The organism is Prochlorococcus sp. MIT 0604 (assembly GCF_000757845.1).
GTDB lineage: Bacteria > Cyanobacteriota > Cyanobacteriia > PCC-6307 > Cyanobiaceae > Prochlorococcus_A.
Map to the genome: position 1 here is coordinate 1,192,460 of NZ_CP007753.1, position 115,343 is coordinate 1,307,802.

115 protein-coding genes and 3 tRNA genes (1 of these 118 cut by a window edge) are annotated in these 115,343 nt (G+C 27.7%); 67 read left to right on the top strand and 51 right to left on the bottom strand.

The window, feature by feature from the left end; genetic code table 11:
• From rseP to EW14_RS06730, 3 genes are all read left to right on the top strand, one after another.
• Positions 1 to 38, top strand: partial view of an RIP metalloprotease RseP gene (rseP, locus tag EW14_RS06720; RefSeq protein ID WP_042850725.1) — the end only. 1,042 nt of this gene lie to the left of the window's left edge; the window shows 38 of its 1,080 coding nt (coding positions 1,043-1,080); the start codon falls outside the window, past its left edge; the stop codon is at positions 36 to 38.
• Positions 39 to 98: 60 nt separating this feature from the next.
• Entirely contained in the window at positions 99 to 401 is a 303-nt protein-coding gene (rpsN, locus tag EW14_RS06725; protein ID WP_042850726.1) for a 30S ribosomal protein S14, read from the top strand.
• A gap of 184 nt (positions 402 to 585) precedes the next feature.
• Positions 586 to 2,751: a polyribonucleotide nucleotidyltransferase gene (locus tag EW14_RS06730; RefSeq protein WP_042850728.1), complete on the top strand. Its 2,166-nt coding sequence runs from the start codon at positions 586 to 588 to the stop codon at positions 2,749 to 2,751.
• A 7-nt stretch (positions 2,752 to 2,758) separates the two neighbouring features.
• Here EW14_RS06730 and EW14_RS06735 read toward each other — a convergent pair whose 3' ends face one another.
• Positions 2,759 to 3,658, bottom strand: coding sequence for a 3'(2'),5'-bisphosphate nucleotidase CysQ (locus EW14_RS06735; protein WP_042850729.1), 900 nt, complete (start codon positions 3,656 to 3,658; stop codon positions 2,759 to 2,761).
• Between the two features lie 3 nt (positions 3,659 to 3,661).
• On the opposite strand from EW14_RS06735, the gene rsmI reads away from it, so the two are divergent.
• A complete protein-coding gene (gene rsmI / locus EW14_RS06740) occupies positions 3,662 to 4,525 on the top strand; it encodes a 16S rRNA (cytidine(1402)-2'-O)-methyltransferase (RefSeq protein ID WP_042850730.1) in 864 nt (287 codons plus the stop codon).
• A 245-nt stretch (positions 4,526 to 4,770) separates the two neighbouring features.
• On the opposite strand, the gene EW14_RS06750 is transcribed toward rsmI, so the two are convergent.
• Positions 4,771 to 5,397 carry a hypothetical protein gene (locus tag EW14_RS06750; protein WP_042850733.1) on the bottom strand — a complete coding sequence of 209 codons (627 nt, stop codon included), beginning with the start codon at positions 5,395 to 5,397 and terminating at the stop codon, positions 4,771 to 4,773.
• 313 nt (positions 5,398 to 5,710) lie between these two features.
• Between EW14_RS06750 and EW14_RS06755 the strand changes: the two genes are divergently transcribed.
• Together EW14_RS06755 and EW14_RS06760 are read left to right on the top strand one after the other, a co-directional pair.
• Positions 5,711 to 5,784 (top strand) — tRNA-Arg (locus EW14_RS06755).
• A 13-nt stretch (positions 5,785 to 5,797) separates the two neighbouring features.
• Complete coding sequence (locus tag EW14_RS06760; RefSeq protein ID WP_052044740.1) at positions 5,798 to 7,144, top strand: O-antigen ligase; 1,347 nt, start codon at positions 5,798 to 5,800, stop codon at positions 7,142 to 7,144.
• Here EW14_RS06760 and EW14_RS06765 read toward each other — a convergent pair.
• The 4 genes from EW14_RS06765 to EW14_RS06780 all read right to left on the bottom strand — a co-directional run bounded on the left by EW14_RS06765 (position 7,141) and on the right by EW14_RS06780 (position 11,883).
• Positions 7,141 to 8,547 carry a nucleotide sugar dehydrogenase gene (locus EW14_RS06765; protein ID WP_042850734.1) on the bottom strand — a complete coding sequence of 469 codons (1,407 nt, stop codon included), beginning with the start codon at positions 8,545 to 8,547 and terminating at the stop codon, positions 7,141 to 7,143. The two genes, EW14_RS06760 and EW14_RS06765, sit on opposite strands and share 4 nt — an antisense overlap.
• Positions 8,548 to 8,748: 201 nt before the next feature.
• Entirely contained in the window at positions 8,749 to 9,825 is a 1,077-nt protein-coding gene (gene galE / locus EW14_RS06770) for a UDP-glucose 4-epimerase GalE (RefSeq protein WP_225866627.1), read from the bottom strand.
• Complete coding sequence (locus EW14_RS06775; protein WP_042850735.1) at positions 9,788 to 10,828, bottom strand: GDP-mannose 4,6-dehydratase; 1,041 nt, start codon at positions 10,826 to 10,828, stop codon at positions 9,788 to 9,790. The genes galE and EW14_RS06775 overlap by 38 nt, the downstream gene beginning before the upstream one ends.
• A gap of 17 nt (positions 10,829 to 10,845) precedes the next feature.
• Entirely contained in the window at positions 10,846 to 11,883 is a 1,038-nt protein-coding gene (locus EW14_RS06780) for a glycosyltransferase (RefSeq protein WP_042850736.1), read from the bottom strand.
• A gap of 215 nt (positions 11,884 to 12,098) precedes the next feature.
• Here EW14_RS06780 and EW14_RS09750 point away from each other — a divergent pair, with 215 nt between their 5' ends.
• From EW14_RS09750 to EW14_RS06805, 5 genes are all read left to right on the top strand, one after another.
• Positions 12,099 to 12,791, top strand: a complete 693-nt coding sequence (locus EW14_RS09750; RefSeq protein WP_197049563.1) for a cytidylyltransferase domain-containing protein — start codon at positions 12,099 to 12,101, stop codon at positions 12,789 to 12,791.
• A gap of 117 nt (positions 12,792 to 12,908) precedes the next feature.
• Positions 12,909 to 14,018 carry a hypothetical protein gene (locus EW14_RS06790; protein ID WP_156095675.1) on the top strand — a complete coding sequence of 370 codons (1,110 nt, stop codon included), beginning with the start codon at positions 12,909 to 12,911 and terminating at the stop codon, positions 14,016 to 14,018.
• Positions 14,019 to 14,022: 4 nt separating this feature from the next.
• The gene (locus EW14_RS06795; protein WP_156095676.1) at positions 14,023 to 15,201 is read left to right on the top strand and encodes a hypothetical protein; all 1,179 of its coding nucleotides are present in this window, start codon (positions 14,023 to 14,025) and stop codon (positions 15,199 to 15,201) included.
• 73 nt (positions 15,202 to 15,274) lie between these two features.
• The gene (locus EW14_RS06800; RefSeq protein WP_042850739.1) at positions 15,275 to 16,252 is read left to right on the top strand and encodes an NAD-dependent epimerase/dehydratase family protein; all 978 of its coding nucleotides are present in this window, start codon (positions 15,275 to 15,277) and stop codon (positions 16,250 to 16,252) included.
• A gap of 10 nt (positions 16,253 to 16,262) precedes the next feature.
• Positions 16,263 to 17,063, top strand: a complete 801-nt coding sequence (locus tag EW14_RS06805) for a glycosyltransferase (RefSeq protein ID WP_042850741.1) — start codon at positions 16,263 to 16,265, stop codon at positions 17,061 to 17,063.
• On the opposite strand, the gene EW14_RS06810 is transcribed toward EW14_RS06805, so the two are convergent.
• The 5 genes from EW14_RS06810 to rfbA all read right to left on the bottom strand — a co-directional run bounded on the left by EW14_RS06810 (position 17,055) and on the right by rfbA (position 21,999).
• Complete coding sequence (locus EW14_RS06810; protein ID WP_042850742.1) at positions 17,055 to 18,317, bottom strand: HAD-IIIA family hydrolase; 1,263 nt, start codon at positions 18,315 to 18,317, stop codon at positions 17,055 to 17,057. The genes EW14_RS06805 and EW14_RS06810 overlap by 9 nt on opposite strands.
• On the bottom strand, positions 18,305 to 19,294 hold the full coding sequence (locus tag EW14_RS06815) for a hypothetical protein (RefSeq protein ID WP_042850744.1): 990 nt from the start codon (positions 19,292 to 19,294) through the stop codon (positions 18,305 to 18,307). Before EW14_RS06815 ends, EW14_RS06810 begins: the two co-directional genes overlap by 13 nt.
• Complete coding sequence (locus tag EW14_RS06820; protein ID WP_042850745.1) at positions 19,291 to 19,911, bottom strand: SIS domain-containing protein; 621 nt, start codon at positions 19,909 to 19,911, stop codon at positions 19,291 to 19,293. The genes EW14_RS06815 and EW14_RS06820 overlap by 4 nt, the downstream gene beginning before the upstream one ends.
• Positions 19,912 to 19,949: 38 nt before the next feature.
• Positions 19,950 to 21,044, bottom strand: coding sequence for a dTDP-glucose 4,6-dehydratase (gene rfbB / locus EW14_RS06825; RefSeq protein ID WP_052044742.1), 1,095 nt, complete (start codon positions 21,042 to 21,044; stop codon positions 19,950 to 19,952).
• A 61-nt stretch (positions 21,045 to 21,105) separates the two neighbouring features.
• Positions 21,106 to 21,999: a glucose-1-phosphate thymidylyltransferase RfbA gene (gene rfbA / locus EW14_RS06830; protein ID WP_042850746.1), complete on the bottom strand. Its 894-nt coding sequence runs from the start codon at positions 21,997 to 21,999 to the stop codon at positions 21,106 to 21,108.
• A gap of 484 nt (positions 22,000 to 22,483) precedes the next feature.
• Between rfbA and EW14_RS10110 the strand changes: the two genes are divergently transcribed.
• Together EW14_RS10110 and EW14_RS06840 are read left to right on the top strand one after the other, a co-directional pair.
• On the top strand, positions 22,484 to 23,017 hold the full coding sequence (locus EW14_RS10110; RefSeq protein ID WP_156095677.1) for a hypothetical protein: 534 nt from the start codon (positions 22,484 to 22,486) through the stop codon (positions 23,015 to 23,017).
• 63 nt (positions 23,018 to 23,080) lie between these two features.
• Positions 23,081 to 24,232 carry a DegT/DnrJ/EryC1/StrS aminotransferase family protein gene (locus EW14_RS06840; RefSeq protein WP_197049564.1) on the top strand — a complete coding sequence of 384 codons (1,152 nt, stop codon included), beginning with the start codon at positions 23,081 to 23,083 and terminating at the stop codon, positions 24,230 to 24,232.
• 3 nt (positions 24,233 to 24,235) lie between these two features.
• On the opposite strand, the gene EW14_RS06845 is transcribed toward EW14_RS06840, so the two are convergent.
• Entirely contained in the window at positions 24,236 to 25,123 is an 888-nt protein-coding gene (locus EW14_RS06845) for a hypothetical protein (RefSeq protein ID WP_042850748.1), read from the bottom strand.
• 117 nt (positions 25,124 to 25,240) lie between these two features.
• Here EW14_RS06845 and EW14_RS06850 point away from each other — a divergent pair, with 117 nt between their 5' ends.
• The 11 genes from EW14_RS06850 (at position 25,241) to EW14_RS06900 (ending at position 38,909) form a co-directional block, all read left to right on the top strand.
• Positions 25,241 to 25,912: a hypothetical protein gene (locus EW14_RS06850; RefSeq protein ID WP_042850749.1), complete on the top strand. Its 672-nt coding sequence runs from the start codon at positions 25,241 to 25,243 to the stop codon at positions 25,910 to 25,912.
• 139 nt (positions 25,913 to 26,051) lie between these two features.
• Positions 26,052 to 27,836, top strand: coding sequence for an ABC transporter ATP-binding protein (locus tag EW14_RS06855; RefSeq protein ID WP_042850750.1), 1,785 nt, complete (start codon positions 26,052 to 26,054; stop codon positions 27,834 to 27,836).
• A gap of 96 nt (positions 27,837 to 27,932) precedes the next feature.
• On the top strand, positions 27,933 to 29,273 hold the full coding sequence (locus EW14_RS06860; RefSeq protein WP_052044743.1) for a nucleotide sugar dehydrogenase: 1,341 nt from the start codon (positions 27,933 to 27,935) through the stop codon (positions 29,271 to 29,273).
• 111 nt (positions 29,274 to 29,384) lie between these two features.
• Positions 29,385 to 30,398 carry an N-acetylneuraminate synthase family protein gene (locus EW14_RS06865; protein WP_042850751.1) on the top strand — a complete coding sequence of 338 codons (1,014 nt, stop codon included), beginning with the start codon at positions 29,385 to 29,387 and terminating at the stop codon, positions 30,396 to 30,398.
• A gap of 24 nt (positions 30,399 to 30,422) precedes the next feature.
• Positions 30,423 to 31,592 (top strand): UDP-N-acetylglucosamine 2-epimerase, encoded by a 1,170-nt coding sequence (neuC, locus tag EW14_RS06870; protein WP_042850752.1) that lies wholly within the window; start codon positions 30,423 to 30,425, stop codon positions 31,590 to 31,592.
• 2 nt (positions 31,593 to 31,594) lie between these two features.
• Positions 31,595 to 32,536, top strand: coding sequence for a D-isomer specific 2-hydroxyacid dehydrogenase family protein (locus EW14_RS06875; RefSeq protein WP_042850753.1), 942 nt, complete (start codon positions 31,595 to 31,597; stop codon positions 32,534 to 32,536).
• Positions 32,537 to 32,573: 37 nt separating this feature from the next.
• Positions 32,574 to 33,311 carry a methyltransferase domain-containing protein gene (locus tag EW14_RS06880; protein WP_197049565.1) on the top strand — a complete coding sequence of 246 codons (738 nt, stop codon included), beginning with the start codon at positions 32,574 to 32,576 and terminating at the stop codon, positions 33,309 to 33,311.
• A gap of 72 nt (positions 33,312 to 33,383) precedes the next feature.
• Positions 33,384 to 34,301, top strand: a complete 918-nt coding sequence (locus EW14_RS06885) for a class I SAM-dependent methyltransferase (protein ID WP_042850755.1) — start codon at positions 33,384 to 33,386, stop codon at positions 34,299 to 34,301.
• A 5-nt stretch (positions 34,302 to 34,306) separates the two neighbouring features.
• Complete coding sequence (locus EW14_RS06890; protein ID WP_042850756.1) at positions 34,307 to 36,076, top strand: asparagine synthase-related protein; 1,770 nt, start codon at positions 34,307 to 34,309, stop codon at positions 36,074 to 36,076.
• Positions 36,077 to 36,184: 108 nt separating this feature from the next.
• The gene (locus EW14_RS06895; protein ID WP_042850758.1) at positions 36,185 to 37,285 is read left to right on the top strand and encodes a hypothetical protein; all 1,101 of its coding nucleotides are present in this window, start codon (positions 36,185 to 36,187) and stop codon (positions 37,283 to 37,285) included.
• 106 nt (positions 37,286 to 37,391) lie between these two features.
• The gene (locus EW14_RS06900) at positions 37,392 to 38,909 is read left to right on the top strand and encodes a hypothetical protein (protein WP_042850760.1); all 1,518 of its coding nucleotides are present in this window, start codon (positions 37,392 to 37,394) and stop codon (positions 38,907 to 38,909) included.
• 31 nt (positions 38,910 to 38,940) lie between these two features.
• On the opposite strand, the gene EW14_RS06905 is transcribed toward EW14_RS06900, so the two are convergent.
• Together EW14_RS06905 and EW14_RS06910 are read right to left on the bottom strand one after the other, a co-directional pair.
• On the bottom strand, positions 38,941 to 39,696 hold the full coding sequence (locus EW14_RS06905; RefSeq protein ID WP_042850762.1) for a class I SAM-dependent methyltransferase: 756 nt from the start codon (positions 39,694 to 39,696) through the stop codon (positions 38,941 to 38,943).
• A 434-nt stretch (positions 39,697 to 40,130) separates the two neighbouring features.
• Positions 40,131 to 41,570, bottom strand: coding sequence for a mannose-1-phosphate guanylyltransferase/mannose-6-phosphate isomerase (locus EW14_RS06910; protein ID WP_042850763.1), 1,440 nt, complete (start codon positions 41,568 to 41,570; stop codon positions 40,131 to 40,133).
• 391 nt (positions 41,571 to 41,961) lie between these two features.
• Here EW14_RS06910 and gmd point away from each other — a divergent pair, with 391 nt between their 5' ends.
• Together gmd and EW14_RS06920 are read left to right on the top strand one after the other, a co-directional pair.
• Positions 41,962 to 43,086, top strand: a complete 1,125-nt coding sequence (gmd, locus tag EW14_RS06915; protein ID WP_042850765.1) for a GDP-mannose 4,6-dehydratase — start codon at positions 41,962 to 41,964, stop codon at positions 43,084 to 43,086.
• A 19-nt stretch (positions 43,087 to 43,105) separates the two neighbouring features.
• Positions 43,106 to 44,101 (top strand): GDP-L-fucose synthase, encoded by a 996-nt coding sequence (locus EW14_RS06920; RefSeq protein WP_042850766.1) that lies wholly within the window; start codon positions 43,106 to 43,108, stop codon positions 44,099 to 44,101.
• Between the two features lie 77 nt (positions 44,102 to 44,178).
• On the opposite strand, the gene EW14_RS06925 is transcribed toward EW14_RS06920, so the two are convergent.
• Both EW14_RS06925 and EW14_RS06930 read right to left on the bottom strand, forming a co-directional pair.
• Positions 44,179 to 44,991 (bottom strand): glycosyltransferase, encoded by an 813-nt coding sequence (locus EW14_RS06925; RefSeq protein ID WP_042850767.1) that lies wholly within the window; start codon positions 44,989 to 44,991, stop codon positions 44,179 to 44,181.
• Between the two features lie 163 nt (positions 44,992 to 45,154).
• Positions 45,155 to 45,982 carry a 2OG-Fe(II) oxygenase gene (locus tag EW14_RS06930; RefSeq protein WP_042850768.1) on the bottom strand — a complete coding sequence of 276 codons (828 nt, stop codon included), beginning with the start codon at positions 45,980 to 45,982 and terminating at the stop codon, positions 45,155 to 45,157.
• A gap of 121 nt (positions 45,983 to 46,103) precedes the next feature.
• Here EW14_RS06930 and EW14_RS06935 point away from each other — a divergent pair, with 121 nt between their 5' ends.
• Positions 46,104 to 47,096: an NAD(P)-dependent oxidoreductase gene (locus EW14_RS06935; protein ID WP_042850769.1), complete on the top strand. Its 993-nt coding sequence runs from the start codon at positions 46,104 to 46,106 to the stop codon at positions 47,094 to 47,096.
• Positions 47,097 to 47,118: 22 nt separating this feature from the next.
• Here the strand turns inward: EW14_RS06935 and EW14_RS06940 are convergent, their stop codons facing one another.
• The 3 genes from EW14_RS06940 to EW14_RS09755 all read right to left on the bottom strand — a co-directional run bounded on the left by EW14_RS06940 (position 47,119) and on the right by EW14_RS09755 (position 50,525).
• On the bottom strand, positions 47,119 to 48,390 hold the full coding sequence (locus tag EW14_RS06940; RefSeq protein ID WP_042850770.1) for a hypothetical protein: 1,272 nt from the start codon (positions 48,388 to 48,390) through the stop codon (positions 47,119 to 47,121).
• Positions 48,383 to 49,471, bottom strand: coding sequence for a glycosyltransferase (locus EW14_RS06945; protein WP_042850772.1), 1,089 nt, complete (start codon positions 49,469 to 49,471; stop codon positions 48,383 to 48,385). Before EW14_RS06945 ends, EW14_RS06940 begins: the two co-directional genes overlap by 8 nt.
• A 157-nt stretch (positions 49,472 to 49,628) precedes the next feature.
• A complete protein-coding gene (locus EW14_RS09755; RefSeq protein WP_197049566.1) occupies positions 49,629 to 50,525 on the bottom strand; it encodes a sugar transferase in 897 nt (298 codons plus the stop codon).
• Positions 50,526 to 51,177: 652 nt separating this feature from the next.
• On the opposite strand from EW14_RS09755, the gene EW14_RS06955 reads away from it, so the two are divergent.
• Genes EW14_RS06955 through EW14_RS06965 form a run of 3 tightly spaced genes read left to right on the top strand, consistent with a single transcriptional unit; the run spans position 51,178 to position 55,585 of the window.
• Positions 51,178 to 52,860, top strand: coding sequence for a hypothetical protein (locus EW14_RS06955; protein ID WP_042850773.1), 1,683 nt, complete (start codon positions 51,178 to 51,180; stop codon positions 52,858 to 52,860).
• Positions 52,861 to 52,877: 17 nt separating this feature from the next.
• On the top strand, positions 52,878 to 54,155 hold the full coding sequence (locus tag EW14_RS06960) for a hypothetical protein (protein WP_042850774.1): 1,278 nt from the start codon (positions 52,878 to 52,880) through the stop codon (positions 54,153 to 54,155).
• A complete protein-coding gene (locus EW14_RS06965; protein ID WP_042850775.1) occupies positions 54,152 to 55,585 on the top strand; it encodes a hypothetical protein in 1,434 nt (477 codons plus the stop codon). Before EW14_RS06960 ends, EW14_RS06965 begins: the two co-directional genes overlap by 4 nt.
• Positions 55,586 to 55,608: 23 nt before the next feature.
• Here EW14_RS06965 and EW14_RS06970 read toward each other — a convergent pair whose 3' ends face one another.
• The 9 genes from EW14_RS06970 to pseB all read right to left on the bottom strand — a co-directional run bounded on the left by EW14_RS06970 (position 55,609) and on the right by pseB (position 65,955).
• A complete protein-coding gene (locus EW14_RS06970; RefSeq protein ID WP_052044745.1) occupies positions 55,609 to 56,511 on the bottom strand; it encodes a hypothetical protein in 903 nt (300 codons plus the stop codon).
• A 369-nt stretch (positions 56,512 to 56,880) separates the two neighbouring features.
• On the bottom strand, positions 56,881 to 58,161 hold the full coding sequence (locus EW14_RS06975; RefSeq protein WP_042850776.1) for a DegT/DnrJ/EryC1/StrS aminotransferase family protein: 1,281 nt from the start codon (positions 58,159 to 58,161) through the stop codon (positions 56,881 to 56,883).
• On the bottom strand, positions 58,158 to 59,123 hold the full coding sequence (locus tag EW14_RS06980) for a Gfo/Idh/MocA family protein (RefSeq protein WP_042850778.1): 966 nt from the start codon (positions 59,121 to 59,123) through the stop codon (positions 58,158 to 58,160). The genes EW14_RS06975 and EW14_RS06980 overlap by 4 nt, the downstream gene beginning before the upstream one ends.
• Entirely contained in the window at positions 59,120 to 60,031 is a 912-nt protein-coding gene (locus EW14_RS06985; protein WP_042850779.1) for a hypothetical protein, read from the bottom strand. The genes EW14_RS06980 and EW14_RS06985 overlap by 4 nt, the downstream gene beginning before the upstream one ends.
• Positions 60,019 to 60,753: a cytidylyltransferase domain-containing protein gene (locus tag EW14_RS06990; protein ID WP_042850780.1), complete on the bottom strand. Its 735-nt coding sequence runs from the start codon at positions 60,751 to 60,753 to the stop codon at positions 60,019 to 60,021. The genes EW14_RS06985 and EW14_RS06990 overlap by 13 nt, the downstream gene beginning before the upstream one ends.
• Before the next feature lie 31 nt (positions 60,754 to 60,784).
• Complete coding sequence (locus EW14_RS06995) at positions 60,785 to 62,824, bottom strand: aminotransferase class III-fold pyridoxal phosphate-dependent enzyme (RefSeq protein ID WP_042850781.1); 2,040 nt, start codon at positions 62,822 to 62,824, stop codon at positions 60,785 to 60,787.
• Between the two features lie 27 nt (positions 62,825 to 62,851).
• Positions 62,852 to 63,733, bottom strand: a complete 882-nt coding sequence (locus EW14_RS07000) for an aldo/keto reductase (protein ID WP_042850782.1) — start codon at positions 63,731 to 63,733, stop codon at positions 62,852 to 62,854.
• Positions 63,734 to 63,751: 18 nt separating this feature from the next.
• Positions 63,752 to 64,927: a UDP-4-amino-4,6-dideoxy-N-acetyl-beta-L-altrosamine transaminase gene (gene pseC / locus EW14_RS07005; protein WP_042850783.1), complete on the bottom strand. Its 1,176-nt coding sequence runs from the start codon at positions 64,925 to 64,927 to the stop codon at positions 63,752 to 63,754.
• A gap of 8 nt (positions 64,928 to 64,935) precedes the next feature.
• Positions 64,936 to 65,955 carry a UDP-N-acetylglucosamine 4,6-dehydratase (inverting) gene (gene pseB / locus EW14_RS07010; RefSeq protein WP_042850784.1) on the bottom strand — a complete coding sequence of 340 codons (1,020 nt, stop codon included), beginning with the start codon at positions 65,953 to 65,955 and terminating at the stop codon, positions 64,936 to 64,938.
• Positions 65,956 to 66,129: 174 nt separating this feature from the next.
• Here pseB and EW14_RS07015 point away from each other — a divergent pair, with 174 nt between their 5' ends.
• Both EW14_RS07015 and EW14_RS07020 read left to right on the top strand, forming a co-directional pair.
• A complete protein-coding gene (locus tag EW14_RS07015; RefSeq protein WP_042850785.1) occupies positions 66,130 to 67,026 on the top strand; it encodes a class I SAM-dependent methyltransferase in 897 nt (298 codons plus the stop codon).
• Positions 67,027 to 67,043: 17 nt separating this feature from the next.
• On the top strand, positions 67,044 to 68,183 hold the full coding sequence (locus tag EW14_RS07020; RefSeq protein WP_042850787.1) for a hypothetical protein: 1,140 nt from the start codon (positions 67,044 to 67,046) through the stop codon (positions 68,181 to 68,183).
• 301 nt (positions 68,184 to 68,484) lie between these two features.
• Here EW14_RS07020 and pseI read toward each other — a convergent pair whose 3' ends face one another.
• Positions 68,485 to 69,534 (bottom strand): pseudaminic acid synthase, encoded by a 1,050-nt coding sequence (gene pseI, locus EW14_RS07025; protein ID WP_042850788.1) that lies wholly within the window; start codon positions 69,532 to 69,534, stop codon positions 68,485 to 68,487.
• Between the two features lie 274 nt (positions 69,535 to 69,808).
• A complete protein-coding gene (locus EW14_RS07030) occupies positions 69,809 to 70,489 on the bottom strand; it encodes a PIG-L deacetylase family protein (protein WP_042850789.1) in 681 nt (226 codons plus the stop codon).
• Positions 70,490 to 70,829: 340 nt separating this feature from the next.
• Here EW14_RS07030 and EW14_RS07035 point away from each other — a divergent pair, with 340 nt between their 5' ends.
• The gene (locus EW14_RS07035) at positions 70,830 to 71,537 is read left to right on the top strand and encodes a hypothetical protein (RefSeq protein WP_042850791.1); all 708 of its coding nucleotides are present in this window, start codon (positions 70,830 to 70,832) and stop codon (positions 71,535 to 71,537) included.
• On the opposite strand, the gene EW14_RS09760 is transcribed toward EW14_RS07035, so the two are convergent.
• The gene (locus EW14_RS09760) at positions 71,534 to 71,956 is read right to left on the bottom strand and encodes a hypothetical protein (protein WP_052044746.1); all 423 of its coding nucleotides are present in this window, start codon (positions 71,954 to 71,956) and stop codon (positions 71,534 to 71,536) included. The genes EW14_RS07035 and EW14_RS09760 overlap by 4 nt on opposite strands.
• Positions 71,957 to 72,037: 81 nt before the next feature.
• Between EW14_RS09760 and EW14_RS09765 the strand changes: the two genes are divergently transcribed.
• The 8 genes from EW14_RS09765 to EW14_RS07080 all read left to right on the top strand — a co-directional run bounded on the left by EW14_RS09765 (position 72,038) and on the right by EW14_RS07080 (position 79,242).
• Positions 72,038 to 72,733: a hypothetical protein gene (locus EW14_RS09765; protein WP_052044747.1), complete on the top strand. Its 696-nt coding sequence runs from the start codon at positions 72,038 to 72,040 to the stop codon at positions 72,731 to 72,733.
• 101 nt (positions 72,734 to 72,834) lie between these two features.
• A complete protein-coding gene (locus EW14_RS07050; RefSeq protein ID WP_052044748.1) occupies positions 72,835 to 73,446 on the top strand; it encodes a 2OG-Fe(II) oxygenase in 612 nt (203 codons plus the stop codon).
• A 2-nt stretch (positions 73,447 to 73,448) separates the two neighbouring features.
• Entirely contained in the window at positions 73,449 to 74,534 is a 1,086-nt protein-coding gene (locus EW14_RS07055) for a hypothetical protein (protein ID WP_156095678.1), read from the top strand.
• Positions 74,535 to 75,479, top strand: coding sequence for an LLM class flavin-dependent oxidoreductase (locus EW14_RS07060; RefSeq protein ID WP_042850793.1), 945 nt, complete (start codon positions 74,535 to 74,537; stop codon positions 75,477 to 75,479).
• Positions 75,466 to 75,723 (top strand): acyl carrier protein, encoded by a 258-nt coding sequence (locus tag EW14_RS07065; protein ID WP_042850794.1) that lies wholly within the window; start codon positions 75,466 to 75,468, stop codon positions 75,721 to 75,723. Before EW14_RS07060 ends, EW14_RS07065 begins: the two co-directional genes overlap by 14 nt.
• Positions 75,710 to 77,224 (top strand): AMP-binding protein, encoded by a 1,515-nt coding sequence (locus EW14_RS07070; RefSeq protein ID WP_042850795.1) that lies wholly within the window; start codon positions 75,710 to 75,712, stop codon positions 77,222 to 77,224. The genes EW14_RS07065 and EW14_RS07070 overlap by 14 nt, the downstream gene beginning before the upstream one ends.
• Positions 77,225 to 77,301: 77 nt before the next feature.
• Positions 77,302 to 77,970: a 4'-phosphopantetheinyl transferase superfamily protein gene (locus EW14_RS07075; RefSeq protein ID WP_052044749.1), complete on the top strand. Its 669-nt coding sequence runs from the start codon at positions 77,302 to 77,304 to the stop codon at positions 77,968 to 77,970.
• Positions 77,971 to 78,057: 87 nt separating this feature from the next.
• On the top strand, positions 78,058 to 79,242 hold the full coding sequence (locus EW14_RS07080; protein WP_156095679.1) for a hypothetical protein: 1,185 nt from the start codon (positions 78,058 to 78,060) through the stop codon (positions 79,240 to 79,242).
• 368 nt (positions 79,243 to 79,610) lie between these two features.
• On the opposite strand, the gene EW14_RS07085 is transcribed toward EW14_RS07080, so the two are convergent.
• The 5 genes from EW14_RS07085 to EW14_RS07105 form a co-directional block, all read right to left on the bottom strand.
• Positions 79,611 to 80,504 (bottom strand): hypothetical protein, encoded by an 894-nt coding sequence (locus EW14_RS07085; RefSeq protein ID WP_042850797.1) that lies wholly within the window; start codon positions 80,502 to 80,504, stop codon positions 79,611 to 79,613.
• Positions 80,505 to 80,884: 380 nt separating this feature from the next.
• Positions 80,885 to 81,730, bottom strand: a complete 846-nt coding sequence (locus tag EW14_RS07090; RefSeq protein ID WP_042850798.1) for a phytanoyl-CoA dioxygenase family protein — start codon at positions 81,728 to 81,730, stop codon at positions 80,885 to 80,887.
• A gap of 131 nt (positions 81,731 to 81,861) precedes the next feature.
• Positions 81,862 to 81,924 (bottom strand) — tRNA-Ala (locus EW14_RS07095).
• Between the two features lie 421 nt (positions 81,925 to 82,345).
• A complete protein-coding gene (locus EW14_RS07100) occupies positions 82,346 to 83,371 on the bottom strand; it encodes a hypothetical protein (protein ID WP_156095680.1) in 1,026 nt (341 codons plus the stop codon).
• Positions 83,372 to 83,873: 502 nt separating this feature from the next.
• A tRNA-Ala gene (locus EW14_RS07105) sits at positions 83,874 to 83,946 on the bottom strand.
• Positions 83,947 to 84,082: 136 nt separating this feature from the next.
• Here EW14_RS07105 and EW14_RS07110 point away from each other — a divergent pair.
• The 10 genes from EW14_RS07110 to EW14_RS07155 all read left to right on the top strand — a co-directional run bounded on the left by EW14_RS07110 (position 84,083) and on the right by EW14_RS07155 (position 91,558).
• On the top strand, positions 84,083 to 85,372 hold the full coding sequence (locus EW14_RS07110) for a hypothetical protein (protein WP_042850800.1): 1,290 nt from the start codon (positions 84,083 to 84,085) through the stop codon (positions 85,370 to 85,372).
• 143 nt (positions 85,373 to 85,515) lie between these two features.
• The gene (locus EW14_RS07115) at positions 85,516 to 85,716 is read left to right on the top strand and encodes a hypothetical protein (RefSeq protein WP_042850801.1); all 201 of its coding nucleotides are present in this window, start codon (positions 85,516 to 85,518) and stop codon (positions 85,714 to 85,716) included.
• A gap of 27 nt (positions 85,717 to 85,743) precedes the next feature.
• Positions 85,744 to 85,998, top strand: a complete 255-nt coding sequence (locus tag EW14_RS07120; RefSeq protein ID WP_071840806.1) for a hypothetical protein — start codon at positions 85,744 to 85,746, stop codon at positions 85,996 to 85,998.
• Positions 85,999 to 86,002: 4 nt separating this feature from the next.
• Positions 86,003 to 86,980, top strand: coding sequence for a hypothetical protein (locus tag EW14_RS07125; protein ID WP_042850803.1), 978 nt, complete (start codon positions 86,003 to 86,005; stop codon positions 86,978 to 86,980).
• On the top strand, positions 86,967 to 88,292 hold the full coding sequence (locus tag EW14_RS07130; RefSeq protein ID WP_042850804.1) for an AAA family ATPase: 1,326 nt from the start codon (positions 86,967 to 86,969) through the stop codon (positions 88,290 to 88,292). The genes EW14_RS07125 and EW14_RS07130 overlap by 14 nt, the downstream gene beginning before the upstream one ends.
• A 472-nt stretch (positions 88,293 to 88,764) precedes the next feature.
• Entirely contained in the window at positions 88,765 to 89,109 is a 345-nt protein-coding gene (locus tag EW14_RS07135; protein WP_042850805.1) for a hypothetical protein, read from the top strand.
• A 165-nt stretch (positions 89,110 to 89,274) separates the two neighbouring features.
• The gene (locus EW14_RS07140) at positions 89,275 to 89,547 is read left to right on the top strand and encodes a hypothetical protein (protein ID WP_042850806.1); all 273 of its coding nucleotides are present in this window, start codon (positions 89,275 to 89,277) and stop codon (positions 89,545 to 89,547) included.
• Between the two features lie 783 nt (positions 89,548 to 90,330).
• Entirely contained in the window at positions 90,331 to 90,525 is a 195-nt protein-coding gene (locus tag EW14_RS07145; RefSeq protein WP_042850807.1) for a DUF3721 domain-containing protein, read from the top strand.
• 214 nt (positions 90,526 to 90,739) lie between these two features.
• Positions 90,740 to 91,123 (top strand): hypothetical protein, encoded by a 384-nt coding sequence (locus tag EW14_RS07150; protein WP_225866628.1) that lies wholly within the window; start codon positions 90,740 to 90,742, stop codon positions 91,121 to 91,123.
• 105 nt (positions 91,124 to 91,228) lie between these two features.
• Positions 91,229 to 91,558 (top strand): c-type cytochrome, encoded by a 330-nt coding sequence (locus EW14_RS07155; protein WP_042850809.1) that lies wholly within the window; start codon positions 91,229 to 91,231, stop codon positions 91,556 to 91,558.
• Between the two features lie 332 nt (positions 91,559 to 91,890).
• Here the strand turns inward: EW14_RS07155 and EW14_RS10635 are convergent, their stop codons facing one another.
• The 3 genes from EW14_RS10635 to EW14_RS10695 form a co-directional block, all read right to left on the bottom strand.
• The gene (locus EW14_RS10635; RefSeq protein WP_255347391.1) at positions 91,891 to 92,019 is read right to left on the bottom strand and encodes a hypothetical protein; all 129 of its coding nucleotides are present in this window, start codon (positions 92,017 to 92,019) and stop codon (positions 91,891 to 91,893) included.
• Positions 92,020 to 92,445: 426 nt separating this feature from the next.
• Positions 92,446 to 92,622, bottom strand: a complete 177-nt coding sequence (locus EW14_RS10690) for a hypothetical protein (protein WP_369794266.1) — start codon at positions 92,620 to 92,622, stop codon at positions 92,446 to 92,448.
• Positions 92,623 to 92,657: 35 nt separating this feature from the next.
• Positions 92,658 to 92,879 (bottom strand): hypothetical protein, encoded by a 222-nt coding sequence (locus tag EW14_RS10695; RefSeq protein WP_369794267.1) that lies wholly within the window; start codon positions 92,877 to 92,879, stop codon positions 92,658 to 92,660.
• A 122-nt stretch (positions 92,880 to 93,001) separates the two neighbouring features.
• Between EW14_RS10695 and EW14_RS10575 the strand changes: the two genes are divergently transcribed.
• The 5 genes from EW14_RS10575 (at position 93,002) to EW14_RS07180 (ending at position 96,271) form a co-directional block, all read left to right on the top strand.
• Positions 93,002 to 93,181, top strand: coding sequence for a hypothetical protein (locus EW14_RS10575; protein ID WP_225866629.1), 180 nt, complete (start codon positions 93,002 to 93,004; stop codon positions 93,179 to 93,181).
• Positions 93,182 to 93,221: 40 nt separating this feature from the next.
• Entirely contained in the window at positions 93,222 to 93,857 is a 636-nt protein-coding gene (locus EW14_RS07170) for a hypothetical protein (protein ID WP_042850811.1), read from the top strand.
• A gap of 726 nt (positions 93,858 to 94,583) precedes the next feature.
• Positions 94,584 to 95,198 (top strand): hypothetical protein, encoded by a 615-nt coding sequence (locus EW14_RS07175; RefSeq protein WP_042850812.1) that lies wholly within the window; start codon positions 94,584 to 94,586, stop codon positions 95,196 to 95,198.
• A gap of 268 nt (positions 95,199 to 95,466) precedes the next feature.
• Positions 95,467 to 95,625, top strand: a complete 159-nt coding sequence (locus EW14_RS10395) for a hypothetical protein (protein ID WP_197049567.1) — start codon at positions 95,467 to 95,469, stop codon at positions 95,623 to 95,625.
• Complete coding sequence (locus EW14_RS07180; RefSeq protein WP_042851360.1) at positions 95,567 to 96,271, top strand: HupE/UreJ family protein; 705 nt, start codon at positions 95,567 to 95,569, stop codon at positions 96,269 to 96,271. The genes EW14_RS10395 and EW14_RS07180 overlap by 59 nt, the downstream gene beginning before the upstream one ends.
• Positions 96,272 to 96,896: 625 nt before the next feature.
• Here the strand turns inward: EW14_RS07180 and EW14_RS10400 are convergent.
• A complete protein-coding gene (locus tag EW14_RS10400) occupies positions 96,897 to 97,067 on the bottom strand; it encodes a hypothetical protein (RefSeq protein WP_197049568.1) in 171 nt (56 codons plus the stop codon).
• A gap of 297 nt (positions 97,068 to 97,364) precedes the next feature.
• On the opposite strand from EW14_RS10400, the gene EW14_RS10405 reads away from it, so the two are divergent.
• The 4 genes from EW14_RS10405 (at position 97,365) to EW14_RS07195 (ending at position 101,567) form a co-directional block, all read left to right on the top strand.
• Positions 97,365 to 97,535 (top strand): hypothetical protein, encoded by a 171-nt coding sequence (locus EW14_RS10405; RefSeq protein ID WP_197049569.1) that lies wholly within the window; start codon positions 97,365 to 97,367, stop codon positions 97,533 to 97,535.
• A 342-nt stretch (positions 97,536 to 97,877) separates the two neighbouring features.
• Entirely contained in the window at positions 97,878 to 99,152 is a 1,275-nt protein-coding gene (locus EW14_RS07185) for a hypothetical protein (RefSeq protein ID WP_052044737.1), read from the top strand.
• Between the two features lie 152 nt (positions 99,153 to 99,304).
• Positions 99,305 to 100,828, top strand: coding sequence for a ferredoxin--nitrite reductase (locus EW14_RS07190; protein WP_042850618.1), 1,524 nt, complete (start codon positions 99,305 to 99,307; stop codon positions 100,826 to 100,828).
• Positions 100,829 to 100,838: 10 nt separating this feature from the next.
• Entirely contained in the window at positions 100,839 to 101,567 is a 729-nt protein-coding gene (locus EW14_RS07195; protein ID WP_042850617.1) for a hypothetical protein, read from the top strand.
• Positions 101,568 to 101,576: 9 nt separating this feature from the next.
• On the opposite strand, the gene moaB is transcribed toward EW14_RS07195, so the two are convergent.
• Positions 101,577 to 102,056, bottom strand: a complete 480-nt coding sequence (gene moaB, locus EW14_RS07200) for a molybdenum cofactor biosynthesis protein B (RefSeq protein ID WP_255347388.1) — start codon at positions 102,054 to 102,056, stop codon at positions 101,577 to 101,579.
• A 50-nt stretch (positions 102,057 to 102,106) separates the two neighbouring features.
• On the opposite strand from moaB, the gene EW14_RS07205 reads away from it, so the two are divergent.
• Together EW14_RS07205 and EW14_RS07210 are read left to right on the top strand one after the other, a co-directional pair.
• Positions 102,107 to 102,358 (top strand): MoaD/ThiS family protein, encoded by a 252-nt coding sequence (locus EW14_RS07205; RefSeq protein WP_042850615.1) that lies wholly within the window; start codon positions 102,107 to 102,109, stop codon positions 102,356 to 102,358.
• Positions 102,351 to 102,803: a molybdenum cofactor biosynthesis protein MoaE gene (locus EW14_RS07210; protein ID WP_052044736.1), complete on the top strand. Its 453-nt coding sequence runs from the start codon at positions 102,351 to 102,353 to the stop codon at positions 102,801 to 102,803. Before EW14_RS07205 ends, EW14_RS07210 begins: the two co-directional genes overlap by 8 nt.
• On the opposite strand, the gene EW14_RS07215 is transcribed toward EW14_RS07210, so the two are convergent.
• Together EW14_RS07215 and moaC are read right to left on the bottom strand one after the other, a co-directional pair.
• Positions 102,798 to 104,060 (bottom strand): molybdopterin molybdotransferase MoeA, encoded by a 1,263-nt coding sequence (locus EW14_RS07215; RefSeq protein ID WP_042850614.1) that lies wholly within the window; start codon positions 104,058 to 104,060, stop codon positions 102,798 to 102,800. The genes EW14_RS07210 and EW14_RS07215 overlap by 6 nt on opposite strands.
• 12 nt (positions 104,061 to 104,072) lie before the next feature.
• The gene (gene moaC / locus EW14_RS07220) at positions 104,073 to 104,552 is read right to left on the bottom strand and encodes a cyclic pyranopterin monophosphate synthase MoaC (protein ID WP_197049552.1); all 480 of its coding nucleotides are present in this window, start codon (positions 104,550 to 104,552) and stop codon (positions 104,073 to 104,075) included.
• Positions 104,553 to 104,659: 107 nt separating this feature from the next.
• Here moaC and EW14_RS07225 point away from each other — a divergent pair, with 107 nt between their 5' ends.
• Complete coding sequence (locus EW14_RS07225; protein ID WP_042850611.1) at positions 104,660 to 105,121, top strand: nitrate reductase associated protein; 462 nt, start codon at positions 104,660 to 104,662, stop codon at positions 105,119 to 105,121.
• 9 nt (positions 105,122 to 105,130) lie between these two features.
• Here EW14_RS07225 and EW14_RS07230 read toward each other — a convergent pair whose 3' ends face one another.
• Together EW14_RS07230 and EW14_RS07235 are read right to left on the bottom strand one after the other, a co-directional pair.
• Complete coding sequence (locus tag EW14_RS07230) at positions 105,131 to 107,242, bottom strand: molybdopterin oxidoreductase family protein (protein ID WP_052044735.1); 2,112 nt, start codon at positions 107,240 to 107,242, stop codon at positions 105,131 to 105,133.
• Positions 107,243 to 107,277: 35 nt separating this feature from the next.
• Entirely contained in the window at positions 107,278 to 108,831 is a 1,554-nt protein-coding gene (locus EW14_RS07235) for a NarK family nitrate/nitrite MFS transporter (RefSeq protein ID WP_042850610.1), read from the bottom strand.
• 221 nt (positions 108,832 to 109,052) lie between these two features.
• Between EW14_RS07235 and EW14_RS07240 the strand changes: the two genes are divergently transcribed.
• The 4 genes from EW14_RS07240 (at position 109,053) to EW14_RS09890 (ending at position 111,416) form a co-directional block, all read left to right on the top strand.
• Complete coding sequence (locus EW14_RS07240) at positions 109,053 to 109,658, top strand: molybdenum cofactor guanylyltransferase (protein ID WP_042850609.1); 606 nt, start codon at positions 109,053 to 109,055, stop codon at positions 109,656 to 109,658.
• On the top strand, positions 109,648 to 110,709 hold the full coding sequence (locus tag EW14_RS07245; RefSeq protein ID WP_042850608.1) for a GTP 3',8-cyclase MoaA: 1,062 nt from the start codon (positions 109,648 to 109,650) through the stop codon (positions 110,707 to 110,709). Before EW14_RS07240 ends, EW14_RS07245 begins: the two co-directional genes overlap by 11 nt.
• A 75-nt stretch (positions 110,710 to 110,784) precedes the next feature.
• Positions 110,785 to 110,925 (top strand): hypothetical protein, encoded by a 141-nt coding sequence (locus tag EW14_RS10115; RefSeq protein ID WP_156095668.1) that lies wholly within the window; start codon positions 110,785 to 110,787, stop codon positions 110,923 to 110,925.
• Between the two features lie 185 nt (positions 110,926 to 111,110).
• Positions 111,111 to 111,416 (top strand): hypothetical protein, encoded by a 306-nt coding sequence (locus EW14_RS09890; protein WP_042850607.1) that lies wholly within the window; start codon positions 111,111 to 111,113, stop codon positions 111,414 to 111,416.
• A gap of 6 nt (positions 111,417 to 111,422) precedes the next feature.
• Here EW14_RS09890 and EW14_RS07255 read toward each other — a convergent pair whose 3' ends face one another.
• The 6 genes from EW14_RS07255 to EW14_RS07275 all read right to left on the bottom strand — a co-directional run bounded on the left by EW14_RS07255 (position 111,423) and on the right by EW14_RS07275 (position 114,961).
• A complete protein-coding gene (locus tag EW14_RS07255; protein WP_042850606.1) occupies positions 111,423 to 111,695 on the bottom strand; it encodes a helix-turn-helix domain-containing protein in 273 nt (90 codons plus the stop codon).
• 294 nt (positions 111,696 to 111,989) lie between these two features.
• Entirely contained in the window at positions 111,990 to 113,387 is a 1,398-nt protein-coding gene (locus EW14_RS07260; protein WP_042850605.1) for an AAA family ATPase, read from the bottom strand.
• On the bottom strand, positions 113,387 to 113,662 hold the full coding sequence (locus EW14_RS07265; RefSeq protein ID WP_042850604.1) for a hypothetical protein: 276 nt from the start codon (positions 113,660 to 113,662) through the stop codon (positions 113,387 to 113,389). The genes EW14_RS07260 and EW14_RS07265 overlap by 1 nt, the downstream gene beginning before the upstream one ends.
• A 444-nt stretch (positions 113,663 to 114,106) precedes the next feature.
• Positions 114,107 to 114,448, bottom strand: coding sequence for a hypothetical protein (locus tag EW14_RS07270; protein WP_042850813.1), 342 nt, complete (start codon positions 114,446 to 114,448; stop codon positions 114,107 to 114,109).
• The gene (locus EW14_RS10410) at positions 114,429 to 114,596 is read right to left on the bottom strand and encodes a hypothetical protein (RefSeq protein WP_197049570.1); all 168 of its coding nucleotides are present in this window, start codon (positions 114,594 to 114,596) and stop codon (positions 114,429 to 114,431) included. Before EW14_RS10410 ends, EW14_RS07270 begins: the two co-directional genes overlap by 20 nt.
• Positions 114,597 to 114,598: 2 nt before the next feature.
• A complete protein-coding gene (locus EW14_RS07275) occupies positions 114,599 to 114,961 on the bottom strand; it encodes a hypothetical protein (protein WP_042850814.1) in 363 nt (120 codons plus the stop codon).
• Positions 114,962 to 115,343 lie beyond the last annotated feature (382 nt).

Below are 115,343 nucleotides of genomic sequence, written 5' to 3' on the forward strand. Positions count from 1 at the left end.
GTCAACTTTTAATAGTACAAAGATTATTAAACCAATAATTAAATTTCAAGATTGACATTCAAGCTGTTAAAATAAGAAAAAGTTATAAAAAATTTTAAATGGCCAAAAAGTCCATGATTGCAAGAGAGGTAAAGCGCAAAAAACTTGTAAGAAAATATGCTGCTAAAAGAAAATCATTATTAGATGAATTTAATGCGGCAAAAGATCCAATGGAAAGGTTAGAAATACATAGAAAGATTCAACGCCTCCCAAGAAATTCTGCTCCAAATCGAGTTAGAAATAGATGTTGGGCGACAGGTAAACCAAGAGGAGTTTATAGAGATTTTGGTTTATGCAGAAATCAATTAAGACAAAGGGCACACAATGGTGAACTTCCTGGAGTTGTTAAATCAAGTTGGTAGAAAAAATATTTCTTCATACAAATCATTAATATTTTTAAAAATTCCTAATAAATATAGTTTTTACAAGTCTTTTACTTTATTTTTCATACATTTTCTTATAATATTTAAAGCTTATTTAAATAATTTACTCAAATTGTCCCTATTAAATGTAAGAATAAAAATGTATAGATTTATAATTTAAAAAGTGGAAGGACAAAATAAGTCGATCACGTTTGACGGACGAGAGATACGACTAACTACTGGAGTATATGCTCCTCAGGCGAGTGGATCAGTAATGATTGAGTGTGGAGATACATCTCTACTTATAACAGCAACAAAAACTACAAAAAAAGAAGTTTCAGACTTTCTCCCTCTAATTTGCGATTACGAGGAAAAATTATATGCTGCAGGAAGAATTCCAGGTGGCTTCATGAGGAGAGAAGGGCGCCCTCCAGAAAGAGCCACTTTAATCTCTAGATTAATCGATAGACCAATGAGACCTCTCTTCCCATATTGGATGAGAGATGAAATACAAATAGTTGCTTCATGCCTTTCTTTAGATGAAAGAGTACCTGCTGACGTTCTGGCTGTTACAGGAGCATCAATAGCAACTTTACTTGGAGAAATTCCATTTTATGGCCCTATGGCTGCAGTACGAGTTGGTCTTATTGGGGATGATTTCATTCTCAATCCTAGCTATAGAGAGATAGAGAAAGGTGACCTAGATATCGTCGTAGCAGGTTCGCCTGATGGCATTGTGATGATTGAAGCAGGAGCCAATCAATTATCCGAGCAAGATACAATTGAAGCTATAGATTTTGGATATGAGGCTGTTACCGAACTTATCAAATCTCAGGAAGACTTACTAAACGATTTAGGAATAAAACAAGTTAAGCCAAAGGATCCTGAAGAGGATAAAACTCTACCCTCGTATTTAGAGAAAAATTGTACAAAATCGATTGAATTAATTCTAAAGAAGTTTGATCAGTCAAAAGAGGAAAGGGACCTTGAACTAGAAAAAATAAAAGTGGAGGTACAAGCTAAAATTGAATCTCTAAAAGATGACAATCAATTGAAAGCTCTCTTATCAGATAATGATAAATTATTGAGCTCAGACTTTAAAAAACTTACAAAGAAATTAATGAGGTCGCAAATCATTAATGATGGCAAAAGAGTGGACGGAAGAGAACTTGACGAAGTCAGGAAAATAACGGCTTCTGCAGGAATTCTTCCAAAAAGAGTTCACGGCTCCGCATTATTTCAGAGGGGTTTAACTCAAGTTTTATCTACAACCACATTAGGTACTCCTAGTGATGCTCAGGAAATGGATGACCTTAATCCAAGCAATGAGAAAACTTATCTACATCACTATAATTTCCCACCATATTCTGTAGGAGAAACTCGTCCTATGCGAACTCCTGGGAGAAGAGAGATTGGACATGGAGCATTGGCAGAAAGAGCCATAATACCTGTATTACCGGGTAAAGAGACGTTTCCTTATGTATTACGAGTAGTAAGTGAAGTTTTAAGTTCCAATGGATCTACCTCAATGGGATCAGTATGTGGCAGCACCCTCTCATTATTAGATGCTGGAGTGCCTTTAAAGTCTCCTGTAAGTGGTACTGCCATGGGTCTAATCAAAGAAGGGGAAGATGTTCGTATCCTCACAGATATTCAGGGTATTGAAGATTTTCTTGGGGATATGGATTTCAAGGTTGCGGGTACTGATAAAGGAATAACAGCATTACAAATGGATATGAAAATTACAGGTTTACCAGTTTCAATAATTTCTGACGCTATAAAAAAGGCTCGTCCAGCAAGATTACATATTTTAGAAAAAATGAAAGCGGCAATAGATAAACCACAAGATTCCTTATCACCTCATGCTCCGCGACTACTTAGCTTTAGGATCGATCCAGAACTCATAGGAACAGTTATTGGTCCAGGAGGTAGAACTATAAAAGGAATTACCGAAAGAACCAATACAAAAATAGATATAGAAGATGGGGGTATAGTCACAATTGCTTCACATGATGGAGTTGCCGCAGAAGAAGCCCAAAAGATAATAGAGGGATTAACTCGCAAGGTTCATGAAGGTGAGATCTTCTCTGGTGTTGTAACAAGAATAATTCCTATAGGTGCTTTCGTAGAAATATTGCCTGGCAAAGAAGGGATGGTTCACATTTCTCAATTATCTGAAGCAAGAGTTGAAAGAGTTGAAGATGTAGTTAGACAAGGAGACGAAGTAACTGTAAGAGTTAGAGAGATTGACAGCAGAGGAAGGATTAACCTTACTTTAAGAGGTGTAGGACAAAATAATGGAATGTCTTATCCTGAACCAACACCCACGCCAGTAGCTCCATTAAATTAGGAAGTAGTTATGGATAAATTGAGGATTTTTGAATAATTTCTTTAATTTGAGAGCAAATTCTTTTCTGATTTTGTTTGCTGTTTGATGCAATTATTATGCCAGGGTGTTCTAAAGCAGTTGTCCCATAAACTAAATCTTCATTATCAATATTCGTTATTGCCCCTCCTGCAGCATTTAAGATGGCTTCTGGTGCAGCGAAATCCCAGTCTTTTGGGGCACTATTACCAGGCAAACTTAATCCGATGTAGATATCACTTTCTCCTCTTATAATTGAAGCGACCTTACATCCAATACTTCCCATTGTAATATTTTTCCTGAAGTTAATCTTATTAATCAAATCTTTTAATTTATCATTTTTATGATTTTTACTAGTCACTAAGGTCATCTCTTGGAGAATATTTGTATTAGACAAATTTTGTTTTTGAATACTGCCATCTCTTTTCTGATTCCATAGTTTATCTGCATAAGAGATCCATAATTCATCTTTTTCGGGGATTAGAACAACACCAATGTATGGTTTTCTTTTGTAGTTCAGAGCTAAATGCATTGCAAAATTTCCAGTCCCTTGAATGAAATCTTTAGTTCCATCTAAGGGATCGAGAATCCAAAGCCAATCAGCATTTAGATCGCAATAATTCGTTTTGATTTTGAAGTTTTCTTCGCTCAAAATTTCCCAATTTATATGTGGATATTTCTGGTTTATCCTATTAATAATTAACTCATTAACCTCCAAATCAGCCAAAGTTACAGGATCGTTAATATTTTTATTTTTAAGAATTTCAAATTTTTTTTCTGAATTTTTAATAATATTTGAATAAGCCAACAAAATATCTGCAGCTTCCCAGCTGAAATTTATCACATCGTCGATGAGATTATTAACATCCACTCCAAAAGGCAATTCAATCATTTAATGACAAATAATTTCTTATTATCTCATAGAAAAGAAGAACCTGAAAAAGGGGTTTTATATGTAGTTGGGACACCAATTGGTAACTTAGAGGATATTTCCCCTAGAGCAATTAATATTCTTGCAAATGTCTCTTTAGTCGCTTGCGAAGATACCAGACAAACAAAAAAAATAATGAACAAATTTAGCATTTCTAATAATTTGATAAGTTTTAATAAAGAAAATTCATCAAACAAAACACCAAAGTTAATTGCCGAACTAAAAGCTGGAAAATCAATCGCAATTGTAAGTGATGCCGGTATGCCAGGTATTTGTGATCCTGGTGAAAATATAGTGAATGAAGTTAAATTAGAAGGAATTAGCGTTATTTGTATCCCAGGAGCATGCGCAGCAATTACTGCTCTCGTATCTAGTGGGCTGCCTTCTTCTAAATTTATATTTGAGGGATTTCTGCCAAAAAAGAATATTGATAGAGAAAAAATTCTTTTTGAAATAAGTAAGAATGAAAAGACGACTATAGTTTATGAATCGCCTCATCGTCTAAAGAAGTTATTAAATGAGTTATTTGAGTTTTGCGGAGGAGAAAGAGAAATTGTAGTAGCTAGAGAATTAACGAAAAAATTTGAAGAACATGTTGGTAAAAATCTTAATGATGTAATACTTTACTTTAAAGATAAAGAAGTAATGGGTGAAATAACGCTTATCATTAGAGGGAGGAAAAGTAAGCAAAATAACGAACTTGATAAAATTGATTTAAAAAAAGAACTAAATGAATTAATTAAGGCTGGATTAAGTTTATCAGCAGCATCAAAGTATCTAGCAAAAAAAAATGGCATTAAAAAAAGTATAATTTATAATTTAAGTTAAATTTTCAATACAGAATGAATATGTCTACTACATTGAAAAAAATAATTTTTGCAATAATTTTCAATTCTTGTTTATTCTTTTTATTGATGATTGGCATACAAAATAGTTCTAAAAAAAGTAAGGTTAAATTTTTAAAAAATGAAACTATTATGTTACCAGTAAGTTTTATTGTTGGTTCAAATTTTATTTTCGGATCTTTATTAGGTACTATTTTTCCAATTAATTTAACTAAGAAAAATTAATATTTAAAGAGCTATAAGTTTCTCTGCACTTACAATCCTAGATATGCCTCTTGAAATGAGAATAGGTGAAACAATTCTAAATACATTTGGATTAGGTACTTTAATAACTTTTTGTTCTTTACCGCAAGCTCTTTTAGCTAATTTCAAATCAAAAAATATTTCTATTGTTTTTCTTTTCAAGTCATCGTTTGGAAGGAATTCCCAGTCTGGGAAATCTTTTAGTAATTTTATTTCTAATTCAATATTTTTATTCACAATCATATAAACAACTTTTGGAAATTCGATATCTTTTATCGGTATAGAGGAAAGTTCCTTTCTGGGAAGGTAATCTATTTCATAATCTAAAGGAGCTATTTCAACAAAATTGAATTCTTGCTCATCAGAATTTTTAGAAGAACTTTTATTGTGCTCGACTTTTAAATCATTCTTGAAGTTTATTGAATTTTTTTTAGGATTTGCAAAGGCAATAATTTCTTTATACTTCTCGCTCCCTAATTCTTTTTTTAAATTCCTAATAATAGTGGCACTCGTACATTTAAATTCTTTAGACAATTCATCAACACTATAGTTGCTATCTGTAAATAAATTTAAGATTTCTTTTTTTGTCTGAACTGAAAGACGTTTTGCCAATTATCTAATTTTAATGTCTTTAATATTCTAGGGAAAAAGTTTATAAATCTCAATTAAAAATGAGAGTATTAGATTCATTAATAAGAATTAGGTGCAAAAAGTTCTTTCGAAAAGATTAATATCGGCAAAAATTAAAATAATAAATCAAAAAAATTAAACCATAGGTAGATAGTTCAATATAGTATTTTTTTTTTGGTAATTTACTTGTTGAGTTTGCCTAGCTGTTTTAATATAAGAAGGTTATTTGGGTAATATTTTCAGAGAACTGTCAAAATGTAATAGTATTTATCTCTGCAAAAACCCGAAAACCCTAGCTTCCTTAGCTCAGCTGGATAGAGCAACTGCCTTCTAAGCAGTGGGCCGCAGGTTCGAATCCTGCAGGAAGCGTAAAGAAATGTATATGAAATTTGAATTTACGTCAATTGTAAACCAATTCAAAAAAGGTAGTTTTCTTTTCGACATTGGTATTTTTTTTCTTCCATCTTCTTTATTTATTGGAGGATTTTTTTTAATTCCTGCCTCAATCTTTGGATTTATTTATAAAAAACCTATATTACTTAAAGATAAATGGAATTCATCTTTTTTTGCATGTGGAATATTTATCCTAATAAGTACTTTTATGCACTATTTTATTTTCCAAAATGACTATAGAGATCTTATTTTAAATAATCTCAGAATACCAATAAAGATTCAAAATTATAGCTGGGACCCTACTTTATCAATTTATGGTTTAGGGAATTGGATTCCACAAATTTGGTTATTTTTAAGCTGTCAAAATTTTTTAAATACCCCTCAAAAGAGAAGAAAATTCTCAGTAATACTAATTATTTCTACTTTCCCCGTCCTTTTTTCGGGTTTTAGTCAATATTACTTTAGTTGGTATGGTCCCTTTGAAACTCTTAATGGTCTAATAGTTTGGTTCCAAAAGCCAATATTAAGAGATTATGGTCTTACTGGATTATTTAACAACCAAAATTATGCTGGATCTTGGCTTAACTTAGTATGGCCATTTTGTATAGCTTTAGTTTTAGAAAGGAGTCAGAAATTTATAAAAAAATCTTTTTCTATATCCATTTTGTTAGCTACAGGTTTAGCTCTTTACCTTACAAATTCAAGGAACGCATGGGCTGGTTTAATAGCCGCAATACCAATTGTATGTGGGATAGAAAATCTTTTAGTAATCAGTATATTGTTATTCATTTTAATTGGCATACTTCTTTATTCTTTCTTGCCAATTTTTAATAGTGAACTACAAAATATTATTAGAGGCCTACTTCCAAGTAATATTATTTACAAATTGTCTATTGATAATTATTCTATATATCAAATTTCAAGAATTGGAATATATTTAAAAGCAATAAATTTGGTAACACTTGATCCAATATTTGGAATAGGAGCTGCCGCTTTTTCATCAATTTATGCTTACTCAAGCATTGACTGGATAACACATCCTCACAATTTGCCAATAGAACTTGCTTTAAGTTATGGGATTCCTGTATCAATTTTACTTTTCGGAACTATATATTTACTTCTAATATTAACTGGCAAATTTTTATTTATTTCAAACATTAAACGATTTAAAAATAATGATTATTTTGATAGAGCTTTCTGGGCAGGGACATTCTTCTTCATGTTTTCTCAGCTTACTGATATTCAATATTTTGATGGTAAAATTAGCTTAATTTTTTGGTTGTTACTTGCTGGCTTAAAAAATATTTTTTTTGAGCACCAAAATAATAAAATTTAATCACCTACTCCTACACTCCATACTTTAAACCCCAAGGAGGTCAGAAGATTTCTATCCAGAATAGATCTTGTATCAAAAACCCAGGCTGGCTTTGACATTAGATTAAAAATATTATCCCAATCTAGATTTAAATATTGATCCCATTCAGTCAAAACAACTACAGCATTTGAAGATTCTAATGCATCATTCAAATCATTACTAAAGTGCCATTTTCCTTCAAACTCATTGTCAGATTTAAATTCAGTCATAGCTCTTTCAATATCAATAAGAGAAACTTTAGGATCATGAATAAAAAGATTTGCTCCATTTTCTAATAAGTAATTTGCAATATAGATTGAGGATGATTCTCTTACATCATTAGTATTTGGTTTAAATGAAAAGCCTAGTAAAGTTATTTTTTTAGAAGATACTGTACCAAAAAGCTTATCTATAATAATTTTAGAAATTCTTTTTCTTTGCCAATTATTTAGTTTTAAAACTTGTTCCCAGTAATTAGCTACTTCTTTTAAACCATAATATTCACTTAAGTAAACGAGATTTAAAATATCTTTCTGGAAGCAACTCCCTCCAAAACCGGGACTGGCCGATAAAAATTTGTCCCCTATCCTCTTATCAGAACCAATAACATTTACGACTTCCGTAATCTTTGCTCCAGTAGCCTCGCATAATGAGGAGATAGAATTTATCGAGCTAATTCTCTGAGCAAGAAAAGCATTAGAAGTCAATTTTGATAATTCACTACTCCATAAGTTAGTAAATAATATCTTGTTCTCGGGAATCCACCTTTTATAAATATTTTTAAGTAGGTTAAGTGAATTTTCTTCATCTCCGCCAATTAAAACTCTATCTGGATTCTCTAAATCTGATATTGCAGTACCTTCTGCCAAAAATTCTGGACTAGATATAATTGAAAAAGTTTTATTTGAATTTTCTTTTTTTGTCTGAGAGCTTAACAAAATATCTTTTATTAACTCTGCCGTCCTAACAGGTACAGTACTTTTCTCAATGACTATAGTATGGCCTGAAGAGTACTTTGCAACTTGCCTAGCACTTGACTCAACATATTTAAGATCACTAGCGTACCCAGCCCCGAATCCACTTGTCTTAGTTGGCGTATTTACTGAAATAAAAACCATGTCAGCATTCTTTATATTTTTTTCAATTTCAATTGAAAAAAATAAATTTTTTCCCCTGTTTTGAAGTATTAATTCTGGAAGCCCTTTCTCAAAAACTGGAAAATCATTTGAATCCTTACTATTCCAAGCAGCTATTTTTTCTTTGTTTATATCAAGAACAGTAATTTTTATTTCAGGGCAATATTTTGCAAAAACTGCCATAGTAGGACTACCTACAAAACCGGCCCCAATACAGCAAATATTTTTAATATTCTTAATTTGTTGCATAAACGAAAATAGTTAAAAATAATCTTTAAATTAAAATTTGAGAATTTAACTTCACAATTAAGTAACAAGAATCAAGCTCTTAAATTTAGTAAATCAGTTTTGCAGTTTTTTAATTATATTATTAGAACACAAAATTCATAAAATTAATCATAAAATTTAATCTAAGCTTATTAATATTAGGACGAAAATTATATTAATAAATTAATAACCATTTGGATTTTTTATTTTCCAGTTCCATCCATCCACACACATTTGGTTCAAATCCCTATGAGCCGCCCACCCTAAAACTTTTTTTGCAAGTGTTGCATCTGCATAAATTTCAGCTGCGTCACCAGCCCTTCTACCCTTAAAAATATATTTAATTTTTAATGAATTTGCTTTTTCGAATGCATTTATTAACTCTATGACCGAAGTGCCTTTCCCTGTTCCAAGATTTAAAGTTAAATTTACATTTTGAGAAATATCTAAATGTTCGAGTGTTTTTCTATGCGCTATTGCAAGATCCATTACATGTATATAATCTCTTATACAAGTTCCATCCCTAGTATCCCAATCATTACCATAAACATGAAACTCATTTAATTCTCCATTAGCAACCTTACATAGAATAGGGAAAATATTATTTATAGTCCCTTTTGGAAACTCCCCTATCAAAGAAGATTCATGTGCACCTATTGGATTGAAATACCTCAAGCTGGCAATATTTATATTCTTATCTGATGCATAAGAAAGCTGATTAAGGATCTTTTCTATTGCTAATTTTGTTTCTCCATAGGGATTAACAGGATTCAATTCAGCATTTTCAGAAAAAGGGGGATCAAATCTTGAATCATAAACAGTTGCACTACTACTAAAAACAAATGAACGAACCTTGTAACTTTGAACTATTTTTAAAAGGTTAATAGTGCTAATTACATTATTTTCCCAGTAACTAATTGGATCTAATACTGATTCTGCAACAGCTTTTAAACCAGCAAAATGTATTACACCATCAAATTCTATTTTATTAAAATAAATACTTTGAAAGAAGTCATTCAATAAAGAATAATCACAAAGATTTAATTTAAAAAATTTAATTTTCTTAAACCCTTTTTGATAATTTCCTAATGTATTTATTCTCTCTATTGATTCTGAGTAACCATTTACTAATGAATCAATAGCGTAAACTTCGTATCCATTTTTTGCTAACTCATAACATGTATGAGATCCAATAAATCCAGCTCCTCCAGTGACTAAAACTTTAAGCATTTGATTTGTGATATAAAGAAATCCATTCACAGAATTCTTTTAAACCTTTTTCTATAGAAGTTGAACTTTCAAAATTTATCCATTCTTTTATATTTGTCATATCTGCATAAGTAGAAATAACATCGCCCTTTTGGATAGGTTTGTATTGAATACAAGCTTTTTTACCCAAATATTTTTCTAATAATCTTACGAAATCCATTAATTCAACTGGCCTACTATTACCAACATTAAATATCCTAAATGGAGCAAAGGATGATGATGGATTTGGACTTTTTTGGTCAAAATTCTTATCTACAAACGCTTTCTTAAAACAGCAATCTTTAATTGCATTGACTACATCATCAATATAAGTAAAATCTCTACTCATTTTCCCAAAATTATAAACATCGATTGGTTTACTTGAAAGTATTGCTTTAGCAAAAATCATAGGAGCCATATCTGGCCTACCATAAGGACCATAAACAGTAAAAAACCTTAAGCCAGTAGTTGGTATTTTGTAAAGATGACTATATGCATGTGCAAGTAGTTCATTAGATTTCTTGGTTGCAGCATATAAGCTAATTGGATGATTGACTGAATGATTCTCTGAGTAAGGCAAAAGTCTATTCCCACCATAAACTGAACTACTTGAAGCATAAATTAAATGCTCGCTATTTACTTTTCTAGAACACTCCAAAATGTTTGAGAAACCTACCAAATTACTTTGAATATATGATGATGGGTTTTCTATAGAGTAACGTACTCCTGCTTGTGCAGCTAAATGTACAACAATACTTGGATCGTACTTTTTAAAGATAAAATCTAGCTCTTTGTCTTTTTCAATAGAAATCTTATGAAAAGAAAAATTATTTTTATCTTTGGCTGCTTCTTTTACAAATTCTAATCTTTTTTCCTTCAGGGATATATCATAATAATCATTAAGATTATCAATTCCTACGACAAAATAATTCTCTTCAATAAGCTTTTTAGCAAGAAATGAACCTATAAAACCTGCTACTCCTGTTATCAGTATGGGTTTATTTCTTGAAATCATTTAAATGAAATTAATCATCAATTAAAACTAGCATAAAGTTCATAATATTCTTTAAACATTCTTTTTGGAGAAAAATAATTCCTAGCTTTTTTATATTCGTTTATATTGGGAGGATTGTTTTTAACGTAATCAAATATATTTGCTATTGAGTTTTGATTATAACTTTCAAGAATAATTACATTTTTACATAAACTTTGTAAGTGAATGTGAGAGGGTATTTTAGACAATATTGCGTACTTACCATTAACGATTAACTCAATTACACTATTTGGGAGTCCCTCTGAAGAAGAAAAAGAGATTATAGCATCATAATTATATAAATTTATCTCATTTACGTCTTTATGCCCTTTATAGTTAATTTTTCTTTTATCTTTACACAATTCTAAAATATCTTTAGATAATATCCCGTCACCATAAATATCTAATTCAAAATTATAATCTAAGGAATCTAAAACATTTATTAACAATAGGATGTTCTTTCTAGGAATAAGTTGTGACAAAGAAATTAATTTAAGAGTCTCTTTTGGAAATTTATTATTTTCTTTATTAATAGGATATATTTTATTAACGCAAGCGTTGTCAACAAAAAATAGTTTTTTGGATCTAAACCATAATTTCTTGTAAACTTCATAAACACTTCTAGAACAACAAATTATATTAAATTGATTAATAAATAATATATGTAAGAAAGAAAATAAATAACCCTTTAACCCAAAAATAAGGGGATAATCTTGCCAAGGGATATTCCTCAAAGTTGTTACGGGAACTACTTTTATAAAAAATATTTTGTGTAAAACTGACAATAATATATCTGGTAAGAAACCCGAGGAATGAATAATTAATTTTGATGGAAAATTTATTAATATTTTGAATAATTGATAGTAAGAAGTAATTATTTTAATATTAGATTTACTAATTATTTTATTTTGATTATTTTTCTTTCTTAAAAAGAAAATATAAATTTTGCTACTTTCTGGATGTGAAGATAATATTGACAAAAGTTGTGATGTTGGTCCACAACTTTTCAATGAAGTATGTAAGTATAAAAAATGCATATCTTAATTATTAGCTATCAAATATTATTAATTATATTAATTTAAAATCATAGAATAAAAAGTTTATTTTTAAAAATATAGGTTATAAATAAAATTTACTAATGGTACAGCTTTTTTAAAAAACTTTTAAATTATCACTTTTAAAACTAACTTATAAATTTAAATAAATTAAAAGATTGAATTATGTTATCCTAACTCTTGATGGTTTTAACAAATTGAAAAAATACATTTATTTTATTCCTGCTAGAGGAGGATCTAAAAGAATAAAAGACAAAAATATTAAACTATTAGATGATAAACCTCTTATATCTTATTCAATAGAGTTTGCTCTTAAAGTTGCTCACAAATCAGAAATATTTGTTTCATCAGATTCTCCAAAAATAAATTCTATTGCAAGTGATTATGGCATTAATATTCACGATAGATCTGAAGAATTTGCAAAAGACTCAACTTCAATGTTAGATACAGTTATAGATTTTATTGAAAGTCAAAAAATAGATAAAGAAGCTAATTTAGTAATTCTACAACCAACTACACCTTTTAGAGAAAAATCATTTTTTTTAGAGCTTAAAGATTTATTTGAAAAGAACATTTCATCAAGCTCTGCATTATCAGTTGTTAAATGTAATTTCTTCCATCCCTCGAAAATAGGAAAGATTAATAATCTAAGATATTTAGATTTATTGGATATTGAAAAGCAAGATAATGTTGATAATGAGAAAAAAGAAGCATATTATGTTATTTCAGGAAGTTTTTATATAATTTCAATAAAGGATCTATTAAATAATCTTTCATTCATAGGAAATAACCCATTAGCTTTAGCTGAGAATGCTTCAATTCACTGTAATATTAATGAGGAAGTTGATTTTGAAATAGCAAAATTTATATTAAAAAATAAAGCTTTTTAGAAAATTTGCATTTATAAAAAAATTGATAATAAAATTTAAATAGTTAAGTATCAATAAAAGTTGAAAATAAAATTTAAATATTTAATAAAAGAGTTTAAATACTTTGCCATATTTTTTTTGTTCGCAAATTTAATACTTTTTGTCTTAATCTCTAAAATTATTCCTTCTTCATTTATTACGCATTCAATTTGGAGGAACAATAAATTAAAAACAAAAGATCTTATTGACCAGCCAACTAAAGATTTATTTAAAAAAAATAAGTTTGATAATTTAGCATCTATTAAAAAAAAATCAGACCTTAATCGAAAAAGAAAAGAACTTATTAATTTTTTATTAAAAGGCAAAAAAGAAATAACTTTAATAAGAAATAAAAATGACTCAAGATACAAAGATCTTAAAAATCTTAATCGAATAGATCAATTTATATTTACTAATGACAATAATATTAATTCTTTAGGTTATCATTTTTTACCATATAAAAATAGAATCAACAAGTTAATAATTTATCATCAGGGTCATGCTGGGGATTTTATTAAAAGTAAAAATCAAATACAATTTTTTTTAAATAAAGGTTATGAAGTGTTAGGAATGAGCATGCCTTTATTGGGGATGAATTCTAAGCCAAGAGTTTATGTTGAAAACATTGGTTATATTACTCTCGATTCACATTGGAAAATTGAATATTTGCCTGAAAAAGGTTCAAAAAGTAATCTTAGGTATTTTGTTGAGCCAGTTAATGCATTTTTAAATCATCTCACATCAACAAATGAATATAAAAGTATATCTATGACTGGGATTTCAGGAGGTGGTTGGACTACAATTTTGTCAGCAGCTATTGATGAAAGAATTGATTATAGTTTTCCAGTTGCAGCTTCCTTACCTATTTTTTTAAGAACATATGATTTCTTAGATTATGAAAATCATAATCCTAAATTTTACAAAAAATTTAATTATTTTGACTTATATATTCTTGGTTCTATTGGAAATTTAAAAAAAAGGTCTAATACTCAAATTTTTAATAAGTATGATAGCTGTTGTTTTGGAGGTGAAAGATATCTTCTTTACCAAAATGATTTGATGAAGAGAATAGAAGAGATTAGCGATAAAGGTGAATTCTTTATTTATCTAGATAGTTCGCATAAAGGGCATAAATTATCTAATCAATCATTAGAGTATATTAATGAAAAAATAAATAAACTTGATAATAAACAATATTTATACAAATAAATTGATGAAAATTAAATTTAAAAAAGCTATTATTAGATTCTTTATATATTTATTTTTAAGTTATTTATGGTTTTATTTTTCTTATTTATTTATTAGATATCGACCATCACCTTATTATGATAATTTAAAAGAACTTTATTACAAAATCAAAAAAAAGCCAACTTTTGATTTAACCATAAATGAAAAAAGATCTTTTAATGCAACAAAAATAATTACAATTAAAAACGTTTATGATCTTGAAGTTAAAAGAGAAAAACTCAAAAATTTTATTTATGGAGAAAAGAAACTTATAGATCTTAAGAATTTAAAAATTGAAAAAAATATAAAAGATAAAGTCTTTAATGGTTTAAATAATTTAGATAGGATCGATAAATTAATTTATGAAATGGAATCAGGCATAAACTCAATTTCATATCACTTTAAACCACTAAATAAGAAAAATAAATTAATAATAATTCATGAAGGTAATAGAGGTAACTATTATTCTAAAAAAGAACTTGGGAATTTCAGTAATAGTAAAAAGGAAATAAATTATTTTCTTAAAAAAGGGTTTGATGTTTTTGCACTTTCTTTACCATTGCAAGGAATAAATAATAGACCCGAAGTATATGTAAAAAATATTGGAATTATAAAGTTAGACAAAACTTTTAAATTAAAATTTCTAGATCAAACTTATAAAAGCCATTTTATTAGATACTTTTTAGAGCCTATTGAAGCGCTTACTGATTATGCAAAAAATTATTTTGATTTTGAAAATATTTCAATGGTAGGAATTTCTTCGGGAGGATGGGTGACTATGTTATCTTCAGCTACAAACGAAAATATTCAATTTAGTTTTTCTGTAGCAGGATCCTTACCATTAAGTTTGCAGAATAGTGATATTGGAAATTCAAAGGTTTTTTTTGAACAGATTGATCCATCATTTTATAAAGAATTTAATTATTTAGATTTATATTTATTAAGTTCTACCACCACTAAAAATAAATACTTTACTCAAATATTTAACAAGCATGATAGTGTTAGATTTAATGGAGAAAGATACAAACTTTATGAGAAAGATGTAAAAAAAATAGTTAAATATTTTGGATATGGTAACTTTGAAATATATATCGATGAAAATAATTATGAACATAAAATATCAAGAAGAACATTAGATTACATTTTTAAAAAAATAAATTTATAAGGCAAGAATTAATTAATATTAGGACTTTTTGTATACCAAATATTGATAAAATAGATTATATAACTTTTAAAAAATGAAACATATAATTACTGGAGGTTTAGGTTTCATAGGGATAAATCTGGCAAAAGCACTAATAAAAATGAACGAAGAAGTAGTAATTTTGGATAATTTTTCGAATAGCATAAATACTAAAGTTAAAAGTACATATTTATCAAATAAAATACAAATTATAGAAAGTAATTTAGATATAAAAACAGAAGCTCTAAATGCCTTTGAGAAAGCTATTGGTTCAAATAAAGTTATAAATAATGTATGGCATCTAGCTGCAAACTCAAATATACCTTCTGGAGTAAAGAATATCGAAGTAGATTTTAAAGACACTTTTTTAACTACTTTCAATAGTTTAGAAGCTTGCAAAATATTTAAAATAAAAAACTTTTATTTTGCCTCTAGTTCAGCCATTTTCGGTGATCACAAATCAAAAATTATTAGTGAGAATGAAGGTCCTTTAATGCCATTATCAAATTATGGTGCCATGAAATTAGCATCAGAGGCGTTATGCTTTGCAGCTTATGAAAATTTTTTAAACAACTTAAGAGTTTTTAGATTCCCAAATGTTGTTGGCTGCCCTGCAACACATGGAGTAATTAAGGATTTCTTGAAAAAACTTGATAAGGACGAAAATTGTCTTAATGTGTTAGGGAATGGATACCAAGAAAAATCATACTTACATGTATCAGATCTTATTAAAGCAATGATCTATTTATCAGATACAAATCTTAGAATTAATGACAACCCTATTTTTAATTTGGGGCCAAATAATGACTCAGTTAAAGTAAGTTGGATAGCAGAAAAAGTTGTGAAATACTACAAGCCAAACGCTAAAATAAAATATGGTTCTGAGAACAAAGGATGGCTTGGAGATGTCCCCAAATTTTTCTACGATACTACTAAAGCTAATGATTACGGGTGGAAAGCAAGTCTCTCTTCAGAAAAAGCAGTTTTGAAAGCTATTAAAGAAATAATTTCAGATCATAAAAAATTTATATAAGTTCAAAGATATGGAAAAAATCGATGCAATTATTTTAAGCTCAACCTTTAAAGAAGAATTAATTTACCTTGAAGAATTTTTAGATCACTGTTGCGAAATGTCTACAATTATAAATAAAAAATATGTAGTGAAACCATTAATAGTTTTTGAAAAATCAGAATCTGAAAAAGCAAAATACCTAATAGAAATTTTCAATACAAAGTGTGGATTAAAACCTTTAATCTTAATTAATGATGAAGGGAGAGGTTTTTCTTCATGCCTCAACTATGGGATAAAAAATTCAGTTTCTAAGTATATCATTAGGCTAGATACTGATGATCGTTTATTAGCTAGACGTTTAGTAGATCAACTTAACTTAATGGAATCAAAAAATCTAGACATAAGTTCAGGATATATGATGAATCAAAATAATAAAGTCTTAAAGTATCCCAAAAATAATATTTCTCTAATTATCAGTACAATGCTTGGAACAAATCCAATAGCGCATCCATCTATTTGCATAAATAGGAAAGTTCTATATTTGGAATATTCTGAGAATTTGACAAGAGCCGAGGATTTTGAATTATGGCTAAGACTTTTTTTATCAAGAGATTTAAATTGGGAATGCATTGGCGAGCCAATAACAAAATACAATGACTCTAATTCATTTAAAAAAGATAAAGAGAATGCACTTTTTCAAATAAAAATAAGAATTAAATATAGCTTAAAATATTTTTTTATTATAGTAATTTTAATTATTGGAATTTTTCCTAATATCCTCAGGATTATTTTTAAAAAAAATATATTATTAGCAATTAGAAGATTAATCTAAAGATGTAATATTCAAAAATTTCATATTAAGGGATTTTGAGGCTTCTTCATCCCTCCAAGAATCACCAATCATAATAGAATTTTTAAAATCTATATTTCTCTTAAAAGCTGCTTCAAGAAACATACCTGGCATTGGCTTCCTACAAAAGCAAAGCATTTTAAATGCCTTTATTTCATCAGTAAATCCAGCATGTGGATGATGCGGACAAAAATAAAATCCAGAGATTTTTAGTGACTCTTTCAAACAAAGATTTATTATTTGACCATTTAAATTTATTACATCCTGACAACTAATATCTCCTCTAGATACTTGGGGTTGATTAGAAATAATTAAAACAAAATTATAATCTCTTGCTATTAAAGCTATTTTCTTAATTCTTCGACTAAGTAATTTAATATCTTTAGAAGTGTTTATATATTTATTATTAAGACATCTCAAAATAGTATTATCTCTATCAATAAAAAGCACTTTTTGTTTTTTCTTGTATGAGAATTTTTCAACAACATTATTAGAAATATCTTTTTGAACTTCCGAAAATCTTTTTGGTGTTCCCATATCCTTTAAATATTCTGAAGTATTATATGAAAAAACTCGAGATCCCTTTAGGTGATTTTTTATTGCAATATCTTTGAAAAAACTAATTAATTTATTTTTATCATCGAATAAACTATTTTTAATATTATTCTTATTTACAATTGCAATCCCTGCATTTCCTAAATAGAAACTATCATCATTTGATTTTTCTGTTTTAAATTTAAAATCAAAAATAGATCCATTTGGGGATTCAATTATACAATCTGAATCATATGAATGATTTGTAAGATGGGTCACAATAGTAATTTCTGAATCATTATTTCTATGAAATTCACATAGCCTACCTATATCTATATCAAAAATTATGTCGCCATTTAAGAAGATAAATTGTTCATGCAACTTATCAAGAATATCAATTAAACTTCCTGCCTCTCCTCGAGGATTTTCTTCTTTGAATATAAGTATAGATGAACTATATTTTTCTTCTAAAAAAATTTTAAAATTCTCAAATAATTCTGATTTATAACAAGTCAAAAAGATAAAGTTATCTATTCCATCTCTAGATAAAACAGAAATACTTCTTTCAAGAGTACTTTTGCCTTCAATTGGAATTAGTGGTTTTGGAATGCCATTACTAATAGTTGATAATCTTGAGCCCCTTCCTCCTAATGTTATTACCGCTTGATTAATGAAATTTTTTTTATCCTTTAAATATCCCATATATCACATCCTTTTTTACTTAAATTTACTTTTGATAATGAAAGATTCTTACTTCGCAGTTGACTCTCTTTTTGTGCAAGGTTGACGCCATCATATTTAACGAGGAAATATCCTCCTCCTCCCGCTCCAAGCAATTTTAAAGTTTTGAAGCCTAAATTATTAATTTCTTGCTCTATAGAAATTAATTCAGGATTTAGAACTCTATCCAATCTTTTTTTTCTATTCCAAGATTCTATGATTAATTCTTCTAACAAATCTACTAATTGTGTTTCTTCAAGAGTTTCAGAAATTTCAAAAAACTTTTTACAAATTTTTTGGATTTCAAGTATCTCAGAAAAAGAATCCTTAGATTCTTTAATTTTTTGAAGAGTAACAGAAGCTGATCTAGAGATGAATGTATTAATTAAATATAAATTTTCGGTAAAAGTTTTTACTACAGATTCAACTTTTTTTGAGGTTATAATGTTTACTTCTCCTTTAGGTTTAAAACTCAACATATTTATTCCTCCAAGAGCACACAAGTATTGATCTTGTCTTCCAATAGGTAATCCCAAATCTTCAATTTCTATTTCGCAAGCAATTTTTGCTATTTGAGTATTATTTAATTCTTTGCCATTTAATTTTGAACCAGCCTTTAATAAGGCAACCGTAAAAGAAGAAGAGCTTGCTAAGCCAGTACCGATAATAATTTCTCCAAAGGATGCAAGCTCAACGGGTTTAGTAAAATTAAGTTTTTTAAAAACAGATCTTATAATTGGATGTGAAATTGATTCTAAATCTGAGTATTCTTCTCTAGAACTATAGTTTAGTAATCCTTTTTTTATTTTTGGGTTTCTGAAACTTAAGATAACCCTTGAGTAACTTTCAATTGCAAAACCTAAACTTAGTCCAAGCCCATTATCTTTAACGAACCAATCCAAGTCAGAACCTCCACCTAATAAAGAAATTCTATAAGGGCACTTTGCAATATAAATCATGCTATTAAATCATCGCAATTTCTTTTTTGTTCTTTAGGCATGCTAATTTCTTCATTACTTAATTTATTAATTAATATTTGTTTTATATAGTGAAATAAAATCAATTGAGAATCCTCAGCCATTTCCATATCTTCAACATTAATATGAATGGATAAGTCAACTATATTTTTCAAAGCACCTCCAGAATATCCAGTAATTGAGACGGTGTTGATTCCATAATTCATGGCTTTCCTCGCAGCTTTAACTAAATTCATTGAGTTTCCGCTACCTGATAGAAAAATTATTAAATCATTCTTTTGAATTCTAGTATTTATAAGCAGCTCATAAACTGATGAATAGTCTATATCGTTTGAGACAGCAGTTATGTAACAACCATTATCTGATAAGCAATTCATCCGTAAATTCTTATTTAAAATAGCAAATGTCTTAGAAAAGTCACCTACAATATGATGAGCATTTGCAGCACTTCCTCCATTACCAAGAAGATGGACTTCCCCATCACCATTAATTTTCATTAGGAATTTCTCAATTAATATGTCAATATTTTTCTGATCAATTGAATAAATTGCCCTTAAAAGATTGTCACCATAGTTTCTCAAAGGGCTATTATTATTCATAATTTAGCTTTTCTTGAATATTTATAATATAGAGTTTTCTAAAGTCCTTGTCTAACCCCTTTGTAATGAGATCTCTCCATTGTATTTTTAACCCAATCTTGGTTACTCAAATACCATTTAACAGTATTCAATAAACCTTGATCCAGATTAAATCTTGGTTCCCAATTAAGTTCTTTTTTAGCAAGAGATGTATCTAGAGCATATCGCTTATCATGTCCTGGTCTATCTTCAACAAAGATAATTAGTTCTCTGTATGAAATGTAAGAAGGTTTGATTTCATCTAACATATCGCACAATTTATAAACCAATTGTAAATTATCTAATTCTGAATTACCACCAATACAATAAGAAAATCCTAATTTTCCTTTAAAAATTATCATCAAGATTGAATCCACATGATCTTCGACAAATAACCAGTCTCTTATATTCTTTCCCTCCCCATATATTGGAATACTCTCTTTATTTAAAGCTTTTATTATTGTAGAGGGAATTAATTTCTCTGGGAATTGGTATGGACCATAGTTATTACTACAATTTGAAATAGTTACTGGGAGGCCAAATGTCTTAAACCAAGACATAACTATATGATCTGAAGATGCTTTACTTGCAGAATAAGGACTATTAGGAGCATATTTTGATTTCTCAGAAAATTTACCTGTACTATTTAAACTTCCGTAAACCTCATCAGTGCTTACATGATGGAAATGAAATCGCCCTTTTCTTTTTTCAGGTAAGTTTTCCCAATATTTAAAACTAGATTCTAATAAATTAAAAGTCCCTATTATATTCTTCTCTATAAATAATCTGGGATTATCAATTGACCTGTCCACATGACTCTCAGCCGCTAAATGAATTATTATTTCCGGTTTAGAAATCTCAATTGCTTCCTCTACCAATTTATTATTGTATAAATCAACATTCAAATGAAAGTAATTAGGATATTTCTTATCAAGCAACTTTATTGACTCATAATTACTGCCAAAACCAACATAATCCAGATTATAAATAGTGTAATTTGTATTTTTTAATAGCTTAATGATTAAATTAGTACCTATAAAGCCAGCTCCGCCAGTGATCAATATGTTCTTATTAATTGATTCTGAATCAATTAATTCATCAAATAAAGAATCCATTGAAAAGAATAATTTGACTAAAGTTTTTATTTAAATTTAATATTATAAAAAATTTAAATTTTTATTCTTTTAGTAACTCTATCAGATATTCGCCATAACTACTTTTTTTTAATTTATTTCCTAGATGTAATAATTGTTTATCATCTATCCATCCAAATCTCCATGAAATTTCTTCAGGAGATCCTACTTTTAATCCCTGTCTATTTTCTATTGTTTTAATGAAAATATTAGCCTCTTGTAATGAATCAAAGGTTCCTGTATCAAACCAAGCAATTCCTCTTCCAAGTATTTGAACGTTTAAATTATTTTCTTTTAAATACAAATTATTTATATCTGTAATTTCGAACTCGCCTCTTGAAGAAAGTTTTAAAGTTTTAGCGTAATCAACGACTTTATTGGTATAAAAATATAATCCCGTAACTGCATAATGACTTTCGGGGTTAGAAGGTTTTTCTTGAATACTTAAGACATGTTTATTTTCATTGAAGTTTATAACTCCGTACCTTTCAGGATCTTTTACTTGATAACCAAAAATAGTAGCATTTGATAAATTTTTATTAACCATAATAAGTTGATTTATTAAATCACTTCCATACAAAAGATTATCTCCAAGTATCAAGGCACAGGGATTTCCATTTAAAAATTCTTCAGCAATCAAAAATGCTTGAGCAATTCCTTCTGGTTTTTTTTGAACTGCATATTCAAATTTTATTCCCCATTGCTTACCATCATTTAATAATTTTTTAAAAGATTCTAAATCGTACTCAGAACATATAATTAAAATTTCTCTAATCCCAGCCATCATCAAAGTACTTATCGGGTAGTAAATCATTGGCTTATCATAAATAGGAATTAGTTGTTTACTTACCGATATAGTCAAAGGAGCTAATCTCGAACCAGTACCTCCTGCGAGAATTATCCCTTTTCTATTTATATGATCTTTTTTATCTTTCATAAAATTAATATTTCCTGTAAATTATACTTTTTAAAAGTTAATCTTCTGAAGTAAAGTATTAAGATAAAAAACATTTAAAAATTCAAAACAAGTCATCATATTATCTTTTTATGGCAAATTGATTATGCGTTTATTTAGATTATTTTTTAATAGTAAAAATAATTTATTATGTTATTTATATAATAAAATTCCTCTATATATTTCTTCCAGACTTTATAAAATTTTCGGTAAAATTGATCGCTTTTTTGTTAATAGAAATAAAATTAATTATCCAATAAAAAACAAAAAAAATCTAAATATAGCTGTAATTGGGGTATTTCTTCAATATAAAAAAAATTATTTCAAACATTTATATAAAAGACTTTCAGAAACCAAATACCATAATGTTGACAGCTATTGGGTTCAATTGGGGAAATGCAAAACTCGAAATAAAGCTTTTTGTTGCTACATTAGCCCCACACCAAAGTTTAAAATTATAAGCGAAATGATTGAATATATAAAACAAGACAAAAAATATGATTATTTTGTAATTACTGACGATGATTTCATCGTAAATAAAAATATTTTGGACGTAATGATCGACATAATGGTAACTAATAATATTTGCCTAGCGCAGCCATCAAGAAGTTTACTAGGCGAAGCAGGTCATCCTATTACAAGACAAATTCCAAATTTAAAATTTAGATTCACCAATTTTGTTGAAATTGGGCCATTATTTATTATTAGGAACGATTTATTAACAAAAATTCCATTATACCTAGAAGATTCACCACAAGGATTTGGATATGATTTGATATGGTTTGAAATGATAAAAAAATATAAAACTAAATTTGCAATAATTGATTGCTGCATAGCTTCTCATGGCATGAGAAAGGTTGGAGAGACTTATAATCATGCGTCTTATCAAAATATGAAGAAAAAGCTTTTAAAAAATTATCCAAGTATAAAATTTATGGAAAATTATGATTCGGAAGGTAGAACCATTAAGTCTTGGCCAGTTGATAAAAAATATCTCTAAACTATATAAATTATTAACGACTTATAAATATTAATCATAAAATATATCAAAAAGTTTATTTAAATGGAAATTAAATCAAGTTCTATGAATGAATATCCTTTAATGGAACTCGAACAGGGAATACCTCTTTTTTATCCATTTATTTCCCCTGATGCAAAAAACTCTATTAATTCTTCTTTAGAGACTAGGTGGATTGGGCAAGGACCTAAAGTTGATTATTTTGAGAAAGCATTTAAAGATAAACTAACTAATAATAAAGAATTAATAGCTACTGGCAGTGGAACTGATGCGCTACATTTGGCATATATTCTTTCTGATGTTGGTCCTGGAGATGAAGTAATAACTCCAGTTTTCACTTGCACAGCTACTAATTTGCCAATACTTTATCAAGGAGCTAAACCTGTTTTTGCAGATATCGATCCACTAACTCTTAATATTGATCCTAATGATGTTGAACATAGAATAACAAGTAAAACCAAAGCTATTGTCGCTGTTGATTATGGTGGCATTCCTGCAGATTACGAAAAACTATCCCTCATAGCAAAAAAATATAATTTGAAGCTTATATCTGATGCCGCCCAATCCATAGGACTTAAATATCAAAATAAATTTACTAGTGATATTGCTGATTTTGTTATTTTTTCCTTTCAGGCTATTAAAACCATTACTACGGCTGATGGAGGAATGTTAGTAATGAAAGACAATAAATTTCTTGAAAAAGCTAAGAGAATAAGATGGTTTGGCATTGATAGGGCTGAGAAGCAAAAAGGGACATGGGAGAATGATATATATGAATTAGGTTATAAATATCAAATGACTGATATAGGAGCTTCTTTAGGCTTGACAGGTTTGAAACATCTTTCAAGTTTGAAAGCTCAAAGAAAAAAACTTCTAAATATATATTCCAATGGAATTAAAAACAAAAAAATTAAAGTAATTGATTATCCAGCTAAAGATGGGACTGATGTTTGCCCATGGATATGCACGTTAATTGTTAATGATGACAGGATAACACTAATGAAAATGCTAAGAAATAATGGCGTAGAGAGCGCCCAAGTTCATTATAGAAATGATAGATATAGTGTATTTGGAAGTAAACAAAATGACTTACCGAAAATGGACTACATAGAAGACAAATATTTAGTAATACCATTGCACCATAAAGTAACCGAAAATGATGCTCTTAAGATATGCAAGTTAATTAATAGCTATTAAATGTTAATTAATTTTCCTATAAATTAACGTTTGATGATCAAAACATTTTTTTTCTAAAAAATCATGTTTATTTTTAGAAAATATTTTCCAATTTGCGACTAATTCATACCCCAAATTATTCATAAAATCATTAAAAATAGTCTTCGAATGCCACTTATTTGGGAAAGTTGTATTTTTCATATTATTTTGAAGAACGTAAAAATTATTACTAAAATTTGTGAATACACTATCAGAGAATACAAAATATTTACATCCTGATTTTGAGAAAGTGGACAAGTGTTCATTTAGATTATTTATATATTGAATGCATGAACCAAAAAAAACGATATCTATTGGAACATTTTTTATATTTTTCGAAAAGTTTTTATCACTAAAAAAATATATATTTTCAGGAATTAGCATTTTTTCATTACTTAAAATTCCTTTTATTTTTTTTATAAGGTTTTCTCTATCTATAATGAAAAAATTATTTTTTAACCTTTTTTCTTCAGTTAAGTGAATATATTGAGGATTAGTTGCTCCTCCATAATCAATAATATTTAACGCTTTTTCTGAATTTTTACAGAAAGACATACAAAGCAATAATAAAAATCCTCTCCTTTCATGACAACCTAGACTCTCATTACATATATAATCATCTAGAAATTCATAATTTGATAATTTTTTACAGGTAGTTTCTGCGATTTTAGAATCGTATTTATTATTTAGGTAGTAAGAATTTTGATTAGTTTTTCTAAAAGCATCATTAAGGGATTGGAACTTACCTGAATAAGTGAATTTTGGGGTAAGATAATCTCTATTTTTTATGAATAATATTAATTTAGTAATTATAGGAGGCATTAAATTCTTTATAGTTATTTTTAAGTAACGTAAAAGAGATTTTTCTTCCATTATTATGTCTGGTGAAATATAGGTACATCTATCCTAATTATGAATAAATTACCTTTTTTGAAATTAATAAGTATAATACAATATCTTCCAATTAAAATTTCAAGATAAACTTGAGTAATGTCTAAAGCAAGTAAATTAAGATTAGAATTACATGGTAAAAAGTTTAAGTATTCAACAAAAAAATATCCATTTAAAAAAATATTAGAGGAACTTTTTGGTGTACCACTCTACTCAATACATGAATGGTTAGGAGAATACAAGACATTTAATAAATATAATGATCAATCAACACTTGCTCACAAAGTTTTTTATGCAAACTTTAATAAACATTTTAAATTTATTTTTGATGATTTTATAGCTAATGAAGTTTCAGATCTTATTACCCTACCATTTCATTATCAACTAATTCCTACCTTTAGGTTAGGACTACCAGGTAATAAATTCGTTGGAGAATTCCATAAAGATTCAAATTATAATCACCAAGATTATGAAATAAATTTTAATTTGGGATTAGAGAACTACATAGGAGAGGCTTCTCTAAAAACACAACTAAATCCAAAAAGTGATAATTATATTTTTTTGGAATGTCCATATGGATATTTATTTTCTTTTAATCATATTGACTGCTTACATGGATCAGAAGTAAATAGTACAAATAAGACTATGGTATCATTCGATTTTAGGTTAGCATTAAAAGAAGAATATTCTGATTCAAAGGCAAAATCAATAACGAATAATACTAAATTCAATATTGGTTCTTATTTTTCTAAAAAATGCATTAACGACTAGTTCTCATTATCTTAGAAAATATATTTTTTATCTTTTTATAAACAAGTTATTTTTGCATGATCGCAAAATTTTTCATAATAAAGTTAAAAAATTTGTCTTTGATGGATTATTGTATAGAAAGTTTATATATTTTTTTTAATTGCAACTTCTTCCAGACTTAAAAAGATTATTGCCATTAAGAATTTGGTTCAAATTAAGTAATAAATTAAAAAAACAATTCCTTTTATTAGTATTACTCAATATAATCACAGCACTTACAGAGTTTTTATCATTAGCCTCATTAATACCTTTTCTATCAATAATAACCAATAATAAAAATGAAAAGTTTTTAATTTTTTCAGATTATTTTGACTTCAATTTGTTCCCAAATAGTACAAATAAATTTATTCTTACAGTTACTTGTTTTTTTATTTTCATAATTATAATTTCTCTTATTGTAAGAATATTAAATTTATATTTTAATAATAAAGTATCTTCGAGAATTGGTTCGGAGTTAGGAATTAAATGCTATGAAAATTATTTAAATAAATCTTTTTCCGAACATCAGGACTATAATAGCAGCGAAATAGTAACAGTTATTGGATCATACATTGATTACGCAATAATAGTTTCCAACAATATTTTAAATTTTATTACTTCAATTTTTTTAATTTCAAGCATACTTATACTTCTTTTCTTGGTAAATAAATATATTACTTTTTTAATTTTATTTATAGTTGCTTCAACCTATATTGCAGTTGTTTTTGCTTCTAGAAAAAGAGTAAGAATAAATAGTAAATCTATAGCTGAACTTGCCAATAAACAGATAAAAACAGTTCAAGAAACTACATTCTCAATAAGAGAAATTATTTTAAGTAATTATCAATTAAATTATTTAAATATTGTAAAAAAACTAATTAGAGATCAAAAAGATATACTGGCGGAGAATAGATCTTTAAATAATTTTTCAAAATTTATAGTTGAAGCTACTGCATTAATTAGTCTATCAACGATAAGTTGTTATCTAGTAATTAATAGTTCATCCAATGATTCTGGAAATGCAATTGTTTTAATTGGAGTAATAGTTCTTGGACTTCAAAGATTACTACCTTCTACGCAATTATTTATGAACAGTTATATTTCAATCTTAGGTAATTACGAAACTTTAAACAAACTACTAAACCTTCTAGAAAAATCTACTCAAAAATTTAAATATGAAATTAAAAATAATTCATTAAAATCTTTTCAACAAATAAAATTCAATTCAGTTTTTTTTAAATATAGTAATTCGAGAAATAATGTTTTAAAAAATATAAATCTCACTATAAATTCAGGTGAAAGGATTGGAATAGTTGGGAAAACAGGCTCAGGTAAAAGTACATTTATAAATCTTCTCACTGGTTTAATTGTTCCAACAGAAGGTCGAATTATTTTAGATGGTAAAGATTTGAATAATTCAAAGAATACTTCTGAATTATATTCTTGGAGGAATAGCATATCATTAGTTCCACAAGAAATATTTCTAGCTGACTTTTCAATTGCTGAAAATATTGCTTTTGGATTAAATTTCTCATCAATCAACCAAAAATTATTAAAAGATTGTATTAAGTCATCTATGTTAGATGATGTCATTAGCTCGTCAGTAGATGGGGTAAAAAGATTAGTAGGGGAAAAAGGTATTAGATTAAGTGGCGGACAAAAGCAAAGAATTGGAATAGCAAGAGCTCTTTATAAAAAACCGCTAGTGCTAATTTTAGATGAAGCAACCAATGCATTAGATCCCTTTACTGAAGAAAAAATAATATCAGAAATTGAAAAACTTGATAAAAAAATAACTATGATAATCATTTCACATAAATATTCAACTCTGAAATATTGTGATCGTATAATAGAAATAACTAATAGCTCTATAAAGGAAATTGATAAAAAAATTTTAAATTTATAATCTAAAATTTAAAAAATAATTAACAAAATAATTATAAATAACATTAATAAAAATTCTTATGCTAGTGCTAATATAAAAGGTGCAAAAATCGCATTGATGAATTCGAAATTAATACCAAATTTATTTGATTGCAAGATCGCTATCATAGGTCAAGGTTATGTTGGTTGCCCTTTAACTGTAAATCTTGCAAAAGAACTAGATAATGTTAATAACTCTAGAAGCATTATTATTGGCTTTGATAAATCAAAGAAAAGACTAGAAGAATTGAGTAAAGGTATAGATACAACAAATGAGATTAATAATATAGACTTTAATAAATTAAAGAATTTAGAATTTTCTAATTCTCTTGATAAATTATTAGATTGTGACATTTATATTGTTGCAGTGCCTACACCAGTTGATAAATGCAATAAACCAGATTTAAATCTATTAGAAAATGCTACTAGATTGGTTGCTGAGCAAATATTAAAAAGTAAAGAGAGCAATTTTAAAAAAATTGTTATTTATGAAAGTACTGTTTATCCAGGAGCAACAGAAGAGGTTTGTTTACCAATTTTATTGGAAATTACAAATTTAAAATTTCATGAGGAAATTTCAATTGCTTATAGTCCTGAGAGAGTAAATCCTGGAGATAAAGAACATACATTAAAAGATATCAGCAAAATTGTCAGCGCTAGTGATCCAGAAAGTTTAGATTTGATTTATAATTTATATTCATTAATTATTGAGGCTGAGGTATATAAAGCAAATTCAATTAAAGTTGCAGAGGCTTCAAAAGTTGTTGAAAATGTTCAAAGAGATTTAAATATTGCACTCGTAAATGAGTTATCTATGATTTTTGAAAAACTTGACATAGATACATCTGAAGTTCTTGATGCAGCAAATTCAAAATGGAATTTTACAAAATATCAACCGGGGCTGGTGGGTGGTCATTGCATTGGCGTAGATCCCTATTACTTAACATATAAGGCAGAACTTTCTGGTTATCATCCTGAAGTAATTTTAGCTGGCAGAAGAATTAATGACTCAATGGGTGATTGGATTGCAAACACTACAATCAAAAAATATATAAAATCCAAACCCAAACTATTATCTGAAATCAATGTTTTAATAATGGGTTTCACTTATAAAGCAAATTGTCCTGATATAAGAAATTCTAAAGTATATGACATATATAAAACTTTGGAAGAATATGGATGTAATATTGATTTATATGAGCCAATAGCAAATCATTTGCTTATTAAGGAGTATTATAATATTAAGGTTACCAAAGAATATGATTTTAATTCGAAGTATGACATCATAATAGTTGCTGTTGCACATAATGAATTTAAATCAAAAGATATTTCGTACTGGATATCTAAAACAAGAAAACATTCAATAATTGTAGACGTTAAAAACATTCTTCCAATTAATGAAAAAATTTGGAAAATATAAAATTTTTATTTTTTACATATATTAAATTTATCTAATTTAATCTCACAAAAATAAATTTGAGATTCGCCTAATTTAAACATGTTAGGATTAAGAATAACTAACAAATAATTAATGAAAAATACATCATTATTTGTTGCAGAAATTGCTTTAAGTCATGAAGGTTCAGTAGGCAATGCTTGTGCTCTAATGGATTTAGCCAAAAATAATAATATTGATATTGTAAAATTTCAAGATCATTGGGCTAGATATGAATCTTCTAAAGATGAAGTATTTAGAGTTCCTATAGGTTTTGATAAAACAAGATATAATTATTGGGAAAGAACAGAATTTGATCAAACTGAGTGGTCACATATCTATGATTATGCAAAAAAAATTAACATTAAGATTGGATTTTCAGTTTTTTCACCACAAAGTTTTTTTAGACAAAAAAAGCTTGGTAATCATATTTGGAAGTTAGGTTCTGGAGAGTTGCTTAATAACGAATTAATTAATATTTTAATTAAAGAATTAAATAAGAAGGATGTCGTAATAATATCAACAGGTTTATGTGAATATTCTCATGCATTAAAGATAGCAGGAGAATTCTTAAGCGTAGTAAAAGAAGTCTTTATACTTGATTGTATTAGTGAATACCCATGCAATTATGCAGATTACTCTTTTAAAACATGGTTAGATCAAAGTTCTAAATTAAAAAAGATTAATTACGGTTTGTCAGATCATAGTGGAGAAATCTGGCCAACTGTTTTTTCATGGTCTTACGGATGCAAAATGAATGAGTTTCATATAACTTTTGATAAAAAAATGTTTGGACCTGACCAAAAATCATCTTTGGATCCATCAGATTTAAAAAATCTTAATTATGCAAGAGAAGCTTTTAATATTATTTCAAAAAACAAAAAAAAGAAAATTTCTTCAAAAAGAAAAAATATGATAAATTTTTTTGGCAGAAGTATTGGTTTAAAGAATTCTTTATCTAAGGGACATATTTTAAGAAGAGAAGATTTATTAATGAGAAAACCGAATGGCGGCTTTTCATTTGCAAATTTGGAAAATATAATTGGTAAAAAACTAAAAGTCGATGTAAATTTCAAAGAAATTTTAAAATCTGAACATTTTGAAAAATAATAATAATTTCGCACTATAAATTTTATGAAAATAAAAATAATGTTTTCTGTACTAAGCAGAGCTAACTACTCAAGAGTAAAAAGCTTGATAATAGAATCATTTAAAGATGATTATATTGATCCAATTGTAATAATCGGATGTGGAGCTATTTGCGAAGAGTATGGAAGTATTATAAATGAATGCAAAAAAGATGGTATTGAAATTCATGAGTCAATTAGCATCCTTATGCATGAAAAATCAAAAGAAAATATGATAAGAACAACCGCATTAGGAATGATAGATTTTAGCAGAATTTTGAATAAATATCATCCAGATATAGCAATAACTATTGCAGATAGATATGAAACAATTAGTTTTGCAATTTCATGTTCCTTTATGAATATTCCTTTAATTCATCTTCAAGGAGGCGAGCCAACAGGAAGCATTGACGATAAAGTAAGAAATTCAATAACTCAGCTTGCTGATTATCACTTGGCCTGCACTAAAGACGCTAGAGATAGATTAATTAAATGGGGAGAGTCTAAAGAAAGAGTTTTTAATATTGGATGTCCATCTCTAGATCATATAGAGAAAACTAAAAATATTAAAGACTTAAAATCAAAAATCAACCAAATTAATTTAAAAAATAATGTAGAAATTAACATAGAAAAAAATTATTTAGTTTTGCTTTTTCATCCAGACACAAATAAATCTCATCAAGAATTTGAAATAGTTATAAAGGCAGTAAAAGACTTTTGCGAAGAAAAAATAATTGATTTAGTTATCCTTAATCCTAATCCAGATTTTGGATCAAAAGAAATTAAAAAAATAATAGAATCTATAAATCCTGAAAAATCTAATACTAATAATTTAAAAAATAAAATAATTATCTTAAAAAATTTAAATAGTTACGAGTATATTAATTTGATACAGGGAGCAGAGATCCTTGTTGGGAATTCATCTTCAGGGATAAGAGAAAGTTCATTTCTTGGGATCAAATCATTAAATATTGGCAGCCGACAAAAGTTTAGATATAAATGTGAAAATGTATTAGATGTTGATATTTGTTATGAGTCAATATACGAAGGCTTAGAGAATAGACTTTTAATAGAAAATCCAAAGGAAAATTATGCTTATGGTGACGGAAACAGTTCAAAAAAAATACTTGATCTTTTAAAAAAAATAAAGTTCACAATTAAAAATACAAAAGTATAGATATGCAATATAACTACTACATTAGTGAAATTGAAAATTTTCCAACTCAATTTATTAACTTTATTGCAAAAAAAGAAAAAAAAATATTGAATGAAACCAAAATCAAAAATAAAGCTGAAATTCTTTTTATAAGACTTAAATATAAAATAGACAAAAAGTTTTTATCCGATTTTGATAATCTCAAGGTAATTTGTACAGCCACTACTGGTATAACTCATATTTGTAAAGAGTTATTGGAAGAGAAAAATATAAAATTAATATCATTGGCTGGAGAAGAAAATTTCCTAAAAGATATAAAACCCACCGCTAATTTAGCATTATCGATGATATTAAAAGCACAATCAAATATTTTAGATTCAGCAATTTCAGTTTATGAAGGAATATTTGATAGAAGTAATTATTTTAGAAAAACATTTGAAGATTCTATTGTTGGGATACTAGGTATGGGAAGGTTAGGAATTTTAGTTAGTGAATATTTAATTAAATTAGGATTTAAGGTTTATTATTTTGATAAAAAGAATATCCCATGTTTTAATTCTAAATTAATCAAGTGTGAATCCATAAATGATTTATTCCTAAAGTGTCAGATAATATCCATACATATTAATTATGAAAAACACAACGATAATCTGATTAATAGAAACCTTTTATCAATTAAGCCTCCATATAAACTAATTAATACAAGTCGTGGTGAAATATTCCGAGCAGATGAGATTGAATTTTGTTTAAAAAAAAATCTTTTAACTAGTTATTTTACAGACGTATTAGAGGATGAACCATTTAAGAGTAAAGATGGAATTAAAAAATCAAAAATATGGAACTTACAAAAAAGATATGGGTTAAATTCAATTTTCATAACTCCTCACATTGGAGGGGCTTGTTGGACTAGTCTTTATAAATGCGAAACATTCATTATTCAAAAACTTGTAAAGCAACTCCAATAAAAATAATTTATTTACTTTATAAAGTCATTGACTTATTATGGTAATCTATAAAAAAAAGATAATGGGTAATACAGGAGATAACATTTTAAGTGAATCAGGACTTTGGTCATTCGGAGGGGATACACCCTCTAAATTTAATAAACACGTATCCAAATCTGTACCTCTTTATAAAGAAGGGCATGATTTAATTTGTGGCATGGCAGAATTTTTTGTACCTCAAAATGGGAAGGTCCTTCATATTGGATCAAGTACAGGCATTTTGACAAACAAAGTTGCCAAAACCTTAAAAAAAAGAGACGCACAAATCATAGGTTTGGAGATTGAGCCAAATATGATTAAAGAAGCAAAACTAATGGATTACGAAACAAATATTGAATACATAAATGATGATATTACTACCTTTGATATTGGCGAAAATTGTAATAATTTAATAATCTCATACTATACAATTCAATTTATACATCCTTCAATGAGACAATTAGTTGTCGAGAAAATCTATAAGTCATTGATGTGGGGTGGAGCATTCATTATGTTTGAGAAAGTTAGAGGTTCTGATGCAAGATTTCAAGACATTTTTAACTCTTTTTATCAAGACTTTAAATCGAAACAAGGCTACTCTGCAGATGAAATACTTGAAAAGCAGAGATCCTTAAAATCTATTCTGGAACCTTTTTCAAGGCAAGGCAATATAGATATGCTAAAAAGAGCTAACTTTGTAGATATTGAATCAATATTAAAATATGCATGCTTTGAAGGTTTTTTATCAATAAAATAAGAATTTTTATGTATCTCAAAATCTCGATTATAAAGGTTATAAAATTCAATTAATTAATAAATTTTTATTATCTTGAAAGAAAATAAAGTAGAAATAAATATCGGCAAAGAAATATATGAAAAACGATGGTCTAATTCTCTTAAGAATGGGGATTATGATATTTTATCAAGAGATGAAAACCTAGATAACCAAGTTCAGTATTTTTACAATAGGTATTGTGAATTCATATTAAATAAAATAAAAGCCCATTTCAAAAATTACCCATATAAAAATTTAAGAATTCTTGAAATAGGTTGTGGAAGAGGAACAGCTTCAATTTATTTAAGTAAAAAATTAAATTGTAAAGTTACAGGGATTGATTTCAGTAAAAATTCTATTGAAATAGCTAAAAAAAACGCTAAATTTCATTTTTCAGAGGCAGAATTTTTTATAGCAGATTTATTTGAACCAAAAACAATTTTAGAAAAAACAAAAAATACTAATAAGGAGTTTGATATTATTATTAGTTTAGGTGTACTAGAGCATATTGAACAATTAAATAAATGTTTTCAAATTCATAATGAGTTATTAGATCATAATGGCTTGTTTTGCGCAATGATCGTTCCAGAAAAAAAATCAATACAAAATTATTTTTCTTTCATTAACAGACTTTTATCATCTATCGCATTATTAATTTCTCCAAAATTCAGAGATAAATTTTCGCATCTAGATAAGAAAACATTATCAAAAACGAAAGATGTTTATAGATCCTATAAATCTGCAAAATATTTTAAGGATAGCCTTATCAAGGCAAACTTTATAAATGTAGTAACTATAGAATCAAATCCTTACCCTACTCTAAGACCCCTTAATAGATTTTTTGAAAAATTTGTAGTAAAAACTTATATGATTATTGAATATTTGTTTTATGGATTATTCAAAAAATCTATTTTTTTCAACTGCAGTACAAATTTCTCAAGGTGTCATTTTTTAATAGGAACTAAAAATTAAAATAAATGTGTGGTTTTTTTATATCTCCTTCATCATTTGATCAAATAAAAGCAAATTTTTTATTCGAGAAATATATTGCTTATCGGGGAGTTCTCCCTAAAAAAGAGTTGGTATTTAATCACTATAATTTTAAATTTTCCAGATTACCAATAGTTGACGTTGGTTCATATCAAAATCAACCCTACCAATATAAAAACCATGTTTTAGTTTTCAACGGTGAATTATATAATTATCAAAATATAAGACAATTATTAGAAAAAAAATATAAGGTTCAATTCACAAGTAAAACCGATGTTGAAGTTTTCCTTAAAGGATTCTTAACATTAGGTCCAAAAAAATTTTTTAAAATCGCTTGCGGTATGTGGGCTTATGTAATAAGTGACAAATTAGGGAACTTTTTTTGGGGAAGAGATGAGTACGGCATTAAGCCATTATTTTTTATGAAAAAAAATTATGAATTATTTTTCTCATCCAGTCAACCAGCTCTTCTAGAGACGTTTGATAACCATAAATTAAATAAAAACATTTTAAGAAGATTTATAGTAACTGGTTTTCAAGACCCCAATAGTTTTTCTTTTTATGATAACTGTGAGTTAGTAAAACCTGGAAATTGCTATTACTTTAATTATGACAAAAAAGAAATTCAGAAAGAGATTTGTCTATTTTCTGATGAGAAAATTTTAGATAAATCATTAAGAGAAGTTGTCGATGAAGCAATAATTTCTCAATATCCTAAGGAAGTAAATTCTTCAATAGCCTTAAGCGGAGGTCTTGACAGTTCAATAATACTTCATGTTTTATCTAGAAATAATTTAAAATTTACTTCTTTTTCTTTAGATCTTTTGAATTCAAAAAAAGAAAAATCTCTCATTTTTCAAACAATAAAACAATATAAAAAACAACATCAATTTATTAAAACTGAATCATCGGAATTATTGAATTCATGCAAGGAAATAATTTTTAATTTTGGCCAGCCATTAAGATCATGTCAACCATTAAATCAGTATTCTCTAAGAAAAGTAGCTTTACAATACAATAGTAAAGTTTTTTTTACAGGTGATGGCTCGGACGAAATTTTTGGAGGTTATACACAAGGCTTCTTCTTTTTCTTAAAACAACTCATTGATAAAGGTACTAAAGAAAATCTAATAAGAAATAAATTATTTGATTTTAAAGATCTTATAAATTTGAAGGATGAATTTCTTAAGGAGGATATAAAAAAATTAATTGAAAGAAAAACAAATATTTTTAATCAAGATCTGACTTGGCAAAATATTTTTAAAAAAGAAGAATTCACTCTTCCAAAAACTCCTGAAGATTTAAAATCTTACTGTGATTTTAGACTTTTCATACACCCAATGCCCTATTGGCTAATGACAGAAGATATTTTAAGCTTAGTAAATGGTATTGAAACTAGAATTCCCTTTCTAGATCAAAGAATAGTCTATAAAAGTAAATTTTTAGAAAGAGAAAATTTTTATTTTAATGGTAAAAACAAATATCACTTAAGAAACAGCTTTTCTGATCTTCCTGATCATATTAAAAATTGCAAAAATAAATTTCCTCGACCCTCTGACACTACTGAATTTATTTTCGAAAATGAGATTTCAGATTCTATTGAAAAATTCTTAAAATCTGATGACTTCAAAGAACTTTTTCAAATAAATCATGACTTCTTCTTAGAAGTTTTTAAATCTGATAAAGATAGAAAATGTTCTTTAAGATCTGATAATTGGTTTAGGATCTTATCAAGCTACCTTTTCTTAAATAAATAAAATATTTTGAATACATCTATTGAAATTTCGAAAATCTATTATATTTTATTATTAATATTGAGTATTTTAGGATTTAATTTTTATTTCCTTTATTTTAGTAATTAGAAAATGAAAATTGCCATACCAAAATACGATATAAATATAGGTAGTCAAAGAATTCCTTTTTTTGTTTATAAAAATTTACTTGAAAAATATTACTCTGTAGAGTTTGTAGGATACGATGAAATTAAAGAATCAAATATAGTATTTGTATATTCAGGATTTAAAAATATAAATACACTTATTGCGAAAAATAAAAAGGCTAAATTTATAATGTTTAAACCTCATCTAGAAATTCCGATAGCTTGTTCAGATACTTCATTAATAAAAAGATTATTAACTTTTATTTTTTATTTTTTTAAGATTAGATTTAATAACGAAAAAAAAAATCAAATCGAAAATAATAGTCTTGCTGACCTTTTGATTTGTGATACCCCTAGAATTTCAAGGTTTTTTAGTTCTAGAGGATATAAAACTGTATATTGTGCTTTGATAGATAATTTTGATAATAAAATAATAAGCTCAAGAAATAATTTAGACTGTAATAAAGATGTTTTTAATATCCTTTTTATAGGAAACCTTTCACATTTCAATAGCAATATAGCAAATCTAATAAGAGCAATAAGTGTAAGCAATTTAAAAAACAAATATAATGTTGTTATTAATTGTCTTTCAGGAAAATCCAAAAATAATAAAATATTTTATAAAAAAAATAAAATTTCTATTAATTACATCGAATATAATGATTTTAATTTAAGTGAGCTTTTAATAAATTGCGATTTAGGATGGGTACCCAACTCATACCCATTATCAAGTTTGATTAATAATAATTTCATTAAAGCAATATTTTGCGGTGGGACTCAATATTATGACATTTTTAATCTTCAAAAATTCTCATCAAATGCTGGAAGATGTTTAATATTTGCTCAATATGGAATACCTTTCTTAACTCATCCAAATGAGGAAACATCATTTACTTTTAATTTTCTTAATAACTACTCATTTTACGAATCAGAAAAAGAGTTAGCTTATCATCTAGAAAACTTCTCTTCCAAGTCTTATAGAAATAAAGTAAAAGAAATTTTATTTTCTAATTTCAATTATGAAAAATTTGCTATTAGAGAAGTAGGTAAACTTTATAATGCAATAAATATAACTACAAAAAAATAGTCTTTAAATTATTATTCAAAAAGATTTTCAAATAAAAAATATTGAGTTAAAAATTTGTAAAAAATTTACATATTATTATTGTAGAATATTCTAAATTAATGATTTAATGAAAACGATATTTATTGTTGCTAAGGAAGATACTATTGGTCTAGCTGCATCAAGTTTTGATTTAATAAAAGAATCAACTCCAAATTATGATCCAATAATTATTTTAATCACTCCCCTTGAAGAAATAATATTCAAAAAAAAAATTAAAATATATTTAAAATCTCGAAAGTATATTTCCTGTTGGCAAGGTGTTAAGAAGTATTTAAATAAAAATGACTTAGGAAGAAGATTAAAAGAATTAGATGAGAAACTATTTAATAAAATTCAATTTGAAAGTTTAACTGATCCTTCTCAAATATTTGATATAAATAAAAGACTTCAATTTAAGAAAAAAAATCTTAATTACTTCAAAAATTATTTATATGCTTGTTCTTTACATTTACATGATATTTTATCAAATAATAAAAATTCTATTATTATTGATTTTAGTATTTATGACATAAGTCGATCTATATTATTAAGTGTAAGTAATTTTTATGATATAAGTTATAGGTCCATAATTAGAAGTCGTTATAAGAATTATATTTTTAGAACAGAGAGACTAGGTGAGGATGTTGCAAATATTTTAGCTGTAACAAAACATAATTTAGAAGAAATAAAAAAAGCAAAAAAAGAAATTGAAATTTATAAAAAATCAAATGATATTACGCAAAATGTAGAAAAAAAATTTATTATTAAAAAATTCTCAATAAAAGAAACCCAAAAAACTATCTTATTTAATATACGTAGAACATTATCATATATAGTGAGATTTATAAACCAAATAATATTTAGTATTAATTCTCCAAAATTAATAAAATATCAACGTTACTTAATTGGAGATAACTTCGCTATTTGCATAAATGGAATTTTAAAAACATTTAGAATTTTATACAGATTATGGAAACCAACAAAACAATATAATTTTATTTTTAAAAATTTCATTTACTTTCCAATGCCTAATAGTGTTGAAAATAGTGATTCAAGATTTAATAACGGATTTTTATCTGAGAGTTATTTAATAAATTTACTTAGACCATATCTTGGTTTTTTTAAATTGGTATGTAAAGATCATAGATCAATGTTAGGAGATAGAACATTTCAAGATGAGAGAATTATCTCATCAATTAATAACTTAGTTTACATATCAGAATGGAATAATAATTGGCAAACATCAGATCCACTAAATTTGATAAGAAATTCTGATTTAACTATTTGCATTTCTGGGACTTCTGGATTAGAGGCTGCTCTTTTAGGAAAACCTATAGTAATCCTTGGAAAACCTATATATGGTGAATACTTTAAATTAAAGGGCAAAAATTCACAGAGTGTCTATGAAATAGTAAATGATCTGAAAAGAGGAAGTTTTTCTTTAGAAAATTATCTTATCCCCATCGATCTTCTAGCTAAATATATATCTTGTAGTATTAAAAAAGGGTTGCCAATAGATGTTTATTATTTAATAATTGATCCATTTTCAAAAAGAAATTCTCCCAACTTATCAAAATTGATTAATTTTCTTTTAAAAGATAACTAAGAAAATTAAGTAATTTAATTTAAATTGGTTTTTAATTATATTTGCGAAAAATCATTAATTTACTCCTAAATATTCCAAAAAAGTAACAAAATAATTTTGATCTAGATAAAAATCTTGTTAATTTTGGTCCCATATATTTTATGGTTAAACTATTTTCTTCATAAATAAATTTCAAATTATATTTACTGAAAAGATAAATTAATTTTCTCTTACTAATATAATTAGTTGACTTTTTCATGTATTGATAAATTTCTTCTGCATTATTAAAACTAGCATTACATAATCTCAAATTGAACATCACATTATAATAAAATTTATTGATTATTAAACCCCCAAAAGGTACTCCAGTATGAGCCTCAAAAATTGCAGTTCTGGCAGGGAAATAATGTAAACAATAACCTCCTTGTTGCAAAATTCTTGCATTTTCTTTAATAAATTCTTCTAGATTAATAATATGTTCAATAACCGATGAAGAGAAAGCAAAATCAATGCTATTTGACTTGCAAGGCCATGAATAGCATTGATTCTCTTCTAAAATTTCAGATCTTGACTTTCCATTGGAATTTATAAGTTTAATTTGATTATTATTAATTAAAATTTTTTTGTAATTTCCTTCCTTAAATTCAACATCTATCCCAAAACCGGATTTACCTTTACTTATCAAGTAGTGAGTAAGATTTCCATTTCCACAGCCAATTTCTAACCATTTTATATGACTTTTTAAAAAGTAATATTCAGAAAATTTAATAAGTAATTTACCAAACTGTTCTAATTTTAAATTACTCATTTTTATTTAAATATTTTTTTAATAAATTTTTTATACGTTATTTTCCATATATAGAAGGTTATGCTTTTAATTTTAAAAAAATTAATTTAAGTTTAATATCTTTATATATAAGATTTAAAAATCTAGACAAATAAACTAAGATGAAATTAATCAATTTAAAACTCCTGAAAAGCAAATTTTATCAATTTCCTAAGATAAAAATTGCGAACAATGGCTTTTTAGATTCTATTTCAAAAGCTAACTTATCTTTTAGAAATTGAAAATCTATTCTTCAAATTAACTATAAATAATTTTGATTTTGCACAATTACTTATTAGGGATTAAGGCTCTGCAGGAGATTATAATTTAAAAGATGTTCAGAATTTAGTAGAAATTTAAACTTTATGGAAAAAAAAGATTAAGTTTAATAGCTCTATTTTATATTTAACAATTGACTAATTTCTACCATAATCGTCTGCAAATCTGATTATGTCATCTTCACCTAAATATGTACCACTTTGAACCTCAATTATTAGTAATATCTGATCGGTTGGATTTGACAATTTATGTTTAGAACCTAGTGGAATAAAAGTACTTTGATTCTCTTTTAGAATTATCTCTCTATCATCAATCCTTACAAGTGCTGTCCCTTCAACTACTACCCAATGTTCTGCCCTATATTTATGTTTTTGTAAAGATAATGAGGCGCGAGGATTAACCTTGATTAACTTAACTTGCCAACGATTATCGCTTGCTAAAGAAATATAATTTCCCCAGGGACGAAATCCCTTTTTATGTTGTTTAGCCTCAACTATCCCCTTTTCATTTAGCTCATTAACTATATCCTTAACTTGTTGTGCATGATTTTTATCAGATACTAAAATCGCATCATCAGTATCAACAACTATTAGTTCTTTAACTCCCATTCCAACTATTAATTTATTATTTGAGGTTTTAAAAAAACTATCAGAGACATTTTTCAAAAAGACTTTACCTTGAATGTAATTACCTTCTCCATTTTTTGTTTCATATTCCCATAAAGACTTCCAATTACCTATATCAGTCCAATTTACATTTAAAGGGACAACAGTTCCAATTTTAGTTTTCTCCATAACAGCTATATCAATAGATATAGATGGGCATTTTTCAAAAATATTTTCATCTATTCTCTTAAAATCTAAATCATCTTTTGATAATTCGATAGCTTTTTTGCACAATTTTATAATCTCAGGATGGAATTTTTCAATTTCAGAGACAATCTTGGCGGCCTTAAAAACAAACATACCACTATTCCAAGAATATCTTTTATCTAACAAAAACTTTTTTGCTAAGGATAAATTTGGTTTTTCAATAAAATTTTTTATTTCAGAACCTTCTAAAGTTTCTAAATTCAATTCTTCTTTTGATTCAATATATCCATAACCAGTATTGGGAGATGTAGGTAAGACTCCAAAGGTGACTATTCTACCTTTTTTAGCCAACTGAAATGATTTCGATAATGCTTTATAAAAATTATCATTATATTCAATTAAATGATCTGAAGCCAATACTAAAAGGATGGGATCATTATTTAATTCTAAAGCTTTTAAGGCAGCCAGAGCAATGGATGGAGCTGTATTTTTACCAAAAGGTTCCAATAATATTGAGGTTGGTTTAATGTTTATCTCTCTCATTTGTTCAGCAGCTATAAATCTATGTTCCTTATTACAAATAAGAATTGGAGGGGAAATATCTTTAAAAGATTTAAGTCTCTCTTGTGTTTGCTGAAGTAATGATTTGCTACTTTTAGAATTTAAATTCAGAAATTGCTTTGGGAAGCTCTCTCGAGAAAGCGGCCATAATCTTGTTCCTGAACCACCACATAAAATTACTGGGAAAATATCTTTATCAAACATAAAATATTTATAATTTTTAAAGAAACAATATCTTAATGAATCAAAAAATTAAACTTTTAAATTCAGTAAAATTATTTATAGTATAAATTATGGTGTTAATAAAGGATCTAAATATCAAGTACATTTTTATTCTTAATATTTTTTTATTAAATTTCTTTGACATTGCCAATCATCTTTAAAAATATTCTCTTAATCTTTCAATTGGTTGCAATTAAATTTTTCTAATAATTGTTCCGTAATAGCGAATGAAATATGATTATCTAAATTCCTATGTTTGTGAATTTATAATATAAATTGATGTAAAGACTCTTACTATTAGTAAACATATAGTACTTTAAATATATATTAAAAATTGTAGGCAAAAGTAAAGATATATTCTTAAAATCTTTATATGAATAAAGGAATTAATAAAGTCGCCTTGATTATAGGTGTAACTGGACAGGACGGAAGTTATCTTGCTGAACTACTTTTAGAAAAAGGTTATGAAGTTCATGGTATTAAGAGAAGATCAAGTAGTTTTAATAGTCAAAGAATTGATCATTTGTATAAAGATCCACATGAAAAAAATAATAACTTTATGCTTCACTATGGTGATTTAAGCGATAGCACAAGTTTAATAAGAATCATTCAAAACGTTCAACCCGATGAGATTTATAATTTAGGAGCTCAAAGCCATGTAGCTGTTAGTTTTGATAGCCCTGAATATACTGCCAATATTAATGCTTTGGGAACATTAAGGATTCTTGAAGCGGTAAAAATTCTTGGGCTCATAGAAAAAACAAAAATCTATCAGGCTAGTACAAGTGAGCTTTTCGGGAAAATAATGGAAAGTCCACAAAGTGAAACAACTCCTTTTTATCCTAGAAGTCCCTATGGAGTAGCAAAACTTTATGCCTATTGGATAACTGTTAACTATAGAGAAGCATATGGAATTTTTGCATGCAATGGCATTTTGTTTAACCATGAAAGTCCAAGAAGAGGAGAAACATTTGTTACGAGGAAAATCACAAGAGGACTAGCTAGGATTGATACTGGATTGGACGACTGTCTATTTATGGGAAACCTTAATTCTCAAAGAGATTGGGGCCATGCAAAAGATTATGTTTATATGCAATGGCTAATGCTTCAACAAGACAATCCTGATGACTTTTTAGTAGCGACTGGCAGAAAGGAAACCGTTAGAAGATTTATTGAACTAAGTGCTAAAGAACTAGGTTGGGGAAATAATACTGGTACAAATCCATCTATAGTATGGGAGAATGAGGGTGTTAAAGAAATTGGAAGAAGAGGAGATACAGGTGAGATAGTTATTAGAGTTGATCCAAGATATTTTCGTCCAACTGAAGTTGATGAATTAAAAGGTGATCCCACCAAAGCCCTTAAAAAATTAAAGTGGAAGAATAAAACTTCATTAGAGCAATTAGTTAAAGAGATGATAACTTTCGATAAACAAGAAGCATTGAAAGAATATATTTTAAAAAAAGAGGGATTTACAAACGACGCTCCTCATAAATAAATTTCTAAATTTTTAATTTATGAAAAGCAAAATTTCAATTAATGAGACCTTCTTCGTAGCAGGTGCTTCAGGAATGGCAGGAAGTGCAATTTGTAGATCACTTCGAAACAAAGGTTACGGTTGTAAAGATAAAGGAGGAAAGCTATTAACTCCCACGAGAAAAGATTTAGATTTACTATCTTATGAATCAGTAATTAATTGGTTTGATGCGAACAAACCTACAGTTGTAATAATTGCAGCAGCAAAAGTCGGAGGAATATATGCAAATTCAACTTTTCCTGCAGATTTTCTTCTTGAAAACATCAAGATTCAGACAAATATAATTGAAGCTGCATGGAAAACAAATGTTAAAAGGCTTCTATTCCTTGGAAGTAGTTGTATTTATCCCAAAAATATTTTAGAACCTATTAATGAAGAATTTCTATTATCAGGGCCATTAGAAAAAACTAATGAGCAATATGCAATCGCAAAAATAGCAGGGATAAAACTCTGCGAATCCTTGTCAAAACAATATAATCTAGATGCTATATCTCTAATGCCAACCAATTTATATGGTCCAGGGGATAATTATGATTCAAATAATAGTCATGTGATGGCTGCAATGATAAAAAGGTTTTCAGAAGCAAAAAAATTGTCACTTAAATCTGTAACTTGTTGGGGGTCTGGAAACCCTTTGAGAGAATTTTTATATGTAGATGATCTTGGAGACGCAGTTGTATTTGCACTTGAAAAGTGGGATCCAAAATCAAAAAGTGCTCCTCTAGACAATCATGGAAATCCTCTTTTTTATCTTAATGTGGGTACTGGTAAAGATATAAAGATTGAAGAACTTGCAAAGAAAATTGCGAGATACTATGAATATTATGGACAAATAAACTGGGATATAAAAAAGCCTGATGGAACTAAACGAAAAGTTCTTGATGTTAAAAGACTTAATAGCCTAGGTTGGCAGAGTAAAACATCACTTGATGAAGGTTTAAAAAAGACGATTATTTCTTACAAAAATTTAAAATAAACAAATATCATTTAATTAAAAAATTATTATACTTTTGTAAGTTAAGAGGTAAATCTTTCAAATAAAATAAAAAATATTTAATTATCAATATCTTTGGAGTAATATTCAATAATTTGCTTACTATATCTTTTTGGATATTTAAATTTTATGATTTTTTTAATTAGCCTTATAAAAATTTTTAAAAAGAAAATATATAAAAATCTTACTTTATAAAGATTAAAAGAAAACTTTAGAGTTTCTAAGAATCCATTAAAATATGAAATTAAGTTTTGAGTGCTTTTTCCTCCTAAGGGCATTAATGTGATTATCTGATCTAAATAAATAGGCTTAAATAAATTTTTTTTTCTTAAAAGTATTTGTTGTTTATAATCAGAAGCAATTTTAAGATTATTGTCAAAAAGAGGTTTAATTTTGCAAGCAACATCTCTTTTCAAAATAAATGAAGGATGTGGAAATTGGATTAATGGTATTTTTTTATAAAACCAGCCAAATCCCAATAAAGAAAAATTATTTATATTTGTTTCATTTACTTGAGCAGTATATCCAATTAAACAAGTTGAAAGTGAATTTCTACAGAAAGAATAATTGATATTTTCTAATGCTTGATTGGAAAGTAATATATCTCCTGCATTTAAAAATATCACTAATTCACCAATTGCATATTTAAATCCTTGATTCATGGCATCATAAACCCCAGAATCCTGTGCAAAGTAAATCTCTGTATTAGGAAAATCACCGAAATTAATTACCTTAGTCCCATCATTAGAAAAGCCATCTTTAATAATATGTTGAAAATTTCTATAAGTTTGTCTTTGAACAGAACTAATTGTTTTAATTAAATCTTCTTTAGAATTAAGTGTAACTGTTATTATTGAAATTTTATAATTCATAATTTATTAAAGGTTAAATTCATTCAAAATAATAGTCATAATAATATTACAAAGTTAATTCTAAAAATTTGAAAGATTATTACATCAGTTATATCAAAAATATATTTTTTTTTTATTTTTGACAATATTAAAGTAAAGCATTAAAAGAATTAAAAAATAAAAATTATTTATTTCTATATTGGCTAGTTGAAACTGATTTATTTGTGAGTTTGTAAATAAGTTTTTTTGCGAATGTGCGAGTTAATGCATTTAATTTAAGATAAGTTCCCTTAACAAATTCTTTTTTAAAACCACGAAATGATGTTGAGTGGTAATAATTTGTGCCTGATGGTGATTCTTTAGAAAAATAATAGTTACTTATACACTTTCTACGTTTAGTTTCTGATTTAATTTTTTTTACTCCATGTAACGATCTATTATCTGTTCTCATAATGACAAGTCTATTAAAAGCACAGCTAATTTCATCTGCTTTATTTTTAATACCATTTGGATAAAGTACTAATTCACCCCCATCCTTAATGGGATTAAAATCTTTATTTACGTAATAAAGAAGATTTAACCTTCGAAAGTTTTGCATATTTCTATCGTGTGAATTATCAATATGTGGATTCAGAAAACATCCTTTACTCATACTCGATATTCCACCTGCGTATAATTCTGGATCGCCAATTAAGTTTTTTATTGAAGTAATTTCTCCTATTATTTTTATTACATTTTCTTCTTGAAAGGAATAAATACATTCCTCTATTAAATTCTGTTTATCAATAAAATGAAAGCCTATATATTTATTTTCTTGAGGACCATTTAAATGAGTTAGCTCATTTTCAAATGGGAAATAGTCACTTAATTTCGTCGCAATTTTAATTGGTAATAAATCTTCTATAACAAGAAAGTTAATTGCACTTGATTCTTCATATTTGTTTTTCAAATAATTTATTCCAAGTTCTTTAAGTCTTTTAATTATGAGTGTAGAGATCTCATATCTATTCATAAATTCTTTTCAAAGTAGTTGTTATTTATTATTATATAAAATTGAGTTTAACATTTAAAAATTAGCACTAAATGTTAGTTTAATAGAAAATCCAAACAATTAAATAATATAGATTAAAGAAATGAGTAAAGAATCCTTCTTAATTACAGGAAGCAGTGGCTTTATAGGAAAGGCATTATGTAAGTTTTTAACTTCAAAGGGTTACAAAGTTTTTGGTATTGATAAAGTAAGGTCTGATTTCTCGGATTTTAATTTTAAATATTTTGAATTAGATTTGCTTGATATTCATCCAAATGAATTATCTAATATCATTCCCAAAGTAGACTATATTGTTCACCTCGCAGCTAGAACTGACCTATCTGGCAAAAGATTATCAGAATACGATGTGAATATTGAGGGAGTAAAAAGAATGTGCGCATACTCAGGGATTATTAAACCAAGAAAAGTATTATTTGCTTCAACGCAATTAGTTAATTGTATTGGAGATATTCCTAATGGCGTTAATGATTATAATCCTGATACATTTTATGGATTATCAAAGGTCATTGGAGAAGAGATAGTGAGGTCATTTTTTAAAAATTTAGAAATAAATTGGTTAATTTTTAGACCTACCACGGTTTGGGGACCAGGAATGTCTATACATTATCAAAATTTCCTTAATTTAATTTTGGAGAAGAAATATTTTCATATTGGATTTAAAAAAAAGAAAAAGTCATTTTCATATATAGGGAATTCTGTTAATCAAATATTTGAATTATGCATAAATGAAAAAGAACTTCTTTCAGATTTAACTATCTATCTATGCGATCCATTCAATATTGAAATCAAACAATGGGCAAATGATTTAGCACTAGGTCTTGGTGCTCCCAAACCTTTTACTTTGCCCCATAAATTATGTTATTTACTAGCTTTTTTAAATGATAACTTTTCAAAATTACTGAAAATAAAACCTCCAATACCCCTAACTCTTAGAAGATTAAAGAACATTACAACACCTTATATATTTCAATCAAATTTACTTTGGCAAAATTCCTCAATTCTTTATGACTATAAATCAGCTATAAAAAATACATGCTCTTGGTTTCTAAGTAAAAAAATCGAAAATTTTAAATGATTTTCGGAAATAGAGTTTTTAATTAAGAGGTATTTTTTTCAAAATAATTGACTTCGTTATTTTCTTTGATGTTAATTTTTTGTTTAAAAAATTTGCTTGAACTTAAAATTATTAAAGTAATAATTCCTGTATATGGGTTGCACATATAAAATATATAAGAAATAAATAATGTTTTATTTTTTCTTATTTCTTTAAATACAATTGGTATAACTAATAAAAATTTTGCAATTGAACTCATTAAGATTCCAATAAAAATCCCATAATCAGCTAGATAATTAGAAAAACTTTCATAAAAAGATGGATGCCAATTTTCTTTTAATAATTCAGGTACAAGTTTGGCATGCGTAAGAGAATGACCATAAATTATTGGTTTATTTTCAAATAAAAATCTAGGGATAAAACTTAGATAGCTTGTCTTTGCTATCTGGCCTTCAGTGATTCCTGGACCATTATTCTGTAGGAAATAATTAAAGCCTCCTATGTAATCAAAAGTAGAAGCAAGTTGCGGAATTATTGAAGTATAATCTTGACCTTTTAGAAAGTTATATAGTTGAGCTGAAAATGTTATTAATAATAAAATCAGTGAAGAAAATATAATTAAATTTTTTAACTTAGGAAGCTTCATTAAATGAATTGATCTATAAGTAAAAAATAATAGTAAAGGTAAAAATAAAAAAGATTTAGAACCTAAAAAGAACAATAATAAAAAATAAAATATTAGATAAATATATGTTTTATTTATTAGGGAGAAAGCTGAAAACACGGCAAATAATAAACTAGGCAAAGTTGTAAATACTAAAAGATTTTGTTGCAATAAAAATTTACGAGTAAGTCTTGGATTTAAAAAAAATTCTCTTACCACAGGATTGATTATAAAAAACGCAATCGAAATTAAACTAATAGACATTAAAAATAGATTAAAAATTTTTAAAGATTTATTATTTCTTAAAAATAATTGAAATGATTTTAAATCAGTTACAAATATTTTTTTATTAGTTAAGGAAATAAAAAGAGCAACCATTAAAACTGGAAGCCAAGTCATGAGATAAATTATTAAGCTTGTTTGTATAGGAATTTTATATTGATTTTGCAAGCAGAAAAATAATCCGCCTATATGTAAATTAAGAATTGGATAAATAATTATTGGAATTGAAATTATTAATGCATTTTTAAAAAAATAATAAAAAATTAGAATTGTTAAGCTGCTAAAAAATAAAAGTATGTAAAAACTATTAAATGTTTCAATTAGAGATGCTGAAAATATTATCTCATCTGTATAAACTGAACTAGACATTTTTTTGTATTAGCTCTATTAGTTCTTTCTCTTTAAATTGTTCCTTATTTATAAAATTTTGCAATTCATTATAGTTTGTTTTTTTAAAGTTATTAATTGAGGAATTTATTTCATTGATAAGTGGATTAATATTATTAGTATCAATTCTAATTAAATTTTTAAATTCATTTGAATTATAAATCCCATGATTTAATGCTGCTGTTTTTTTATTTAGAGAAATCGATCTACAAACTGGCAGGCAAAGTCCCTCACAAGAAGAAGTAGAAATTAACATTGAACAATTAATAATTAATGAAGCAACTTCTGGATCAGGAATATTTACAAGAATATTTACATTTGAATAGCTTTTAAAAATATTTTTCAAATTTGTATCACCTACAATTATAAAATTTGCTGGAAATGATTTTTCTATAATTTCTTTTAAGAGGGAAATACCTTTTCTTTTTCTTGAGTTTGAAATAAACAATATATAAGGGGATTGATATTTTATTATATATTTATTATTTTTAATATCCCATTCTCTCCCAAAAAAATAAGGAATTGGAATTTCAATCAATTTTTTTTTATTTATCCCAAATTTTTTATTTATTTCTTTCAAAGTGTAATTTCTTGGAGAAAATATTTTTGTTTTTTTATATTTAGAGAGTTCTTTAATTCTTCTATTTAAAATATATCTTTTAAGAAAACCAAATTTTTTTTGTTTAGTTGCTTCAATATAACAAAGGTCATGCACTATAAACTTGAAGGATATATTATTATTTTTTAACTGTTTAGAAAGTAAAAGAGGAAATTGAAAAGGACAAAATATTTCATTTATCGATCTATCCTTTAGTTTGTAAAATTTGAAAATAGAGTTTAGTTTAAAGGGTAAATAATTCTTTTCTATTAAAGTTACTATTGTTGATGAATTACCTGCTTGTTCCCAAAGATCAAAAATAATCTTATTTTCTTTTTGGGTAGTAGCTGGTAATTTTACCTTTACGCCTATCTTGAAATAGGTATAAAGCAAAACTCTGCTTACATATCCAATACCTGTATATGAATCGACTCCAATAGCATTATCAAAATATAAATGCCGCATCTACTTTGCCAAATAAATTTAATCATAAAATAACAATTTTGATAAATCTAAGCAATAAAATATAAAAAAATATATTTATTTAGATTAAAGACATATAAAAATTATTCTTAATATTATTTTTTTTAAAAATATTTCTATGAAGATCTCTTAATTAAATTTATCTATCATCAATATTTATAACTAATCTGATTGTTTTAAAAAATATCAAAAAATCTAGCCATAAACTAAAATTATTAATGTAATAAAAGTCATAATTTAATTTAATTTTAGATTCTTCAATTGAAGAGGGATATTTTTGGTTAACCTGAGCCCAACCACTTAAGCCTGGCTTTACTTTGTATCTAAAATTATAATCAGTAATACTTTCACTTAATAACTTGTCAAACTCAGGCCTTTCCGGCCTAGGACCAATTAAAGACATATCTCCTTTTAAAACTGAACATAATTGCGGTAATTCATCTATTTTTGTTTTTCTAATAAAACTGCCAATTTTTGTTATTCGATTATCTCTTTTTTCACACCACTTTGGTCCATTTTTTTCAGAATTAATGCGCATTGATCTTATTTTATAAATAGAGATAAACTTATTATTCTGACCAGTCCTTAATTGTTTATATAAAATAGGACCTCCATCTTCGATTTTAATTAATAAAAAAATTATCATTAAAAGAGGAAATGAAAAAAATAGAATAATTAGAGATATGGATATATCGAAAATCCTTTTTAATAATTTTTGGAAATTTAGATAAAAAAAGTTTTGACGATATTTATTTATATTTGAGATACTAAAAATTTTTGTAGGTATATTTTCAAAATAAATTTGATAAAATTTAAATAAAGAAATTTGCTTAACATATTTATATTTATTAGAAAAATGTCTTTCTGCAGTAATAACCAATGTATTATTTTCATTATAATTTTCAATTTCATTAATATCCTTTAGACAAATCAAATTAGTATTTGGAAATTCTTCAGAAAAGTTTTTCTTAATATCTAAAAATAGATTTGAATCAACTAAAAACAAGAAATTTTTAAATGAAAATAATTTTTTCATCCTCGAATAAAATTTTATCAAAGAGAATTTTGTAAGAAAATCTAAAAACACATAAGTTAAAGACAATAAGGAATAGATTTCAAAATTTTGAAAAATTGAAAAGGAAAAATAAAAATTTATTACTACAATGTTTATTATTAGTCTAAGAAAAATTTTTATATTATCACTTAGGGAAAAACTATATAATTTAAATTCGTATTTATTAAAAAAATAATTAATAGATATAATAAAAAAGCTTAAAATTAAATTGTACAAAGAGAAGTAAAAATTATTATAAATGAGACTTAAAAAATTTAAATATATCAAAATTATAAAAAAATCAAATATAAAAAAATAAATTTTAAAAGACCTCCTATATAGCCAAGGACTAATCTTCATATAATTAAAATAGATAATAAAAAATATTCTTTATTTTAATATAAAATCAAAATATTTATCAATTTGTTTTCTTTAATTTTTAGATTTTGTAAGGTTTTTATAAATTACCTTATTTAAATATTTATTTTAAATAAAAAAAAATGACATAGTTTATAAATTAAATTTATTAATAAATTAATATTTTTAAAAAGCATTTTTATACTTATATGACTTCATACAAAGTTCTATATTAAATTATATGATAATATTAAAAAGATTATTATGAAAATTTATAATGAATGAATTTGAGCTAAGCTTAGATTTTATTTATAAAATTTTAAGAAGAAATTTTCTTTTATTTTTAAAAGTTTTTGGTATTGGTATATTCTTTTCTTTCTTAATTTACTTACTTCAAGAAAATAAATTTCAGGGAGAATTTCAAATAGTAATGAGAAAAGAAAATAAAGGTCGTGATATTAGTTCAGTACTACCATCATTAGAAGGAATAAATTTAGGTTCTAACCTTGATGTTTCATTATCAAATTCACTTGGCACACAAGTAGGAATAATTAAAAGTCCTTCAGTTTTACTTCCTGTTTATAATTTCGTTAAAGAATACAAAAGTGAGTCTAATAAAAACATTTTAAATTTAACATTTAAAGATTGGTCAAAAAACTATTTAAAAGTTGCTTTAGAAGGTAATACAACTATTCTTAAAGTAAAGTATATCGATAATGATAAAAAACATATTAATGAGGTTCTAAACAAAATCTCAAAAGCATATGAATTTTTTTCTACTAAAGATGCAAAAGAAAAATTGAATACAAATAAATATTATCTTAATCAACAAAAAATAATTTATAATAATTCTTTTTTACGAAGTTTAGGAGAATTGCAAAAAATATCATATGAAAATGATCTAAACCCTGGCCTTAGCCAAAAAGATATTTCTTTGAATGGTATTAATCAGAATAATATTAATCAATCAAATTCTTTTAATACAAAAAATGAATGGGAAAGTTTAGAAAACATAAGATATCAAGAATCAAATAAAATCAGGTTAGCAAAAGAAGCATTAAAAGAATTAAATAAACTTAACTATGATGATGATTCTTTATTAGCTTTTGCATATAATTTCCCAAATTTAGTAAATAATTCTATTCTTTTAAAAATTGAACTAATCAATGAGAAATTAATAAAATCTAAATCAATTTTTCAAATTAACGATAAGTCGGTTACTGACTTGCAAAGAGAAAAAGATCTTTTAAACAAATTATTAAAGGAAAATTTACTAGATGGGTTAAAAACCTCAATATCATTATCCTCTGCCAAAATTAAGACTACAGAAAGACCAAGCGGAATTATGGAAAAATATAATGCTCTAAAAAGACTAACTGAAAATAATTTATCTACCTTAAATGATATTGAAAGGATGATAATCTCAAATAATTTAGCAATCGATAAATTTAAAGCTCCCTGGGAATTAATTACTAAACCTACGATTATTGAGAAAGGCGTTTATCCGAAAAAATTAAATTTTGCTTTCTTTGGATTAATTTTTACCTCTTTTTTGGCTTCAATTATTGTATTAATTCAAGCAAAAAAGGAAGATCTAATATTTTATCCTGATACTATTGAGAAACAACTTAGTATTGAAATATTTAATTTCAAAGATCAAATAATAAGTAAAGATATAATAAGTTTATTTTTCAAAAATAAATTCAATTCTAGTACTAAACTACCAATAAAATTATTAAAGTTAGGCACTATTGAAAAAAATAAATTACAAACTTTTATTAAATATTTAGATAATCGAGATATAGAATTTTTAGAGGTAGATAATTTAATTTCAAGTCAAAATAATCAGATTAATTTAATTGTCACTTCAATGGGAGAAGTAAAGAATTCAGATATAGTAGACCTAAAGTCTAAAATTTTATTATTTAATTTAAAAATTCAAGGATGTTTAATTTTATAGAAATTTTGAAAAAATAAATGAAAAATATTTTATTTATAGATAATTGGACTCTGCACGAAAATTGGATAAATGCTATCGAAGCATTTGAAAAATTTAATTACAATATTCATATTTTAGCTTTAATTAATCATGACCTTAAATGGGCAAAAAAAAGAAACTATAAAATTCACTTTTTCAATAATTTTATTTTGAAAGAAAGAAAAAAATCTATCTCTTCTAGTAAAAGTTTGCAGTGGGATTGGAAGGTTTACTACACTAGAATAAGAAAGAGAAATAGAAGAAAAGATGTAGAGCAACAAATATCATTCTTAGAACATGTTTTATCTGAAACATCTCCATATTGTGTGCTTGGCGAGAAAACTTGGCCTCATGAGTTATGCATGATGAGATTGTGTAATCAAAGAAAAATCAATTACTTTAGTATTATTTCAGTAAGAAAACCACAAAATTTATGTTTCATGAGTACAAAATATGAAGAGCCATTTAAAAATCTTGAAGGGACTTTAACTGATATAGAAGCAGTAGAGGCCTATGATTTTATAAAAAAAGGGGTAATGCCCGATTATGCTATCCGAGATATAATTGGACCTACATTTCAAGATAGATTTAATACTCTAATAAGCTTTTTGAAATATTCGCTATTAAGAGATCAAGGACGCGTCAGTTTAAGACTTAAGCTTTCAAATTACATTAAAAGCATAATCAAGAAAAACAGACTAAGATTTTTAAAAGTTACTAACTATTCAAAGTTTGTATATTTTTTACATATTCAACCTGAATCAAGTATTGATTATCTTGGCGCGGGGAATAGAAATAACTCAACAATATTTGATTGGATTCAACATAATCTCTATACAGGAAATATAAACATACAAGATAATAAAACCTTTATCTCTTATAAAGCGCATGATGCTTTAACAGGCCATTATGAAAATTTAGAAGAAATGATTCTAACTTGGGATAAGTTAACCATCAGCTCGAATGAAGCTTTGGAAAAAGATATGGTCCCTATTACAATTTCCGGGACAATAGGTTTAGAAGCCCTTGCTAAAGGCATAAAGCCTATAGTTATTGGAAAACCATTTTATAGAAATTTTAGTGGGGTAATTAAAGTTAACTCATCTGAAGATTTTGCTAAAGCTTTTAATTATAAAGAATATAAACTAAATGATGAAAGCATATTTAAAAAAGAATACCTCTCAATAATAAAAATGTGTTTTAACTTATCATCCAAAAAAGATTGTTTTAAATTCATAAAAAATAATCATGAAAAGATGGGAGAATATTCTAAATGATTAATTTAAAAATTACAGCGCCAACTTTTTTTGATGAATTAAATGAAAATTTACATACTATATTTGATAGTCAATATTATGTTGATTTGAGAAGTTCAAATAAAATAGAATATTCTGATATAGACTACAAAAATTATAAATATATAATTGGCAAATTCATTAAATGTTTTAAAGAAACAGATGGTGAAATCATTATGGTTCAAGATTTGATGGGTAATTCAGGTTATGCCTATTATTTGGAAAATGAAATTTTTAAATTTGACGAGGAATTTAAAATTTATAGTTTTGGAGAAAATTCAAATGATGAATTATCGGTCGATATTATAAAAAATTCAAGCTTTGTAAAGGGCTCTTCATCAGTTTTTCCATTAATAAAAAGGTTTATAGGTTTCTCAGAACTTAAGATTAAAGGCCAAAAAATTTTTGAGACTCCAATTTCTTTGACAGACATAGATAAGTTATTTTCATTAAATAGAAAATCACTAAATAATTCTCTTAAATCTTATGTTAATTGTTTTGAAAGTAAAGCCATCTTATTCAGTGGAGGATCAGATTCAAATTTCATAAAAAATCTACTCATTAATCAGCAAAAAACTAGATATATATTTAGCATCGTAGATAAAGAATATGAATCTAATATTGTAGATTTAGAAAATATAAAAAAATCAAATATCAAAGTTGATTTGATTGATTTAGATGAACAAGAAGTAGCTGACTTTATAAACTCTTCATTGTTCAAAGATCTAATTTTTAACTTCAAAGGATACTCAAATTCTCTTTTTCAATTTTATTTAACAATTTGCAAAGGGAAAATTAAAGAAGACTTTATTTTATCTGGTCAAGGTGCTGATACTGTAGGTTATCTAGGACCTTCTGAGAAATTTTACTTTAATGGATTTTTTCCTAGAAGTGTTATGAGCTTGCTATCAAGACTAAGAATTTTTTATTTAATCTTATTCAAAGATAATTTGGAAGAATTATATTGGTATATTTTTAATGATATAAATTATAAATTTATTGACAAAAAAAGAAGCATCCCAGAATATAACTTTGTTAATAGGTTAATAAGAGATATTAATCAACAAAATAGAATTTCATATTTAGATAAAAAATTTCTGATATTAATAATTGCCAAAACAAGAAGTTTTGGTTCTGGTAGTGACATAAAGTCATTTCAATATGTATGCTTTAAATTAAATAAGAAAATTATTTTCCCTCTTAACAATTTTTGTTTCTTTTTATTATCTTTAATCTTCTTAAAAGAAAAGAGTTTTAAATCAATTCTATTTCCTAAGTATTGGTATGCAAATGATAAAAGATTTTTTAGAAAAAGAATAAGAAAAGCAAAAAAAAGCATTAAAAAAACTAAAATTACCCAAATATATAAAAACTTAATAAAAGATATAATTAAAAACTACAAAAAATTATAAATATTTGTCTAATAGAATTTAAATTATTCATATTGAGGCGGCCACATATCTTCTTTTTGTCCAATATATGGGTTACCAAAAATAGATACTTTTTCATTAAGCCAATTACTTACCTTCCTTTCTTCATGATCTAAAACATGGTAGAAATACATTTGATCTAAAAATGAAGCATTCTTAAAAATTCCTTTATTTCTTAAATTATGCATTTTAGAAAATTTTCTTAATTCATTATTTTTATTAAATTCATTTATAGCAAGCAATGCACCACAATAATCGTTGTGATCTAAATGAGATTCATCATCATTATATATTGGAGTTCTTGACAAATAATTAGATGCTGGCATGTTAAAAATTTTTAATGCTTCTTTAGTACTTGAATAATAATCAACATCCAAAGATACAAAACCAATAACATTATCATTTAATTTATGTTTTTCGACAAACTTATCTATCGTTCCAGAAATCTCACCATAAATTACACGTGTTTTTTCAGGTAGCTTTGTGTTCTTTAATTTTAATGAAGGGAAGTCACCTTCTCTATATTTTTCTGGATGGTCTTTATAGTCTAATGGTTTAGGCATTCCTACACCGGTATCAAATCCTATGATTTCATAATCGACTTTATATATCCTACTTAATTTTGACGCTATATAAGACATATTAAATAAGCCTGATCCAGACGCAACTCCAAACTCGATTATTAAAATCTTATCAACCTTTTCTATATTCGCTAAAGTAAATGCTTCTTTAATGCCAAAAGCGTAAGGATATCTTGGGACTAGATCATAATCTATTTTTTTACTAAAGTCCTTAAAAAACAATACAAAAATTGAAACTAAGTTATAAATAATTGGCTCTCCCATTTTCTCAATATAAAATTTTTTCCAGATCCTTTTCTTGAATATTTTGCTAAGTAGAAGTTTCATTTCTAGGTTTAGTTAGTTTATATTTACTCTAAAAAAAATTCTAACTTCTTTTGGTTTTTAAAATAAATTGGAATTTTATAATTTAATAAATTATTATTAAAATTTAAAATAGTTATTAGTTTAATAAATTATTTATAAAACCAGGGTTTTTAGATGCATAACAAAGATAAAACTTCCTTTTTATTATGAAAAGAGTAAATACTTTTTAAAACATAAAGCAGAGATAAATTTGAAAAATTATTTAATGTTATTTTATCCATATAAATAATTTTATAATTTTGATAATTGATTTATTAAAATTTTCATTAAATTTTTTAAATAACTTATTTAATGATTTTACTTTCCTTTTAGTATTTATTTTTAAAAATATTAATTTGATAGCAAATGTAAATTATCCCAAACCTTTTTAAAACACTTTAAAACTAATTCAATGTCTTCATCATTAAGTTGATGTAGACACATTTCAAATGCAATAAACTCTTTATCATGCATTCTTTCAGCAACAGGACAAATACCTTTTGAATAAGAAATAAAATTAGAAGTAACATCAGATGACCAAGGAAAACCTTTATTTCCATAAGCAATTTTTTTCTGAAATAAAGGTAGAAGGTGAATATTAGCATATCCATTTCCTAATCCTTTTAGTCCTTCAGCTTCTAATGCAGATATTATAATTTCTCGATTAACAGAGATTTTGTTAAGATCTAGTTTCAGACCATAACAATAATATGCATGTGTATTTCCCTTAAGAACTTTTGGCAATATCAGTCCTTCTAAATCTTTGAGACCTTCATTTAAATAAGCAGCTATTTCCTGTCTTCTTTTGACAAGTGATTTAAGTTTCTTTAATTGCTGAATACCTATAGCGCATTCAATTTCTCCTAGACGGAAATTATGTCCAAGAATATTATTTAAATTTTTTACACCTTTAGACTCTACAACAGCTTCTCCATGATTTCTAATCAACTGCATTCTTTCACAAATATTATCATCGTTAGTTACTAATATTCCTCCTTCCCCAGTATGAATATGCTTATGATAATTTAGACTATAACCACCGACATGTGATTCAGTACCCGTCACAATACCATTATTAAATACTCCTGGGGCCTGCGCAGAGTCTGTTATTAATTTTAGACTATATTTTTCTGCAATTTCTAATAGTTTTTTCACTTCACATGAATGACCGAATATATCAGCAGCTAATATTGCTTTAGTTCTTTTTGTGATTTTTTGTTCTATTTTTTTTGGATCTAAATTAAAAGTTTCAGGTTCTATATCTGAAAAAACTGGTATTGCATTCCAATGCAATATAGCTGTAGCAGTTGCACACATAGTCCATGGAGTAACTATAATTTCATCTCCTGGCTCAATACCAATAGCTCCAATAGCACAAACCAAACCTGAAGTCCAAGAATTAACAGTTACCACATGTTTAACATTAAAAAATTCAGCACAATCTTTTTCAAATTCTCTAACATATTTACCTCCATAAAAATCATCATCCCAACAGCCTAAAAATCTAGAAAGCTCACCCGAATCTATTACCTTTTGAACTGCTATTGATTCTTCCATTCCTATAGAATTATATTTTTCTAAATTTTTTTTTATAATTTTTTCTCCTCCAAAGAGGGCAAGATCTTTTCTCACGTTCTTAATTTTTCTCTAATTGAATATATAATTTTTTGAGTTGATAATGCTTGGGATCCTTTACAAATAGTTGTATTTTCACCTAAATAACTTTTATAAATTTGATCTAATACCATATATTGATAAACATCCAATTTACTTTTTAGCCTTAATTTTTTTTCACTAAGTATTTTATATCCCTTAATTTTCTTATCATCTTCAACATGATATAATTCAACCTTGTCTCCACCATTTTCATATTTTAAAATTCCAGATTTACTTATTATTTCTACCTTATAAAAAGAAAAATTTTCTTCCCATGCACTCCTAAAAATTATAGATCCTTTTTGAAAGTCAATAATAAATTCTGGCTCAGGATCTATATTATTAAAAACTCTTCCAGAATTTATAATTCTTATATCTTTATAATTACCAAGCCAATATTCTAATAAATTGATGAAATGTGAGCCATTATTATAAAGACCTTTTGAATACCAACAAATACCTTTTAAAGGAGGCTCAATTAAATTTTGATCAATCTTATTTTTTATTTCAATTACAGCTGGATCACATCTTCTTACGAAATTAACAAATAGTTCAATATTTGCTTTTTTACATAGATCTACTATTTTAAAAGCATCATTATAATCATATGAGAGAGGCTTTTCACAAAGAATCATTTTAGGTTTTAGTGATTTAATAGTCTCTTCAATTACGCATAGATGAGTATCAGTAGGGGTAGAAATAATAACTAAATCAATTTCATCTTTATTTCTAAACTCATCTAATCTTTTGAATGAAATTAATTTATAATTTTCCTCAAAAAAATTTCTTCTCTCATAAACAGGGTCGATCCCACTGACTAATTTAAAGTTTGGATGTAATTCAACTGCCTTAGCATGCGATTGAATTAAATTAGAATTTCTATCATCATAAAGCATTCCAATATTTCCTAAACCTATTAAAAGTGTTTTAATTTTCATAAATTTATTCTTTTTTCTAGAAGATCTCTTAAATATAAAATTTCAGAAAATGGTAGGTTGCATTTCAATTTTCGATTAGAAATACAAGAAATAACTTTTTTATTTGCTAACAGTCCTATGACCATAGCCATAGAATCAATTCCAAAAATGAAATCGCTCTCTAAGATATCATCAATCAATTCATTGTTATTTGAAATTTCTTTTACTAATTTATTTTTCATAGAAAAATTGTATTTACCTTCGGAATCTGATGGATGAGGCCTGACTTTTAAACTTAGAATATTAAAATTTAAATTATTAATATTTTCTAATAAATATTTAAGAGAGTTTATTTCATCATAGCCATAACTATTTTTATCTCCAGTAGCTAAAAATGCATGATCACTTACATTTTCTCCAATATATAATCCTTTAAGAGTTTTACGATTGTCGTTATAAAAAAAATTTTTATTTTCAATAGTTTCTTTAATATTTAAAAAATAATAATTTCGCTTTCTTTTAATTATTGTATTTTTAAAAAGTTTTTTTGCTAAGTCGTAAGCATATTTATCAGAAACCCAAATTTCATTTGGTAGATTAATCTGTCCCTTATATAAAAATCTTTCTTCATAATTAGACCAATGATCTAAAAAAGTGATTGAATATTTACCCATCTCTCTTGCTTTAATAATAGCCTTTTTTTCAAGGTCAGATTGCCAGCTTGTTCCACTGATAATAAAATCTGACTTTTTAATAGCATGTATTAAAACTTCTTCTGAAATTTTACATTTATTTTTTATAAATACATTTTTTGCAGGGCCTTCCAAAACAGTGCAATATAAAAATTTTTGTCTTTTTAGCCAATGACTTAATACCTCTGCTCCCCCTGCATCATGACAAATGACTGCTACTTTATTCAAGGATTCCATCTCCTTTGGACATGGTTATTTAAAGAATATAGAGATTGATTAGAATTTAAGTAATGAATAACTTCTAAGCAAGAAAAGTATTTATTTTTATCATAAAGATTTTCAATGATATTCTTAAGCAAGAGATAATCATCTTTTTCATCTAATGTCAAACCCAGTTCAGGAAAAAATATTTCCGGAGGAGCAATAAGGTTGATTTTTGAAAAAATCTCTGGATTTCTTAAGATATGACGGGTGACGTGCTCTTTATCAAGCTTATTATCTGTCATAGAATATGATTTTTCCAAGGTACTTAAGGAAAACACTTGGGCATCCATTCCATCTGGATAACTTCGGATTGCACCATTTCCCACACAATCTACTGAGTTATATTTATAAATATTAATTATTTGTTCAACAATATTTGGATCAATTATTGGACAATCACCAGTAATTTGAACAACTAAATCTGCCTTTGCAAATTTAGCTGCACCTATAACTCTTCCAAAAACATCTTCTTCAGATCCTCTAAAATATTTTAAATTTATTTTATCGCAAACATTTACTATTTCATCATCTTTATTATTTGTAGTAGTGGCAACAACAATTTCATCAATAATTTTTACACTCATTAGCCTTTCAACAAGAATCTCAAGCATTGTTTTATTTTTTGCTTTAAGCAGAACTTTCCCAGGTAATCTTTTTGAACCCATTCTTGCTTCAATTGTTGCAACAATTCTCATCTATCCAAAACCTTTTAGCTCTTCAATTACTTTAATTTAATCTTTTAAATCCTGAGTGACAAATAGGATGATTTAAATAATCGTAAATATTGCCATTCTTTTCGCAGAAACTTATTTTCTTAAATACTGAATCCAAATTTTCAAGATAAGAATCAATAATTAACTCATCGTGAGAAGTTGATAAATAGCAAGATTTAGCAGCTAGATATCCTACTTTTAACATCTCTTGAGTTATGAAAGTTTTATATTCTCTTGAATAATTAGAAACTATTTGAAATGAAGATAAAGCAGGAATTCCAAATATATTTATCTTTAAATTATTTTCTTCAGCTAATTTCTTCCAACCTTCTCTGAGGTAAATCCCTAATTTTGTAATTTTTTCCCAGCTCTTTTCTTTTTCCATAATCTCAAGAACTTTTAGTGCCGCGGTTGGGCCAATACGCTCAGTCCAAAAAGTACTGCTTATAAAAGTCTTTTGAGCAGCTTGCATAATTTGTTGTTTACCAATTATGGATGTTATGGCATAACCATTACCAAGTGCTTTCCCAAATATTGCCATATCGGGAAAAACATTATATTTCAAATGTAACCCACCATATGTTTCTCTAAAACCAGATGTACATTCATCAAAAATAAGGATAATATCATTTTCATCACATAATCTTCTGACCTCTTCAAGAAATCCTGGATTAGGAGGAATATTTCTTTCCACCTCCATTTTTACAGCCGCTAAATTATTATTTTCAATTATTTTTTTTAGTTGATCTAAATTATTATAAGAAAATGAGTAAATGGTTCCTTTAAGGCATTTAGGAACACCGTTAGGTTCAAGCCCAGGCAATAAATGTTCATCTAGTTTTTTGTCTTCTTTATGATTAGTCGCTAGATACCAATCATGCCAACCATGATAACCACAAATAGCAATTTTGTCCCTACCAGTTGCTGCCCTTGCGATTCTAATTGCAATTGCATTAGCCTCTCCTCCAGTCCTGGCAAATCTAACCATATCTGCCCATGTATGCATTTCAACTAATTTCTCAGCTAGATATACTTCCTCTGGACAATTAAATGAAGACATATTACCTAAGTTAATATTATTTTTAACTGCCTCATCAACATATTTATTGGAGTAACCAAGTATATTTGTACCCACTCCCATTAGGCTCATATCAATATATTGTTTGCCACTTATATCCCAAACCTTAGATCCCTTTGTTTTAGAAAAATAAGTTGGCCATCCATTGGGTAAAAATAATTCAGGCCGTTTTGAAAGCAACATATTTCCTCCTGGTATAACTTTTTTTGCTCTACCCCATAATTTTTGTCCATCTGAAATATTTGATCCTTCATTTCTTTTATATTTTTGATTAATTTGAAAAATATTTTTATCTTTCTTTTCAAGGTTAAGTATGTCTTTCCAAGAAAAATTTGAATCCATATTAAAGTTTTTCACTATTTTTACAATCAATTCTAAGTCTTCTGGATAATCCACAGTCCATCTTAAGTTTGAAAAATCCTCTGGATTAAAAAGATTTTTCTTCCTAATGTCTTTATTCTTTATAAGCCAAGAAGTAACATGTTCTCGCTCAAATGGATCTTTGGATAGATCATTTGCTAAGAATAGTACTTTTTTAGAGAAAACTTCTACATCTAATCCATCCGGGAATGTGGGAGGATTAGTATTACTTGCATAATCTATATTTGAGGTTTTAAAAATATTTATTACTTCATCAATAATTTCTGGATCAATAAGAGGACAATCTGCGGTTAATCTTACAATATTTTCAGCTTTAGTTAATTTTGCTGCACCCGCATATCTCGCTAGAACATCATCTTCATGACCCCTGAAAATTTTAAGAGATAATTTTTTTGATAAATCTTCTATTACATCATCAGAACTATTAACTGTTGTGGCGATAATTATCTCATCAATAAGGTCACAATTCTTTATCCTTTCTATCTGAAACTCAAGAATTGATTTATTAACAACCTTAGCCAAAACTTTCCCAGGCAATCTTTTGGATGACATTCTTGCTTGTAGTATTGCGGCAGTAATTACTTTTGAATTCATAATCTAAATTTAATTCTTAAAGATTAATTAATTTTGATTCCAAAACCTAGGATCCAAGTCATTATTATAATTCCATGAAAAATTTGAGAAATCTTTTTTTATTTTCTGCAAATTATTTTTGATTTCTATGATTTCTTTTAATTCTTCTAAACAAGTAACACCTATGAGCGCTTTCTCAATAAATTTACAGCTATCTATAAAAGATAAAGAAGTTTCTAAAATAGATTCAGATTTCATTGATCTTAGAATATTCATATGATGACTTTTAAAATCTTTTGAAATAAGCTTCGGCCATTTGTCTGCCCCAACTAATGTGAGGCCTTGAAAAAAAATACTCCTAGCATGTATTGCTATATTTTTTTTCTGTAAATCCGAGCAAGTATTATTTTTAATAAGTCTCTGGTCGTATAGTGAAATAGGCATTTGTATTAATTTAATATTATCTAGAGAAATAGAGTTCAAATCTGAAGAAGAATAAATTGATATTCCTATCCTATTTATTAATTTTCTTTTAAACAAACTATTTAGCCAATTTTCAAGAATTTCCTTACCATCCTTTTTTAAATCTTCAACGTTATGTACTAAAAAACTATCAATATTATTTAATCTTAATTTATTTAATGAATTTTGAAAATTGTTTTCCCACTTATTTATATCTTTATCTGAAAAACAATTTTTTGATTTGCATTCAAATTTAGTTGTAACTTTCAGACCAGAATATTTACATATATAGTTACCTAAAACTTCTTCGCTGTCTCCATAAGATTGAGCTGTATCAAAGCTTTTAATATCATTTAATATGGCATAATCAATTATTTTTTCAACTTCTTTATCTAGGACTTTTCCTTTCGAATTAGTGAAACCATAAGTCATCCCAAATTGAGCACAACCTAAGGAAAGTTTAACCATATTAGACTTTAATAATTATCATAAATTATAAATAATATCTAATAAATTGTTCATAACATACTCTTGATCTTTCATTTCTAAGCCTTCAAAGACTGGAAGACTTAATGCTTTTTTTGCATATATTTCACTCATAGGGAAATCTCCCTCCTTAAAACCAAATTTTCTGTAATAAGGTTGTAAATGAATAGGTGAGTAGTGTAATTGTACTCCAATACTCCTTTTTCTCATCTCATCAAAAACTTTTTTATGGTTATCTTCCGATAGATTTTTTAATAACACAATTACCAAATGGACAGAACTTTTTGTATCTTTAGATATTTTCAAAAAAGAAATAACTTCATTATCTGCTATCTTTTTATATTTTTTCAAAATATTATTTCTTTCATCAACAATATCTAAAATTCTTTTTAACTGACTTGAACCCAAAGATGCCTGTATATCGTTCATCCTATAATTAAAGCCTAAGCTTTGTTGTTCATAGCTCCATGGGCCAAATTTAGACAACTGGAATTTTGATATATCTTTTGTAATACAGTGAGTTCTTAAAAGTCTCATTCTCTCTGCTAATGCCTTATTGTTTGTAGTAGCTACCCCACCTTCAGCAGTTGTAATTATTTTTACTGGATGAAAGCTAAAAACACAAATATCACTATAAAAACAATCCCCAATATTTCTATCGCTATAACGTCCTCCTAATGCATGACTAGCATCCTCGATAACTTTGAAACCATATTTCATTGAGAGATTTTTAATAGATTTCATATCACAGCTTGTTCCACCAAGGTGAACACAAACAAGTACTTTAGGTAGAGTACCTTTTTTTTCCGCTTCTTTTAATTTTTTTGTTAACAAGTCTATGCTTATCAAACCATCATCGAGATTGATATCGACAAAATCAATTTTTGCATTACAGTATCTTCCACAATTCGCAGAAGCAACAAAAGATGTTGAAGATGTCCAAAGATAGTCTTTTTCTTGAAGATTTAATGATAAACAAGCTATATGAAGAGCACTAGTACCACTATTTACTGCGATTGAATGATCTACTCCGAGAAAACGACATAAATCATTTTCAAATAATGGTACTTGCTCACCTTGTGTTAAAAAATCACTTTTTAAAGTCTTTATAACTGCATTAATGTCATCCTCAGTTATTTTTTGTTTCCCATAGGGAATGTATTTATTTTGATTCAAATTTCTTCTTAAACAGGATTAAAATCTTTACTAATGTTGACTTTAATTAAATCTCTAATCTCATCAACGGTTAGGAAATTATCGTTATTAAAGGAATCATACCTAAAATTTTTAGGCAATGTTTTATATTTTTCATCCATTTCCAAATATATTTTTTTCATTTTGCTATCTGAGGGGAAAATAACGTAGTAATCGCCTATCTCAATAGTATTAGGTCCATCAGCTTGTGTTATTAACTCCTCATGAATTTTTTCACCGGCTCTTAGCCCTATTATTTCTTTTTGACAATTTGGTCCAATAGCTTCAGCTAAATCTAATATTCTATAACTAGGTAATTTTGGTACAAATATTTCTCCTCCTAGTGCATTATTCAATGCCCAATAAACCATTTCAATACCCTGTTCTAGGGTAATATTAAATCTCGTCATATCTGGATCTGTAATTGGCAATTTACCTGATTTTGCCCTCTCAATGAATAATGGTATTACAGAACCCCTAGAACCCATTACATTGCCGTATCTTACTATTGAGAATTTGATATTTTTCCCCCCCCTAATATTATTTGCAGCAATAAAAAGTTTATCAGAGCATAATTTGGTTGCACCATAAAGATTTATAGGTGAGGCTGCTTTGTCAGTGCTTAAAGCAACAAAATTTTCAACATCTGTATCTAAACAAGCCCTTACAAGGTTTTGGGCACCGCCCACATTTGTATTTATAAATTCCGAAGGATTATATTCTCCAGCAGGAACATGTTTTAAAGCGGCTGCGTGCACAACAGTATTAATTCCATTTAATGCCATCCTTAATCTCTCTTTATCTCTTATATCACCTAAGAAAAATCTTAATTGCGGATATTTATCTGGAGGGTAAATACTTTGCATAGCCCATTGTTTCATCTCATCTCTGCTATAAATAACTACTCTTTTAATATCAGGCATATTTCTAAAAAGGTAAGAAATAAAAGCATTACCAAAACTTCCTGTACCTCCAGTTATTAATAGTGAAATCTCATTTTCTTTTTTCATTTGATTATGTCTTTAGCTTAAACATTTTAATTTATTAATTTACCTTAAAGGAGGTTCCAATTAAGTTAATATTAAAACTATAAATATATTTTTTTTGTTTATTATTATAAGAGAGTATTATTTATTCATCTTTTAGATCTATTAAATCAAATTTTAATGTAATTAAAAAAATTTATGGGAGACATAGAAGATAAGTTTATATTTGAAGTTACAAATTTAAATAAAGGGTTAGAATCTCTTAATTTTAACATTTTTGAATTTATCAATAGCCCTTTAAAAATAAAATACAAAAAAACTACAGAATCATTAATCCACGAATTTGATACTTGTATTTTTAAAGAAATTTATGACCTAATTAAAGATAATAAATCTATTAAACTTGAACATGTAGAAAATATAAGAGCAAAAAGAGAATTAAGTTCAAAAAATTATGTTTTTTATAATGGGGAACATTTATTTGTAGAGCAACATTGGGTAAGAGAAAAGAATATTTATGAATTAAGTATGGGATTAAAATATTTATCAAAAAAAATTAAAATAAACACCATAATAGAATTAGGAACTGGGTATGGATCAAAGATAATTTCATTAGCTAATTTGAACAACAATAGAAATAAATTCAAATTTAAAGCTTTAGATATTTCAAAGAATGGTTTGTTTTGTTGTAAAGAGTTAGCAAAAAGAGAAAATTTGATTGTTGAAACAAAAATACAGAACTTCCTAATCAATCCAAGCATTGGAGAATTTGTTGATAAGAATTCAATAATCTTTACTTCTTATAATTTACATTATTGGAAAGATTTCAATTTAAATAATATAAAGCAATTTATTCAAGATGGTATTAATGGTGGAATACACATAGAGCCTTGTAGTGATTTATTAGATAAATTAGAGGATAAGATTTATGCCGCATTGGCTTATAAATATATAAAATTAAATAACTATACTGAAAACATAATGCTTGCTTTTGAACAAGCTCAAAAAGAAAAAATAATTCATTTAAAAATTTTCCAAGAAGTATGGGGATTTGGATTATTGCCGACTTGGATTTTTATATGGTATAAAAAATAAAATATTTTGAGATGATTATGAATACTCAGAATAAAACAAAATATTTTGATAAAATTTACGTGGGGACTGGTCCCATATTGTTTTTTGATGCTATCAATGAAACTTGTAAAGGAAACAAAGTTTTATTAATAGATAAATCCGATACTATTGGTGGTGCTTGGAAATTAATAAATATTGATGGAATGAATAATTTAGAAAATGCAGTTCACTATTTAATCCCAAATAAAAATGGATATAATTTTTTAAATAAAATTTTAAAAATTAGTTTAATTAGAACTCCAAGAAAATTTTATGCTCAAGAATTACTTAATAACCATATTCTTTTGCCAAACAATTTATTTGGAGAAATTTGTAATTCTTTAATTTCCGAATTTAAAAAAGATAAATTTATATTTAAAAATGTCATTTCTAATATTTTTAGACCAAAATCTTTTTCAAAATCAAAATATCCAAGAAATGGAAGTAAAACAATAATTATTAGAATGTTGCAATTATCAAAATTAATTAATTTAAAAATAAAGTTAAAAACATCAATTGAAAAAATCTACATATCAAAAAATAATCTTTCAAAAGTAAAAACATGTAAAGAAACATTTCTAACTAAAGAAATAATAATTTCACATGGTTTTTTACCTATCAAAGATTTCTTTATCGATAAACAAAAAATCAATATAAATAAAAAAAAATTTAGAAGACCATCCTTACATATTGTATTTAGTCCAAAAAATGAAAATGATATGAAAAAATTAAAATCCTTCGTACAAGTAATTTTTGAAGATAATTTGTTAATAAAATATGTTCATGAAATTTCTCACTATATTCCCAAAGAGAACCAAAAGAAAGGAACATATGTAATTGTTGTAGCTTTAAAGCATGACTTGCAAAATGAAAGAAATACTTATGAAAAAATAAAGAATGAGTTTCAGAAATATAAGCTAATACCATCAGATAATAATTTAAATAAAATTTTCTATTATTGGCAAGATATTTTTCTTCCTTTATTGCTAACTTCAGATCTTAAATATTTAGAATCTCTAAGTAATGGAAAACTTAAAATAATGCTCACAGAAGAATTAAATCGTGGCTTTGGTTTATATTCTCAAGAATGGAAGGAATTAAAAAATTTAATTGAAAAATCTCACTTTAGTTATATATGATTTTTTATTTAACTAAAATATAAAAAAAATTGAATATATTTAATTTCCCAGAAATTTTTAATGTACATCTTGACAATTTTTTTAAATGATATTCAGATATTTTTTTAATTAAATAGTGAGAAAATTTATAAGTTTACTACAAAGTTTAAATTTCGTGATTTAAACAAATATTATTCGAGAGGGTTTTAACGTTTATACGATCCATATAGGAATTTCTATTTACTTTTCAATTATTTCTTTCTGACATATTTATATGCATAAACCTTACTACTTTAATAAATTTGTTTTTCTAAATTTCAATTTAAATAAACACATCCCAACTAGTTGGATCCCCAACTTTTATATCCTTTTTAAGAATTTTACCAATAATATCTCTTTCAAATTTTGGAGCCAAACCATTACCCGGTCTTATTCTTCTAATATCATCTTTTGTAACAATTTCACCAGCCTTTTTATTTTTAACAAAATATATTGATCTTCTAAATGATTTACTTTGAGACTCAACAATATCTCTATCAAAGCCTTCCTTACCAAGGGAAAGCCAAGTTTTATAGGTATTTTCACAAAGCTTACGAAGTTCGCTAGGTTCTATAGAAAAATCACTATCAGGTCCTTTATCTGAAGAATCAATAGTAAAGTGTTTTTCTATAACTGAGGCTCCTATGGCTGTTGCAGCAACTGAAATAGTTGTTCCAAGAGTATGATCAGAAAGTCCACTTATTACATTAAAATTACGAGAAATACTTTTTATTAAATTTAAATTTGATTTCTCAACAGGAGCAGGATAACTGCTGATACAATGTAGAAGAATTATTTGATCATTATTTTCTTGACGCATAGCATCTAGAGCTTCATTAATCTCTTTTTCTGAAGACATTCCTGTTGATATGATTACTGGTTTTTGTTTACTAGCAATATATTTTATTAAAGGTATATCTACTAATTCAAAAGATGCAACTTTATAGGCAGGTGTATTCAGTTCTTCAAGTAGATCAACTGCAGTTTCATCAAATGGAGTAGAGAATAAAGTGACTCCTAATTCGTTGGCATATGAAAATAACTTTTGATGCCACTCATAGGGAGTTTCAGCTAATTTGTATAAATCATATAGTTTAAATCCATCCCATAATCCTCCTTTAATTAGAAACTCCTCATTATCACAGTTGATGGTCATAGTATCTGCTGTATAAGTTTGCATTTTTATTGCATCCACCCCACATTCAGATGCTTCCTTAATAGTTTCTAATGCTCTTTCTATAGAACCATTATGATTCGCAGACATTTCAGCAATAATATATGGAGGATAATTTAACCCAATCTTTCTGCCATTAATATTTATTTCTTTTACCATTTATGATAAATTTTCCAATTATTAATTTAGCTTATAAAAAGCCTTTATAGATACTTTACTACAAACAAATTTCTAAGGCTAAGTTTAAAATAAAGTTTCTTTAAATTTTTTTGTAATTTCATTTATATCTCTCAAACGAATTGATAACTTATTTAATTTTATATTTTTAAAGTCTTCATGAAATAGATTTTCAATTTTTAACAACTGTAAATATTATTTGGTTTAGAAGAAATACTAAAAAAAATTACTTTAAAAACCAAAAACATTTAGAAAATTAAAAATTTATTTTTCTAATAATTTGGAAAGCTTCTGCCATTTTAAGGCCTACTTGATTACCCCTTAGGTTAGCGAGATTTTTTATTCCCTCTAATGATCGTGAATGTGGAAAATCTCTTAATTCTTCTTCATAAGCTAGTAAAGATTTTTCTTTATCATCCCATGTATTTGAAATGTCTACAAAAAGATTTGGATAGAATTTTCCTGTTATAAATTCATTACCGAAATCTGTAGCAGAAGAAATTTCAAATAATCTTATTTCCGAACAAGAATCATTTGGCTGAGGTCTAAATGCTGTTAATACTGCATTTACTACTACCCTGTGATCAATATTTAAATCACCTCCACAATGACTATAAACTAAATTAGGTTGTATCATCTTTTTAGATTTTTCAATTAATTTTATAATCTCCAATAATGGTTCATTATCTAGCATATTATCTTTAAAGTTAAATCTTTCAAGCCATTTAAATCCAAGCAAATCACTTGCAATATTTGATGAATTTACTCTCTTCAAAATATCTTCTTTATTAAATGAATCTCTTGAACCAGTCCCGTCTGTCATTGCAATAACAAATACATCATCTCCTTGATTAATATGTTTTCTGATAGTGCCTCCCATACCAATTGTTTCATCATCGGGATGCGCTACAACTACAAGAACCCTATTTTTATCCATAATTTCTACAAATATTTAATGTTTAAAAATTCATAAATATAATTAATTTCATTATAGTTTCTCGATTTTAATTAATATAAACAAAATTAGTATTCTAAAGCAAATTTCTTGAATAATAAGCTTTAAAATTATTTTAATTTCAGTTTAGATATAACTTAAAAATATATGTTTATTTGTCCAATATGCTTTAAAATTTAAACTTTTATGAAAACTTGATCTTTATTATATGAAGCATTGAAATAGTTTTTAAATATTTTTTCTACTCTTTATGATCTTAGTAAAATATTTAATTATAAATATAAAAACTATTTCCTAAAGTAAAATATATAATTAAATTAATATGGAAAATCTTGATCAATCTTACTTATTAGTAACCATTAGAAAATGGAATATAGAGAAATTCAAAGAAGAAAAAAATAATCTTCCTGGTAAATGGCATCTAATAAATGATCAAGAGGATTTAACTTTATTAAATGTTCAAAAATATAATCCACGTTATATATTTTTTCCGCATTGGAGCATTAAAGTTCCTTGTGAAATTATTAATAACTATGAATGTATATGTTTTCATGAAACAGACTTACCTTTCGGAAGAGGAGGTAGTCCTATCCAGAATCTAATTTCTAATGGATTTAAATCAACAAAAATTTCAGCATTAAAAATGAATTCTGATTTAGACTCAGGGCCAATATATCTAAAGAAAGACTTATCTTTAGAGGGCATCGCAGAAGAGATTTTCATAAGGGCATCAGATATAATTTTTGAAATGATTAGGACAATTATAGAAGAGGAAATTAAACCGATTGAACAAAGAGGAGAAATTACTTATTTCAAAAGAAGAATTCCTGAAGATAGTCTTATTCCAAAAGAAATTACAACTTTAAAAGAGCTTTATGACTTTATTAGAATGCTCGATGCCGAAGATTATCCAAAAGCAAATATCTTACACAATTCATTCAAATTAGAGATTAAAAATCCAGTTTTAAGATTTAACAGAATAGAGGCTAATATTAATATAAAGTTAAGTGAGCTTAAGGACTTCTCTTAAATAATATAAGAAATTTGATTATGTTTATAACCAATATTTGCTAAAACCTTATGTAATTTAATATCTCCACTTGGCGTATTAATATAAAAATCTTTTGGAATTAATGATTTAATTGGCTTATTAGGTACGAAATTTGATTTTATAAAACTCAATACTCTAGGTATGCCATCTTCATAAAATTTTTCTTTAATATTTATTGAAATAGAATTATTATCTTGAATATAAAATGTGCCAATAAAAGATTTTTCGCATTTAACTAAAAACCAATTCTTATAAGGTTTTGAAAAAACAAATTCTTTATGTTCATTTTTGCTTGGCATTTCTATATGGCTTATATTATATTTCCTTTCTGAAAGAAGAGTATATAATACTTCAACATGTTCTTTTGATTGCAAAACTTTAATAAATTTATAATCCATTAGTAATAATTAATCCTAATTATTTAATTATATAGATAACTACAAAAATGAATATTATCATTAGAGTGAAAGATATTTTTCATGAGATCTAACATTTTCTTATTAGGTAATTCTCCAGTATTACTAGAATTAATTATTAATCATTTCAATTCAAATGAATTTGCAAATAAAATTTTTGTTCTTGAAGATGATATTTATAAGGTACAGAATATTAAGAATCTTGAACCGACTTTACTTAAAGTAATTTCTTTTGATGAGGGGCATCAACTAATCTCAAATAAAGAGAATAATCCTAAATTATATATTGGAGTAAGTTCAACACCAATAAAAAGATTTAATGTTTATGAAAGTTTTACCCAAGAAAATACTACATTTCCTAATATTTATCAAAAATCAGCTAAATTATCAAATTATTGCAAGATTTATAAAGGTTCATACTTTGGAGAATATACAACTATCGAACCCAATTCTGAAATAGGTGAATTTTGTTTTATTCAGAGTCATAGTCATATAGGTCACGATTCAAAAATTGGAAAATTTTCTATACTAGGCGGATCCGTGACTATTAATGGTGGCTGTAAAATTGAAGATTTTTGCTTAATAGGTTCTGCTGTTACGATTATAAACAATAAAATAATTGGTAAGGGTTCCGTAATTCAAGCAGGAACATGCATAACAAAAGATATCCCGCCTTTCAGTTTTGTTCATGGTAACCCTTGTAAGATATTACCAATTGAATTTCTAGGAAAGGATTTTGCAAATATAAAAAAAATTTAAAGTTGATTAGAAATAATAATAAATTAGATTGATTTGTGATTTTTTTGTTTATGTTTTATATTGTATTTTAAAAAGAATTCTTTATAAATTTGAAATCATTAATGAAAGACTTTAAATCAATCTACTTGCCACTGGGAGAACATTTCCTAAGTAACTACGAAGTTGATTTTATTGAAGAATCCTTAAAAAAATTCCCTTTGGAAGATATCACTATTGGAGATGCGGGAGAAATAAATAACTGCCAAGTTGGGAGATTAATGGAAGATCAACCCGAAACTAATCCTAAAATATTAAACGAATCTTTATCAAAACCAATCTTAAAACTTTTTCAAACTTTGAAAGCAAAAAAATTCTTTGGTAAATTTCTTGATAAAAATAAGCCTCAAATAATTAGAAGAAGTCAATTTAATCTTCTTGGTGAAGGATCTTTTGTAGGTCGCCATCTTGACATAGATAGCAATCCTAATTATCAAATAGCCGCAGTTCTTCAATTGGGAAGTAAATTTAGTGGAGGAGAATTTATAGTTTACCCATCAAAAGATTCGGAAATAAAAGATGCCCAAATTATATATCCTGAATACGGTTCAATTACAATATCTTTTTGTAAGTCTGAACATGAAGTAGGGAAAGTTACATCAGGGACTAGAACATCTTTTGTGAATTTCATATCTAACTATGTAGGTAAAAACAAAAGAAAAAGAATAGTAAATTAACATTGGATAAAATCAATCCATATATAAGTAGAACAATTCTGAAATCCGCTTTTTCTGAATCAGATTGCTTCAGTTCATGGATGCGGAGTTATCTTAGTCCAAAGGAATTTTATTACATTAAAAATAATTGCTTACATAAAATGTCAATCCTAGAGCTTAAAAATTTTCTTTCAGACGCTTTAAAAAGATTTAATATTTCATCAGATATACATTTAATTGAATTTATGATTAGAAATAATAATAAACTTAGTCTTATACTTACTTTTATTAGATCTGGATTAATAGGTAAATCTAAAATTATCGAGAATGAAAAATTTAAACTACTTTTAGATATATTTTCATTTAGGATTATTGAAGATGATAATTTATCAATTGGTAATTTAAATAAATTATCTTTAAAAAACGACAAAATGAATCACCTTAAAATAGTTGGTCCAGTTTGTCCTGATTATTCATATGAATATACAGATAAGGGTAGATACAGATATACATTTCAATCAGTAGGAAGTGGAATTGGTTTAGTTGCAAAAAAAGCAATTGATAATTTCAAAAGGATAAAAGAAATATCCAATGATTTAATAAATAATGGCTTAAATTTAGAATTTGAAATTCTTGTTGGTGATTTCGAAGCTTCTGAAGAAAATCTTACCGCCTTAAAAGAAAAAAAAACTAATTTTCTTAGCAAGATAAAAAGTAGTTGTATAAATATTCAAGAAGAATCTTCCATAAAAGCCTATCCTTTTACAGATTTATGCCAAGGATTGGATGGTTGGAATTATCAAATAAGTCAACTGAAGAACATACATAAAGTTAATAATTTCAATGATCTAAAATATATATTTCCTAAAATAAATCATGATAAAAAATTAATTTCTAGGATACCGCTTTATAAAAAATGGTTTGGAAAAGATAAAAACTATAAAGAAATTTTCTTTAATCAATCTTTAGAATATATGCTTATGGGTAATATTATTTATTCAAATTTCTTTGGAGAAGTTTTTTTATTAGCTTCTGATCATAAAGCAATGAGAGATTATTACTCTTTAATATCTAATATTGATATTATTTCATCATCAACAAGTTACTAAATGAAGCAAATTGGCCTTTTTGTAATACCAATAAAAGTTGATGAATCAATATCAACATATAATGACTACATTGACTTTTTAGTAGAGGCTGAGCAAAAAGGGTATACGCATGTATATATTGGAGAACATTTAACTGATGAAAAAGAAGATATTCAATCAAGTCTAATTTTTGCTTCAGCTTTGCTAGCTAGAACGACTAAGATAAATGTCTGTTTTTGCGTATTACCACTTCCTCATTATGAAATTAAGCTATTGGTTAAACAATTAGAAGATATATATAGATTATCTTGTGGAAGAATTCAAATTGGATTTAGTCAAGGAGCGCTTAAAAGTGATGCAGAATATTTAAATTTTGATCATTTTAAAAGAGGCGAAATTTTTCAACAAAAATTAGATTTATTTATGAATGAAATAAAAAAGTCTAAATACTTAAAAAAATTGTTTAATGAAAGTTATTTCTCTACACTTTTGTCTCCTATTCCATTGAAAGCATCCAATCTATTTGAAAATGGCTATTCTGCAATAACTTCAAATTTTGTAAATGAAGTTCATTGGGATAATCACATCACTTGTTTAAACAAGAATAAAATTCATACAAAAAATGCATCAAAATGGCACCTCTCTCTTAATCTCGTCCCTTATGAAAATTTAGATGAGAGAAGTCTAAATTCTATTAAGGAAAGTCTCCTATATATTTATGAAAAATTAAGCTCTTGTAAATTGAACGTTATGCTTAAAAATAAAAATGACATTCTTGAAGAATTAAATATAAAAGATAGATTGCTAAAAGAAATGACTTATAGTGAATTTCCGAAAAAATATTTTCAACTAAAAAATAAATATAAAAATCAATTTAGTTATCCAATAATAAATCTCTTCGACTGCATAAAAGATTTAGGATATACTAATTTCATATTAGACCTGCCATCAAATGGAAATTTCTAAGGAAATTTTACTCAACTACATAAAAACAAACTTATCTAAAAGTAATCCAGATATTGATTTATCTACATTATCTTATGAAACTGATTTATCTAGTATTGGGGTTGAATCTATTGTAATTATTTCCCTCCTTTCACAAATTGAAGATGAATTTAAAATCAATATATCTATAGATAGTCTCGAAAAGAATAATTTTATAATTTCAGTTGGGTCAATTACAGGGAGTATTCTAAATGAGAGACCTTAGAGAAGACTTCAAGGAACGCGTTGAAAAAGGTAATAAAAAATTATTTTCTACAATTAATAGTAAAGAATTTTCAAGCAAAGATGTTAAATTTTTCTTTTTCAGTATTTATAGAAAAATAAAGCATAATCAAAAAAATATTGTTTTAATTTGTGACTCATCTATTGAATCTTATATACTTTCTGTTTTTTTGATTTTTAGTAAATACGAAGTTTACTTTTTGAATGCTTCAACTTATAAAAATTTCCATTTAATAGATAATCCTTTAGTTATAGTTTTAAATCAAGAAATGTATGAACTAATTTATAAGGAAAAAGAATATGAAGGAATAATTATCTCGCCTTTTATAGAGGAATTTCAATATTTTTCTCACCCAAGTTTTGATATTGATAGTATTTCTAAAGAATTTTACGAAAATCGGTATATTGGAAAATCAATATTTTGTAGTTCTGGTAGTACTGGAATCCCAAAAATGATTCCACTTTCTTATGATCAGATTAATTCTTGTTATAACAATGTATATTTTGGATTTTTAAATTCCCTTGTTTTTAAAAATATAGTAAGCGTTCATGACACTAGTTTTGTCATAATACTACCGTTTATATTTTGTCTTTCTTCAAGAAATAATTCTCAGATCATAGCTACTCAATCTAAGCCAAAAATAAATTCCTTAGTGTTACTTTCTTCCAACATAAACAATTTTGATGATCATATTTTTATTTCAGTACCATCTGTTTTTAGACTTTTAAGAAAATTTGTAAAAGATAAATTTAAAAAATTCGTTAATGGAGGCCACATCATAACTTGCGGTGAACCACTAGATAAGAAATTAGCTATTGAGATTAATTCTTTCAATCCAATATCTTTTTATAATTTATACGGTTCAACTGAAGTTGCCCCATGGATATTAAAACTTAATATAAAAAATTATTTGGCGAGTTTTTATGATGTTAATCAAATCCCAACCATTCTCCCAGTAGGGGGGAATTTACCAAATGTTGAATTAAAAATTTCAGATAGTTCTGAATTATTAGTTTGTTGTAAATCTGTTTTTAGTGGTTATGAAGGGCAAACTAATGAATCTATATTTAAAACAATTGAGAAAAAAGTTTTCTATAAGACTGGAGATCAATTTAAATTAATAGAAAACCTATATTTTTGTAAAGGAAGACTAAATAGCTCTTTAAAAATTGCAGGGGCTTTTGTAAATCCTATTTTCTTAGAATTTGAAATCAAAGCCAATACAACAGTTGAAAATATATTGTTAATACCAAGTATGCTGGAAGCTAAATTAAAAGTAGTAATATTTGTTAGTGAGGAAAATAAACAGGATCAGAATGAATTAAATCAAATTTATTCTTTAATAAGAAAAATTATTAATGATAATTCTTCAACAAATATACCAACAGAATTAATTATAAATAATGATTCCATAGAATTCCTAAAAAGTGGAAAGATAAACAGGAACTACTATAAAGAAAAATACGTAATTAAAAGTCTTTAGTAAATTTAGAGAAAATTAAGAAAACATGTTTTTATTTGTAAACCTAAATAAAATTAATTTAATAATTAAATTTTTTAGTGGAAACAATTAATTGTCCATCAAAAAATAGTGAAAAAAATATAGATATTGCACTCTGGTTATTTGATTTTAATTCATCCTTAAAACCAATTTCTTCCAAAGAGCATCAGATAGCTAAAAGATTACCTGAAAAAAGAGCTTACCAATTTAAATATTCAAGAGGATATATAAGAAATTCATTATCAACATTATTTAATATTGAACCTTTACAGATACCTATCAAAGCTTTACCAGGAAGACCTCCTCTTTTACCAAAAAAAATGGGTTATTTGAGCCTAAGTCATTCTGAAAATGCACTTTTAATTGGTTGGTCAAGATACAAAATAGGAGTAGATATTGAGCAAAGAAACAGATTATTTCCCTTCAAAGCCATAGCAAATAAATATTTTTCTAAACAAGAGAAAGAATATTTAAGTCTTTCAGAAGAGAATTGTTGTCATGAAAAAACTCTTGATTTATGGATTAAAAAAGAAGCTGCAATAAAATGGCAAGAAGGAAAACTTTTAAGAGATCTTCCTAACTGGATTTGCTCATTAGAAAAATCTAAGGCATACCATTTAAAGATGAAGAAAACAATTAATGTACACTCCTTTAGATTTAGTAACTTGTTAATATCAGTAGCCTCTCAGAGGGAAATATATAAAAATTTGATTATTTGCAAATCCTAAAAGAATAATCTGATCTATTTAAAAATTTTCCAAAAAAATAATAATTAATATTTGCTCTTATTACTAGTATGAAGCAATTTTGTTAGAGTGAATAAATTCGTTCTCAATTTGATGAAGGGTCTAAAATATATACCTAAATTAACAATTCCTTTTTTATTAGCTTTTATTAAATTTTCTGTAAATGTCAATATACCAGCTATTGATTATTTACGAGGGTCAAGTATTTTTGCTATTAGCGCCATTTTTTCTGCTTTTTTAGGTTTTTTTGGAGAAGGTTTTAAGGATTATTTCAACAATAATAATATAGATAAAATTTATAAAATTATATATATATATTACTTAGTATCATTAACTTTTTTCTTAAGTATTTTCTTCAGAAATTCCTTATTTAATATAGTTTCATTTTTTACAATTTCAGGAGGTCTTAGCCTTTTAGAAAGAGTAATATACTTAAATTTAGGTTACACAAACTCATCCTATATTAATAACCAACTTTATACATTACAGTTATCTCTCAGATATTTTTCAATAATATTCATAGATAACCAATTTTTAGTAATCATCTTATCCATAGCAAATTTAATTTGCATAACTTATCAAATAAGAAGTTTATATTTATCTCTTATTAAGGAAAAAATCATTTCAGAGAAGTTGAATTTTAGGAACTTATTTAGTAATTTCAATATAAAAAGCCAAAATAGATTTCTTATATTTCCAAAGTTTTTAGTTTACCCTTCCATACTATACCTCTTCTCTAAATACGTGGAATATGCTGATAAAATATACTGCTCCATAGGAGTTTGTAGTACTCAAACTACTGAATATGTAAGATTATTTGGAATTTTAATAACTATTTTTTTTATTTCATCAGAGTATTTAAATTTATCTTTTCGTACTGGTAAAAGTCTAAAAAACAACAACATTGAAATTAAATCAATTACAAATGCTTCTATAGTAATTTCAACCTTTGCTCTTATATTTTTATATTTTAAATTGGGAGCTGATTTTGGTTTGTATACATATTTAATACTAGCCTCTATAGCATTTATAAATGCCATCTCAAATTTAAGATTTATTTATAGTTTTACTAATTATAAAAATGACAGAAAAAATTTATTACTTTTTGGATTTTTAGGATTTGTATTTTCAATTCCAATCTTATTTTCTAAATTCCCATTTATAGCTCCAATGACAGTAATCATAACGGCAAATATAGGCTTATTTATAAAAAATAAATTTAAATTTTTAAAAGTAAAAAAAAATATTAGATGAATTTCTTAAGCCTATAGAAATAATGAAGCTTAAGAAAATAAGGAGCTAGAAATTAAATTAAGTTTCAATAAGATACTTAGCAAATTAATGATTATATTCTATTTATTTAGGCATAACTTTATATATTTTGCCCACTTTTTATGACCAATTTTAGAAAGGTGAACAGAATCCAAATAATCAGATGATGAATAATCATCCTTGATGAAAGTATATAAATTACAAGTTCTGATTTTTTAAAAACTCATCAATAAAAATAAGTTCTGTAAAAGTAAATTTTTTTCTACTTTTTGTTGAAATTAATAGTAATAATAATCACTTTAAAAATCATTAATTTAATAAATTTTAAAATTCTTGAAATATTTTTATTTTTATATACCTTTAATAAAAGACTGCTCTTTTTTATTTAAATTCAAATGAAATTTAGTTTTTATAGTTGAATATCTTTTGCAAAATTCTTCATCATTTAAATCACTTAATCTAACTTGAAGATTAAATCTTGCTTTGCCTGAATTATTAGGAACTGACCTATGAATTAAATCCATATCAAAAATTAAAATATCAGAGAAATCTAAATATAAGACTTTTGTTTTAAAATTATTAATAATATTTGTGGGTACTTTATAAGAAATCCCCTTTATTTCTTTCTCTCCAATTGTGGCAGTTTCTTGATCAAAGTTATGTTCTACCATACCATCCTTATGTGATTGGATGGCGACTTCTAAAGTACCTCCTGAATTTAAATCTCCAGATTGTAAAGGTACATAAATAGTTAAACTTTTTTGGGAACCTTGATTATATGGATAATCTTGATGCCAAGGCAAAAGCATCGCAATTTCTTTATTATCACAATCGCCAAGATATCTTTCAGATTCGCCTGGCAAATCTATTCTCATTATTTGATCATTAATTTGAAGTAGCAGATTATCTGAATTCATATATCCTTTTGCAATTGAATTTATTTCATTATCAGATGCAACTTCAATTGTACTAAGGATTGATCTAGCGGTATCGTAAAACTTTCCAATTAATGATCTTTTTTTAATTCCTATCTTTTTAGTAATTTCATGAAGATCTGTAGTGATTGGATCAAATTCAAATTCGGTATTCTTTGTTAAACCATATAATAATAATTTCATATCTGTTGTAATTTTTTCAACTATTAGATTTTTATTTTTTAAAATAGTAAAGCCGTTATTATTTAGATTTTCTAGATGAAATTTTAAGTTGCTTTTATTCAATATTTCAATTTCTTTTTTCATCATTATTTTGATATATTTTCAATATAGCACCATTTTTTCAACATTTATTTCTACCATATATTATTTATTATTGTGATTTAACAAAGATTATTAATATTAAATATAAATTTAAAATAAAATCAAACTGGCAAAATAAAAGATATGAATTTGTTTCTTGAGAAATTTTCTTCTTTCTAAAATATTCCTCGGATGGATCTAATCCATCATTATCCCAATTACGATTTTTTCCCATTTATAAATCAAGAAAACTCTATTGAAAAAAATTAATCCATCATGATCACTATTTCTCTTAGTAAAAATTATTTTTGACATCATAATTAGTGTTATTTAAATCCAAAGCTAATATGGACCTTAATAGAAATTTTGTTTAAATTTAAAAACTGTTAATTTTTAATATTTAGGAATTGAGATATTTTTTTATTAGCATAATTTATATCACCCTTGGCAGACATACCCTCTTTGGGAGACCACCTTTCCGAAACAGTAGCACCATACAAATATTTTTCTCTATCACTCAAATTTCTTATCATTTTTTCATCCATCGAGGCTAACATATTAAATTCTTGTCTTATATACCATCTGGTAAAGGTCATTATCAATGCCCATCTAGTAGATGAATTTTGATTCTCTAAAGCCCCATGTAAAAGTCGTCCGTCCCAACAGACTGCTTGTCCTGGTTTAAGCTCAATTGGAAGTAATTCTGTATTTTCAATAATCTTTGAATCAGTAATATTATGGGTTCTAGGTTTCAAAATAGTACAACCATTTTTAATATTAGTTTCTTGTAATGGGATCAACCATTGTATCCAGGTTGGTTCTTTTGAATTACTAATTGGATTTCTGTCATCTGTATGAATATTTAACGCCTCTTGAGCAGATCTTGCTGTATATTGTCCGATTATGTGATTACTTTTTATATTATTAGGAAGTTTATAAAATTTATCATTAAGCAAATTTGAGTTTATATTATCAATAAAATTATTAATAGGTAAATCTCTAAAATGATTACCAAAATTATGCATATTAAAATGATGTAATGTTTTGATTGGTAATCTTGTTAATGGATCTATTTGGGAATACTCAACTGGAATTTTAATTAGTTCTTGAAATAGTAAATCAATTAATTTTTTTGTAAAAATATTATTTATTACAGCAAATCCATCATTAATTATATTTTCAATTATGCAGGGAATATTTTTAATATCAGCATTAAAAATTTTATAATTCATTTTGTTTATAAGATACAAATAACAAAAATTTTAATTAAATAATTATTCTATAGTATACGACGCAAATAGTTTTTTATATTATATTTTCGGATATTGATAAAACTATAATTAAACATTTTCCGTCTTAAAAATGGAGCCAAGCGGACTCGAACCGCTGACCCCCTGCATGCCATGTAGGTACTCAAGTAAGCTATAACTAGTGTTTGCAACTGTTTTAGCTAAGTTGGTCGCAGGATAGGTTGCAGAAAACAATATAAAATTAATTAATATAATTTAATTCAAAATAGTATTTAAAAAACTATATTTTTTATATTAGAAAATTAATAATCACTATTGCTTGAAATTAGTTTATTTTTTTTTGCATCAGTAAGTAAATCGAATATATCCTTAGTTTTTTTCATTATGAAAGTCAAATAGTGAATACATCATCTCAAATAGATTGAAATATATTATCGAATTTACTGCATATAATATTATATAAAGAGACTAATATCTTTTTTATGCATAAATTTCTCAAACCTATAGATTCAACTAAACTGTAGAAGTTGAGCTATTAGAAATTGAAATGAGTCTCAACAAAATATTTGGTAACATTTTTCAGTAAATAATTAAAATTTAATCTTCAATATAGGATACAGTATTTTTAGCTCCCTTATCTGACAAATGAGATCCCATAAAGAAATAGTTCTCTAAAGGATTTTTGTTATTAGAAAACAGTCTATAAAGATTTATAAATTCAATATTATTATCATTCAAAAGCTTTTTTAGATAATTTCTTTCGTCTAGATTATATTTTTTATCTATAAAAGAATTATAAGTTGGTATAGAAATAAACGTTAATTTACATTTTCGTTTTACGCAATAGTTATTTAATTTCACAATTACTTTTTCAAAGTTTTCTTTAGCGTAGTTATTGAAACCAAACTTATGACTTAATAATTTTTTTAATTTTGTAAAATTTAAGAAATCAAAAAAATTATTTTTTGATATAAGATTTAGAGATCTAACGTAATTTGTATAATTAATAATATTTTTATTAATTTCTTTTTGTTTACTAATAAGATCTTGATTTCTATCGTCAAGATAATTTAGTAATTCTTTTCTTGAAAGTTCGCTAGGCAAATCTCTTGATAAATCATTTCCCTCTAAATGAAAATAATATATCTTTTTAATTAAGATATCGTCATTAATATATTCTGATAAAACCCCAAGGTTAGATAAAGGTCCATTTCCGGACAAAGCTAAGTTTATTACATTCAAATCTGGATTTTTTGCCCTTATAAGATCTGCTATTGCATTTCCATTTGATTGACAATGACCATGAACAAAAGAATCACCAAGCAAAACTATTGAAGGTTTTTTATTATCCCAAACTATATCTGGATTATTAAATCCATATCTATCTGAAAAATAAGATACCAATTCACCTGCTTCATTACATAAAAGAATTTCAGAAAAAGATTTTCCTGATAATTGATAAAAACTTGTATTGTATTTTTGTTTTATAGTTTCTCCAGTTGTAAATAAGTACTTTTTAATTCCCGAATCAGCACGTATATGATCATATACACTTTCTAAAGAAATATTCTTTAGATTTATAAAAGGTTCCTGAGAATAAATAGATAGTCTAATTTCGGTCAAAATCAAAACTAGAACAATTCCTATTAGAAAATTAAAAAAATTTATTTTATATAAATTTTTTAAGGTCACTGAATAGATAGATAAAATACCAATTATTAAAGGAATATAAGTAAATAAATATGATCTTATTGTTAGAAAATTTAAGCCTTTAAACCGAAAACTATTTAATGAGATACAAATAAGAAATATACCGATTGAAACCAAGCAAAAATTTACAAATCTATTGTAATTCGTTTTCATAAAAAATTTTTTTACAATAAAATCAAATCTTGACTAATTTATAGTTAATTCCTCCATTGAGTTTTTATTATTTAGTAAATAAAGTAACATATTTAAATGTAAAGCCTTACAACAGACAGCTAATAAATTCTTAGAAAATTGAATTTTTAAAGATTACTCATTGCAGAGAACACATAATCATCCATATTTATTCCTTATTATCCATAACTTTTATTGTAGATTATTAATCCAACCAATTAATATAACTAGTTAAAAATCTTGATGGAGCCAAGCGGACTCGAACCGCTGACCCCCTGCATGCCATGCAGGTGCTCTACCAGCTGAGCTATGGCCCCAGATCGTTGTAATAGCAGTCATATCAATTAATCCTAGCATTTTCAAATTAAATCCCTGATGTGCTTGATAGTGCTTGATAGTGGCTAAATAACCAATTCTGCGCCAGAATATGCGCCAAGGGAACTTAGACACAGTATGGCTTCTACAGCAAAATGGGTATCAAATCTGCGCCAGAGTATAAAAAACACTTGCGGCACAGGTTGGTCAGTTAGAGGGAGGGAATCCAAGGGTAAATTACTAACCCAAGTAACTTTCCGATATCCAGATAATCAAGGTAGGACTGCGGCAAATGTGAACTTAGCTTGGAACGCTAAAAACACAACAAAAATTATAACAGCGGTGGAGGCTCTAAATGATTTAATGACGCAAAAAAACTTATCTCTGCAAAAAGCTGTTGAGTTAAGAATGGAACCAATCTCGCAAAATAAAGATAATAACTTTTCTACATGGGAAGCATTAAAAAATGATTATTTAAACGAAGAAAAGAAAAATCATAGAGATACAACTACTAGAGATTTAGAGTTGAGATTATATAGATTTTTAGATTGTTTTAAACAAAAACCAATACCAAGAGATAGCGAAACTTTGTTCAAAAGATTTTATGATTTACATCTAATTAATATGCCATCAGGTGGTCAAGGAAGACGTAGAAATGTTGGAGATATTAGAGCATTTTTAAAATGGGCTGTTGAAGAAAAAGGTGCGCCTGATAGATGGTTTCCTATCAATACAAAATCTGCAAGTAAATATATTGGTATAGTTCCTAAAGGTCAAAAGAAGAGGGGCACAACACCCATTTCAACGAAAGATTTAGAATTGCTGTTGGAATCATTAGAACGTGATAAAGAGCATGGTATGAGGGCAATCTGCATACTATCAGCAGTATATGGAATAAGGGTTTCAGAGATAGCTCATATGGAAATAAAAGATGGAGTTGTGAAAGTAACAACGCTAAAACAAAATGCAAAAAATATGGAAAATCCTAATGTTTCTACAAGAATTGTTGAGCCATTAAATTTGCCTAATTTACCAAATGAAGGACAAAGAATTGTAAGTTTATTAGAGAGTAAAAAATTAAAATTCCCAACAGTTATTAACAGAGCTGTTGATAAAGCAAATGATGAAAATGGTTATAAAATTATCGGTGAAGTTTTTGCAAAAAAATTAAATAGATATTGGTATTGGAGACAATTAAAAATTGATAATCCTGATTATGTTGTTTACAGCATGAGACATTCTTTTGCGTGGAGGGGAAGCATGGAAGTTAAGCCAGCAATACCTTATAGAGTTTTAGCCTCCCTGATGGGTCACGACTTGCAAACTCACCTTCGTTATTACGGCGGTTGGTCAAAGGAGGAAGAAAATAAAAATGCAATGCTACTTGCGAACCAATCAGTAAATGCTCAATTAATTTCTAAAAAATGATGCACTTGCTGGCACCTGATTAAGTGTTAAGATCTATTTAATTAAATGCTAAGGCACGTCCCTGTTCATTGGGTGCAGGCTCACCTGAATGTAAGTTTTAAGGATTTACAAGTCGTATTTTCTAATTTTCTTGAGGCGACATTATGACAGTCAAAATTAATAATAGAAGGTTTAGAAGTCCTAAAGGTAAGAAAGATTTAACTATTCTTCCTAATGCCGAATTTGTTATAAATTGTCGTGCTAATGGTACTGCGCCAAAAGCATGGGAAGTTCGTTTACCTTCTAGTATTAAAGCTGCCATTAGTGAGCTTGAAATAGAAAAAGAAAAGAAAGCTAAGAAATAATCTTTAAAACACAGGAGGTGTTTCAAAATGGTAGAGCTATTGCTCAAGACTGCTGATGCAGCCCGTTATCTTGGTGTATCGGTACAATCGCTTAGACGATATAGAGATGTTAAAGGTGGTTTCCTAGCAGAGAATGAAGATTGGTTCTCTGGTGCATTTGAAAACAGTCCTATTAGATGGAATGTTGAAAATTGCAAGGAAGCATTTTCTAAAAGGCGTAAAGGTTTCACAAATTTAAAAAGAAACCAAGAAGCCAAAAAAATATTGAAGCAGGTTTCATAAAAAAATGGCCTACTTGAATAAAAAAGCGACCATAGGGGCTATAACTACCCCTATTTTAACTTCAAAATCTGACTCCCTGCATATTTTGCAGATAGTCAAAGACCTCAAACATCAACCTATAACTGGTGTTACAGATGATGAAATACTATTAAGGGCGCGAAATCTGTCGCAATTAGAGGCGTTTAGTGGTTTTCTTCCAATTAGAAAAGGTACTAAAAAACCAATGGTTTCTTCTTGGGGAGATGAATATCTTTCATTAGAAAAAGCACTCTCTTACAAACCAGCTGCACTTGCAGTTTTTAGTCCTTACTTTTTAAGTCTAGATTATGACAAAGAATCTGCTCTTGATTTTGTAGCTGCAAGGGGAATTGATTTTACTTTTCCTACTTGGCATATCAGAAGAACAGACAAGTTATGGAGATACAAGCAAGTATTCCTCGTAACTGATGAAATGCTTGATGAATTACCAAACAGGTCAATTAAAAGAACTACTAATTATTTAAAAACTGGGCTTGATGTTTTTTGTAGCAAAAAATCTTACATTCTTTGTGATGGAGAACATCAAGATGGTGAAGGTAATTATTATTCCCCTGGTGGATTAGATGTTTCTGATCTACAACATCCTCCGAAGGAAGTTTGGGATTTAATACTAGAAATTGCAGAGTTACAACGTCACGATAAATCAAGTTCTAAAACTTATAACAACACTAAATCCAAGAAATTATATCCTTGTCCAATTTGTGGCAGAGATAAAAATCATTGGTGTTTTGAAAATGACAATGGCCTAATCCATTGCATGAATGGTCAAACTTTTAGTGCTGAGAAAAAACATGGAACTTTAAAGATTGGTGATGTTGTTGATGGCTATGCCTTAGTAGCTCAAATCTCAACTTGCAATACTTTCGCAGTTCATAAACCTATAACCAAACGTATCTATAACCCACGTCCATTAAACAGGAGACAGGCAAGTGTCCAAAGATAAAAACCGAGAAAGTCGAACTCCAGAAGACATTAAAAACTTTGCAAAATTAGTAGAAACTGCAAAGGGATTAATTGAAGCTAAAACTCCAGTTTTTCAAAGAAATACCTTAATAAGGTGTGCTGGTAGAGATTTAGGTTTACTACTAAATGAAACTGCAATCTTTGGAATATTAGGTAAAGCCCGAAGGGAAATAGAAGGCACACATGATGGATACCTTCCTGATAAAAAAATCAAAGTTCCTAAAACAAAATGGCTATGGGAAGATTTAATTTCTGAAGGTAATGTATCTCTCGTTGTTGCATTACCAAAAGTTGGTAAATCTTCTTTAATTGGTGCTTTCTTAGGTGCAATGAGCAGAGGTAATTCTGAATACCTTGGAAAACAAATTACATCTAAAGCAAAACCTATTTATATATTAGGAACTGACCAACCAATTACAGATTGGGCAGAAATTTTAATTCCTGTTGGTTTGATGAAAAAAACCGCAGAAGATGAAGTTGAGCTAGTTCATCCCTTAAAAAGGCTATGGACTATGGACAGGCCAATTACATTAACTGAAGAAAGTATTGAACAAATACATAATCTTGCAGTTGAAGAGCCTAATTCAATTTTTGTTTTAGATGCTTTTGCAAGTTTGATCTCAGGATTAGGTCTTGATGAGAATCATGTTGATGCTGTCGAACCAGTACGAATGTTATGCGAGGCACTTGCAGGTACAGGTGCAACTATAGTTTTGCTACATCATGCAAGTGGTACTAACTCCAATGAAAGAGCAGTTAAAGCAAGTAGAGGCACTAAAGCATTACCAGCATTGGCCTCAAATATTATTAATTTATCTTGGTTACTTCCAGATGATAAAACTGATAATAGAATTGCTGTTACTACTCAGGGGCGAAGCTCTAAACCTGTAGATATGGTTATTGAGCAAACTGATCGGGCTGTTTGGAGAAACCTTGGCAGTAGTGCAGAGATTAATGAAGAACTAAAACTAGAAAAAGTTGAAAGTAAATTAAATGATCGACAAAATCTGGTTTTAACTCTAGTTAATTCCCTAACACCTCATTGGCCTATTGATTCATTAAATGTAAGCAAACAACTTGCTGATGAATTTAGCAATCAACATGGCAAAGTAAGTGCGTTATCAACTCTTAATCAATTATATAAAAAAGGGTTAATTAAAAAACGCTCTTTTTGTACTGAAAATAGAGGAAAAGTTGCAGGTTTTTATCCAAGAAGCTGGGCTACTTGTCATTCAATATCAGATGAAAATTTTGAATGTTTGCAAAACTATTTCAAAAAAACTGATATTTAAAACTCAAATGTTTGAGTTTATAGAGGGGGTATCAAAAACCCCCTTTTTATCCTTTTCACCCTTTAGCAGAAATTTATATAAAAGCGTAAATAGGGTAAATAGGCATTATTTGGAGAGGTGCACCTAACTTTTATGAGATGTGAATTTTATCCTAACTGCAGCCCCAATTTGACTTAAACCAAAACCTTTTACCTTCCAGTGAATACATATAAACGTATCAGTTATCGTAATGGCGCTAAAAATTATGATTAAGATTAATTTCAGACTATCTGAACTTTCTTCAATGTGCTTAGACAATGAATGAGTCCAGCTAATACGCCAGAATTATATAAAAAATTTAGATTGATGGAAAGAGATAGAAACCAAAAAAATTAGTAATGTAGCTGAATAGAATTAAATTCTGAATGATTTTACGAAATATTAATTTGATTGACAGTCGATCTACAATAAGATTAAAAAAGCAGTTTTAATTGTGAGAAAAATTTTTTTCCTAGTAGTTATATTATCTCTCTTATCATCATGCAGTAATGATGAAGACCTCTATATCACAAATGAAGAGGCTCTTTTTTCTTTAACCTCAGAAAATGCTTTAAAAATTTGCGGAGGAAAGTCTCGTATATTAGAAAATGAGAATGAGGAAATTATAAAAATTGAGATAAACGATTCGGATAATGGTACCGATAAATTTGTTAAATTTACAGTCGTAGAAACTGATAAAAAAGGAGGAAAGTATAGAATTATCAACTGCATCCCAAAACAGGATCCACAAGATTCAATTATTAAAACTATTAAGACAAATTATCAACTTAATCCATAGTTAATGAAAAGCTTAGTACTATCTTCCAACTACTAGCTGAACTTGCTTTACCTACTTGCCATTAGTGTAAGTAAAATTCCTAAAATATCTGATTTAGATTTGTTATTGAAAGAGGGATAAAAATATGATTTTGCCAAACATTTTGGAATTACCAATAATGGATAGTTGAACCCTCCATCATGGAAGGTTGCTAGCACTAACCCTCCATCCTTAAATACTTCTACTCATCTGGGAACTAAAAACTCTATGGAAGGTATGGAAGGTTCAAACACTAAAAATAGTTTTAAAAACAAAAAAGATTTTATCTATATAAAAGAAAAAAGAAAGAAAACCCTCCATACCCTCCAACCCTCCATAATTGATATAGAGCTAGCAGTAGGTTCAGCATGGGATACAGGGTCAGATGATGATCCACATTGGGATACTCTTCTAGAGTAGGAGCATTCTGTTTAGTATGGATCGATTGAGAAAATAAACTTTTTCCAGAACGGCGGTTAAATCGGTTAAAAATAAAAAAATAACAAAATGAGACTCATTTGAGATTAGGCAGGTGTTCCCACGTTCCCGATGTTCCCACCTTTGTACCAAACTTACCTCGCGTTATAGTTATCCCCCTATATTCCATATATATACTATTACTATATATATAATATACTAGGAACATATATATAGTAGTTATAGAGTGGATTTTGAGCGTTCCCGAAGGTAGGAACAGTAAGGAACATCATTTAGATCTTAAAAACCACACCAATTAAGTGATCTCTTTACTCTTTTCTATTTTCTATTTTCTTATACTATCGCATTGCTAATTACAAGGTTATGAATAAATACTTATTACTTATGTATATGAGAAATTATATTATTGCACTTGCCTATTCCAAAATAAATAGAAATAATTACACCAAAGATCTTTCAACTTAATAAATCTTGTGAAAGACTTTCTCAAAGAATTTATTTTACATGTTATTGGTAGCGGTATAGGTGGATATTTTCTTTTACGTAATCAATAATTCAACTCTTAATATATTACAGAACAAAATAACTCAATCAAGAGTTTTGAATGATAAAGAATTAACCACTTTGGCCTTGTTATGAATAATCTAATTGAATTTGAGAGAAATAAATACTTAAAACAAAATTCTCATTGGAATATAAAATCAATATTAAATAACCTAGATTAACTAGTAATTAGATGTTTAATAAAATGGTTATAAATTAATTATGAAAAACTTTATTTCTTTTATTGCTTTTGTTCTTTTATTTTTTGCACCTAATTTCGTATTAGGTTGCTCTGAACATCACGCTAAAAAAGAATTGTATGACACAAAAGAACAGGCAGAAAAAGAAGCTATTAAATCTGGTTGTGAAGGAGCACATAAAATGGGCAATCAGTGGATTCCATGCAATAGAAATTAATGAAATAGAGATTTTAAAAAGAATCATTTATAATATACAGATTATGTAGCTCACAAAATATATACTTTTCTAATTGTTCTAAACATTTTATTCACGAGTTATTTTGAAATCGACCAAAAAAACTTTCAAAAATATAATTTTTGTTTATATAATCTTTGTAATACAATTATTTTCCAGACCTGCTTTTGCTTGTATTGAAGGTATGACTTGGGGTATGGATTTATCCAGCGTTGAAAATCATCTTGGCGTAATGTTAAATCCAATTAAAAACACTCAGAAAGAAGATCTTTATGAAGTTAAAGATTTCAAAATGAGTGATCTACCTGTTTTAAGTCTCAAACTTCGAATTAAAAATGAGGAGGGTTTAAAGCAAATTGCTTATGAAATTGATTATGAAAATATGACGGAAGTTCTAGCAGGATTAAGAAATCGTTTTGGCTCTCCTATTGGAACAAGTGAAATAGTAGATGGAAATGAGCCGCAACAGCAATGGATATGGCATACTGGCGTTGATGTGATTACAGCAATTAAATCTGATAAAAGACCTTTTATTCTCTCATATAAGCCCTCTCTTTTAGACCCTTCTTTTCTTGGTTAAACTTAAAACAAAAAAGTCTAGCAAAACTAGAATATATAGAAATGTTTAAAAATCTTATCCCTCATTAAATAAAATTGTATAACTGAGTTACACGGAATATTTCTTATGAAAAATCTATTTATTATTTTTCTCGTTACTTGCATTTTCTTATCAGCCACCAAATCAGCAAAAGCCGATGGGAGATCCATTTTTAATTCAAATTGTGCTGCTTGCCATTTAGCTGGTGGAAATGCCGTCAATCCAGAAAAAACACTTCAACAGAATGCTTTAAAACAATATCTTGCTAATTACTCAACAGATGGAGAAGCTGCGATAATTACTCAGGTAACCAATGGAAAAGGTGCTATGCCTCCATTTAGCGATCGATTAAATAGTTTTGAGATCTCCGAAGTTTCCTCTTATGTCGAGGCAATGTCAATAGAGGGTTGGAGTTGATCGTATTAAACAATTAATCAAAGGATATTAACCAACTTTCTTTGTTATTCTAAGGGGAGTTATAAATTTTAACATGCCATAATTTTTAAGAATTATCTAAAAAATTATACAATCTGCCTTTTCAATAACTGTAGTCATAAAGCGATTGTAGCTAAATGAGCAATAACCACTATTAAACCTTTACCTTCTAGGATATCAAAAGAATTTGTTACAAAAGAGAACTGATATATAGAAGAATCCTTAGAGCTTTTTAATTCATCTCCTATTTTTTTTCGCTACTGTATAAAGAGTATTCAAGTTGTAATCAAATTCTGCTCTCCTTTGATTTTCCTTTAGGCTTCCTCTTCTGAAGATGGATAATCGTAAGTGAGGAATCCAACCATAGAGAAAGCAGACAATGTTTTTGAACATTGTTTCGGGTCAATTCTACCAAAAAGAAACAAGGCACTTTTAGAGCTCATTTCAAGTTTTTCAAATATATAATTTTTCTCCAATTAATCAGAATCTGTTGTAAAACATATTCAAGACCCTTCTTTTGCGTTTCTTCAAAAAGGAGGTCTATTAGAAATAAGCATTCTTTTTTATAGCTAGTTTAGCTTGGGTAAGCCTTTCTGTTTTTTGATTTTCGCCCTAATGAGTAAAAGTTTGGTCATAAACGTTTTATTTTAATGGAAATTCCATTCCCTTATTTCTAGGTCGATGCAGCAGAGAACTGAAGGGGATCCGGTAAACCTTTCAAAAGCTTGTTATTGCAATGGTTCTTGAGAGATCTTTCTATTGCTATTATTAGGGTGCCTTACCCGCATGCCTTACCAAATTAATAAATTGAAATAAAGTAAGTTATAATTACACTTTTGTAAAAAGTGACAGATCACAAGAAGCTTGAATTAAAGATATTTGAGATATTTTATAGCTTTTCCAGGTCCTACATCCCAGTTTTTAGCTTCTTCAATAGCTTTGGCTTTTGTGGGATATGCATAAATATTCATTGAATCTAATGAATTATTTTGTTTAGTGCTTTGTTCAATTTTAGGTCCTACAGTAGTCCAAACTTTTAATCCCATAGTTGCCACTCCAGCAGAGAAAACTCCAATCCCAACTATACTATGGAGGCATTTATTACTCCCATTGCAACTACACCAAGAGAAACTACTCCCATTGGCACAATTCTAATGGTGACAATGCCCATGGGAACTATTCCTCTTGGATATATATATATATATCCAAGAGGAGCTATCCCTATTGCAATCTTTTTTGGCTTGCTTCCGCAATGTGGAGGACCGTCGGTTGAATTCTGATTAGTATTTACTGAATCTTTCATTTAAGACTTAATGATGATGGTGCTGATTGAGATCCTTTGTGTCCTTGTCATGAGAACTTTCATGAAATTCATGAGTTGAACAAGGCTTCCACTTATTACCCATTTTATGCGCTCCTGTGCAATTGAAATTCTTAGCGGCTTTTTCAGCTTCTTTTCTAGTTTCAAAAAGTGCAGGAATTTTTGTTTCTTCAACTTTTGAAGTGAGGCCAAGATTAAATAGGATGGTTACTAAGAAAATTGGAGAAATAATGAATGTTTATTTCAAAGGAATTGTAAGGATTTATTCCGATCTTAATATGTAATTACTAGTTAATCTAGATTCTCTAAAAAATATTTTTAATAATGCTTCCTCCTCTGAAATTATTTGCGCCTGTATTTGTTGCAATAGTTATGCCTCTTGTTCATACAGAAGGCATAAATCATAAGCATAATTGTTCTCACATTAATATAACCGAAGGAATTCAATCAAAATTGATTATAGGAAAGAATCATTTTCTTTTAGTAGATGTTACTGGGGAAGAGATTATGAATTTTGATTACGACTTAAATTTATTTGGTATGACAAGCTTTATAGGAACAGATATTTTAATGACTGTTTTTCCTGCTGGGAATTTTAATATTATGAATCCCTTTGTAATGACGGAAGCTTCTAGTGAGGATACTTTATTCGTTTCAAGTAAGGATTTTACTTGTAATACCAATAAATACAAAATAGGCTCAGAAACCAGAAATGAAATTTCAGAACTTAAAAAGAAAATTTTAAAAATTAGAGATGAAAATAAAAAACATGAAAAAGAAATAAAATCTCTGAGAGAACTATTGACAAAACACTCCAAATTGTTTGCTTTGATTGAGAAAAATTATTATATTTCAAAAAACTATAATAATTCAATAATTGACGAAAATAAGAAACTTATTTCAAGATTAAAAACACTAATTCTTAGACTTGAACAAATAGATAGATTATCTCCACTCTAGATATAAATATAAATTCATAGAAAGATTATTTTTGTTTGAGATGATGATTCTTTAAGTAAAGGTATATTATCTAAATGATCCAGGTATGAGCATTGCTTAGCGGCTTGTATGGGGTGATGATTAATATTTTATAGCCTCTGTTTATACACCTTCTTCTGATGGCGGAAATACAATTAAGAGTACTTATGCTAATAATTATTCATAGTATGAAATCTATAGTACTATAGTACTTACAATGTTTAATAAGTTAAGATGTTTTCCCTTTTCAATAGGTGTTAATTTTGGATGGAAGAGTACAAATATAGGTTGAAATTCTTATGTAATTGTTAATACTGTTAATACATTCAAAATTACGATGCCTAAGGAAAATATAATTAAATATTAAATTATCAAATGTTTTTTTACTGATGAGCCCCACAAGGATGACTATGGTGAGGATAATCCATTAGCATAGATGACTTTTTACTAAATACTGATAATTCACTGTATTTTAATCACGCTATTAATCTTTTCGTGTCAGAAGGATGGAGCTGATAAGTAGACTAATATTTTAGGAGAAAATTCGTTAATTCTTATTAAGAACAAAATATATTTATGATATCGAGACAAATTTTTAATTCTGTAGTTTGATAGTAATATTCTTCATTAAGGCTAAATTGTATTATAGGGTTCAATAGTTCTATAATTTTAGGTTTAGTATATGATAAATTACCTTTATATTTTGAAATGAAAAGGACACAATTGAATATAAATATCGATCCAGATCTTTTACAAAAAATAAAATCAAGTGCAAGAAAATCAGGCAAATCTTTAGTTGAATACATAACTGATTCTTTTCAAGACCATTTGTATAATTTTCCTTCAGAAGATTTAGAAATGAAACTCAATAATTTTGAACAAAGACTGAGATTAATTGAAGAAAATATCGGTTCAGTAAAAAAGATAAATAAACAGTTTGTAGATTTTACCCCTCATGAAGCAGCTAATTACAGTCGTTTTATTAAAGCTATTTTCGAAAGAGAGTTTAAAAGCAAAAAATATAATTCAAGTAAAGATGCATGGCAAGATTTTATGACACATTTTACTCGTTTTGATGAATGGAATGAAATATTGACGTTAAGATTAAAGGAGATTATTTTTATCGATCATGCTGATTCACTTACTTGTAATGAAATAAATTCTCTTAGGAATAGTAAAAAATGTCCCTCTCCTCTAAGAACTGGATTAATTAATTGGATTAACAATTCAGAAAAAGAATGTTGTTGTAATAATAATTATTTTCCTTCAGAGAAAAGTATCGGAGAAAATGGAACAGACTTAATTAGTAATCCAATTCTTTAATTTTACTTTTTTAATACACTAGAAATAGTTTCCAAAGTTAGAAATTTTTTTATTTATTAAATGCGTTAGGAAGTAAACGAATTATTGATGTAGATGCTGAGTAATTTATCTTTCTTAAATAATAATTATGAATATGATTTTCATTGCCAAAATATTATTTAATATTGTATTTTTAAATTTATTAAAAATGATAATCGTTTTCTTATTTTAATTTTATAAAATTGATAAACTATTGGTAAAATTGACTTTTTATAATATATTATTTATATTGAGAAATAATTTTTTAAATTATGGTTATTACTTTAAAAAAAATCTATTAATAGATACTTTAATTTCAAACGAGAAAGAAGTTTGCCCAGGTTGTGGTTCTGTTTGTCCTTGCGACTGTACAGATTGTGAAGAATGTTCATCAGGCAAAAATCACTAATTTAAGTAGAAAAATGAATTCTAAAAATTATGTTCATCAGAACTTAAGAGTCCCTTTAATAATTATTCCTGTATATTTGTTTTTTATTAGTATCTGCAATCCAGTATTTGCTCATCATCCATTTGGTATGGGTGAAAGTTCTACATTAACTTCTTGGCAGGGATTTATCAGTGGTATTGGTCATCTCTTATTAGGTCCAGACCATCTACTTTTTATTTTGGCAATAAGTCTTATTGGATTGAGATTCCCAACAAAATGGATATTACCTTTATTAGGTTTTGGTTTAATTGGAAGTGCTATTGCGCAAATTTTGTTATTTCCAGAATTTATTATTCCCTACGCAGAAGCATTAGTATCTTTAAGCTTAGTTGTAGAAAGTATGATCATTTTGGGCTATTTGCCAAGCTCATTACTTTTACCCTTGATTTCTTTGCATGGTTACTTGATAGGAGGTGCGATTGTTGGTGCTGAGCAAAGTCCTCTATTAAGTTACTTTTTAGGGATATTTATAGGGCAAGGAACTTTGCTATTAATAGCCCTATACTTATCAGAACGCATTGGAAAAATTTTAAAAAGTAAAAATTTAGTTTCAGGAATTTTAATTGGTATTGGAGCAGCTTTTTCATGGGTTGCACTTATTGATTAATAAGAGTTCTAAAATTTTGGAGAACAACCTAAGTGATGGAAGTGGCAATAAAAGGCACTAGATAAATAAGTGACGAGCGCATGAACTGTTTACTAGTTACTCTCCAGCTACCTTTTCGCAAAATGAGACAAGATATATTATTTCTAATCTATTGGTATAACTGATCGGAGCGACAGGATTCGAACATTCGACCTAGTGCTCCCAAAGCACCCAGTACGCAATTTGCGACAGTACCCATGAGAACGAATTGAAGCTATAGCTTATTAGTTGGTAATACTAGGATTTAGTTGAGTCTTAATTTTACTCATGTATGCAGCAATGTATGGCATGGATATGCAAATAATCGCTAAATAATCGCTGAGCTGAAACCTAGTGCTAAAAGGGAGTAATTTTTATCAAATAATACAATAAGGGTTACTAAAAGATTTACTGCAAAATAATCTATTGCGTTTATGTTCTTCTAATGATTTTGAATAAATATTAGCTGTGAGAATTGCTCCGAAATTTATTAAAACCACAGTTAATACAAGTAGCTCTATACCGAGGTTGGTCATAAGATTACCCTCCTTAAATTTATAAAAAAACTCTATAACGAAATAATCAATATTGAATAGAGTTTAAATTCTTATTTTTGGGAATCTAAATCATCTGATAAGGGTTCCCAATCACAACTGTCTACACATTCTTCTAAAGTATTTTCAGAAGAACTTTTAAGTTCGCAACTACGGAGAAAATCATAAAACGCATACTTAGGATCTAATTCGTTTTTGAATTGTTTATTTCTGAAAGTATTCATAATTAAACTCCTTTTGCTTTTTTCTCGAGTTGATTAATTAATTTGTCTAACCAAAGTGTGTTATCGATCTTCTTGGTATTTTTGAAGTATTTCGTTTTGTAAGTACTCATGAAGTTAAACCTCAATCAGTGGAACTAAATTAAATGCAATGATTTAAATTTCCTAGAGCAAAAATACTCTTTATGAAAATAGTGAAATATTAAAAATCGATTAATTGATATTTTTCCTTAAGTATTTGCACTCTTGATTTTAAGAATAAGTGATACTAAATAACTACTAGATCAAAGGAGGTTAATTATGACTTGCGGAAATCCTATTAAACATAAGTTCCAAAATGCTTTTAATTCTTTTATTGATGCGATTTCATTTGAAAGAAAATTAAGTGATGACCAAATGGAATGTATGCAGTTTGGTATATGTGACTATTCACCAAAACAAGTAGAGGAAGTACCTTTTTTTCATTACTAAATAGTTTTGATTAAAAGCGATTAAGGGGGCAAGGTTATGCAAGGTATGGCAAATAATCGCTATATAATCGCTAAGTCTTATTTTTCTTATAGTTGGCAATAAAAAAGAGAGTCTGGGAAACTCTCTTGTATGACTTGGTTTTTAAATGGTCGGGGCGACAGGATTCGAACCTGCGACCTAGTGCTCCCAAAGCACTAACACGCAATTAGTGAGACTCTGTTATCTCAGCTATAACTTCAATCATGTACTGCATAAGACTGCACGAGACTGCACACTTTTGCCTAAGTAAGGTTATATTTCTACGGATTTGCGTAGAATAAAAGAGGAGCACTCGGACGCTTTGTGGTAGAAACTAACTCTTGGATAAAAGTATTTAGAAGAGCAATTAAAGTCTCTGTTGGAACTGGATGGACTGTTCAACCTGATAGAGGAAATATTCGTGTTTTATATGGGAAAAAAGCATCAGGATTTTTATCAATAAACCTTCCATACAAATGGCAAGAAGATCAATGGGTTGAGGCTCTTAAGCTCATACAAAATGCTGCTGATACTTATGAAAACTATAAATCCAATATTTCTTTAAAAGCTGCTTTTGATATTTCACAGAAATCATCATCTAAATTCGAGCTGAACTGGGATACGGCTCTCGAAAATTACAGAAACTCTAATAAACATACCATCCAAGAAAATACATGGAAAAGGAAGCACCTTCCTGTAATTACAGCAATTCTCTTTTACGTAAAGAGATCAAAAGCAAGACCTCAAAATGGGAAAAGATTATGGGATAAAGTCAGTAATGAATATCAACATGGTAAAAATTTAGAAAAAAGAGGTTGGGCTAAAGGCACAACCATGCGAAGACATATGAGATTAGCTTTTAATAGATTCTTAAATTGGTGCGTAGAAAGAGAAGATTTTCCATCATATTGGAGACCACCAGTTTTTAATAAAGCTGAAGAAGAAGTAACTACAGAAAAGAGAGTAGGTTATCCATTAACAGATTCCCAAATTGGAAGATTGGTTGATGCGTTTGCAGATAATGAGCATGCAGCAAAATGGCAATTTGCAACTCAGCTTTGTGCCGTATATGGATTGAGGCCTGAGGAACTTAGATATTTAGTTCTAAAAAATAATAAAACAGAACTTTGGACTACTTATAAGAAATCGAATTCAAAGATAAATGGAAGAAGATTATTTCCTTTATTTGTTTTGGATATAGATGGAAATCCTTTTGAATGGTGCCTTACTTTGCAGCAAAGGTTTGCTGCTGGAGAACTTCTTCCTCAAATATCCAAAGGACAAGGCGCAGATAGGTTAGGCAAACAGTTAAGAGATAGAAGTCCTAAGAATGTTTGGTTGTCAATTTGCAAGGAAGCTGAAGTTGAGGGGCAAGAATGCACACCTTATTCTTTCCGGCATAGATACGCCTATGTTGCTCATAATAGGATCAATAAAAATGGCACTTATAGATCACCAAAACAAATAGCAGATGCAATGGGACATGATCTTGAAACTCATTTAAAAAGTTATTCAAGATTTAATACAAAAGATTTAGAGAACGCTTTTGATTCTGTTATCAGGAAATCAGAAAACAAGGTGGGAAAAGTTAAAAATTAATTCTAGAACATTACAATTATTAGAGTAAATGAACTAAATTGTTTATGAAAGAAATAGATTTTTAAAAATAAAAAATATTTATAGAAATTCGTATAATAGGATACATTTTATCCCCCCAAATCTAGGGAAAATAATCTGATTAAAAAATAAATATGCAATATTATTTAAATGATAAAAAATTAAATAAGATTGAAAAGCAAAAGGCGGAAAAAGATGGTCTGAAAATTTTTGAAGAATTAGATGATTATGCTCTTAAAGGGTGGGAAGAGATGGATGAAGTAGATTTGCAAATGCGCTTAAAGTGGTATGGCCTTTTTTGGAGACCAAAAACTCCTGGAAGATTTATGATGAGGCTTAGAGTTCCCAATGGAATTTTAAACTCTAATCAGTTGAGAGTAATCGCTTCAATAGTTGCTAGATACGGAGAAGACGGTTCTGCAGATATAACAACTAGGCAAAATATTCAATTAAGGGGAGTTTTGATAAATGATCTACCAGATATTATTAAAAGACTTAGAGAGGTTGATATTACATCCGTTCAGTCTGGAATGGATAATCCAAGAAATGTAACTGGCAATCCACTAGCGGGAATTGATCCTGAAGAAATTATTGATACAAGAAAATATACTTCTGAATTAGAAGATTACTTAACAAATTCTGGTAATGGCAACCCCGAATTCTCCAATTTACCCAGGAAGTGGAATACTGCAGTTGCCGGAGCAAAAGATAATTTTCTTCTACATAATGATCTTATCTTTCATCCTGTTTTTAAAAATGGAATATTAGGCTTTGGTGTCTGGGTAGGAGGAATTTTATCAGCAACTTTAAATGCTTATGCTATACCTCTAGATGTCTGGGTAGAAGAAAAAGATATATGTAAAATAACTGGAATTATTACTTCCCTTTGGCGAGATAATGGAGATAGATTTCTCAGAAATAAAGGAAGATTCAGATATTATTTAAACTCTATAGGTATTGAAAAATTTAGAAAACTTGTAGAAGAAAAATTTGGAACTTTGTCGAACGATCCAGGCTCAATTTTCAACGAAAAACAAAGAAGTTTATTTGGGATTAATAAACAAAAACAAAACAATCTTTACTTTGCTGGATTACATATTCCTGTAGGAAGATTATGTGTAGAAGATATACAAGAAATTGCAAGATTAAGTGAAAAATATGGACAAAGTGAAGTAAGACTAACCGAAGATCAAAATCTAATTATTGTTGGCCTGAAAGATAACATTTTAGAAGAATTTGCTAATGAAGAAATTATTAAAAAATTCAAATTAAATCCATCCCATTTTTCAGCGAGTACTGTTTCATGCACAGGGAGTAGTTATTGTAGTTTTGCTCTTGCAAATACCAAAGATATAGCAAGAAATATTTCTGAAAAATTAGATCGAGAACTTGAATTATCAGAGGAGGTTAAAATCCATTGGACAGGATGTCCAAATAATTGTGGACAAGCTCATATGGGTGGTATTGGCATGACCGGCACAAAGGTAAAAAAAGAGGGAGGTGGAACTGAGGATGGATATAATGTCAGTATTGGAGGAAGACAAGATCACCTGCAAACTTTAGGTGAAACCGAATTTAAAAAAGTTAGTAAACATGAAATTTATAATTTAATCAAAGAAATTTTAATCAACAAATTTAATGCAAAGTTAAAAACCTAAAAATATATTAATGAGCAAAAGTGAATCTGAAATATTAGAAGTTTTAAATGGATTAGGTTCAAAAAAATTAGATCTTGATATTCTATTTTCCTACTATTCATTGGAATTATCTTTTGAGATTCGTAAAGTTATTGCGGAAAAGATAGGTATGCAAGAAAAGAAAGGATATTTTTTACTTGAAAAGATGATAAAAAAATTTGGCCTTAAAGTTGAATTAATTGAGGCCCTTAAATTAACAAATAAAAAAAATGCAAAAGATCTTTTACTAAAAAATCTTTATCAAAATAATAAGTTAAATATTCATATAATTAATGCTTTAGAGCCCTGGGGAGGAGAAATTGAACTTCAATTAATTAGAGAAATATTCGATATTTGCGAAACAGATTTTTGGATTGCAGGTCTTAATATTCTTCATTTCAAAGCTCATCAATTAACTGATGAAAAATTATTATCTTTTATTGATCAAATAAAAATTTACGATAATTTCAAAATCAACTACAAGATAATCTCAATCTTAAAAAGAAGAGAAAGCGAAATAGTTTGTAAATTGCTCTATAAATATTCTCTAAATAAAGAATTAGAAATCGCTAAATATGCAATTTTTTCTTTAGGGAGTATTTGGAATGATAATAGTTTTGAAAAATTATCAAAATTAGAAAATGAAATAAAAGATCCTTCTCTACTTAAATGCATAAAAAATCAAAAATTGATCTCAAATCAATTTCTAATAAATAAATAAACTAGAGAATTATTTTTTTAACTTATCAATGAGATTTATTAAATTACAAGGTTTTGTATTTTCATTAAGTTGATAAGAAATTATATCTTGCCAACCTGTCATCACAGCATCCTTAGATCCAGGTAAAACGAATAAAAACTTATCATTTGCAGATCCTGCAATACACCTACTTTGTAAAGTACTAGTTCCTATCTTTTTAAATGATAAAAATCTAAAAGTTTCCCCAAAACCATCAATCTCTTTATCTAATAAAGGTCTAATAGCTTCAGGAGTAACGTCCCTAGCTGTAATTCCTGTACCACCTGTTGTGATAATTACATCAATATTTGGATCTGAGATCCAATCGCTTATATATTTTCTAATTAAATAAATATCATCTTTGCAAATTTTCTTATCAACGATATTGTGTCCTGATTTCTCAGCCTCTTGAAGTAGATAATTTCCACTCTCATCATTTTTTGTGTTACGAGTATCAGAAACAGTAAGCAAAGCTATAGAAACCACTTAAAATTAAACCATTAGTTACTAGATCACTATAGATGGAAAGTGAAAAATCTAACAAAATTAAGGTGGTTTTATTATCTAGTATCGCTGAAGATCTAGGTTGGAATGAAAAATTTCTTACAATTGAAGGCTCTCAAATGAAGGTTTTTTCTGTATGGAAGTTAATTAATTCTAAATTACCTCAAGATAATATTATCGTTTCTATTAATCAAGAAATTACAGATATGGATGCGAAGATTAATCCAAATGATGAGGTGGCATTTATGCCAATGTTTACCGGTGGATAATTTAAGAATAAAATTTAGAATCCTAGAAGAAACTTTTAATCCTTATAAAGAATTCGAACTTTGGGAGAAGGTCAATAAAAATTCAGCAAACTCACTTTTTATTGGAAGAGTAAGGCCTTTTGATCAATTTGGAAATGATTTAAAGAAACTAGAAATTGTTCATTATAAAGGAATGACCGAAAATTATATTAAAAGATATTTAATGAAAATTTCAGAAAAACAGGACGATTTATGTATTTTTCTCTTACACAGAATAGGTTTCATTTACCCTAACGAACCTATTATTTTAATAGCAGTAAGTGCAAATCATAGAGGCATTGCAAATAAATATCTCCAAGAAATACTTGAATTTACAAAATACAAAGTTCCTTTTTGGAAAAAAGAATGGACTTTAAAAGGATCCTCATGGGTAAAAAAGAATACTGAATTAGGATTTAAATTATAAAAAATTATTTTTTAAAAGTTGTGCCCATAATAAATTTCCTTTTTGACAAAAATCAATTTCAGAAGGTATTTCTATTAATAAATCCGAATTAGATATTGAACTAATCTTTGATGAGGATTGTTCTTCAGAAATATCTGCAATCAATTCACCTTCTTCATTAACAATAAGTTTTCCTCTAAGTAATTCTGGTCTCCCTTTTCTTCTTTTCAAATCAGAATTCAGCTTAACCTTAATCCTAAGAGGGAATTCAATATTAGTAATGCCTTCAAGTTTCTGAAGCGCGGGCCACACAAGTTGGATAAACGTAATAGCTGCCGAAACGGGATTCCCCGGTAATCCAAAATAAGGAATTTTTTTATTTATCAATCCAAAAGCAAAGGGTTTTCCTGGCTTTAAAAATAGTTTCCAAAATTTAATTTCTCCTATCTCGTTAATAATATCTTTTAAAAAATCTTTTTTACCAACTGATATCCCACCAACTGAAATAACCACATCGTTAAATTCAGAAATATTTCTAAGAGAATTTTTAATATTTTGATAATTATCTTTTTCTATATGAATTTCATTAATTTCAAATCCAAGATTTTTTGAGATTGATTTTATCAAAATGCTATTACTTTCCCATATTTCTCCTTTCTTTCTTGCAGTCCCTGATTTGATAAGTTCATCTCCAGTAATTAGTAAACCTAATTTAGAAATTTTGCTCACTTTTATAGTTTTTATCCCACAACTTGCTAATTTGCTTAAAATCCCAGGTGTAATCTTTACCCCTTTCTTGATTAATATTTCACCTTTAAATACTTGATCATTTTTTTCTCTAATCCAAGAGTTATTAAATGATTTTTCTTTTTTAAGAATATACTCATTTCCGTTTAAAAGTTCTAAAGAAACTTGTTCTTGAGGTATCACATAAAAACAATTATCTGGCACAAATGAACCTGTACTAATCGTTACAGCTTCACCTTTTTTAAGAAGTTCATTAAATGGCTTCCCGGGAAAAGACTCTCCGACAATTTTCCATTTATTCCCTTTAGTTGATTCTCCTAGCGCATATCCATCCATAACTGATGATCTATAACCTGGTATATCTTCCTCAGATAAGATTTCCTCCATAGAAACTTTTCCAAGTGCTTCGTCTAAATTGATCTCTTCCTTATGTAAAATTTCATTATTCACTATTAAAGTATCTATCTCTTCCAAGATTTTTTTAATAGCGTCATTTAAATAAAGACCCTGATTATTTATATCAATTCCCATTATTGTGAGTACTTAACTTCTTTTTAATATTCCATTCTTACCACCTTTTTTTTCTAAAAGGCGAATATTATCAATAGTCATAAAAGGATCTAAAGCTTTAAGCATGTCATATAGAGTGAGAAGACCAATTGAAACTGATGTAAGAGCCTCCATCTCAACACCTGTTTTCGAATGAGATTTGCAAAAAGCAATAATTTTAATTGCTTTCATTGATTCACAAATTTCAAAATCAATTGTGATTTTATTCAATGATAAATTATGACAGAGAGGAATAAGTTCTGAGGTTTTTTTTGCACCATTTATTGCAGAAAATCTAGCCGCTGCAAAAATATCACCTTTTTTAATTTTTTCATTTTTTATTTTTTCTAATATTTCTTTGTTTAAATTAATATATCCTTCTGCTAAAGCCTCTCTTTTAGTTTCTACTTTATCTGAAATATCAACTATGTTCATTTCTCCCCTTTCATTAATATGAGTTAAAGATTTATCCATTTCCATTAAGCAATTTATTCAATAATACAAAAAATAAAATTTTTAATAAAGCTAATATCAATTTTTTATACTTAGCATTAATTTATTAATAAAATATCAATTTAATTTTGGTTAACAGTCAATCAAATCATTATTTTAATTTCGAGGATGATTTTATTAAAGATTTAAGATGCATTCCTTTATGTGTAAGAAGGAAACTTGATTTAATTGGAATTAAATTAAAACTTACTCATTGGCAAGATTTTAATTTAATTGAAAAAAATAAGATAGTTGATTGGCCAGATTCAAAAAACGATCTTTTTGATTTAAAAATTTTTTTGAAAGAAATTACATCCAATTCAAAATATGGAGAAGCAAAAGAAATAGAAATTTCAATTAATCAACCTTGGCAAAATAAAAATAAAGTTCCTGACCAAGTTCTAAAATCGGCACTAGCAAGGGGAATTAATATTTCTGTTGAAAAATGGAGCAATTTAAACGAACTAGATAGATTTGCTTTTTGCAAATTAGTTAGACCCAGTCATGAACACAACAATTTGGATAGAGCATTTGATGAGATTCTAAAATAAGATTCTTGCCTAGTTTGGAACAATTATTACTGCACATGCTTTTAATTCTGGTTGTTTTGATATCGGGCATGACTTCTCATGCATCAAAGAGTTTACTTCACACATATTTTTTTGACTAAAACCCCAATGCATTGGTAAAAAAACTGTACCTGCTTTAATTTTGTCAGTAATCTGAACTTTTGCTTGAACTTCCCCTCTTTTGGATTTAATTTTTACTATTTCATCATTTTTGATTTTTAAAGATAAAGCATCTTTAGAATTAATTTCCAATAACGGTTCTGGATTCTTTTTTGTAAGTTTTTGAACTTTAGAAGTTCTTGTCATTGTATGCCATTGACTTAGATATCTTCCAATTGTCAAAATTAGTGGGTACTCATCTGAAGGGGGTTCAGCCAACCCTATAGGATCATCAATACAAAAATTTGCTTTGCCAGTCTCAGTTGGGAAATGACCATCTTCATATAATCTTTTTGAAGATTTACTAGGTACGCTGCCTTTAGGATAAGGCCATTGTTGAGGACCATGATTTTTTAATAATTGATATGATAATCCGCTCATATCGCATAATCTTTTTGTAGTCGTTTTTAAAAATTCATCATAAACTTCAGATGAAGATTCATATTCAAATTGTTTGAAATAGCCTATCTTCTGTCCTAATTCAGCAAATATTTGCCAATCTGGTTTTGAATTTTTATTCGATTCTCTGAAAGATGGGCAAAGGGTTACTCTTCTTTCTGAATTTGTCATAACACCATCTTTTTCGCTCCATTGAGCCGCGGGCAATACTAGATGAGCATATTTAATTGATTCACTTTGTTCATAAGATTCGTTGAGGATAATTAAAGGACATTTTGAAAGTGCTTTTTTTACAAAGTTTAAATTAGGCATGCTAACCAAAGGGTTTGTAGCTGCAATCCACCAAATTTTCACAGATCCTTTTTTTATAGCTTCTATTTGTTCAAATGCAGATAGACCCTGTTTTGCAGATATCTTTCCCTCAGGGAACCCCCATATTTTTTCAATTTCATTCCTATCTATTTTATTTTTTACAAACCTATATCCTGGAAGAAGGTGCGATAGTCCACCAGCTTCTCTCCCCCCCATAGCGTTTGGTTGGCCAGTCAAGGAAAAAGGACCAGAACCTTCTTTGCCTATTTGGCCTGTCATTAGATGAAGATTTATTAGCCCATTTACTGCTGCTGTACCCTCTTGCCTTTGATTCAAACCCATCGACCAGAGACTTAAAACATTTTTACTTTCTCCCCATAATTTTGCAATATCAATAATTGTTTTCTCGGATATATTGCAAATTTCACTTATTTTTATTAAATCCCATTTTTGTATATGTTTTACAAAATCAAAATAGCTTTCGGTCGACTTATCAATGAAATTTTGATCAGTTAATTGATTCTTATAAAGATAATTCGCAATCCCAATTAATAAAAAAAGATCTGTTCCAGAAGAAATTTGTAAGTAAAAATCTGCTATGGATGAAGTTTCTGTTTCTCTTGGATCGATTACTATTACTTTTAAATTATCATTTACGTTTCTTTTACGTTTTTTAATTCGATCAAAAAGAACGGGATGACATTCTGCAGTATTTGTCCCTATTAATAAAATTAAAGAGCAATGATCAATATCTTCATAACAACAAGGAGGGCCATCAGAGCCAAAACTTCTGTTATATCCAGCTACTGCTGAGCTCATGCATAGTCTTGAATTAGCATCAAAATTATTTGTGCCTATTGCTCCCTTGAGAAGCTTTTGGGCTACGTAATAATCTTCAGTATGAAATTGACCTGAGCCATACATAGCTATTGAATCAGGTCCATAATTCTTTATAGAACTCAAAATATTCTCTTTCAGAATTTCGTATGATTCGTCCCAGGAAATTTCTTTAAATTCTTTATTTAAATTTTCCCTGTAAAGTGGTACTTTTAATCTCCCATCTTTTAGGGTCTCACAAACTGTTGCTCCTTTTACGCACAATTTACCTTGAGTTGAAGGACTATCCCTATCTCCACTTACTAACCATTTATCATCAGAAACAGAACTTTTAGGCTTCATTTTTAAACCACAGCCAACACCGCAATATGGGCATTGACTTTTAGTAAAATTCATAAAATTTCTTTTATAAATATCTCAATAGTTATTGGTTAAACGTAATTTTCAGCTTTTTCGCCTTCATAAGCATCCGCGAATGATCCTTGAGGTTCCTTTAAAAAGAAATAACAGAAGAATCCAACTATTAATCCTGCTATACCTAAGACTTGGAAGAAGGCACTATTTGAAGCCGCAATTATTTCTGGAGAAGGATCTTTACCTCCACCCATCCATAAAGGTAAAAGGCTATAAATATTTAGATAAGTTACCGCACCAACATTTCCATAAGCCCCAACCAATCCAGCTATTTGTCCTGTTACTCTTTTTTTAACTAAGGGAACTAAAGCAAAAGTTGAACCTTCTCCTGATTGAACGAAAAATGAACAGAGCATAGTTAAAAATACAGCCATAAGAATTCCTGCTGATCCTGTAAAAGTTCCAGGTTTTATTAAAGACATCAATAGATATCCAAAACCTAATCCCATTGTCAGGAATCCCATTGTATTTTTTCTATTACCTGTTCTGTCAGATATTAATCCTCCTGCAGGTCTAGCTATTAAATTCACAAATGCATAACATGATGCCAAAATTCCAGCTACAGCTTTAGGTAAATCAAAAGTAAATTCAAAGAAACTAGGAAGCATAGAAACTACTGCCAATTCAGAACCAAAATTTACTATGTAAGTTAATTCCAAAATAGCTACTTGTTTGAATTCATATCTATCTTCTTTAGGGTAAATTTTAGTTCCTTTCAACAATTCAATATTTGTCCTTACAATTCCCCAAGTCTGAAAAACAAACCAAGCCAATACTGCAAGCAAAGCTATTGGATAAGTAGAAGAAGTTAGAAAACCTACCTTCTGAAGTCTCCAACATAGTACTGAAAGAATTGCTGCGAATGGAACATTCATTCCAATTAAACCCCAGAAATCTCTTATACTCGTTACTTCTAAACCAGCTGTTTTTGCAGGCCTTTGGTAGGGTTTTCCTGGAGGTGTGTCAGTCACACTAAAGAAATAAATAATTCCATAAACAAAAGAAATAATTCCTGTAAGAACAATAGCTCCTCTCCAATTCAGTACGGCTCCAGTTGGAAACTCAAAACCTCCTGAAAAAGACAAGAATCCAGCTACGGCAACAAGAGAAAGCGCAGAAAAAGCAGATCCAAAATTTCCCCATCCTCCATATATTCCCTCAGCTAATCCAATTTCTTTGGGAGGGAACCATTCAGATACCATTCTTATTCCGATAACAAAACCTGCTCCTACTATTGATAAAAGCAATCTCGCAATTACAAGTTGATTGAAGTCTTGCGCACTAGCAAATAATAAACATGGGACTACAGAAAATATCAAGATTGTTGAGTAAGTTTTTCTTGGACCAAATTTATCCAATAACATTCCAATCAAAACTCTGCCAGGAATAGTTAAAGCAACATTACATATTGCTACTGTCCTAATTTGAGCGACAGATAAACCTAAATCGGCTTTAACAGTAGTTGCAAGAGGTGCGAGGTTAAACCAAACAACAAAAGTAAGGAAAAAGGCAAACCAGGTGAGGTGAAGAGTTCTATATCTGCCATTCAAAGACCAAACATCACTTAACATGAAAATTTTTAAAGATTAATTTTTAAGCAATTTATATTTCGATCAATGCATTCATTTGTATTATTTAATACGAAATTTGAGGGGAAATAAATTCAAATTTTTTAAAAGGCTAAAATTATATTGTCAGTACTAAGAAAAATTCAAAATTGGGAATAATTAGCAATCTTATTATTGGTATTATTCGATACATAAAATACTCGTGGGAAAATATTACCTAAGTTATGGAAATAAAACATAAAAAATTTAAGGCATTCATCTTGGCTGGTGGCAAGAGTTCAAGAATGGGGTTTGATAAAGCACTAATTAAACATCATGAAGGCGGAAATTGGCTTACTCATAAAATAAAAATATTAAATACTCTTAATTTGGAAACTTTTGTAATAACAAATCATACTTCTCATTCAAAAGAAGTTGATAAAAGAAATAATGTTGGGTTTATTTCAGATGCCAAACCCTTTGATGGCCCTTTAACTTGTATAGAACAAATTTTTTCATCTTTTAAAAAAAACACTAAAAATATCCTGATTATCCCAATCGATATGCCTAATTTGAATACAAAATTAATTTATTCACTTATTAAATCATGGGAAAAAAATCAAAATTCTGCGGTAGTATCCCATGATGGAATTTTTGTACAACCATTATTCGGTATTTATCCCCTCAATGAAGAAAATCATTTTAAATTAAAAAAAAAGTTATCCTCTGGAAAGAAAAACTTTCTTGGATGGGTTGATCAAATTCCCCATAAATATTTCTATGCAAACAATGGAGATTTAATTAATATAAATTCGAAGAGAGAATTTTTAAATATGAATAATGGGACTTAAGCAATTGGAGGATAATAGAAAAAGAAAGTTAAAAGTTTTAAGGTTATCTCTTAAACAAAATTGCAATTTTTCATGCATTTACTGTAAGCCAGAAAATTATAGTTTAGATGTATTAAATATTGAACAATTTAAAAAATTAATTTTGGTCAGTTGTCGATTAGGGGTAAATTCTTTAAGAATTACTGGAGGTGAACCTTTATTAAGTTCTCAATTAGATGAACTTCTTCATGAAATTAAATTGCAAAGGTTAGAAGAATCAAATCCAATAGCAAATTTACAGGATATTTCTTTAACTACAAATGGATATTTGCTCTCTGAGAAAAAAGCTATTGAGCTTTTTAAAAATGGGTTAGACCGTATAACAGTAAGTTTAGACGCAATTGATCCTGATATTTTTTCAAACATGATTGGAGAGGAAAATAAAATTATTGGTAAAGAAAAATTATTTACTGTCCTTGAAGGAATAGATCATGCAATTAATGCTGGATTTAATCCAAAGGAGGGGAAATTAAAAATAAATGCAGTCATTAAAAAAGAGATAAATGATAATCAAATTTTTGAATTAGTTGATTTTGCAAAAAAAAGGTCTATAGAAATTCGCTTTATTGAATATATGGACGTAGGCACATCTAATAATTGGAAGCCATCAGATGTTTTTTTCTCTGAAAAAATTATTAGTTTATTAAAGAAGAAATATCGATTAAAAGACTACGGAAGAAAGGAAGGGCAAACAGCCAATAGATGGTACATCAGTGATTCAAAAAGTTTTATAAGTACAATCTCTTCAGTAAGTAATCCTTTTTGTTCAGATTGTAATAGGTTGAGGATAACTAGCGATGGTTATGCTTACACGTGTCTTTTTTCTAGTGAAGGTATAAATCTAAACCCATGGTTATCTCTACCAATTAATCTCCATGAACTGGAAAATAAAATCAAGAGCATTTGGGAAGCGAGAGAAGATAACTATAGTGAAGATAGATTTAAAAAATTAGAAAAAACAACTGACAAAAATCAAAAAATTCATCCATCAATGTCATATCTTGGGGGATAAAAAATTATTTAGTATAAATAACAACATCATATATTCTAAATTCGAGGGAAATTAGTTTCAAATTTATACTCTTGGATGCGTTTAGCGATCTTACTTGGTTTTATTTTTGGGGTAACTCACGGAACTGTTGTTTCCGGAAGTTATTCTGCTAACAATTATGAAAATAATCAATCATTTTTTACTCAAAAAAATTCAAATATATTTTCTTCACTTTAAAATTAAGTTTCTTATTTTTTAATAAGTTTTTGTATAGTAATGAACAACTTATAAATTAAATTGTACTTATAGTTAATATGTAGCGTAGACTACAAAAACGTTCATCTCGTTTTGCGAGCCGCATTAAGATTGAAGCCAAGGAACGGGGACTTCGGTCAAAAATGAAATTTAGTCACATAACTATTATGTCTAATAACGTATCTACCTCAGTAAGGAGTAACAATACTACTGCTATATTTGCAGGTTTTCTTGGGGCATTTGTTGTTGGTTCTCTTGGAGTACAACTTGTAAGAACCCATAAGCCTTCTTTACAATCTCAAACGTTAAAAGTTCCAGCTGTTATCGCTCATCAATCAACTTTATGGTCAGCTTTAGGAGAAATAGATACTCCTATTGTTAAAAATAAAGTTTCTACTAAAATCAAAAGTCATGGTGTTGCCCCAGTTATAGGATCAGAAGCAACTCTTTGGTCACCTCTGGGAGGAAATTAATTTTAATTAAACCGAATTATTAAAAAAAAGGGGCTTAGCCCCTTTTTTAATGACATTAGATTTTTTAAACTGAATATTTGTTCTAATTTTTTCCCCTAAAGATGGAAGATTTTGCGGCTCTAATACTAAATAAACTCTTCCTGATCTTTCTAGATAAACATAGTCTTCTAATAAATCTCTTTTGAGAAGTCGATAGATTGTTTTAGTGCTTTTATAGCCTAGTCTTTTAGCTGTTTCGGAAATCGTATAAGCTTCCAAATGCAATGATTTTGGTTTCATCTTTAATTATTTACATTTGATGAGATAAATTGCTACAACTTAATTTTAGCTATTTGTATAATCGGGAATTTGTAAAAGTGTGTCTAATTATGCAATCTTTTACCTAGAAATATTGAGCGCCTCGAAATCACCCACCCACTTACTCTAGAAAGGACCCAAAAGATAATATCGGTTTCTTTTTTCATAAATAATTTCGAAAGTTTTTTACTAAAGGTGCCTAATGTGTCTATGCATCCTAAGTATCTGAAGTGTCCAATGTCTAAAAAGATCAGACGGTTTAGTCACCTAAGACATCTAGTCAGTTAAGACAATTGTTGGTGATATTTTAAAAACTACGCATCTACCTTTATCAGTTCTTCTGGTTTCGCTTATTAATAAACCCTTTCTTTCTAATGCTCTTAATGACCTGAGAGCAGACCTATCACCAATCTTTAAAGCCTTTTTAATGTCACCAGAAGTTGTTTCTAGAGGTCTCCTATCTTTCACCTCTTCAAATACCTCAGCTTGAGTGTCTTGTAATCGTGCTATTTTTTCTTTTTCTTTGTGCCTTTCAATGACATCAGTTGCATCTCCATCAGATTCAAAACCATATTGAGTCTGCAAAATTATTGCCTCTAAAGACATTCCTCTACCTTCAGTTTCAAGAAGTATTCTTTTATCCTGACGATTTTCGTCTCTATTAAACCATTTTAAATTTATAACTTGAGATACTGCAGCCGGAAGAGCAGTTGAACCCCTTGAAGCTATCACAGCACCAGATCCTAAACTTTGTTTGCCACTGTGGTGAATGACAATTGTAGTTACTCCAAAAGGCGCCACAACCTCTTGAAGATCTCCAATTGGGCCAGCAAAACTGGCGTCAGATTCTTTAAGTCCGAGAGGTGCAACAACTTTTGAGTAACTATCTATCAACAATAAACATCCCTCATTTTTGCTGACTAATTCTCCAATACGAGATAATCCAGAATCATCAAGATGCAATGATTCATTTTGTGTAAATAAGCCAATTATCGGGTTTAATAATTTCCATTTATCTTTGCCTGTTTGTTCTGCGAGACCAAATCTATTCAGAAGTGGTAACCACCTTGACCTGGGCATGTCAGTCCCAACAATAAAAATCGAAGGACACTTACCAATAAACTTTTTACCCAAATAGGAATCTTCAACGCCTCGACTCCATTTGCCAATCAAGTCAACAACTAAAGTAGTTTTTCCAACTTTAGGAGAAGCAATAAGAAGGTTTGTATCGGATTTCATTATTAAATCCTCAACTAACCAAACCTCTTGTGGTGCATTTATTTCCATATCTGGAGCAAGCATTGTCACAAGTCCTTTAGATCGTTTACGACCTTCCCAAATCTTTGCTCTGATTTCGTTATCTCTTAGATTTAATCCAAGATTTTTCGCTTTATCCCTTAAGTAAACTATTCTGTCCTTTGGTTGAATTTCACAATTACCTTTAAAAAAGGTATCTACTTCGTCGTCAAATGAATTTAACCTTTCAGTGATTGTTTTTGCTTCCCTTTTCTTATCTTTAATTTGTTTATTAGCTGGCTTTTGAATACTTGTTCTTTTATAAGTTTTATACAAAGTGCCAAAAGGACTAATGGCGTATTCGTCTGAGCTAACTTTTTTAGTTTTTTCTTTAGCTATTATTTTTTGTGTTTCTGGATCTTTTTTGTTGTTACTCATTACTTAACCTCCCTTGAAACAAGGTCTTTAAGCATTTTTTTGCTATATCGAGTTCCTTTCTTCTTTTCTTGTCCTTCCTTGGTATGAAGGAGTAATGCCTCTCTACATTTTTCTAAGTTGTAAATACATTTCCCTTTTTCTTGTCCATTACCTATCCGATAAAAACAAGTTCCGGCTTCAAATACATTGGAAGCTTTAAGTTTATAAATAGTACGTTCTGAACAATATAGTTGTTCTGCCAAATCCTCTAAAGGAAGCCAAGTTGATAACGCCATGATCTGAGAAAAAACATTTAATTTTTTGTTTAATCTGCAGACCCTCCCCAGAAACTACGTCTCACTCTTAGAGCTCCATCTATAATTCCGCTTTTCAAGAAGGGCAACCATGCTTACTTCGTGGCGGTAGTGGAAGGGGGTTGGCGGAGGTTTCTTCGTAAACATTGCCGATTAAGGTTGATCACGCCCTTATATATAAGGGAACGAAAAGTCACTCGCTGCAATCCGATTGATCATAATATAGTCCAATATTGCCTGTATTCAACATTTAATTGCACACATATCCTCCAACTTCCGTAGAAGTTTTTGTTAATTTCCATAAATATCTACGGAATTTTCTACGGATTTTTGAGACTCACTTTTTGGAATTGCTGAGATCTATTGCTATAACTATCGGGGCGACAGGATTCGAACCTGCGACCTAGTGCTCCCAAAGCACCCGCTTTAATTTTTTACTTTTGCTTCTAATCCAACTAATTTCATAAGAACTTTTGCATTAGTTGCAACTGCTGAATATTGTTTTTCCCGCATTGCTCTATACATTGCATTTTCTAAAGTACATACTAATTTTGCTGTCATTTCAGGGCGATTTAGATCCCCTTCCTCAATATCATCTTTTAGTAAAAGGTAGGCCTTGGATGTGATTTCTCTCGCTCTGCGTCTTGAAATATTATATTTTACGGCGACATGGGTGGTAATTGAAGAATAAGCCTGTCCTTCAGCAACTAATTCAGCAGCATGAGCAACTCTTAATTCAGTTTCTTGTTTAGTTGCTCTCTTTGACATAATCTTCAGTTAATTCAAAATCTAAACAATACATTTGCATATCTTTTAAGGTGAAATAAACAATAATTGCAAAGATAGGAATAGTTAGATGAGAAACCTTATATTCTGTAAGCCTTTCAGATAAGAATAAAATATCCTTTGAAATCATTTTTATTGAAAATTTGAAAACCGTTTTTTGGTTAATAATTCTTCGATATTTTTCTCTATTTCATTAAAATATTTAAAGCGTGATTTTTTTGCTTTTTCTATCTTTTCCCAATACCCAGAGTTTAACTTTAAAGAATCAGCTAAAAGAGAATCTTTTCTTTCAATCAAACTTTGCGCACTAATGCCGAACTTTAAATCTTTCCATTTCTGACCATACTCACGATGTGGCAATAGATAAAAGATCCCTTGAATTTTATGTAACCTTGCTGAAATTTCTTGCTGATCGTTTTCGACTCCTTCATTTTCCATATAAAATTTAGTAATCTTTTTTTCAAAGATTGAGGGTCGTTTTAGTTCTTTTAACATTTATGTAATCAAATGCGTTTCAAATACTTTATTTACTATATTTAAAGCATGAAAGTATAGGTCTAATATAACATTTGTTTATAAAATGTAAACGAGTTGGATGTTTCTACTACTCAAGAGAAGTAGATTGTAGCACTACCTCCTGAAATCAATACTAAATGAAATTAATTAATTATAAATATAGCACTAAATATAATATATAAAGATGTAAATAATAGTATTACCAATAGAAGTTATATAAATATCTGATTAATCAAAACTGCGCCAAATTCTGCGCCACACTTTGTAATATTAACTTTAAAAGTCCAGTTATATCATGTTGTATCAATGCTTTTAGTTGCTTCATGCCATGCAGGTGCTCTACCAACTGAGCTATGGCCCC

What these genes read in the sequence shown, in the direction of transcription:
- EW14_RS06965 (WP_042850775.1), top strand. Translation starts at nt 54,152, where the DNA reads ATGATTAATTTAAAAATTACAGCGCCAACTTTTTTTGATGAATTAAAT.
- EW14_RS06860 (WP_052044743.1), top strand. Translation starts at nt 27,933, where the DNA reads ATGAATTCGAAATTAATACCAAATTTATTTGATTGCAAGATCGCTATC.
- neuC (WP_042850752.1), top strand. Translation starts at nt 30,423, where the DNA reads ATGAAAATAAAAATAATGTTTTCTGTACTAAGCAGAGCTAACTACTCA.
- EW14_RS07205 (WP_042850615.1), top strand. Translation starts at nt 102,107, where the DNA reads ATGGAAAGTGAAAAATCTAACAAAATTAAGGTGGTTTTATTATCTAGT.
- EW14_RS07255 (WP_042850606.1), bottom strand. Translation starts at nt 111,695, where the DNA reads ATGAAACCAAAATCATTGCATTTGGAAGCTTATACGATTTCCGAAACA.
- EW14_RS06955 (WP_042850773.1), top strand. Translation starts at nt 51,178, where the DNA reads ATGAATGAATTTGAGCTAAGCTTAGATTTTATTTATAAAATTTTAAGA.
- EW14_RS06895 (WP_042850758.1), top strand. Translation starts at nt 36,185, where the DNA reads ATGAAAATTGCCATACCAAAATACGATATAAATATAGGTAGTCAAAGA.
- EW14_RS07170 (WP_042850811.1), top strand. Translation starts at nt 93,222, where the DNA reads ATGCTTCCTCCTCTGAAATTATTTGCGCCTGTATTTGTTGCAATAGTT.
- EW14_RS09765 (WP_052044747.1), top strand. Translation starts at nt 72,038, where the DNA reads ATGAGATCTAACATTTTCTTATTAGGTAATTCTCCAGTATTACTAGAA.
- pseI (WP_042850788.1), bottom strand. Translation starts at nt 69,534, where the DNA reads ATGGTAAAAGAAATAAATATTAATGGCAGAAAGATTGGGTTAAATTAT.
- rpsN (WP_042850726.1), top strand. Translation starts at nt 99, where the DNA reads ATGGCCAAAAAGTCCATGATTGCAAGAGAGGTAAAGCGCAAAAAACTT.
- EW14_RS06970 (WP_052044745.1), bottom strand. Translation starts at nt 56,511, where the DNA reads ATGAAACTTCTACTTAGCAAAATATTCAAGAAAAGGATCTGGAAAAAA.
- gmd (WP_042850765.1), top strand. Translation starts at nt 41,962, where the DNA reads ATGAATAAAGGAATTAATAAAGTCGCCTTGATTATAGGTGTAACTGGA.
- EW14_RS10110 (WP_156095677.1), top strand. Translation starts at nt 22,484, where the DNA reads ATGATTGAATATATAAAACAAGACAAAAAATATGATTATTTTGTAATT.
- EW14_RS06850 (WP_042850749.1), top strand. Translation starts at nt 25,241, where the DNA reads ATGTCTAAAGCAAGTAAATTAAGATTAGAATTACATGGTAAAAAGTTT.
- EW14_RS07195 (WP_042850617.1), top strand. Translation starts at nt 100,839, where the DNA reads ATGAGCAAAAGTGAATCTGAAATATTAGAAGTTTTAAATGGATTAGGT.
- EW14_RS06795 (WP_156095676.1), top strand. Translation starts at nt 14,023, where the DNA reads ATGAAAATTAAATTTAAAAAAGCTATTATTAGATTCTTTATATATTTA.
- EW14_RS07240 (WP_042850609.1), top strand. Translation starts at nt 109,053, where the DNA reads ATGGAAATAAAACATAAAAAATTTAAGGCATTCATCTTGGCTGGTGGC.
- EW14_RS07115 (WP_042850801.1), top strand. Translation starts at nt 85,516, where the DNA reads ATGACAGTCAAAATTAATAATAGAAGGTTTAGAAGTCCTAAAGGTAAG.
- EW14_RS07155 (WP_042850809.1), top strand. Translation starts at nt 91,229, where the DNA reads ATGAAAAATCTATTTATTATTTTTCTCGTTACTTGCATTTTCTTATCA.
- EW14_RS06780 (WP_042850736.1), bottom strand. Translation starts at nt 11,883, where the DNA reads ATGCATTTTTTATACTTACATACTTCATTGAAAAGTTGTGGACCAACA.
- rfbA (WP_042850746.1), bottom strand. Translation starts at nt 21,999, where the DNA reads ATGAAAGATAAAAAAGATCATATAAATAGAAAAGGGATAATTCTCGCA.
- EW14_RS07020 (WP_042850787.1), top strand. Translation starts at nt 67,044, where the DNA reads ATGAATACTCAGAATAAAACAAAATATTTTGATAAAATTTACGTGGGG.
- EW14_RS06990 (WP_042850780.1), bottom strand. Translation starts at nt 60,753, where the DNA reads ATGAGAATTGTTGCAACAATTGAAGCAAGAATGGGTTCAAAAAGATTA.
- EW14_RS07085 (WP_042850797.1), bottom strand. Translation starts at nt 80,504, where the DNA reads ATGATGAAAAAAGAAATTGAAATATTGAATAAAAGCAACTTAAAATTT.
- EW14_RS10690 (WP_369794266.1), bottom strand. Translation starts at nt 92,622, where the DNA reads ATGGGATTAAAAGTTTGGACTACTGTAGGACCTAAAATTGAACAAAGC.
- EW14_RS06880 (WP_197049565.1), top strand. Translation starts at nt 32,574, where the DNA reads ATGGTAATCTATAAAAAAAAGATAATGGGTAATACAGGAGATAACATT.
- moaC (WP_197049552.1), bottom strand. Translation starts at nt 104,552, where the DNA reads ATGGATAAATCTTTAACTCATATTAATGAAAGGGGAGAAATGAACATA.
- EW14_RS07000 (WP_042850782.1), bottom strand. Translation starts at nt 63,733, where the DNA reads ATGGTTAAACTTTCCTTAGGTTGTGCTCAATTTGGGATGACTTATGGT.
- EW14_RS10695 (WP_369794267.1), bottom strand. Translation starts at nt 92,879, where the DNA reads ATGAAAGATTCAGTAAATACTAATCAGAATTCAACCGACGGTCCTCCA.
- EW14_RS06890 (WP_042850756.1), top strand. Translation starts at nt 34,307, where the DNA reads ATGTGTGGTTTTTTTATATCTCCTTCATCATTTGATCAAATAAAAGCA.
- EW14_RS07260 (WP_042850605.1), bottom strand. Translation starts at nt 113,387, where the DNA reads ATGAGTAACAACAAAAAAGATCCAGAAACACAAAAAATAATAGCTAAA.
- EW14_RS07150 (WP_225866628.1), top strand. Translation starts at nt 90,740, where the DNA reads ATGGATTTATCCAGCGTTGAAAATCATCTTGGCGTAATGTTAAATCCA.
- EW14_RS07035 (WP_042850791.1), top strand. Translation starts at nt 70,830, where the DNA reads ATGGAAAATCTTGATCAATCTTACTTATTAGTAACCATTAGAAAATGG.
- EW14_RS07235 (WP_042850610.1), bottom strand. Translation starts at nt 108,831, where the DNA reads ATGTTAAGTGATGTTTGGTCTTTGAATGGCAGATATAGAACTCTTCAC.
- EW14_RS07110 (WP_042850800.1), top strand. Translation starts at nt 84,083, where the DNA reads ATGGCTTCTACAGCAAAATGGGTATCAAATCTGCGCCAGAGTATAAAA.
- EW14_RS06845 (WP_042850748.1), bottom strand. Translation starts at nt 25,123, where the DNA reads ATGGAAGAAAAATCTCTTTTACGTTACTTAAAAATAACTATAAAGAAT.
- EW14_RS10400 (WP_197049568.1), bottom strand. Translation starts at nt 97,067, where the DNA reads ATGAATACTTTCAGAAATAAACAATTCAAAAACGAATTAGATCCTAAG.
- EW14_RS06940 (WP_042850770.1), bottom strand. Translation starts at nt 48,390, where the DNA reads ATGTCTAGTTCAGTTTATACAGATGAGATAATATTTTCAGCATCTCTA.
- EW14_RS06920 (WP_042850766.1), top strand. Translation starts at nt 43,106, where the DNA reads ATGAAAAGCAAAATTTCAATTAATGAGACCTTCTTCGTAGCAGGTGCT.
- EW14_RS07215 (WP_042850614.1), bottom strand. Translation starts at nt 104,060, where the DNA reads ATGGGAATTGATATAAATAATCAGGGTCTTTATTTAAATGACGCTATT.
- EW14_RS06910 (WP_042850763.1), bottom strand. Translation starts at nt 41,570, where the DNA reads ATGTTTGATAAAGATATTTTCCCAGTAATTTTATGTGGTGGTTCAGGA.
- EW14_RS10410 (WP_197049570.1), bottom strand. Translation starts at nt 114,596, where the DNA reads ATGATTTCAAAGGATATTTTATTCTTATCTGAAAGGCTTACAGAATAT.
- rfbB (WP_052044742.1), bottom strand. Translation starts at nt 21,044, where the DNA reads ATGGATTCTTTATTTGATGAATTAATTGATTCAGAATCAATTAATAAG.
- EW14_RS07245 (WP_042850608.1), top strand. Translation starts at nt 109,648, where the DNA reads ATGGGACTTAAGCAATTGGAGGATAATAGAAAAAGAAAGTTAAAAGTT.
- EW14_RS07120 (WP_071840806.1), top strand. Translation starts at nt 85,744, where the DNA reads ATGGTAGAGCTATTGCTCAAGACTGCTGATGCAGCCCGTTATCTTGGT.
- EW14_RS07030 (WP_042850789.1), bottom strand. Translation starts at nt 70,489, where the DNA reads ATGGATAAAAATAGGGTTCTTGTAGTTGTAGCGCATCCCGATGATGAA.
- rsmI (WP_042850730.1), top strand. Translation starts at nt 3,662, where the DNA reads ATGACAAATAATTTCTTATTATCTCATAGAAAAGAAGAACCTGAAAAA.
- EW14_RS07190 (WP_042850618.1), top strand. Translation starts at nt 99,305, where the DNA reads ATGCAATATTATTTAAATGATAAAAAATTAAATAAGATTGAAAAGCAA.
- EW14_RS07275 (WP_042850814.1), bottom strand. Translation starts at nt 114,961, where the DNA reads ATGTTAAAAGAACTAAAACGACCCTCAATCTTTGAAAAAAAGATTACT.
- EW14_RS06735 (WP_042850729.1), bottom strand. Translation starts at nt 3,658, where the DNA reads ATGATTGAATTGCCTTTTGGAGTGGATGTTAATAATCTCATCGACGAT.
- EW14_RS10115 (WP_156095668.1), top strand. Translation starts at nt 110,785, where the DNA reads ATGCGTTTAGCGATCTTACTTGGTTTTATTTTTGGGGTAACTCACGGA.
- EW14_RS07060 (WP_042850793.1), top strand. Translation starts at nt 74,535, where the DNA reads ATGAAGCAAATTGGCCTTTTTGTAATACCAATAAAAGTTGATGAATCA.
- EW14_RS07265 (WP_042850604.1), bottom strand. Translation starts at nt 113,662, where the DNA reads ATGGCGTTATCAACTTGGCTTCCTTTAGAGGATTTGGCAGAACAACTA.
- EW14_RS06945 (WP_042850772.1), bottom strand. Translation starts at nt 49,471, where the DNA reads ATGCGGCATTTATATTTTGATAATGCTATTGGAGTCGATTCATATACA.
- EW14_RS06815 (WP_042850744.1), bottom strand. Translation starts at nt 19,294, where the DNA reads ATGATTTATATTGCAAAGTGCCCTTATAGAATTTCTTTATTAGGTGGA.
- EW14_RS06995 (WP_042850781.1), bottom strand. Translation starts at nt 62,824, where the DNA reads ATGAATTCAAAAGTAATTACTGCCGCAATACTACAAGCAAGAATGTCA.
- EW14_RS06775 (WP_042850735.1), bottom strand. Translation starts at nt 10,828, where the DNA reads ATGATTTCAAGAAATAAACCCATACTGATAACAGGAGTAGCAGGTTTT.
- EW14_RS07070 (WP_042850795.1), top strand. Translation starts at nt 75,710, where the DNA reads ATGAGAGACCTTAGAGAAGACTTCAAGGAACGCGTTGAAAAAGGTAAT.
- EW14_RS07270 (WP_042850813.1), bottom strand. Translation starts at nt 114,448, where the DNA reads ATGTCAAAGAGAGCAACTAAACAAGAAACTGAATTAAGAGTTGCTCAT.
- EW14_RS07230 (WP_052044735.1), bottom strand. Translation starts at nt 107,242, where the DNA reads ATGAATTTTACTAAAAGTCAATGCCCATATTGCGGTGTTGGCTGTGGT.
- EW14_RS06900 (WP_042850760.1), top strand. Translation starts at nt 37,392, where the DNA reads ATGAAAACGATATTTATTGTTGCTAAGGAAGATACTATTGGTCTAGCT.
- EW14_RS06925 (WP_042850767.1), bottom strand. Translation starts at nt 44,991, where the DNA reads ATGAATTATAAAATTTCAATAATAACAGTTACACTTAATTCTAAAGAA.
- EW14_RS07050 (WP_052044748.1), top strand. Translation starts at nt 72,835, where the DNA reads ATGAAAGACTTTAAATCAATCTACTTGCCACTGGGAGAACATTTCCTA.
- EW14_RS06805 (WP_042850741.1), top strand. Translation starts at nt 16,263, where the DNA reads ATGGAAAAAATCGATGCAATTATTTTAAGCTCAACCTTTAAAGAAGAA.
- EW14_RS07125 (WP_042850803.1), top strand. Translation starts at nt 86,003, where the DNA reads ATGGCCTACTTGAATAAAAAAGCGACCATAGGGGCTATAACTACCCCT.
- EW14_RS07145 (WP_042850807.1), top strand. Translation starts at nt 90,331, where the DNA reads ATGAAAAACTTTATTTCTTTTATTGCTTTTGTTCTTTTATTTTTTGCA.
- EW14_RS06810 (WP_042850742.1), bottom strand. Translation starts at nt 18,317, where the DNA reads ATGGGATATTTAAAGGATAAAAAAAATTTCATTAATCAAGCGGTAATA.
- EW14_RS09755 (WP_197049566.1), bottom strand. Translation starts at nt 50,525, where the DNA reads ATGAAAAAATTATTTTCATTTAAAAATTTCTTGTTTTTAGTTGATTCA.
- EW14_RS06840 (WP_197049564.1), top strand. Translation starts at nt 23,081, where the DNA reads ATGGAAATTAAATCAAGTTCTATGAATGAATATCCTTTAATGGAACTC.
- EW14_RS06765 (WP_042850734.1), bottom strand. Translation starts at nt 8,547, where the DNA reads ATGCAACAAATTAAGAATATTAAAAATATTTGCTGTATTGGGGCCGGT.
- EW14_RS10635 (WP_255347391.1), bottom strand. Translation starts at nt 92,019, where the DNA reads ATGAGCTCTAAAAGTGCCTTGTTTCTTTTTGGTAGAATTGACCCGAAA.
- EW14_RS06800 (WP_042850739.1), top strand. Translation starts at nt 15,275, where the DNA reads ATGAAACATATAATTACTGGAGGTTTAGGTTTCATAGGGATAAATCTG.
- EW14_RS06820 (WP_042850745.1), bottom strand. Translation starts at nt 19,911, where the DNA reads ATGAATAATAATAGCCCTTTGAGAAACTATGGTGACAATCTTTTAAGG.
- EW14_RS06960 (WP_042850774.1), top strand. Translation starts at nt 52,878, where the DNA reads ATGAAAAATATTTTATTTATAGATAATTGGACTCTGCACGAAAATTGG.
- EW14_RS06985 (WP_042850779.1), bottom strand. Translation starts at nt 60,031, where the DNA reads ATGGAATCCTTGAATAAAGTAGCAGTCATTTGTCATGATGCAGGGGGA.
- EW14_RS09760 (WP_052044746.1), bottom strand. Translation starts at nt 71,956, where the DNA reads ATGGATTATAAATTTATTAAAGTTTTGCAATCAAAAGAACATGTTGAA.
- EW14_RS06865 (WP_042850751.1), top strand. Translation starts at nt 29,385, where the DNA reads ATGAAAAATACATCATTATTTGTTGCAGAAATTGCTTTAAGTCATGAA.
- pseB (WP_042850784.1), bottom strand. Translation starts at nt 65,955, where the DNA reads ATGAAAAAAGAAAATGAGATTTCACTATTAATAACTGGAGGTACAGGA.
- EW14_RS07090 (WP_042850798.1), bottom strand. Translation starts at nt 81,730, where the DNA reads ATGAATTATAAAATTTTTAATGCTGATATTAAAAATATTCCCTGCATA.
- EW14_RS09890 (WP_042850607.1), top strand. Translation starts at nt 111,111, where the DNA reads ATGTCTAATAACGTATCTACCTCAGTAAGGAGTAACAATACTACTGCT.
- EW14_RS06935 (WP_042850769.1), top strand. Translation starts at nt 46,104, where the DNA reads ATGAGTAAAGAATCCTTCTTAATTACAGGAAGCAGTGGCTTTATAGGA.
- EW14_RS10405 (WP_197049569.1), top strand. Translation starts at nt 97,365, where the DNA reads ATGACTTGCGGAAATCCTATTAAACATAAGTTCCAAAATGCTTTTAAT.
- EW14_RS06980 (WP_042850778.1), bottom strand. Translation starts at nt 59,123, where the DNA reads ATGAAAATTAAAACACTTTTAATAGGTTTAGGAAATATTGGAATGCTT.
- EW14_RS06930 (WP_042850768.1), bottom strand. Translation starts at nt 45,982, where the DNA reads ATGAATAGATATGAGATCTCTACACTCATAATTAAAAGACTTAAAGAA.
- EW14_RS07065 (WP_042850794.1), top strand. Translation starts at nt 75,466, where the DNA reads ATGGAAATTTCTAAGGAAATTTTACTCAACTACATAAAAACAAACTTA.
- EW14_RS07015 (WP_042850785.1), top strand. Translation starts at nt 66,130, where the DNA reads ATGGGAGACATAGAAGATAAGTTTATATTTGAAGTTACAAATTTAAAT.
- EW14_RS06760 (WP_052044740.1), top strand. Translation starts at nt 5,798, where the DNA reads ATGAAATTTGAATTTACGTCAATTGTAAACCAATTCAAAAAAGGTAGT.
- EW14_RS07175 (WP_042850812.1), top strand. Translation starts at nt 94,584, where the DNA reads ATGAAAAGGACACAATTGAATATAAATATCGATCCAGATCTTTTACAA.
- EW14_RS06905 (WP_042850762.1), bottom strand. Translation starts at nt 39,696, where the DNA reads ATGAGTAATTTAAAATTAGAACAGTTTGGTAAATTACTTATTAAATTT.
- EW14_RS06875 (WP_042850753.1), top strand. Translation starts at nt 31,595, where the DNA reads ATGCAATATAACTACTACATTAGTGAAATTGAAAATTTTCCAACTCAA.